This window comes from Methylomonas sp. 2BW1-5-20 (genome assembly GCF_052474515.1).
This window is the reverse complement of record NZ_CP184127.1, coordinates 4,248,986-4,364,328: the sequence shown is the minus strand read 5'-3', so window position 1 is coordinate 4,364,328 and position 115,343 is coordinate 4,248,986. Positions and strand designations below refer to the sequence as shown.

Sequence of the window (115,343 nt, the reverse complement as noted above, 5' to 3'; positions counted from 1 at the left end):
ATTTTGCTGTTGAAGTCACCTTTATTGGCTTGGGCCACGAGGGTTTTGATTTCGCCGACGACGCTGGTCAGGCTGTCCTGCATGGCTTTCATCGCCGCCGTCACGCTGGTAGTGTCGCCAGCTCTAAGGAAGATGGCCGTTGAAATGTCGCCGATAGCGATTTTGTTGGCGATCTCAGCTACAGCATCGGGCTCGCCACCGAGTTGTTTTATTAAGCCTTTGGTAATGAACCAGGCGATAACGATACCCAGCAGCAAAGCAAGCACGATGGTGAAAATAGCCAAGCTTTGAGAAGAAGCGTAAATTGCATCGCCTTTGGCGCTGGCCTCCTCGCCGCCCTTGGTATTGGTTGCCACCAATTTGAGTAACAGATCGGACGCTTCATTGAATAGTTTTTCCGATTCGCCGTTCATGATCACCATGGCGTCTTTGGTCTTCAGCGCTCGCGACAGCGGAATCATCTTGTCGTGTTGAACCAGATAGGCGTCGTACTTACGTTTGAATTCGTCGTAGATGGCCTGTTCTTCCGGCGAAGAAATCAGCTTGACGTAGGCCGCCTCGTTCTTACGGAATATCTCCATCACCGTCTTCATATCCCTTTCCGCCGCGTCCATCTCTTCCGATTTTTCGGAGACGACGTGCTTGAGTTCGGCGATGCGGTAATCGGAGGTATTGGTGTTCATCTCTTCGACATAACGTATCGAAGGCATCCAGTTAGTAGCAATCTCGGTCGCCATGCCGTTGATGTCGCCCATTTGCATCAGCGAGAAGATGCCTAGGAAGCAAAGCAGGGTCAGAAGCGACCCGAAGCCCAACGTCAGTTTTAATGCTATACCCATGTTTTTCATAGATTTATCGCCTTTGTAGTGTTTTACTGGTTCCCCACGCTCTGGCTTTGGGAGTCCAAAGATTTCAAAATTTCAACTCTGCGAGCCGCTTCCACTCTCAAGCGGGGTGTAGCGACCATGACCGACATTATTCAAGGCCGCCATCTCGTCCACCGACAACATCTTGCCAACGTTCAATTAAGATAACGAAACAGGGGTTACGCCTGTTGGGTCATGCCGCAGATGAACTCAGGGAGAATGCAGGTATGCCCGGTCCTAGAAGCGTTCGAACTGGCTTAAATCGAAGCCATGCTCGATGTCAGTACTACCCTGAGCGATAGTCTTTAGCTTGACGGCCTTTTTTGCCGACTTCGTTACAGCAGGCGTTGATAGTTTTCTGCCTCGGCCTTCCAGTCTGAAAAAGCTCATCAAGGTTTGCAGCTGTTCTGCCTGACCGGTCATCTCTTCGGCGGTGGCCGCCAATTGCTCGCTGGCGGCGGCATTTTGCTGGGTGAGCTGATTCATTTGGGTCATCGAAACATTCACCTGCGCCACCCCGGCCGATTGTTCTTGCGAGGCGGCGGTGATTTCCTGTACCAAGTCGGAGGTTTTGGCGATGCTGGGCACGATTTCATCCAGTAGCTTGCCCGCGCTTTCGGCTGTCTCGACGCTGTTTTCCGCCAGTTCACCGATCTCCTGTGCCGCGATTTGGCTGCGTTCCGCCAGTTTGCGAACTTCCGCGGCCACGACCGCAAAGCCTTTGCCGTGATCGCCGGCCCGTGCCGCTTCAATCGCCGCATTCAGCGCCAGCATATTGGTTTGATAGGCGATGTCGTCGATGATGCCGATTTTTTTGGCGATCTCGCGCATGGCATCTACGGTTTGCTTAACCGCTACGCCACCTTGACCGGCTTCCGTGGCGGCCTTGCTGGCCATGCTATCGGTGATTTTGGCATTCTCGGCGTTCTGGTCGATACTGGCCGCCATTTGCTCGATACTGGCGCTGGTTTCTTCGACGCTGGTGGCTTGTTCGCTGGCGGCTTGCGACAATGACTGCGAGGTTGAGTTTATCTGTTCGGAGGCGTTGGAAAGCTGATCCGCCGCCGAAATAACCTTCGAAATGGTCTGCGAAAGTTTAGCGACGGTGCTGTTAACCGTGTCTTTAAATTCGCCTAACTGGCCTTTGTAGTTGCCATTCACAGTGCGGGTCAGATCGCCCTGTTCCAGTAAGGCCAATACTTCGACCGATTCGTTGAGCGGCAGGATCACGCCGTCCAAAGTCGCATTGACGTCTTCAACGATTTTACGGAAATCGCCCTGGTGTTTAGTCGCGTCGGCTCTCGTGGTCAACCGGCCTTCGATGGCCGCGCCGGACAGCATATCGGCATCGGCAACCAAGGCATTCACCGCGTCGATACAGGTATTCAAATTGTTTTTGATGGTGTTGAAATCGCCGTTGTAGCTGTCGGTGATCTTAGCGGGAATCGCGCCTTTGGAGATACTCTCCACATAATCGGCGGCCACATTCAACGGGCCGATTACCGCATCCAGCGTTTGATTGACCCCTTCGACGATTTTGCGGAAGTCGCCCTGATGTTTGGCCGCGTCGGCTCGAGTGGCCAATCGGCCGTCGATGGCTGCGCTGGACAGCATATTAGCATCGGCGACCAAGGCATTCACCGCATCGATACAGGTATTGAGGTTGTTTTTGATGGTGTTGAAATCGCCGTTGTAACTGTCGGTGATCTTAGCGGGAATCGCACCTTTAGAGATACTCTCTACATAATCGGCGGCCACATTCAACGGGCCGATTACCGCATCCAGCGTTTGATTGACCCCTTCGACGATTTTGCGGAAATCGCCTTGGTGTTTGCTGGCATCCGCGCGGGTAGCTAGACGGCCTGCAACAGCGGCAGTCGATAACACATTGGCGTCGGCTACTAGGGCGTTCACCGCGTCGATACAGGTATTCAGGTTGTTTTTGATGGTGTTGAAATCGCCGTTGTAACTGTCAGTGATTTTCGCCGGAATCTCGCCTTTGGCGATGTTGTCCACGTATTCGGCGGCCACGTTAAGCGGCCCCACTAAGGCATCCAGTGTGCTATTAACGCCTCCCAGCATAGTCCGGTACTCGCCTTCATGTTTAGTCAAATCGGCACGTGAACTGAGATTGCCCTGTGCAGCAGCGCTAGAAAGCGTTTTTACGTCAGCAATCAAACCCTGCAATGAGGCCTTAACGGTAATGAGCGATCGAATCATTAAACCAAGTTCATCATTGCTTTGTACATCTGCGTTAAACGAAAAATCGCCTGCGGACATTTTGCTGGCGACATCAGCAGCATTTTGTACACCTCGAATGACCGGACGAATCAAAATTAGCCAAAGCAAGGCAATCTGTAGTACTAGCGCTGCGATCACGGTAATTAATAAATTGGTATCAAGCCTCGCCTTTTCTTGCTCAAACTGCTGATCGCCGTTGATTTTTAAATCGGCTGCGGCTAGTTCAGCTGCCTTGCTCAGTTCTTGATAGATGGTTGCGACAGTTTGGTCGATTTCCGCATCGATGTCGCTGATTTGCGGGGTTAGGACATGACCGCTACGTTTCAACGCCGAAAACAGTTCGTTTTCAGTGGTAACGATCAGTTTCCGCAGAGCTGCGTCGCTATTAAGCACCAAATTGTTAATATTATCCGGGTAAGTATGGCTTTTAATTGAGGCCATCGATCTAATCGCTTCGTCCCGACTCTGGTACCACTCATTCACGGTATCGTCATTAAAACCATTAATAATCGTGTTAGCGACACTACTGTATAGGCCTCTACCAAGATAGCTGCCGTTGCTTAACAGTTCGACATATTTAACCTGGGCGAGATTAGCCTCATGTGCATGTTGCATACTGTCAGAGGCAGAACTCGCCACTGCAAAAATCACTGTGACCATTATCAAAGTGACAACCAAGCCAATAGCGGCTCTGGTCTTTATGCTTAAGCTATTGATAAATCTGTTGACTTTTCCTGCCTTGAAAGGGTTTTTAATTTTTTTTGTCCTGATTGCCGTATAGAGGTCATTTGCCGCCACAACTTCAGAAGGATCCGGTTTAAGCCGAATTGAACGGTAACCTATAATTTGACCATTTTCCTTGATCGGTGAAACATTGGCATCGACCCAATAGAAATCGCCTTGCTTAGAACGGTTTTTTACCAAACCGCGCCAGGTCCACCCTGCCGATACCGTCCGCCACATCCATTCATAGGCCTCTTCCGGCATATCCGGATGACGCACGATGTTATGCGGTTGGCCCAATAATTCCTCTTCGCTAAAGCCACTCAGCTTGACGAACGCCGGACTGGCACTAGTGATAACTCCAAGAACGTCCGTGGTGGACGTAAGAATGTCATCTTCGGAAAAATGCAGTTCGACATTAGTAATTGGCTGATTATTTCTCACGGCGGATATTCCTCGCTAGTGTCGGGTGTGTTTTTTCAATTGAGATTGGACTTGAGCCAATTACATATTGCATTGCAACTGATGCTCGAAAGCACTCACTAATACCGGCACATCCAGAATCAGCGCCACGTCACCACTGCCCAAAACAGTGGAACCGCCGAGTCCTGCTACATGCCCAAATAATTTTCCGCGCGGTTTGATCACGGTATGAAACTCGCCAATTAACCGGTCATCAGCCAAACTGGTCTTGACTCCAACCGAGTGCACCACGACCGCATTAGGCCTGCGCGGCTATTCGCCGCGAATGTTAAATAGCTCACGCAAACGGATGAACAGCAACACTCAAGGCCGCCATCTCGTCCGTTGCGAGAGCTCACGGCCCGCTCCTAGAAGCGCTCGAATTGGTTTAAATCAAAGTCATGATCGATACCTACGCTCGCCAGAGCAACGGGCTTAAACTTGGTGGGCTTTTTTGCGGACTTACTTGCGATAGGCATAGATGCTCTGCCGCCGCCATTTTCGAGTCGGAAAAAGCTCATCAGCGTTTGCAGCTGTTCTGCCTGACCGGTCATTTCTTCGGCGGTAGCCGCCAATTGCTCGCTGGCCGAGGCATTTTGCTGCGTGATCTGATTCATTTGGTTCATCGCCAGATTCACCTGCGCCACGCCGGTCGATTGCTCCTGCGAGGCGGCGGCGATCTCTTGCACCAGATCCGAGGTTTTGGCGATGCTGGGCACGATTTCATCCAGTAGCTTGCCGGCGCTTTCGGCGGTTTCCACGCTGTTTTCCGCCAGTTCGCCGATCTCCTGCGCCGCGATTTGGCTGCGTTCCGCCAGTTTGCGCACTTCCGCGGCCACGACCGCAAAGCCTTTGCCGTGATCGCCGGCCCGCGCCGCTTCGATGGCGGCATTTAGCGCCAGCATATTGGTTTGATAGGCGATGTCGTCAATGATGCCGATTTTTTTGGCGATCTCGCGCATGGCGTCAACCGTCTGTTTCACGGCTTCGCCGCCTTGGCTGGCTTCCGTGGCCGCCTTACTTGCCATGCCGTCGGTCACCTTGGCATTGTCCGCATTCTGGTTGATGCTGGCCGCCATTTGCTCAATGCTGGCGCTGGATTCTTCGACGCTGGCCGCCTGTTCGCTGGCGGCTTGCGACAGCGACTGCGAGGTGGAACTTATCTGTTCGGAGGCGTTGGAAAGCTGGTCGGCAGCCGTGATAACCTCCGAAATCGTCTGCGAAAGTTTAGCGATGGTATTGTTAACCGTATCTTTGAATTCGCCCAACTGGCCTTTGTAGTTACCGTTCACGGTCCGGGTCAGATCGCCTTGCTCGACCAACCTCAACACCTCCACTGCTTCGTTAACCGGCAGAATCACGCCGTCCAGGGTTTTATTGACCCCCGTCACTAACTGGTTCCAGCCGCCCACAAACAAAGACGCGTCGGCCCGGGTATCAAGTTGACCTTCCGCCGCGGCATGAATGATGATGTCGGTTTGCGCCAGCAAATCGTTCATCATCTGCACTGCCGCATTAAGGTTGCCTTTGATTATGTTGTACTGGCCTTTGTATTCGGTCGTGATAGCAGGCGGCACGATGCCTTTGGCTATTTTATCGACATAATCGGCGGTGACATTCAGCGGATTGACTATGTTGGTAATGGTGTCGTTGATGCCTTGTACCAACTTGCCGAAATCGCCTTGATGTTTGGAAGCATCCGCACGAGTGTCTAGCTGACCGTCGGCCGCGGCTCTGATCAGATTGTCAGTATCGGCCATCACTGCTTTCAGGTTACCTCGCACCAGTTCGATAGTGTCGTTGATAAACGCTTTTTTACCCGGCAACCGCTCCATGGGGGCGTCGAAATTACCTGCGCCGAAGGCCTTAATAACTTCCATGGCTTTTTTCTTAACGGCTATGTGCCCGGCTACCATGTCGTTGACACCCTTGGCCATGGTACCGAACTCGCCTTGAAATTTTGCGGCATCCATAAAAACGTCTATGTCTCCCGCATCGTGTTCCCGGCTCATATGCGCCATATCAGCGAGAACGCCTTTCAGATTGCCGCGCATTTGTTCGATGGTATCGTTGATAAAGGCTTTTTTGCCTGGCAGTTGTTCCATCTTCGCGTCGAAATTGCCTTCGCCGAAAGCTTTGAATACCGCCATCGCTTTCTTTTTGACGGCAATATGCCCGCTGACCATTTGGTTAACGCCCGATGCCACCGATTTAAAACTACCTTGGAATTTATGCTGGTCAACCATCACATCGATATCGCCTTTTTCATGCTCGGCTGCCATATGATCCATGTCCGCCAATAAGGCTTTGATGTTATCGCTAAGCTGCTTCATGTTTGCCAGGACGCTGACGCTATCGCCCGCTTTTAGTTGAATAGCACTTGTCAGATCCCCTTGCGAAATTTTATAGGCTAAGTCCGCAACAAAAGCAGGCTCGCCGCCTAGTTGCCGCAACAGATTACGGAGGATAAAAAAGCCCAGCATCCCCATCACCAGTATGGTCAGAAACGCAATGATGGAAGAAAGCAATACCGCGCTGGACTTAGCCGAACCGGCAACGTCCATTGAAGTATTTCCTAGCTTCTGGTTGTACGCGCTATGGTCTGCGAACCCGTCGATTAATTTCTTAATCGCAGCTTGGCCCTCTAACAGCACATCCCTGGCTTCTTCCATTTTGCCTGCTCTAGACAAGTCACGAACTTTCAAGCGCAAGGCATCGTATTCCGCTAGATTCGCTCTATCTGCGCCTAATAACTTCTTATCTTCGTTGTCGGCAAGCAACGGTTCATAGTCTTTTAACAGCTTATCTATCTTGGTGCGGTTGGCATCTATTTTTTGCTCCGCAGTTTCTTTTGCGGCTTTATCAGTGAGCAGAATATGCTGCCAAACCAACGCGCGAATATTGGACACTTCGTCGGCCACATCATTCAGCAGTAGTACGCTAGGCAGCGTATTAAAAGAGTTAAAGCTGGCAGCCGTAAAAACTTTATCGATCTGCATGTAATTAAATCCGGCCAAACCGGCCAAACCCAATACCGCCGAAGCGGTTAATAGTAACAAACGTTGTGTGACAGTCATTGTTGGTCCCCGTGTAATAAATAAGTACTTCTACTTCTTGCGAGTCGGTTCCTGAGTGTTGCCGGACTTCGTCGCACTGTTTTCTGTCGATCTTGTTAATGGCAATGAGTTGAACGCCGCGCCCTATGTTCAAGGAAGATAAACAATCCGGGCACACCTGGAATCGACGCTCTCGCCGCGGCTCCCATATTTGAGCAGCCGCAGCCCAACTTCATGCGAACCAATCGCTTTTCCGAACACATTTTGCTGTCAAGAATTCGAGTTTTTCGTTTTAAAAGCTTAAGCGTCGGCTATTTATGCTTGCGCAACTAGATTTGCGCCGACACTCAAGGCCGCCATCTCGTCCACCGACAGCACCTTGCTAACATTCAATAAGATAACGAAGCGGCCGTTACGCTTGGCCATGCCGCTGATAAAATCCGGACGAATCCCCGTGCCGAAACTCGGGGCCGGCTCGATGTCTTCCTGACTGATTTCAACCACTTCGTTTACCGCGTCGACGATGATGCCGAGGTCTTGCGAGCTGTCTTCGTCGTCGCCGGCAGCCTCAACGATGACGATGCCGGTTCGCTTGGCTACCGGCGTGGCGCCTTTTCCGAAGCGCGCCTGCAGATCGACCACCGGCACTACGCTGCCGCGCAGATTGATCACGCCGCGCACGAACGCCGGCATCATCGGCACTTCGGTCAAATTGCCGTAATCGATGATCTCTTTGCTGCTTAATATCCCCAGCGCATAGAGCTCGCCGCCCAACGTGAAGGTCAGATATTGTCCGGCCAGCGCAGTGGATTTGTTTGGCGCTGTAAGCGCTTTATCCTGAGTGGTTGCGAGTGCTGTCATGGCTCTCTCCTAGTAACGCTCGAACTGATTTAAATCGAACTCGTGACCGTTACCTTGATGGCTGCCAGCATGGGCGCCAGGATGGGCGCCAGCCTGCGCCGAAGTCTTTTGCTTATCGGCTTTTCTTACCGACTTCCCCGCGCCCTGTTTAAACGCGTTTTTGCCGCTGTTTTCCAGTCGGAAGAAGCTCATCAAGGTTTGCAGTTGTTCGGCCTGGCCGGTCATTTCTTCGGCGGTAGCCGCCAACTCCTCGCTGGCGGCGGCGTTTTGCTGCGTGATCTGGTTCATTTGATTCATAGCGGTATTGATCTGGCTGACACCGGTCGATTGTTCCTGCGAGGCGGCGGCGATTTCCTGCACCAAATCGGAGGTTTTGGCGATGCTGGGCACGATTTCATCCAGCAGCTTGCCGGCACTTTCGGCGGTTTCCACGCTGTTTTCCGCCAGTTCGCCGATCTCCTGCGCCGCAATTTGGCTGCGTTCCGCCAGTTTGCGCACTTCCGCGGCCACGACCGCAAAGCCTTTGCCGTGATCGCCGGCCCGCGCCGCTTCAATCGCCGCATTCAGCGCCAGCATATTGGTTTGATAGGCGATGTCGTCGATGATGCCGATTTTTTTGGCGATCTCGCGCATGGCATCCACGGTTTGCTTGACGGCAGCGCCGCCTGAGACCGCTTCCTGCGAGGCCTTGGTGGCCATACCGTCGGTTACTTTGGCATTTTCGGCATTCTGGCCGATGCTGGCCGCCATCTCCTCAACGCTGGCACTGGTTTCCTCTACGCCCGCGGCTTGTTCGCTGGATGCTTGCGACAGGCTTTGCGAGGTAGCCTGGATTTGCTCGGACGCGTAGCCCAATTGTTCCGCCGCGGAGATGACTTCGGAAATGGTTTGCGACAATTTGGCGACGGTGTTGTTGACGGTATCCTTGAACTCGGCGAGTTGGCCTTGATAATTGCCCTTTACCACGCGGGTCAGGTCGCCTTGTTCGACCAGGGTAAGCACTTCGACCGCTTCGTTGACCGGCAGCACAATGCCGTCGATGATGTCGTTGATGCCTTGCACCAGCCGGCGAAAATCGCCTTGATGTTTGCCGGCATCGGCGCGGGTATCCAACCGGCCGTCCGCCGCGGCTTTAATCAAGGTATCTGTATCGGAGATCACCGCTCTTAAATTGGCGCGGATCTTATCGATAGCATCGTTGATGAACACTTGTTTTCCAGGCTGCTTTTCAATATCCGCGTCCAAATTACCTTGGCCGAATTGCTCGAAACAGGCGATTGCCTTCCGGTTGACGGCGATATTGGCGCCGACCATGTCGTTGACGCCCTGTGCCATTGTTCTGAAACTGCCTTGAAATTTGCCGCTATCAACAACGGCGTCGACTTCACCTTTTTCGTGTTCGCGGGCCATGTGGTCCATATCGGCCAGCAGGGCTTTAATGGTGTCGCTCATGTGCTTCATGGCGGCCATCACACTGGCGGTATCGTTGGCTTTCAGAGAAATTTCGGCGCTCAAATCGCCGACTGCGATTTTGTTAGCCAGCTCGGCGACCTGATCCGGTTCGCTGCCCAATTGGCGCATCAAATTGCGAATGATCATCCAACTCATAATCCCGACCATCAGTGTGATCAGTAGCGCGATGGCGACTGAAATATTGGTGGCGCTTTGCTGAATCCGGCTCGCTTCGAGCATCCCTTGGTCGGCCAGTTGTGAGTTGTAATCCAATTCGGTTTGGATTGCGTCCTGCAGTTTTTTGACGGCCGGCATCAATTCCTCTCTGACGACCACTTCAGCATCCTTGGTGCGGTTTTGCTTAGAGAATTCGAAGACTTTTAGGCGCGGAACATCGTATGCCGCCAATAGCGATTTAACGTTGTCGAGCATGGCCTGTTCCTTGGCATCTGAAACGCAACCCGCTCCGTTGCAGGCATCCGTGGCGTAGCGCTTCAGACTGTCGTCCAATTTCGCGCGGGTTTCGGCGATTTTAGGCTCTAGTGCCGCCATCCCAGCCGGATCGGTGATGATGACGTGAAACAACGAGTTTTCCCTCAAATCGGCAAGATGTTTTCGGACCTCAAAAAATGCACGATAGGTAGGGACCGTGTTGACGCCGGCATAACTCGCTGCCTCGTAAACTTTCGCGAGCTGGAAATAGCCCAATAGTGCCAATCCGACCAAACCCATTATGGCGGAAGACGACAGTAGTAAAAGTCTCTGTTTAACAGTCATGGTGTTTCTCCCTGAATGTGGTTAAGTATCGGGAATTTTGGTAGAACATCGTGGAAATCCGAGCCGAAGCGATACGTTCGAGTTAGCATTTACGCCGGTTTTGGTCGAAATAACTTGACGCTTCCATCCTTGCCGGATACTGGCGTAAACCGTTGAACGCGCATTCGGGCAATATGTCCACGATCCGCGAAACGGTTTAGCTCATCTTGATTCATCGGATGTGGAGCTTTTGCTTTCGGTGCATCGAATTTGGCGTTGCCGGTCTTATATTCCAGACCGTCGGCAATCGACGAAGCCCGGGCACTGTCGTTATAGTAGTTTGCCCCCATGCCCAGTGCCCCAACCGGTGAGACCGTGGCATTTTCGGGTAAACCGTAAAGGCCGGTATATTCGCCTTGAACAAAGCCATCGACATACTCGCTGGTCAACAATGCACCCAGGCGGATGCGATGACCGACAAAATCGTAGCTGTTTTCATGCGCCGTCGCGGTGGATGGATCGAAATATCCCCAGTTTTCATACCGGATGCGCATGTCGCCGCTGATGCGCAGATGCTCGTTTATTTGTCCGAAAGCCTTTACTTCCTCGGCTTGACCAACTTGGGCCAACAACATGGCGGGTAGCAAAATAACCTGTCTCAAATTCGGTAATTTTCCTAGCGTTCTCATCGTTTCAGATCCTTAGTTCAAATCGCATTGGGTAGGCTCCGCGTAGCGGTTCAAGCCTCCAATCTGTCGTTAAACCCTTTCCCGCAGCAAATCGAAAAAATGCAAGAGCCCCTATCATCGGTGGCTGCGGTAACAAGCAAATGCGGATAGACGGTAAAACCCCGCCCTCGCTAATTTTTAGTGGTTGCGATGGCTGCCCTGTTCCTGCTGCCGCAGCATGATGGGTACATCGATAATCAGTGCGACTTCGCCGCTGCCGAGAATCGTTGAGCCGCCGACCCCTTGAACATGGCTAAACAGTTTACCCAGCGGTTTGATGACGGTTTGCAGTTCGCCCAGTAGACGATCAACCACCAGCCCGGCTTTGGAACCCAGATGCTCGACTACGATAACGTTTTGACGCTTTGCCTCCGGTCCGCTTTTACGGAACAATTGCCGTAAGCGGATAAAGGGTAGAACCTCTCCGCGCAGTTCCATGTAATCGCGGTGATCATCGGCCGGCAATTCCAGACACTCCACGACCCGGTCCAGCGGGATAACATAAGACGCATCGCCGACGCCCGCCAAAAACCCATCGATAATCGCCAATGTCAGCGGCAATTGAATTTTTAGCGTGGTACCGCGCCCAGGTACGCTATCGATGTCGATAACGCCGCGCAGTTCGGCGATATTGCGCTTCACCACATCCATGCCGACACCGCGCCCGGACAGGTTGGAAATCTGGTCCGCGGTGGAAAAACCGGGTTCGAAAATCAAGGCAAAGATTTCCTGATCGCTGAGCGCCGCGCCGGCTTGAATCAATCCGCGTTCGATGGCTTTGGCGAGAATTTTGTCGCGATTGAGGCCGCCGCCGTCGTCGCCGACTTCGATAACAATATTGCCGGAGCTGTGATAGGCATTTAATGACAGTGTGCCTTGCGCCGGCTTGCCGGCTTGCAGCCGCTGTTCCGCTCGCTCGATGCCGTGATCCATCGCGTTACGCACTAAATGCATTAAGGGGTCGCCAATTTTTTCCACTACCGATTTGTCCACTTCGGTGTCGGCGCCGGCGATTACCAGCTTGATATCTTTGCCCAGTTCCTTGCTGACATCCCGCACCACGCGCTGAAACCGGCTAAACGTGGTACCTATCGGCACCATCCGTAATTGCAAAGCGCTGTCGCGTACCTCTTCAACCAGGCTAATGACATTGGCATTGGCCTCCTGCAAGGCAATATTGGCGGTTTGCATCCCTCGCAGACTGGCTGCGGCACTGGCGATTACCAGCTCGCCGATCAAATCGATCAGTTTGTCCAGCCGTTCGGCATCCACGCGGATGCTTTGATTTTCCCTCGCTTTGTGATCCTTGATCTGTTGTTGTTTTTCCAGGGCGGCATTGACCAGCGGCTGTTGCACGACCTGTTGCTCCACCAATATTTCACCGATGCGCGCACTGGGCTGCACCGCTTGATCTTGTTGCGCGTTGAGTCCTTCTTGCAATTCGCGTTGCGTGATCACGCCGCTTTTCAACAACAACTCGCCGAGCTGCGCATTGTCTTCGCCCAAGGACTCGATCAGTTCGACGTAATAGGGAATTCGGTTTTCCAGCGGCAAAATGTGGATATAACTACCGTCGCGGACAAAATCGAACACGCTTTCGATAGTCGCTTTGTCGGCGTCGCTTTTCAGAACGATTTCAAAGCCCAAATAACTGGTTTCCGGATCCATGTTGTCGGCATCGGGCATCGCATGACTGAAGGTCGTCAAGGTCACGATCTGGCCCAAAGTCGCCAAATAGCGAATGAACGACAAGGGGTCCATGCCGTCGCGCAGACAGTTTTCACCGAATTGAATAAACAAATGCCAATTGCCGCTGTCAATCGCGCCGCCGCCGCTGGCCTCGATCCGGTCTTCGGTATCGGAAACGGCGGTCATGGCCTGCTTCGGCTCCGGTTTCAAAAACGACTCCAATTCCTCCAGCAACTGCCTTTGCGCGGTCGATAACGACGGTTCTGCATCGACCTTACCGTCGGCAACCCCTTGAATTAATTCAATCATGTGGTCGCAACAAGGCAATAATGCGGCAACCAGCTCCGGCGATACGCTCAACTTGCCGTCGCGCAATGTATCGAGTACGCTTTCGACAACATGAGTAAAGGCAACGATATGATCCAAACCGAACAAGCCGGCCGAACCTTTGATGGTATGGGCTGCACGGAATATCGCGTTAATCCGTTCCGCCGGCTCGGGATCGACTTCCAAACCCAGTAGGCTCTCTTCCATGTCCTGCAACAACTCTAAACTTTCGATTACAAAAGTCTTAAGTGCATCTCGCATTTGCTCGTCAAAACTCATTTTGCATACTCCTTTTAATTTTGGGTCAGCACGACCTGATCACCGAAGGCGCCAGTCAAATTCGCCAGTTCCAACGCATCCAGCACCGCTTTGCTATGCATCACGAAGCGCAGATTTTTACCCAGATGCGCGGCCTCGCGTTTAATCAGAATCAACAATTGCAAGCCGGCGGCATCGATTTCCGTGACATTGGCAAAATTTATTTCCAGATCGTCGCCGGCAGTTAGAAAAACCAACAGATTGGTCTTTTGCTCAGCGGCGGTATAAATGGTCAACTCGTCTTTAATGGTTAGGCTTGGCATGGAAGGACTCTTCTAAAAAGACTAATGGGACAAAAGAACGGAAAGCCGGTTTGACCTTCCGCCGTTCATGTAACAATCACGGCAGGATTAGCTTGGAAACGGCCGCCAACATCTGAGCGGGCTGAAACGGCTTTACCACCCAGGCCTTGGCGCCGGCTGAATTGACCTTCCTGCTTTTTCGATTCTTGCGATTCGGTCGTCAACATAATTACCGGCGTGAATTTATAAGCCGACAATTGTTTTAGTTCCTTTACAAAGGTAATACCGTCCATATTCGGCATGTTCACGTCGGAAATGATCAGGTGTATTTTTTGACCGTTGAGCTTACTCAAACCATCCTTGCCATCGGACGCTTCTATCACGTCATAACCTGCACCTTTCAAAGCAATACTGACAACTTGACGCACGGATGCGGAATCGTCGACCACTAAAATTGTTTTTGCCATATTTCCAAATCCTAGAAAAAAGTAATGTCTTGGGTTTGAGGAGTGACGGGTCGGCCGCCCTGGCTATGAGCGCGGTGCTCCGATTCCATCGTATAAGTACTGGTCAGGCCGGATAAAATTTGCTCGGCTTCCAGCGGCCGCAATGCAAATATTCCACCCGCATGACTGCGATTCAATTGCTGCGGAAAATCGGAGATGCTGTCCCTAACGTGCACCAATATCTGTCCGATACGATCCTGAAATTGAAAATGCACCAACGAGTCGTCGATCTCACCCTTAATCGCATGCGCCGAATGGCTAAGACCGCTTGAATAGTTCTGCAAGTTCGCAAACACCTCGTGCAAATTATCCATCACTGTTTGAATATTGCCGTTGCAAGTCGATACGGCCTCCGCCTCGTTTTGCGCGCTTTTTTCCACCGCCGTCAAGGCCGTGCGGATGGCCGAGCTGACCTGTTCTACTTTGGCGCCGATCTGCTTACCGGTGTCTCCCGATAAGTTCGACAGTTTTCTAACCTCATCGGCCACCACTGCAAATCCCCGGCCGGCTTCACCGGCTCTGGCGGCTTCGATAGCCGCGTTCAAGGCAATAAGGTTAGTCTGCTCCGCAATACGCGCCACTTCCTTGGCCATCTGCTTTAGTTCGTCTACAAAAGTGGCCAACGAACGAATCCGCTGTAAAACCGCTAAATTTTCTTGCAACGCCGCATCCATGGAACTGACTACTTTTTGCAAGTGAACGTTGCTGGTTGCAAACACGTCCTCGTCATTACCACTCAACACGGAATGGGAGGATTGCAGGGCACTATCGATATTGCTGGTAATCCCGGCAAAGCGCTGAGTCAGCATGGTGATGGCCTGCTCGATTTGTTGCCGGGACGAATCGATTTGTGTCGCCCATACCGGGGTTACTTGCTCGGCAAAGCGATCAAGGCCGGCAACATATTTTTCCACTTCACTCACCGATAACGCCGGAGCTTGGTTCGCCAATTCATTTTGCGCCGCGGCGACAAATCGATTTTTGGTAATCCACGCGGCAAGGCCGGCTGAAATCAACGCAACACACAAAAAAGCCAGCAATAGGAATATAGGCATGCAGTCTCATTCTCCAGATAGGTTTTTGGTCCGGAACTAGTACTAGCCACCAATCATTCAAGCAGGGTGGCTGTCAAATTCTTCCACGCCAAAAGTATAGGCAGGAATATTTTGTTTAGCCATAAACCATCTGACTTTTTGTAGGATTTATCTCACAACCCGGATTTAATTTGCGAACTCCCTGGCGAAAGCCGCTTGCAATACGTATCTAAGGCTTTTAAAGTGCCTAGCTGTTTTTATCGCGTCTTGCAAGGATATTAGCGTTCATGAATCACTACCCCGAAAAAACTTGTAGTATCGACCGTCTGGTTCGCCACCCGAAACTGGTAGCGGCAACACTGGCCGGCGAAAAAACTCAGCAGCGCCGTGACGGTTTATACGCATACCCCGGCGAAACTTTTGTCTTGGAAGATGTGGTATTTGAAGTAACTGGCGTGGAACGCCAAAGGATAGGCGATATGAGCGACGCAGACGCGCGCGCCGAGGGTTATCCTAGCTTGGCAATGTACAAGGATTTAATACTGAAAATGCACAGCGGTATGGAATGGAATGAAGACGGTCTAGTGTGGGTACACAGTTTCAAGCGTCAACAGCCGGAATAAGGATACCTTTCTCGGCCAGTTCCCGCAAAATTGGCAGGCCGTTAGACATTAAGGCCTCTACATCAAGTTGCGGGAACTCGGCGGCTACCGCTCGCAGGCACGACTCGCCGCTCATTCCTCCTTGATCCTGGAAGATTTGCAGCAAGCGAATGGTCAGCCCGGTGGTTTTAAGAAAATGCACCTGATCATACTCGTCGCGATGAACGATCAGGCAACTTGGCTGCTCCGGCGCTTCCCTCGGTAAAAAGCCGGGGCCTATGGCTTGCACCGGATACCGGTACAGTAAAGGCCAGGCCAAGGGTGACAAAGCTATGCGTCGTAATAGCAGGTTCTCCAGAAAATCGCCGCTCCCCAACACTGGCGTGTCCTTGGCAATCGACAAGGCCATCTCCACCCATTCGTAATGCGCCAATTCCAGCAGGAACGGATAATCGTCCGGATTGTTACGTTCGTTTTGCAGATATGCTAAAAACTCTTCCGCTATTTCCGAGAAATACGGGGTTTCGCAGCGGTGCCGGGCAAAAAAATCCTGCGTCAATTCCAGCCATTGCGCATCGCTGAGAATAGTCCGCAACACCGGAAAATTGCTGGCAATAAAGCTGTCGATGTTATTGAAAAACAACTCGCGGTACATCGCCATGCGCCGGTGATCGACGTCTGCCGGCTTAGGGTTGTTTTCGGGATCGCGGATATAGGCGGCGAATTGGCTTTGCGTCGCCTGCAACTGGGTAGCCATCACGCCACCTGTTTTTGTCTATCAGCCAAATAGTGCTGCTGAATGACTTGGATGGTGCCGACTTCTTTTAATAATTCATCGACAGACGGGATATTGAAATCCCGTTCCAGCAAGGTCGGAAATACGCCGAAAAGGCCATAAGCCTTGCCTAGTAAACTCCAGACCGGATCAATCACCGGCGCGCCGTGGGTATCGACCAGAAAATCCTCGGCTTCTACATAATGGCCGGCAATGTGGGCGTAAGCGATACGTTCCGCGGGCATCGCCCGTAGAAAAGATTCCGCGTCGTAACCGTGATTGACGCTATTGACGTAGATGTTATTGATGTCGAGCAACACGTCGCAGTCGGCTTCCGCGACTACCGCGTTGAAAAAATCGATCTCTTTCATTTCCCGGCCCGGCGCGGCGTAATAGGAAATGTTTTCGATAGCCATGCGCTGCTCCAGAATATCCTGGACTCTACGAATGCGCGCGGCAGTATGTTTGACGGCATCTTCGGTAAACGGCATCGGCATCAAGTCGTACAAATGCCCGTCGTGGCTGCAATAGCTGAGATGTTCGCTGTAAAATTTGATACCGTGTTCGCGCATAAACACTTTCAAATCGCGCACAAACCGTTCGTCCAACGCATCGCTGCTGCCTATGGATAAAGACAACCCGTGGCAGACAAAATCGAAACGCTCGGTCATGGCCCGAAATTGCTTGCCGAACTTGCCGCCAATTGTCATCCAGTTTTCCGGCGCCACTTCGTAAAAGCCGACATTGTCTGGCGGCTGTCCGACAATCTCACCCAAAAACGTCCGCCGCAAACCTAAGCCGGCGCCGTGAACGAGATTGCGAACACTTTCCACGGTTTACTCTTCCGGTGTTTCCGGCGTTTCCACTTTGTGGGTAGAACGCCAAAACAAGGCCACGCCGATGGCAACCAGTACCGCCAGAATATACATCTCGTACTTCTTGACCTGACCCATGATGGATTCGGCGAATTCGCCGAAGGTGTAGCCAAGATAAGCCACGGCTATCGCCCAAATACCGGCGCCAAGAAAGTTCAACAAGAAAAACTTCAACGGATGAATCTTGCTGGCACCGATCACAAACGGCGTCACGTTACGCACGCCGTATAGAAAGCGGAACCCCAATATCACCGGGATTTGATGCTTGTGCAGTAAATCGAAGACCTTGTCGGTCTTACTGTGCCAAAGCGGGCGTTTCTCAAGAAAAGCAATGCCTTTCCAGCGCCCCAAATAGAAAAAGGTCTGGTCGCCGGCAAAGGTACCCAGAAACGCTGTCAGCATCACCCATTCCAATTCCAAATAGCCGCCATGCGCCAGAAATCCGGCAATGACCAGAATGGTTTCACCTTCCAGATAAGTACCGATAAAAAGCGCCAGATAACCGTAATCGATTACCAGTTGCTGTAAATCATGAAAATCCATAGTTTCAGTTTATTGACGATGAATCGGAATTAATGACCGGCGGCTTTGTCGGCGTCGACTTTGCTTCCGCAGCTGCCTTCTTCGCCTTTCATCATGGCGCCGCAACTATGTTCGGCGGCCTTTTTGTCGCCGCCCATCATCGCGCCGCAGCTGCCTTCCTCGGCTTTTTTAGGTTTGCCGGCATCATGATTCATACCACCCATGCTGCCCATACTACTCATGCCGCCACCGGTCATCATGCCCATGCCGCAAGCACCTTCTTTACCCTTCATCATCGCGCCGCAAGCGCTTTCCATGCCTTTTTTCATTTTACCGCCGCTCATCATGCCGCCACACATGCCTTCACCGCAGGAACCTTCGGTTTTCTTAGCGTCGGCTTTCTTGCCTTCGCCTTTTTTTATTCCATTGCCATCCATTGCGTTGGAACCGCAAGCGCCCTGACTGATTTTGCCGTTTGAATGCTCGGCATGCGAGGAGGCAACTTGCATATAACCGCTGGATAGCTCGGACACCGCAAAAGGATTGGTATCGGCCTGCGCGTTGACAGCCATACCCGACAGCAGCGCACTGCCCATCGCGGCAGCCAGCGGAGATTTATTAAATTTTTTCATGGGATTATCCTCTCGTGTGATTTTTTAATTATATTGCTCCAGCATATAGCGGCCGGGGCTTACGACTGACGCGTAATCTTTATGGTTCAACCCTGATTATTGCATATTCAGTCTAAATTCTTTGCCTTAAATTCGCAGACATCGGCGATGCAGCAAGCACCGCAGCGCGGCTTTCTGGCCACGCAGATGTAGCGACCGTGCAGAATCAATAAATGGTGCGCGTCTTTCTTGTATTGTTTCGGCACACTTTTGTCCAGTTTCCGTTCCACTTCCAGCACATTCTTGCCGGGAGCCAGACCGATGCGGTTGGCAACCCGAAAAATATGGGTATCGACAGCGATGGTCGGTTGATCGAATGCGGTATTCAAAATCACATTCGCGGTCTTTCTGCCCACTCCCGCCAAGGCTTCCAACGCCTCCCGCTCGCGCGGCACCTCTCCGTCGTGCTTTTCCAGCAGAGTCTGGCAAAGTTTTATGACATTTGCCGCCTTGCTGTTGAATAAACCAATGGTTTTAATGTGGGCCTTCAATCCTTCCTCACCTAAGGCCAAGATTCCCCGTGGGGTGTTGGCCACCGGAAACAAGCTTGCCGTGGCCTTATTAACACCCTTATCGGTTGCTTGCGCCGACAACACCACCGCCACCAATAGTTCAAAAGGCGTACTGTAATTCAGCTCGGTAGTCGGATTCGGCGTCGCCTCAGCCAGGCGTTCGAATATCAGTAGGCGTTTTTCGTTATTCATAATCAAATAATAGACATAAAGCCAAGCTTTCCAGGATTATGCCGGCTTACAAATTAAACATAGACAGCCTCATGCTGCGCCAACAATTCTCTACAAAACGGCGACTAATTTTTATTGCCGCATTTAATTGGAACCAAATACCTGCGCATCAGGTCATTAGCTAGCACCCAAAACGGGCGCGAAAAATCACAACAATTCAATTCGGGGGAATTATGAAAAAACTTACAGCAATTACCATTAGCGCTTTACTGTTCGCCAGCACCGGCGTGTTTGCCGAGGAACATGCTACCGAGGCATTGAAACATGCCGAGCAGGCTGTCACCCACGGTAAAGCCGGCCACAGCCCGGTCTTGGTGGAGCATGCAGAAGCGGCGTTGACCCATGCCAAAAAAGGTGCGGAAGTCGCCAAGGGCGAATCTAAAACTCATCTCGACGCTGGCGTAAAATCCTTGGAAAGCGCGATTGAACACGGCAAACAAGGCCATGCAGACGTCGCCACTAAAGCCGCCGAGGAAGCGGTCGAACATATCAAGGCCGGCAATAAGTAAACCTTTAGCATCAAATCTATAGATCGGTTAGCGATCGGTGGGTAGAGACGCAAGATTTTGCGTCTCTACATGCTTTCTATACCGAAACGGCACCGGCAATATGCCGGTGAGCCTGATAATCCACTAATTCGAAATCGGCAAACTCGTAGCCGAAAATTGATTCAGGCAGGCGATTGATTTGCAGCTGCGGCGGCGTCAACGGCTTTCTGCCAAGTTGCAATTCGACTTGCTCGAAATGGTTTCGATAAATATGCACGTCGCCGAACGACATAATCAGCTCGCCCACTTCCAGACCGCATTGCTGCGCCAGCATATGCGTCAACAAAGCCACACTAGCCTGATTGTAAGGCACGCCTAAAAAACAATCGGCGCTACGCTGAGTCATCATGCACGACAACTTGCCGTTGGCGACGTAAAATTGGTACAGCACGTGACAAGGCGGCAACGCCATCTTTCCGGCAGCTGCGTTTTCCCGCGGCCCGACAGTTTCGTCAGGCAGAAACGCCACATTCCAACCGCTGACAACATGGCGGCGCGAATCGGGTTTATTCCTCAAACCATCGATTAATATCTGAATCTGATCGTAACTCTTGCCGTCCGGCCCCAACCAATTACGCCACTGAGCGCCATACACCGGCCCCAGTTCACCGTCCGGGGTGGCCCATTCGTCCCAGATCGTCACGCCGTGGTCTTTTAAATATTTGATATTGGTATCGCCGCGCAAAAACCACAGCAATTCGTAAGCAATCGATTTGAAATGCAGCTTTTTGGTCGTCAACAGCGGGAAGCCGTTAGCCAGATCGTAACGAATCTGCCGGCCGAAAACCGAGCGGGTACCGGTGCCGGTGCGATCACTTTTGTCGGCGCCGTTGGCCATGATGTCGGCAAGAAGGTCCAGGTAAGCTTGCATAATGATTTGGGATAAAGAGTCAGTCAACGCTTTGGGCAATGTCAGTCAACAGAGCCCGGTGGGCCAATATACGGGAAAAGTCGCTGTTGCGAAATTACAGGTTCAAAAATGTCTGATTTTTTTACATCGTCAGACCAAAATCGGAACAAATTCTCCGCCCCCTCCACATAAACCATTAAATGCTAATCGGTTGCCGCGAGATGGCGCCTATCTTGCTATTGTTGACAAATCGACACATTAAATTTTTACAAACTCGGAGAGAACTCATGCAGCATAAAATTTTACTATCTTCCGTCTTGTTGGCTCTCGTTGCCGCCCCGGCGGCCAGTTCCGCTCAAGGCGTAAGTCTTACATCAGAGTATACCGATTTCACTACTTGGAATGTGTTTGGCTCTGCGAAAGCGGTTAACACCACACCGGGAAATGGTTTTACTTACAGCGACTTACAACTAACGTTTCCAGGCGTGGACGACAGTGCCGGCGCGGGTTTTGCCCCGAATACCATTACGCTGGATTTCAACCAAGCTTTCAGCTTTGATTTTAATTTCTTCATTCCGACTTTTGGCGGCGTGCGCGGCGACGGCTTAACTTTCACGCTCACGGATGTTGCCGGCGTCGGTACCGGCGGCTCTGGTTTGGGCTATGAAGGTTTATCCAACAGTCTGGCCTTTGCTGTAGATACTTTTAATTTTGATGGCGAGCCGAAATCGCCAAGCATCCAGATTTTACAAAACGGCGACGTCACCCCATTAGCCTATACCGAAACAGGCTTGGGCGATTCGATTAGAGATATAAACTACCAGTGGCGGGCTACTTTTTCCTACACGCCTTCCGGATTGGACGACGAGAAAGGCGATTTGACCGGCACTATTTATCACGCAAATTTGGGTAGTTTTTCCGTTACCGCCAGCGCGGTCGACTTAAGCAATCTTGGTACCGCAGTTGCTGGGGGACACCAACTGTATTACGGCTTCACCGCCGGCAACGGCTTGGCCGACGACGGTCATTTCGTAACCTCGGCGGCTCCGGTGCCGGTTCCAGCCGCATTCTGGTTGTTCGGCAGCGCAATTTTAGGTTTGGTCGGATTTAACCGCCGCAAACAAATTTAGTCTTCAACTTGCCCTGTTGGCAATACAGTTAACGAATAACTTCCCGGCAAGTCTCTATCGTGAAGATTTAATTTAACCAAATTCAAAACAATCCGCTCCGTAACCCTCCCCCCGCTGGGGTAAGAGGGTGACGGAGATTATTGATAAAACACACCCGCTAGTTCTCGAAGATACCCTTCATCCGGCAAATCCGCGAATACCCCGCTCCCCGCAACGCCCCCTCGCATTCCTCTGACGAACAGATACTTTACCCCGCCAAAATGTTCACTGTAGCGGTACCCCGACAAGCGCTGCCGCAGATAGGCGTCCAGCACTACGCAATACAGCCAATATTGCAAGCCGTAATTATGCTCGCGCATCGCAGCCAGCATACTCGAATAGTCATAGCCGGCCAGCGCATTGGTTTTGTAGTCCATCACATAAAACTTACCCCGGTAGCTGCAGACCAGATCGATGAAACCGGTCAGATAGCCGCTCATCTGTTTAGCCGTCAACGGCTGGTAGGCGGGACTAGCAGTCAAGATGCGGTTAATCTGCCTGGTATCGATCTCTCCGGGCATGGACAGATAAAACGGCATTTCTTTGACTATGCCGGCGGTGGGCAGGTTTTTCAGGCAAAAATCCGGATCGGCATCTAGCGGCGTCGAAACCGTATCGAACAATAGCCGATTCAACAATTGCGGCTGCTCCAGGCGTAGGCCGTAACGCAAACAGGCCTGATCGCGTTGCAGGCTGATGTCGGTACCGGCGGCCAGCGTTTGAAAATCGACGGTTTCCAGCAGGCTGTGTATGACATTACCCGTGTGCGCGCCGCGCGGTAAGCCATCGTCGACAAGAACCGTATCGACGGCTTCCTCGGCTTTGTCGGCCGGCAGTTCCGGCGCATCTTCCAAGGTCAACGCCGCCAGCGCGGTGTAGCTGCTCATTTGCCAGACGCTATGCAGGTTGCGGCCTCGCTGGCGGCAAGCCAGCAACTTATCATCGGCAGCGGCCTGATAACTACCGCCGGGCGTTGTTATTGCCCGCAAAAGCCGATATTCGAAACTCTGCGGCGCCTCGGCCGCAAGCGCTTGAAGTTTGCGTTGTTGGGCAGCGAAATCGTCATCGGCGAACTCAAACAAATAAGCAAACGCCGACTCGTTGGCTTTTTCCTTAGTCCGAACATCAGCCCAATTCAGATAGCAACGGTATTTGGCTCGGGTCACTGCTACGTAAAACAATCGTAAATCTTCGGCCAGCTCCTCGTATAAAGCTTGCTCACGGCGCTCAACAAAGCGTTCCGAACCGAGATCGGCGATCATTTCTCCGGCCTCGTGACATTGCACCAGGATTTGCTCGTTTCGCAAACGGTCACTGCGCCGCCACAAGTCCGGGCAAAACACTAACGGATATTCCAGACCCTTGGCGCTGTGCAGCGTGACGATCTTTACCGCATCCTCATCGCTTTCCAGGCGCAATTGTTGTTCGTCGCCACTGACTTGGCCGGATTGCTGAATCGCCCGCCGCAGCCAGTCCAAAGCTTTATTGATGGCCAGATGTTCGTCTATCGCCGCTTGTTGCACGCGTTCGATCAAATGATGGATATTGGTCAGTGCTCTTTCGGCTTGCGGCTGGCCGGACAGATGCACTTCCACCCGCTCCCGGCGCAGCAGCAATTGCATCATCGCCAACACCCCCTGGCGCTGCCAGCACTGCAGATAATCCTGAAACCGGTTCAACCAGCCGTCCAGCGCGGCCTCGTCCTGGCCGAGCCGGTACAACTGTTGGCCGTCCAGATTGAACCAACCGACCGTCAGCGCCTGTTTCAATGGGCCGATCTGGCCTGGCTGCGCCACCGCCTGCAAGACGCAATACAGCTCAAACGCCTGCGGCGAGGCGAATACCGACTGTTTGCTATTCAACACCGCCGGTATGCCGGCTTCGAGCAAGGCTTGTTGATAGCCGGCGGCGGTGCTATTGCTTCTGACCAAGATTGCCATGTCTCGCGGCTGTAAAACCCGTTCGGCTCGAGCTTTTTCGGCAATCCTACCGCTGCTTAACAACTGCAAAATCTCGCCGACCACCGCGTTGCGGATGCAATCGCCAACTTCCTGCGAACTGCCGCGCCGGGCGGTCCAATGTTCCTGATTGCCAGAATTTTTATCCAGTTGCCACAGCACCAGCGGCGCGGTCGTGCCGATGCAGCCGTCGGCGACGCTACGGCCGGCGTCTACCGGCGTGAAATCCAGCCTATCGAATAAAAATGGTTGGGTGCGCCGGAATAAACGATTGACGCCCGCCACCAATTGCGGATGCGAACGCCAGTTATACAGCAAGGTGTAATGCTGTTGAGCTTGGCTCTGCGCGGCGAAGTAGGAAAAAATGTCGGCGCCGCGAAACTTGTAGATTGCCTGCTTCGGATCGCCAATCAGATACAGGTATTGACCGGCATCGGCGAAGATACCGGAAAAAATTCGCCATTGGTTGACATCAGTATCTTGGAATTCGTCGATCAACGCCGCGCGGAAACGCTGCCGCAACTCGCCGATCAAGAGCGGACCGTTTTCGCCGCGCAGGGCAGCCGCCAAGCGGGTGATCAGGTCGTCGAACGATAGCACGTTATTTTGTTGCAAGCGTTGATCCAGCTCTAAGCGCAAACTGCTTAGCAAGGCACTGCGAAAGGTGACCTGCAATTGACTTAACTCGGCCGCCAAAGCTTCGAATGGGCCACAATTTATAGCCAGACTATCCAGATAAATCTGTTTTTGTTCGGCACTGGGCAAGGGCTTGGTTTTGCTGGTCTTGAATTTGACACCGTTTAAAGCAGCCAGCAAACCAGCTTCGCTTAGCCAGCCCATCTCCGGCGCATCGGCATTCTGATCCGCCAACCAGGCCCGTAAGACACCAGCCCGCACCGGAAAATCGCGAACGAAGGACGTGGTGAACAGGCCATCGGCAAAAGCCGTTTCCAATGTAGCCAGCACGGCCGGCAAATCTTGCGCGGCGGCGGCGATTAAGCCCGGCAAACGCGCCAAACCGGCATCGACGTCGTCGTTCGTCGGGTAGGTGCGTTGCTGCAAGGTCACGCCAGCGATACTGTCCAGTAAGGCATCCGGGGTTGGGTAAGACCGGGTCAGCAAGGCGACCTGCCAGGCTGGCCGGCCGTAGATTTGCCTGCGCCAAAAATCGTCGGCGCAATGCAGTTTCAGATCGGCGATGTCGCCACTCAACTCGCAATCGAACAATTGGCCGCTTTCCAGGGCATGCTCGGCCAATACTCGCTGACAAAAGCCGTGTATCGTAAAAATCGGCGCCTGATCGATATCCAGCAATGCCAGATCCAGTCTTTGGCGGATGCTGTCGCTATCCAGCGCCAGTCCCGCCAACCAGTTGCCAATGGCGGGATCGGTTTCCGCCGGGCTTTTCAGTAAGGCCTGACGCGCTTCGGCCAAACGGCCGCGAATTCGGTCTTTCAATTCCTCGCTGGCAGCCTTGGTAAAAGTCACTACCAGCAATTGCTTGATGTCCAGTTGCCGCTCGACGACAAAGCGCAATACCAACATGGCGATCGTGTAAGTCTTGCCGGTGCCGGCGCTGGCTTCGATCAAATTGATGCCGGTTTCCAGTTCGCTGGCTACCGCGTCGAAGGCTTTACTCGCCATGAGCCGCCCTCCACGCCGGTTGCAGCCATTGCCGGCAGAGCTCGGCAAATTCTTCGTTAAAAATCTCGTGCAGATCGCGATAAGCAAACAATTGCGCCATCTCGGGTTCGTAGCCTTTTTCCATGCTGTCCAGCATATGTTTAATGACTGCGGGCAACGCGTTATCGGGACTTTTTTGCTGTAGATAGTAAAAGGCCGCTTCGCTGAAAAAAGCATCCGGCCGACGCCGGCCTTGGAGGAATATCTGCAATAACTGCCGCAACGCGTCCGGTTGCGGACCTGGCGAAAACGCCAAATCAGCGTCCGTGCTGAGCAAATAAGTGGTCTGCGGGCGGATTTGATTGATCAATAAATGCTGCAGCCAGGCGCCGATAAAATCTCGCCCTTTCAAGCTGCTAAACCGATAGATCAAACTACCGTTTTGATACTGGTTGCCGAGTTTACCTACTAGCCTATAACCAGCCAAATTGAGATCCACCGCCTCGGCCGGCTGCGCATCTCCAAGCGCTTTACCGGCTATCAATTCGGCGAATTGCGCAATGGCCGGCTGCCGCTGCCGCCAAGCGATTTCGCCCTGCGCAGCGGCCGGCCAACGGCCTTGAGCTTGCACTTTCTCCAGCGAAAACGGCCGTCCGCGCAGTTCCGCGTCCAGCCATTGCTGGGCTATTTGATAAGCATCCAAAGCGTTCAGTGCGAAAGGTTCGCGCTCCTCTGCATCGATTTCCAGTCTGGGCAGTTGCACACCCAATTGTTGGCGTAGGAAATAGCGTTGCGGATGATTGTAAAAACTCAGCAATTCGCCGATTTCGATCACTTCCTCGGCCTCGGCTTCCAGTTCGCCTTGCCACCAAGGTAAAGGCGCTTGCTTGTCGGCACGAACGCGTTGCGCGGTTTCCAGATCGTGTTTGGCATAACTGAATAAGGCCGGATCGTCGCCGCGAAAATAGCGTGGGCTAAACGGGTGCAGCGGATGGTGCATAGTCGGATTGTCCAGGCCGTAACTGTCGCGTAATACCTCCAGTAATTCGCTGACGATGGGCGAAGGCGGAATTTCGCTGTTATCGCGTAATGACTGGCCGATGTAGGTAACGATCAACTGCCGGCGCGCCGATAGCAGGATTTCCAGAAATTGGTAACGGTCGTCGGCGCGGCGCGAGCGGTCGCCCAAACGCGGGTGCTGAGCCAGTAAATCGAAAGTGGGATGGCGCTCGATTTTCGGAAACTCGCCGTCGTTCATACCCAACAGGGCGATCACCTGACAAGGGATGGATCGCATGGGCAGCATCGAACAAAAGGTTAGCTGACCGCGCAGAAAGCCGTTGCCGGATTGGGTTTCTTCCATGCGGCCTTCCAGCCAGGCGACGATTACCGCTAGACTCAATGGCTGATTATGAATATCGGTAAAATCCGCCAACTCCAAGAGTAATTCGTTGAGCGGCTGGCGTTCGGATAGATCGGCACCAGCCAATAATTTATCCGCATACAACCGCAGACACGGCAGCCAGTCGCTGAACGTTTTTGCGGTTTTCAATTCCTTGCCGGCCTGAAAACACAGCTGCAGAAAAGCATTCAATCCGCCCAGGGCTTGGGCGGAAGAACCTTCGATATCCGGATACGGCAACACCCCATCGATAAACTCTTCATCGCCGGCCACCGCATAACCCATGAATAAGCGCTCCAGACTGGCTTCCCAGGTATTTTGCTGCAAGGGCGGCAAACCCTGAGCCTGCTTGTCGGCGGCGGATTTTCCCCAGCGTACATTCGTGTCTTGCAGCCAGTAGCGAATTAGTTCCAGATCGGTTTCAGCCAGCCCGAAACCGGTGTAAACCAGCGGTTGCTCCAGTAAATCCAGCACGGCCCGCCAACCGAAACGGCTTTGCGATAGCTGTAAAAAACGGACGAAGGCATCCAGCGCCGCATTACTGATCTTAAGGCTGCGGTCGGCAATAGCATGCTGAATATCATCGAACACCGCATTGATAAACGGCGCGTAGAGCTGAATATCCGGCGCCATTACAACAATGTCACGCAGATCCAAATCGGTATGATTTTCTAACGACTCCAACAATTGATTTTTTAACACCTGCACTTCGCGCAACCGGGAATGGCAGGCGTGGATGCTGATGGAACGGTCCGCTTGCAAAGCCAGTTGCGGCATTTGGTTCGCGAGGATGTCGTTTTGCAATTGCTGCAGATTGCTGTCGATCTCGCCAGCTTCAAAGCTGCTGGGTTCAAACGCAAATTCAACCTGTTCCAGCAGCATCTGCTGAAACTCCCTGCCTTGTTGCCCCAGCGTGACCAACAGCGGATGCCCGTCGAATGCTTGCAACTGCGCCAACAACCGTTTGCCGGGCAGATCGGCCCAATAGCCTTGTACCGGGTTTAATAAGTATAAGTGCACATCGCAATGCAATGCCAAGGCTTGCAGATAGCTAAGCATCAGGGGCGGCAGACTATTGACGCCAAACACGGAAACCCGTTCCGGCAAATACGCCTGAAACTGGCCTGGCGGGGCGTTTCGCAGTTTATCTATAACCTGCAGCCAATGCTCGCCGCGATGCCTGCCGCCGTTGGCGAGGGTAATTTGCCGCCATAACGCCGCCTGCCATTTTTCGGCCGCGCTGCGATACAAAAGACGACTTTCCTGCCAGGCGCTTAGCAGATCGGGACGGAGCATTTGATATTGATCGAAAATCCGCGCCAACTGCATGGCCAACTGATAGCGCTTGAGATCGGCATTTTCGCCGGCTAGATATTGCCGTAAAGCCTGATACACTTCGCCATCGAGATCGCGCAGCAAGGCTTCGAAGCGCCAGAGCATCAGTTGACGGTCAAAACTTGGTTCGCTCGGCTCGGCGTGGAGTTTTCCGGCCAGTTCGCCGAAAAACCTAGCCGGAAACAGATAGCGAAAATGCCCCCAAACTTGCAGCCGGCTGGCCAGCTTTTGCGACAACCAGCGCTCCATGCCTTGGCTCTGGATCAGGAAGGTTTCGGCGGCAAATACCGAGGACAGCGGCGATAAGCTGATGACTGCCACTAGATGCTCCAGCAAATTTTCGGTTTTGTTGGAGCTATGCAGTATGAACATAAGGTAATCGAAAAAACTTATTTACAGTGATGGCGAGCTGGGTAATAGTTTTACAGTAGCGTTTAACCAACAGGAACACAATGAAAAATCTATTCTTCGTTTTTGCCCTGTGCCTGTCCGTTGACAGCTGGGCCGGGGTTTTTAAATGCACCGATGCGACGGGGCACACCAACTACCAATCATCGCCCTGTACGGTGGAACACAAGGCCGTGCAAATGAATACCAAAACCGGTAGCAGCGTCGATTTGAATGCGCAGGAACGGCAGCAAGCCGCCGATGCGGACTTGAAAAAGCAGCAGTCTTTGCAGGAGCAAGCCGAGCAACAGGCCAAGCTCGACGCGATAGCCAAGGCTAAGCAAGACGTCAAGTCGCAAACCGAGCTGACGCAAAATCTGATCAAACAGAATCCCATGCAATTCTCCGCCTTCGCGATTCCGCCTTACGATCCGGACAAGCTGCCCGCACAAGTCAAACCCTTCGAAAGCCGTCTGGCGGATGTGGAAAAGTTTCGCCGGCTGGCCGCGCAAAAAGCCTTGGCTAGCGGCGAATGCCAACGCATAGAGGCCGATGAACTAACGGCTAAAAGCAAACTCGATCAGCTGAATTTTTTGATCAATTGCAGCAGCGGCAAGACTTTTTTACTTAGCGAAGCCGAACTCACCCCACCATGATTGTTAGCAAAACCCTATTTATCACCGGCTGCTCGTCCGGTATCGGCTACCACACTGCCGTGTTTTTAAAACACCGCGGCCATAGGGTGATTTGTTCCGCGCGCCGGCAGGAGGATGTGGCACGCCTGCGTGGCGAAGGCTTCGAATGTTTGCAACTCGATCTGGCAAATTCAGATAGCATCCAACAGGCAGTTGCCGAATTGACGGCGCTGACCGACGGTAAAATCGATGCACTATTCAATAACGGCGCCTTCGGCCAACCGGGCGCAGTGGAGGATTTGAGCCGCGAGGTATTACGCCAACAATTCGAAACCAATCTGTTCGGGACTCATGAACTGACCAATCTACTATTGCCGTTGATGCGCAAACAAGGCCATGGCCGGGTGATCTATAACAGTTCGGTACTGGGTTTCGTGGCGATGAAGTTTCGCGGCGCCTATAACGCCAGCAAGTTCGCATTGGAGGGTTTGGCCGATACCTTGCGCCTGGAATTACGCGGCACCGGTATACATATCGTGTTAATCGAGCCGGGACCGATAGAAAGCCGGTTCCGGCAAAATGCTTTTGCTTTATACCGGCAAAACATCAATGCCGAGCATAGCTTTCATAAAGATACTTACAAAGCCATGGAAGCCCGGCTGCAAAAAACCGGGCCGGCCGCGCCGTTTACCTTACCCGCGACAGTTGTAGCGGAAAAGGTGGCTCATGCCCTGGAGTCGAATCGGCCGAAAATCAGATACCGGGTGACGGTACCCACGCATTTGTTCGCCTGGCTAAAACGGCTGTTACCCACTGCTTGGCTGGACAAGCTGCTAGTCAGCGTCGAATAAGGCCGCAGCGGCATTTTCGCGGCGCCGAAAAAACCATAAAATCCGCTATAAACAGACTATCAAACCGTATGAACTGTGCTATCATCCCGGCCCAACATGTAGTGGTTAAAGCGGGTTGAGTTACCAGCTATGTGTTCTTATAAAAATAACTGTGAGGTTCAATACATGAAAATTTTAAAAAGTGCTGTTATCGCGTTCTCTTTAGCTGCTGCCATGGGTTCTTTTTCAACTGCTGCTGTTGCTGAATCCGATCCAGGCAGAACTGCTTACAAACCGACCGATGTAATCAATGAAGTTGTAGCGCGTATTACAGCTGCCGAGACAGCAATCAACAACGGTGCTGAAGATGCTGCCGTTGTCGATTTGATCCAAAAAGCGGCTGGTTTTATCAAGGAACTGAACGCAAACGACAAAGTTGCCAGATATGCCGATAAAGCTAGAGGCCATTTGAAATTAGCGATTACTGCAGCTAAAGCTGCTAACTTGCAAGAAGCCAAACAACATTTAGCTGCCGGCAAAGAAGGCGTCGAAGGCTTGAAAAAACTGCTGTAATGCTGTTCCGGGGTGTCTTTCGGGACACCCCGTATTTTTTCAATCCACCCATATCCGTAGCCAGTTCTGGCAACAGTTACAAATAATACTGCTTTTTCTCCAACTGGTTCTCCAACCAAGCCAACAACTCCCTGGCGTTGCCGGCGTCGATTTCAAATAGACTTAGCGTCTGATCGCGGTTTAATATTTGCCAACGATTCAGCATTGCTTGCAATTTAGCTGCATTGGTCGCAGTAAAATGGAAACGTTCAAGTAATCGGCTATATATCGCCGTATTGGTGAGGGGCAACGCACCTCTAAGCCGGGTTAGTCCAGCCAGAACATTTTCTATGCTATGCAAGCTCGTGTAAATCCAACCCATTACCGCTTCCTCATTGACAGCTTCCAGCGGCGATTCGGCGTTGTCCGATACCACTTTTACGCAATGAATCAATTCGCTGGAACTGAACTTTACCGCAATTTCATAAAACGCCGACGCTTCCATATCGGACAAACTATCGTCCGCATAGCTGGAATCGGCCTTAGATAAGGTTTTTAACGGCAACGACGGGCAAGACACATCGAAAGCCATTTGCGGATAAAAACGCCGTTGCGTTTCGACATCGGTGATTTTATCCACCAAAATACAACTGCCAACAGCCTGTCTACGATGCCCGGCGATTCCGAGGTTAAGCATGATTGGCTGCACAATCTCGGGAAATTGCGCCATCGTATAAGCCACGGCGCCGGCCATGGCGACTTTTCCAATACCACCCACCACCACAACGGTTTCGGCATTTCGATAAATGGCAAATGCTTGTTTTTGCGTCTGTTTTTTTAACCGCCAAGCTTGAATTAACGGCTTGGCTTCACAGCTTAGCGCAACAAAAATAAAAATGGATGGTGCAAAGTCAGTCACAGTTTTTACGAAAAATTCCCTTATATTTTAATCAATTGTTGAATATTCCTAATAATTCACATAAATTTAAGGTTCGTCAATTTTCAAAGGGAGATGTGCCGTGACCAAAATGAACTCCGCAGTTACCGACACCAGCTCAAACAACCTGCATCTGGTTGCAGCGTTGCAGGAAGAACGTTCCGCAGTCTGGTCCTTGTATTGTCGGATCGCTGAAATGAAACCTTTCTCTAGCGAAAACGCGGTTCGGCCGATACTATCGGCATTTTCGCAATTGCTGATCGATTACATTTCTCTCGGCCATTTCAGCATTTATGAACACTTAATCGCCGAAAAACAGCACCAAACCTCGGTACTGACTTACGCCGAACAGATTTATCCTGCGTTCTCGAATATTACCGCATCGGCAGTATCTTTCAGCGACACCTATGACGACGGCAAGCGCAATTTTAAAACCGACAAGCTGGCCCAGGATTTATCCGTCCTAGGCGAACACTTGGCCGAACGCATGGAGCTGGAAGATCGCCTTTGCTCCATGCTACTGCATTGAGCGAATAAATCATCTCGATACCGGGCGGCGCCGAACGGCTATTTGCCTTCGGCAGCCGAAATACCCGAAGCCGGCCTGTTAGCCCCTTTGATAAACATATCTTTCAAACGGGCAAAAGCGGCCTGCAAGGTCTTTTCCATCACCACCTGATTACCTATCGAAACAATCACCCGCGCCAGTTCCGGCATTTTGGTTTTGGTGGCCAAAGTATAAATGGGCTGTACATACAGCACCGAATTCCCCATTGTCAAAATCACCATCCGACCTTTCTTCACTTCCGAACCCTGCTGATTCCACAAGGTAAATTGCGCGGCGATCTCGGGGTTTTGGTCGATCAACGCATTAACCTGCGACGGCCCGTTAACTTGCACGGCTTTAGGGAATTTGAAAATGGTAATACCTGGATTGTAAGTATGGTCGCAGCTCTTTTCGTCAATGGTGCCGGCAATGCCGACCATGCTTAAATTGTCCCTGTGCACCGGCGTCATCGGATTAATCATCACAAACTCTTCCATATCGTTGCAGCGATCGAAATCCATCGTAATGAAATAAGGCAATACCGGCTGACCGTCCACGGTAGCAAATTGCCAGGTTTCCGCTTGTTCATAAAATAGCTCGGGGCTGTTTTGATGATATTTAGCGTAAATTTTCATCTGCATATAGTACAAATCGCGCGGATAACGCAGATGCTGCAACAACTCGTCCGGCATTTCCCGAAGCGTTTTGAACAGACCGGGATATGCCCGGTTATAAGCATTGATGATAGGGTCTTTCGGATCGGAGATGTAGTAATCGACACTGCCGTCATAGGCATCGACCACGACTTTCACCGAATTACGGATGTAATTGAATTTATGCTTGCCGTCGAGATAGTCGTCGGCTGCCGGCTTGGAAACGGGGTAATAATTCGACAGCGTGTAAGCATCCTGAATCCAGTAAAAACGGTCTTTATCGATAACCAGATAAGGATCCTTGTCCAGATGCAGGAACGGAGTCAACGCGGTAATTCTTTCATCGATATTGCGGCGCAACAAAACTTTGCTTTCCGTGGAAATATTCGGCGAAAAAAAGATTTTTTCGTCTTTCAGATAAAACGCGAACAACATCTTTCTGAACAACGAAGGAATCGGTATGCCGGAGTTACCCCGGTAATCCAGCGATTCGCTCGGCGCTGAGCCGGAAATGTCCTTGACGACCAGATTATTAGGCACGATGGCATAACGGTATTTTTCCAGGCCGTAATAGATATCCGGATATTTCACCGAAAAACCGACCTCGGAATACATATTCAGATCGCGCAGATACCAAACGATAGGAATCCCGGCGTCCTGAGCAGCGGGCGAGACGACCGCCCCATAACCGTGGGTATACCGCAAGTGGGTGTTTTCCCAGTTTTGCGCTTCCTTGGGTAATTTGTCGATATTGACTTCGCGCGCGGCCAGATTGACCTGCTGATGATGGCCATTGATGAAATAGCGATCTTCATCCACGGTGGGAAAACCATAATACGGCCGTATGCCCTGTAATTGCATATAGCTATCGATCAGGAACTCGCGATCCCATACCGGAATATTTTCAAAATGCTTCTTGGTGGACCAGGTTTCGATGTCTTTGGTGGCATCCAGGATGACCGGAAAGTCGACGACTTTAATATTGTTCAAATCGAACGCGGCCATCGTCGCATCGATGTTATGTCGGATAGAGTCGCTTTCAGTACGGGTAAAATTGGGCTTGACGACAAACTTTTCGATCAACTCCGGAATCAAATGCGAACTTTGCAGACCCCATACCGCCAGCAAGCCCAAAGCGGCGACCATAATAGGCGCCTTACTCCGATGCCTTTCCGAAAAGGCGTAAAACACAATCGAAACGGCAATCGCCGAGAAGAAAAAGACCGCCAGCCAAATCAACGGCAGTTGATAACGCAATTCGACAAAGCCAGGACCAAAAAACACCGGCTCGTTACCGTCCGAATACAATAGTGAAAAGCGATCCAGCAAAAAGCCCCAGATCACGAAAGACACGACAAAGACAAACAGCACCGTCAAATGAATCTTCGCGCCCAGCGGAAACTCCTTGCTTTGGTTAGGCACAAACACGTGTTCCAACCAATATAAGACGCCGGTCGCCAACAACACGACGACGGCGGTGGTCAGCAACTCCTTCTGTACCAGCATGTAAATCGGATACGAAAACATGTAAAAGCTGACATCGTTACCGTACACCGGATCGACTATGCCCGAAGCGCTGCCGAAGAAAAATAGTAGCGCCTGTTCCCATTGCAAATAAAATGGAATGGCAATCGCAACGGCCAATAGCAGTGAAATAGGCGTATAGATCCTAGCCGAGCCCGTCATGAACACATCGGCAAAGCGTTGAAAACGCCGCCTTTTGCTGTCGTCCATTAAAATTTCGTCGGGAGGATTCAAACCCAGATAGCGGGAGGCAATCCAGAAATGGAACAGAAACACTGCAAAGAAGAATACGGTTACCGCTCCGGAAAAAATAAACCGGTAAAGTAGTTTCAGCCAGAAATAGGCCTCAAACTCCAGCGAGCGAAACCACCATAAATCCACAAAAAAATCGAGAAACACGAAGTAGAACGCCACGTATAAAACGACTGCCACCACCAAGGTCGCTACCGTGAACGCAGGTAACAGTTTCCAGTTACGCATAATTTCCTCTTTACTTAGATGTCTGACCGCCTACTTTGGCGGACATGCCGGCGAATGACAGGCAATGCCCTCACTATCTCAATGGCTGAGCATTCTAACACCCAAATCCGGATTGTGATTGCCCACCATACCGGCGGAATGTTGAGCACATTTCTGAGTTGTTTGCCCCCCGGAAATGGAGTAAGGTCAAAACCATAATAAAAAGCTTATTTATTAAGCCAAAACCGGGGAGGGGAGCGCATGTCTAAAACAATCAACAACAGCAGACGTCAATTTTTGCAACATTCCGTGCTGGGCGCCGCAATGGCGGCATTTCCCGGCTTGTTACCGGCCAACACCGGCAAAATCAAAACCAGCGCCACAGCAGGCTTTCATGCCGACGTGGAAATCGAATTTACCGCACAAGCAGCACAGGTTGCGATATTGAACAGCGGACCGGCTACTCAGGTACAAAAATTCATAGCAAACCTACGCAAGGGACCGCCAACTACGCTGACGCAGCTGCCCGGCAACTACCTGGGGCCGATACTGACTTTCCAGCAGAGCCAGAAAGTCAGGATATTTTTCAATAACCATCTGCACGAACCGTCCATCATCCACTGGCATGGCCTACACGTGCCGCAACGTAGCGACGGCCACCCGATGTATTCAATCGACTCGGGCGAACAATTTGTCTACGAATTCGAAGTTCTGAATCGGGCCGGCACCAGCTTTTACCATTCGCATTCGCACAATTTGACCGCCGAACAGGTTTATCGCGGCTTGGCCGGCTTGATCGTCGTCAACGACAGCGATGAAGCCAAATTGGAGTTACCCGGCGGCGAATACGACTTGCCGCTGGTGATCCAAGACCGGAGTTTCGACAGTCAAAACCAGCTGCAATATCTGCATGCGATGCCGGAACGCATCATGGGTTTCTTAGGCGACACCGTCCTGGTCAACGGCAAACCCAACGCCGAATTCGCGGTCAAATCGCGAGCCTACCGTTTCCGGGCCGCGAACGGCTCCAATTCCCGGATATACAAACTGGGCTGGGAAGACGGCACACCGTTGACAGCAATCGGCACAGACGCCGGCTTGTTGGCCAAACCGGAAACCCGACCCTATATCATGCTGGCGCCCGGCGAGCGCGTCGATTTGTGGCTGGATTTCAGCGATCGTAAGATAGGTTCTCAACTGACGCTTTACAGCCTGCCATATTCCGGCGTGATGCCAGGCATGTACGACAGAATGCACAAGGACGGCGGCGGCATGGGTATGATGCACAACCGTTTGCCGCAAGGCGGTAAATTCCCGATTGCGGTATTTAAAATCAGCGAGAAAGTCAGCGACTCGCCGAAACTGCCAAAACAACTGGTGCCCATTCAACGCCTCACAGAGCGCGACGTGGACAATGCCGCCAATCCGCTACCCATCGCGATTTCAATGCAACACATGAAGCCCTTGTTGAATGGTAAATCGTTTGCGATGGATAGAGTGATGGATTTCGAAAAAGTGGCGCTGGGTTCGATCAAGAAAATCAAAATTTTCCACGATCACGATTCAGCAGACCAACACGACGGCATGGGCATGATGGGAGGAATGCGACACGGCGCTAAGGAGCACAACGGCAAATCCGGCGACCACAAAATGGGCGGTATGGGCGGTATGGGCGGTATGGGCGGAGGCATGATGATGGAAATGGCCCATCCTATCCACCTGCACGGTCAGCAATACCAGATTCTGTCCAGAAATACCGCCAAGGTCAAAACCGCCGATTACGCTACCGTCAAAGAAGGCTTTATCGACTCGGGCTGGAAAGACACGGTATTGGTCATGCCTGGCGAAACCGTCGAGATCGTTAAACCCTTCCAGGATTACAAGGGCTTATTTTTGTACCACTGTCACAACCTTGAGCATGAGGACTTGGGCATGATGCGGCAATTTTATATAGGCTGACAGTAAAACGCCGCTGCCGAGACATGCTCGACAGCGGCGTCGCTATTCAATAAAGCAGGTTCGCTTACTTCTTAAACATCGCCAAGATACGTTGGCGATTGGCAAAACCGACGTAAATCAATCCCCCCAATATCAAACCATTCAACAATTGCCCTATAAAAGACGACTGACTTCCGGCTCCGGCTGCTTCAGCTTTCGCTGCGGCATCGCCCGTATTCAACGGCGGAGGCGGTGGCGGCACAAATGCCACTTGTTTTTTATTGCTGATTTCCGGCAAACCTAAGCTTTTCCAGGCATCGTAATCCTGCCAGGCCGGATATTTGCCTTGCCAGAATTCCTTGGTGAAATAAGGCGCCAGACTCATGCCGTGCACTTTCGGAATGCCTTTTTCGTCGGAGAAACCTTTGTAAACCACCAGACTGATATCACCGCCCTCGCCGATACCATTAGTGGTAAAGGATTTCTCGACATGATCGTGGAACATCCAAACGCCTTGTCCGAAGCTATTCAAGCCATCGTCCACTCCGCTCAGCTCCAAATCCAGACGCTGGGCCGGGACCATGCCATGCACATCGCGCTTAAGATAAGAAGACGGACCGTTATCCACGCCATCGTAATGGGTCGCCATCGGTTTGTGGCCGTGAATATGTAGCGCGAAGGCCTCTTCGTGGCCGTTCAATACCCGCAATTTAACCTTTTTGTTTTCTTCCATCAAAATCAGCGACTCCCTCAGTGTGTAAGGGAAGGAACGGCCGTTCAACATGAAATAATCCGGCTTGGCCTCGGTGATATCGTATTCCTGATTCATACGCCGGGCGATGATGCGCGGGTCATTGGCGGAACGCGCCATTTCATGCAGTTCCTTATCCGCGGATTGGTAGTGCAAGTCATATTCGGCCGCATATTTCTCTTTGACCGCTACCGACGGATGTCGAACCTGGCCGGCACCGACATTGAAGGTCTGCACCCAGTTGTTCGGCCGGTTTTCCTCGACAATAAAAATACCTTGCAGGCCCATCGGAATGTGGGTGTGCGGCTGTACATGACAGTGATAGTACATGGTGCCGGGCTGGCGCGGTTTGATTACGTAAGTTTTGCTCTGCCCAGGCAAGACGTCCATCTGACCGGTTTGGCCGACACCGTCATTGCCTTCACCGCCATGATCCATGTACGGATGGTCTATACCGTGCAAATGTATGGAATGCGGGAAATAATGACTGTTTTCCAACACGATCCAGATAATGTCGCCCTGCTCAACGCGAATTACAGGGGACGGCGCACGCAACAAAGGATTGGCCACCGGCTCGTATAAGCTTAAGGTGGACATATCGCGCGTTTTCGGCGCATATACCCAAAACGTGGGTTGAATGCCAGGTGCGATATCGAAAGTAGTGGTCGGGTCCTTCATGTCCGGTGAATGGCCGTTCAGCTCGGCAATTTCCAGCTTGATAATATAGTGGTCGGGATCGCCGTCGCCATCCATGTCGTTGCTGGCGGTAATTGCGTCCGCGGCCAGTTGCGTCTCCATCAAGGTAGACATGGAAATATTATTGGTGCCTTTTACGAAAGCTGCGATGTCGGCAGGATTATCGGGGTTACACATCCGTGATTCTTGTATTTCGACTCCGTCGATCACTTGCGCGTCACGCCACTTGGCATCGGTAAATTCGGAACAAACTTCCTCTGCCGCACCCATTTTGACGGTAGTGGTGGCAGGTAGTTTGTCTACCGCCGCCAAAGCCCATTGCGACGCCGGAAGCAGAATGGCGCCACACAGAATGGGGATAACCTTTTTATGCATACAAAACCTCATAAAACAGACGAATTGACGGAGGCCGTAACAAGGCTTCCGAATATCAGAAAAGCCAGATACTGTAACCAGAACCCATGGGTAAAGTACAGTAATTATTTATTAAACACCCCGACAATCCCGGCCGGATTTGAACCGCCGTCAAACGATCTAATTCGGCATACCGGCGAATGCCTTATAATTCCATGACCAGCGATTATTACCAGTCAATCCCCGACATTTTTGCAACATACAACACAGCCAAATTATGCCCAGCATCAGAGTACTGCTTTGTTTGATTTTAATTTTTTTAGTTCACGGCAGTTTCGACTGGCTGAGCAACCAGCCGCGGGAAGCAGGCACCGACGTACCGTCCGGCAAATTGATGAGCCTGTCCTTCGCGCCATTTCGAGAGGGCTTTAGCCCATTGCTGGAAAAATTTCCGTTGACGGAACATATAGACGAAGACCTGCGCCTCCTTGCCGACAAAACCGAAAGCATACGCACCTATTCCAGCCTTGGAGGTCAACAGCCCACGCCGGACTTGGCCCGCAAATACGGCCTGAAAATGATACAAGGCGCCTGGCTTGGCTACGGCTATAAAGACAACACGAATGAAGTAAACGCCTTGATCAAATCGGCCAACGAAAACCCGGACGTGGTGAAACGGGTGATCGTCGGCAACGAAGTTCTGTTACGCGGAGACATGGATGTCGACAGACTGATCGGTTATATCCGAGAAGTAAAAAAGGCCGTCAAGCAACCCGTGTCTTATGCGGACGTCTGGTCGATGTATATGAAGTACCCCAAGCTAATTAATGAGGTGGATTTCATCACCATCCATATTTTACCCTACTGGGAAGATGAACCGATTTCAGTGGAAAACGCGTCGCAACACCTGGAAAAAATCGTCAAGCAAGTGGAAGACGAAGCCCGCGGCGTCGCCCCCGGCAAACCCATATTAATTGGTGAGTCCGGCTGGCCCAGTGCTGGCAGACAGCGCGGCATGGCAATTCCCGGCGTAGTCAACGAGGCCAAATTCATTCGCGGCATGATCCAAGTCGCCAATCGTCACGGCTTCGACTACAACATCGTTGAAGCGTTTAACCAGCCCTGGAAGAGCGAACTGGAAGGCGTGGTCGGCGCAAATTGGGGCTTATTCTCGGCCAACCGGGAGCCGGTATTTCCCTTGACCGGCCCGGTCTATGAGTCGCCAAACTGGTCAATGCGTTTCGCGATAGCAACACTAATCTGGATCCTGATCACCGCCGGCTATTATAAAAAGCTGGAACTGTTATCGCTCATTCGTTTGCTGGCATTCCTGGCGCTAGCCCAAGTATTCAGCGTCTGCCTGGTTGGATTGGCCGACTTCCTTTGGTACACCAGTTACAGCACCTGGCAACGGCTGTATACCGCAGTACTGGTTATGGCAAACGCCGGTCTCGGCGCCCTGTTGATTCGGCGAAATTTCAACATCTTGAGTGATAAGCCGGGAAGTGTCCGGCTGGCAACTGCGTTAAGAACAGGCTATCTGCTGTTTATTGTTTTGGCCTTATTCAAGACTTACGGCCTGACCGTAAATGGCAGATATTTAAGCTTTCCGATCGAGCAATTCACCATCCCGGTATTCGGCATATTCGGCCTGATACTCTGCGAAGGGTTACGGACGCACAATCTGCACAGTCAAACTTTCGCGTTTGATCAGTTGACAGGCGGGAATCTACGCAGCAGGCATGACCGGCTGTTCGCCTATTTTCTAAACTTCAGCGCTGTTGCGCTTGTACTTGGCGAAACCAAAGCATTTATGGACGGCCGGGATTTCATTCAAGCACACCCCGGCTTTTCGGAAGGCATACCGTTTGCGCTCAGATACACTTTATATAATCAGCAACTACTGGGCTGGCTGGCCTGCCTAGTGGTCTTATCCTTACCTTTCTGGACCAACAGCGGCCAAAAACAGCATCCTTAACCAATCCGCTAACGGGTGCCATGCCGCCGCACCCGTTTTTTCGGCCGAAATCCCCATGCCAATTGGTATGACAGTTTGCCGCGCGTCAATTTGTCACATTTGCAAACCCAAAGTCAGCGATTAAACTGTATGCAACTCTTATGTATGCGCTCCCTCTCCTAAAGGGTAAAGAGTTTTAATATCCTTCCTCAATGCGGCCTTTGCGCCGCATCTTTTTTCTGGATGAGGTTGCTGTCTATGGAACGAAACTATTATTCAACTACGTCAACTTTCGTACATCCTAACGAATTGGATTGGCGCACAGCTTTTCATGAAGCGGGGCACGCCGCCGCGATTCACCTAGGCAACCGACAAAAGCAATTACCCCCGGTATTTTTTGAAATTCATGTCCAAAGGCCGACCAACGGTTACGAGGATTTTTTTGCTAAAGTCATCGACGGCAATCTGATTCAAAATTTGCCGATCGCGGTTGTCGAAAGTTTTAACGACCTTTCCGATAGTCCGCAACACGCCTGCCAACGCGCTTATGAAGCCGATGTTGTCAATTTATTGGTCGGGCCACTGGCGGAGGCAAAATACGTTTCGATTCGCGACGACGAAGTTTTTAACATAAACTTAATTAACTTCAATGCCTTACATAACTACGGCGGCTATAGCGACCTGGAAAAAGCTCTCAGCTACCTAGATCATTTCATCGCCTCGAAAGCGCAACGGGAAGAAAAAATGCAGGAACTGCTATTTCAGGCGTTTAGATTCATAGACAATCGCCGGCATTGGAAATGCATCCTGAACTTGGCCCATTACATTCTTGACAGTCAACAGGAAGTCATCTCCTGCGACGAAGCCATCGGCATATTCGACCGCTGCCTACTCGCCAACACACCTTTCAGGTCGGCACACTACCCGTATCTTTTCGGCTAACCGGCATTCCTGCAACCATCCGACGGCTAAGGTTTAACACTAGACCGAAACCTTGGGCTTTGCCGGCCTGGGTCTGCGACGCTTCCGACTATTGCCCGAATACCGTGCAGCAATTGCGTCCATTTTGCTTGGATTGGTATAGCGCCTGATCGGCCCGCACGAACGTATCGTCATGCGTATCGCCTTCTTTAAACTCGCTGATGCCGCAACTAATCGTTAGGTTTATATCTTCGCCGTTAGAGTTGAAACCGCAACTCTGGATCATTTTCCGGGTATTTTCCGCCATTTCCAACGCTTGACACTCTTGGGTATTGGGCAACAACATCACAAATTCCTCCCCTCCGTAGCGCGCCACGAAATCGGTATCCCGGCAATTGCTCTGCAATAGATGACCAACCAGGGCCAGAGTTTTATCGCCGGCCTTGTGCCCATAGGTATCGTTGATACGCTTGAAATAATCGACATCCCACACTATCAGCGCCAACGGTGTTTTATAACGCTTCCACCGGCTTAGCTCCATCTCCGCTCGACTGTTGTATGCCATACGATTGGGCAACCCGGTCAACGAGTCGCATAAAGCCTTATCGTGCTCGATTTTCAATTTGACCCGCAAAGTTTCGGTTTCCGTTTCCAGTTCCTGTAACTTTTGCGTCATCAATTCGATTTTATCTTGTGTCTCCTGCTGCCGCTCGTCTTCCAGTTGCTTGTGCTCAAGCAACTGCGCCAATAAGCGATCCAGGTGCTCGCTGGTGTGAATTTTCAGCGTACTCAACTCTTGAGCCGATTGTGTAGTCTCTCTAAGGTCGCCAACTTGCCGATTAATTTCGGTATTCAGCATCTCACGATTGTCGATCGCCAGCCTGTTCGCTTGCCCCGCGATTTCCACGTCTTGCCCGATTTCGTCGAGCCGCGCGGTTAAATCCGCCAAAAATACATCAATGCCTTTTTGCTCGGCAACCCCGTAATCTTTGATATTCATCAGCAAGGTAATCGCCGAATCGATAACTTTCTTGTAAGACTGTTCGCTGTGATTGCCCCTGACTCTATGCTTGAGCATCGAAGTCTGATGTTGGAAACGTAACGGCACTTGCGCATCCGCCAGCAGCTCTTCCAGACGCTCCATCGCATAGTTATTTTGCAACGCGGCACTATCGCTGCCGTCGGTTTCCGCATTCTGCTTGCCTTGTTTGGAAATATGCAACAAGGTTTTCGATACCGCCTGCAGTTCCGACAACAAATCCTGCAAATTAGCCCCGCTACGCAACTTAGAACCTATCGCCAACAGATGCGGCTCCAACAATCTGTGGCTGCCCTGGCAAAAAATCAGCAGCTGAATGACCAGTTTGTATAAAAACTTTTCGTTATCGACCGGAGCCGAATAGGGGGTACTAGTTGCCATGTCTACTACACTTCGTCAGACAACAACGCAACGATTGCGTCCGGTTTGCTTGGCTCTATACAGACCGGTGTCGGCTCTGTTAAAGATAGACTCATTGCTGTCGCCATCGACAAATTGACTGATGCCGCACGACAAGGTAATGAACACCTTTTCGCCATTGGCATTGAAGCTGCTTTTTTCCACGGTTTTCCGGAGTTTTTCCGCGACCAGCAAGGCCGACTTGGCATCGGACCCGGCCAGTATCATCACGAACTCCTCGCCGCCGAACCGCGCCACAAAATCGGTTTCCCGACAATGCTTGGATAACAGCTCGGCAATCACAATCAAAGCCTTATCCCCGGATTTATGCCCGTAGGTGTCGTTAATTTTCTTGAATAAATCCACATCCCAAACCATCAACGACATTGGCGTTTTATGCCGCCGGCAGCGCGCCATTTCGTCGGCCAATCTATCCTCGAATGCCAACCGATTCGGCAGATTGGTCAGCGGATCGCGGGTAGCACGGTGTTGAGCCAGATCCAGTTTCAAACGCAATTCGGAAGACTCGGACTCCATTTCCCTTAGCCTTTCCGACAGTGCCCGCATTTCGCGCTGTGTTTTATCGCGTTCTTGCTGCTCCTGAAGATTATGCGCCTGAATTTGCTGGGTGATGGTGGTTAAGCGAGTACTGACAATTTGTTTTAGTGGTTCCAATTGCGTGGCGTTTTCAGACTTTTCCCGCAATTCCATGATTTGCTCGGAGACAGCCTGATCCAGCAGGTTACGCTTTTTAACGCTAATTTCGTTAGCGGCATTAACCCCGGTGGCTTTCACACCCAGCTCAGTTAATTGGTCGGTCAATTTCGACAAAAATGCCGCCATTTCCTGCTGTTCCGATTCCAAATGCTTTTTTACAGCCAACAGCAGCGCAACGGTGTCGTCGAAAATCGGCCCTAAGGCTTGCTCCGCATGTAATCGGCTTTTGATTTTTTCCGCGTCTTCGACAAAAATCAGCGGGATTTCCGCGTTGTCCAACAACCGGATTAATTGAATGTTGATGGCTTTGGCATCCGTCCCGGTCAGTTCCAGAGCCAGATCGATGCTGGCCGTAGGGTTGTTGTCCTCGATCAGCTCCAGCAAAGCCAGATAAAAAGCTTGATTGGTCGTGAATTGACGGTGCTCGTACTTTGCCTGTATTTCGTCGAGCTGGTCTTGCCACTGCGGATATTGCTTGCCGAGAAACTCGAATAACATGGACGCATCCAGCTGTCCGGCCGTGGACGACTCCTCCAGCATAACCAATGCATTGGAAAATGCCGTTAGCTCTTTTTGCAACAGCTCGCTCTGCAATCCACTCTTCAATAAATTGCGGATACGATTGAGATGGGGATCGAGTTGCCGGTTCAGGCCTTTAACGGCTAATGCAAAACGAACGATAGTCTTACATAACAACTCTTCATTAGCTTTGTACTGCTTTTCAATTTGTTCCTGGTCATCCAACAGCCTTAGGTATTTTTCCTTCCACCTATCCGGACTGCCATCCTTGTTTTTAAAAAAAACCATGAAACATGCCCTAATTCAGAAATTCTTGGTCGCTTGATTATAGACTATCGCCGAATTTGTGAAGGCGATCTAATAATCAACATTGGCCATTCACGTCCATGTGCGGCAATTTAACGCATAACCCGCTTATTTTTTCTGGCTTTCTTGAGCGATCAGCTGATTAGTCACGGTCAGCATATTGGCTTGCGATTTAGCCGACTGCCCGGTGACTTTATATTTGCCGTTTACGATAATCGCCGGCACACCGGTAATCCCGTAACGCGGCCCAATAGACTCGGCTTGACGGAGTTTAGCGTCGACCCCGAACGAGTTATAGGCCGCCCGAAAGTCTTCGTCCTTGACGCCATGATCGGCAAAGAATTTAGCCAACTCGTCTTCGCTAACTAATTTTTGCTTCTTGTTCTGAATCGCGTCGAAAAAATCCGCATGCACCTTTTCTAAAATACCCAAGGCTTCGGCAGTGAAATATGCTTTGGCATGTTTGCCCCACAAGTCGCTGAACACCGCCGGTTGGCGTATGAATTCGACATTTGCCGGCTTGGTTTTCAGCCATTCCACCATTGCAGGCTCCAGACTATAGCAGTGCGGGCAGCCGTACCAAAAAAATTCGATCACCTCGACCTTATCCGGATTTTGTAAAGGTTGCGCCGGCGTTACCGGGTCGTAACCGCCCTCGGCATTTGCCAGTGAAGAAAAGCCCAACAACCCTAACAATGCGATTATTTTTAACATCAAAGTTCTCCGTAAGAATGTAATCCCGACAAAAACATGTTCACGTCCGAGAACGTAAACCCGCTAACAAAAAGTCCAGTACCGCCCACCAGCCATCGACTTGCCAATCCCGGCCCTGGCAATCCAAAGCGCCCCAATATAGCCGCCGGCGCGAAAAAAGCAAAACCCGGCACAACAACTTCCGACATCGAATTATCCAATTAGCTCAATACCGACATCTATTCCGGATAAAAATTCGGAGGACCGGCTCCCTGGATTCAATTTCCGCACAACTACCTCACCTAATTGAAGAGACATCAGACCATGCCGGCTGGCACATTAAGAGATAAACGGAGCAAGGCCGATTTGATGTAGCACCGTGCGGATTGCCGTCAACGGGATAATTATGATGTTTGTAGAATCCGAAAAGCGGAACGGAAACGAATTGGTCGGTTGCGGCATGAATTAAAGAAGAGATTACTCCTGGCGATGCCAGGACCAAGCCGAATTCCGGCGGAGCGGGGAGCTCCGCCGAACGACGCACGATTATTTCATCGTCGAAATATAATAAGAAACCGCTTTAATATCCTCGTCGGTCATTTTGGTAGCGATCATATGCATCATGTTTTCGCGGTTGTTGCTACGTGCGCCGGTTTTGAAGTCGGTCAGGGTTTTGATCAGATATTCGGCGTGTTGCGAATGCAAGGACGGAAACGATGCCGGTTTATTGCCTTCCGCGTACGGACCGTGGCAGGCTACGCAAGCGGAGACTTCCCGGCTCAGATTGCCGTTGCGATACAAATCGCTACCTTGGGTGATTAAATCGGCCAACTCGGCTTTTTTCTGCTCTTCGGTCTTGGCCGGCGCATCGTCGTCATCGTCATTAGCCGGCAACACCGGCGCCGGATTCGCGGAAATTTTATTGCCTGCATAATAAGTGGCAATCTCTTGAATCGCCTGATCGTCCAACCCGGCCGCCAACGGCGCCATCATAGGAGCGATCCGCGCACCGCTTTTGAAAGCCTGCAACTGTTTAACCAGATAAGTCTGATGCTGCCCGGCCAGCTTAGGAAAGCCCGGCATCATGCTGTTTCCGTCTTCGCCGTGGCAACCCGCGCAACTGGCGGCTTTGGTTTTTCCGGCGCTAGCGCTGGCATTGCCCTGCGCGTTTACATGACTGACGGCGGTTGCCAACAACAAAGAGATGGAAACAGTCAGCAATTTTTTTATCATTATGGGCCCCTGTTCAGGAAGGTTGATCGACATAAAGCAAGCTGATGACAGCCGCCAGACGCTATAATGTCCGGATTCTAACCGATTTATAAACACTAAGCGAGACTGTGATGAATCCCATCTACCATCAGGCCAAGTTCATCAACAGCGCCCCCAAACTGAAGGACGCGCCGCCCGACCAAGGCATGGAGATCGCTTTCGCGGGCCGCTCCAACGCAGGCAAATCCAGTGCAATCAATACCCTGGTACAACAAAACGCCTTGGCTCGCGTCAGTAAAACCCCTGGCCGCACCCAATTGCTGAATTTTTTTGAAATCGACGCCAAGCGCAAACTGGTCGATCTACCCGGTTACGGCTACGCCAAAGTCCCGGAAGCCATCAAAAAAGACTGGCGGCAAATGATGGAAAGCTACTTGCACGACCGCCAAGCCCTGTGCGGCATCGTCCAGGTCATGGACATCCGCCACCCACTCACCGACTTCGACTGGCAAATGGTCGAGTGGTGCGAACACCGCAAACTGCCCTTGCACATTCTGCTGACCAAATCCGACAAATTGAAATTCGGCGCAGCTAAATCCACCTTATTGCAGGTGCAGCGGGATTTGAGTCAGGCGGATATTGTGGTGACATTGCAGTTGTTTTCCGCGTTGAACAAAACCGGAATTGATGATGTGCATCAGGTGTTGGATGAGTGGTTTGGGTTTAGGAAGATGGTGGTTTCGGAGGATTGAACGCACCGTTTGGAACGAAGCTCGCCCCCCCTCTCCAGAGGGAGAGGGCCGGGGTGAGGGTAGTCGGATTGCTGTGTCGCTGGCGCGACGGCTGGGTTTGAAGTCGGGCCGAGACCCGACATTAAATCAAGCCGTCGCGTCAGCGACACAAAAAAGCAAGTAGCCGCCGGTGCGAAAAGCCCAATCACCAAGCCTCCAACACCACCACCTTCCACCCCCGATTCTCCGCCGGCCGCAAACTCACCCACGCCGCAATCTGCCGCGAAGGCTGGTCTTGGCAGGCTAGCTGGCTCTGGTAAAACCCCACCCCGGCATCCTGCTCCGCAATTTTCTCGGCCAGCTGGCGCAATTCGGGTATCTGTTTGAAGCGTTCTTCCCGGAACAAATTAAGCCCAATCTCGCGAGGATCGGTATCGTAAAGCAGCAGTCCATCATCCTGCACCACCCAAACGCTGCGTTGTTCGGTCTGCGTATCCACAGCCAGCAAACCGCCCAGAAAATCGACCGGTTTGATGCGCAGCGAAATAAAACCGGGGATGGTTTTACCTTGTTTGACAGGCACCACCAAGGTGACGGCGGCAAAGCCTTCCGGCGCTTGATAAATCCTGCTTAGTATCGGCACCCCTCGCTCCAAAGTCATCCGATTGTGCTCGAGTTGCGAGGTATCGGCACCAAGGGCTTGCCGATATTTGGCGGGCACCACGGCGACGACAGTGCCTGGCGCCCGAGTCGTCGCGAAACCTTCGGCGCGCGGATAACGTTGCAGCAAGCTCTCCAGCAAATCGGAGGATGCCGCTAGTTCGGCGTTGCTGCGCAAGGAATCGGCTGCTTGCTGCATGCCCATGCGGATTTCGTTGATATTACCAAGGATGCTGGCTGCCACCTGATTGGCTGCCGTCAGATTCTGGTTGGAAATACGGGTGACATCGGCTAGCGCACGCTCGACTTGCTGCTTTTCCTGTTTAACGATTTCGCCTTCGGCTACCGCCAAGTCTCGGGCTTTGTGCGCCTCCACGCCGAATTTGAAGGCCAACCCGGCGCCGATCAATATCGCCAGCAATACCGCCAGACTCGCCACCAGCGCAACCTTGTTGCGGGCAATGAAGCGGCGCAGCAGTTCGCCGCGCGAATAGGCATAGGCGCTTACCAACCGGCCGTCGCGATAGGCGCGCAATTCGTCGGCCAGGCTTGCCGCATCGGGAAAGCGTAGCGACTTATCCTTGGCCAAGGCCTTGTCGCAAATGGCGATTAATTCCGATGGCATCGGCAATTTGGGATCGCGAGCCGAGGGCATCGGCGCCGGAGAGCTGAGCTGTTCCAAAATCTCATCGGCACTACCGCGCAGCGGCGGATGGCCGGCCAATAGATAGTAGAGAATACAACCGAGCGCAAATACGTCGGAGCGCGTATCCACGACGCCGAAATCGGGATTGGCTTGTTCCGGCGCCATGTAGGCCGGGGTGCCGAGAATGTCGCCGATTCGAGTCAGATCCGCATCGTCGTCCGCCTGACTGGGTACGGCAGACATCAACGGCGCCAGGTCGGCTTCGTTTTCGACCTTGGCCAAGCCCCAGTCCAGGACGATGGTTTCGCCAAAGGGGCCGAGCACGATATTGCCGGGCTTGATGTCACGGTGAATCACGCTTTTGGAGTGGGCGTAAGCCACGGCTTCGCAGACATCGATCAGCCTGTCCAGCAAGCTCAGGCGCCGCGATAGCGCATGCTCGGCCAGTAATTCGGCATTACAAGCCTTCAGGGCCTTCGCCAGCGTATCGCCGCGCACCAAGCGCATCACGTAATAAGGGGCGCCGCTCTGCTTTTTGCCCAGATCGTACACCGGCACTATGCCCGGATGCTCCAGGCGGCCGGTGATGCGGGCTTCGCGTAGAAAACGCGCGTTGAGTTCGTTGTCCTCGTGCGCGGCTTGATCCAGCAATTCCTTGATCGCCACTTCGCGGCCGATGCGCTCGTCAAAACCAAGCAACACTTGACCGCCACCGCCCACACCCACGGCGCCGCGCAAAGAATAATCGTCGTTGAATTTACCGTCCAACGCCGGATTGTCGGCCAATATCTGCGGATAAGGGCGCGGTTTGATCCGGGTCAGATCGTCGTCTTGCGGTTTGATGATGGTGGCGTCGTCTTCCGGGAACATAATCACCTTGTTTATCGTACAACAAATCGGCTCTGACCTAGGGGTAGGCGCAGCCCTGTTCGAGCGCGAAAAGGCTCCGCAACGTCTGGCACTCCCTATATATTAGTTAAATTACGATCCCTGAGCGGGCCGATGCCCGGACGGCCAACATCTTCAGTTAACGTACCAAAGTTGCACGTTGCTCGTCCGTCAAGAGCCGCGACGCCTGCTCACGGGCCTGCACGGCGCCACTATCTCCCAATGCTTCCAGAACAACGGCGTAATTCAGCCACAGATTGCCGTGACCCGGAAAGCGGCGGGTGCCTTCCGCCAACAGGGTTTTGGCTTCCATCCCGCGTCCGCTACGATGCAGAAAAAAGCCGTAACCGGAAAGGGCATCCGGGTCGTCGGGGGCCTGCTCGACCCAGCCTTTAAAGGCCGTCTCGGCAATGACATTCTCCCCGGCCATCGCGGCTGCCATGGCCAGGGCACCGGTAGCCAGCGGATTGTTCGGAAACTTTTCCATCATCGCCAAAGCTGCCGATAACGCGTTGCTTCTATCACCGGCCTGCAACAATGCCATCGCGTGCTGGAGGACCATTTCTGGTACGTTAGGAGACAGTTCGGCCGCGCGGCGAGCGGGCTCGACTGCACGAGCGGGTCGACCGGTAGCCGAGAAAAAACGCGCCAGCGTCGATTGCAGCACGGCGCTCGGCGTCGGTTGCGCGGCAATCACGCCGGGAATCAGTGCGTCGGCACGATCCCGTTCGCCGATAGACCAAAGCAAACGGGCCAGACCAAACAAGGCATCGGGTTGAGCCGGTTGGCGCGCCAATACCATTTCCCAGGCTTTGCGCGCGGCAACCGGATCGCCCATGCGCTCCGATAGCCGGGCGAGTTCGGAAAACACCAAATCCGCCGCGCCGGGTTGCGCCGCAAGCCGGATCAGCAAATCGCGAGAGGGGCCGAGTTCGCCGCGCGCTTCGTAAAGTGCGGCCTGAAGCTGGTCGGGCAGCGGGTTATCCGTCCGAAGTTTTCTGGCCTCGCGCAACGCTTCGTCGGCTTCCTGAAAATGGCCGGTACGCAAAGCCGCTTCCGCAAAAAGGATCTGCATTTCGAAATTGTTGCGATAGTTGGAACGGACCGCGTTGGCCAGCTCGTAGGCTTGACTGAATTCGCGGCGTTTGACGTGCTCGAAGGCCATGCCGGCTGCGCGCTCAACACCACCAGCTTCGTTAATCACACGGTTGCTTTCCGCATTTCGCAACCAGCCGGCCGCCAATCCGGCGACGATTATGGCAATCGGCAGCGCACGCCGGGCAATCAGTAACGGCTTCAGTGCGGGGGTATGCACCGTCGCCCCGGCCCGATCCAGCGCGGTTCGGCGCTCCCGGCAGAACTCTTGCCACTGTTCGGGGGAAATCTCGGCCGCCGTACTCTCCCAACTATAATCGAATCTAACCTCGCGGCGCTTGGAACTGACTTCGACGCAATACCGGAAGCCCGGCCCCTCATGCCGAAAAACTTCCGGTTTGAGTTTGCGGACAGGTTTGCCGCGAACGATAACTTGATGCCGCACCCGCAACGGGTGGCGTAAAGCAAAGGGCTGGGTTCTCTGTTCGCGATCATTCAGGGTTTCTATCGCCAAAAATAGCCCATGGGCACCGTATCCGAAGAAATCCGGCGGCTTGCGGTCAACCGGCCCCCAAGTCGGCAAGCCGTGACGGCTAAGCAGCGAGATACGGTTTTCAACGCGGTCGTCCTCAAGCTCGGCGCTGTCCGGTTGCGGGAGCAGCGCCGGGAAGTGTTGCTTCAGCACATCGGCTCGGTTTTTTACAATTTGCGGTAAGCCAGACCTGATAAACGAGGCGCGAAATTCGTCGGCAAACCAGCTTGTCGCGAGCAGCTTCTGTTCCACCGCACCGCCGTTCCCGCGCCGATCAAGGGTGAAAGTCTCGGTTAAAATCAGTTCGGCAACAGGCAGCGACGGTAATTCAACCAATGCGTCGTTGTTCGTGTCAATCTCCAGGCCGAAACCGAGGGGAGGGGCAACCCAATCCGCAAGATTGCCGGCTTGACCGATGACTGTTGGATCGACGAAGTACTTTTTCCCCGCAAATTCAAAAGCGACAATGGCGTGATTGAAACAGGCGGTCGACGGCAGGAGCCGGGCAATGGCATGGCGCCAGCTGGTGGCGACCAGCATAGGCCGGGCGCTAAGACCCAAGGCGCGCAGCAAGGCTGTCAACAACACCGATTTGTCCTTACAGTCACCAAACCTTCGCCGCAAAACCGTACCCGCGCCGCTTGGCAACATGCCGGCACCGTGACCGAAATCAATCGCAAGATAGCGGACCTCTTCCTGGACAAAGCGCAGCGCCTCTAGAATGGCCGCCTCGATCGACTTGTTTGCGGCAAGACTGGCGGCTTCCGCGGCAATAGTATCGGTTTCGTCATTCAACGCATCGGCCCAAAGCTCACTGAAGAAGCGCGCGATCTCACCCCAGGATTCCCAGGCCGTCACTTCGAGTACCGGAAAAGGCCAATGTCCGCCAGAGACATTCGCTTCCGGCTGAAATAGCGCCGGTTGATCAATTTGCCAGCATACGCGATCCGATTCGCGCAATTCCACGGGCAACCGCGCGTCGGCCGGCGCGAACAATTGCCAGCGGACAGGATGGTCCGGGTGTAAATTCAAGGCAACGCTGGCCGATCCGACCGGAAGCCCCCAGACCAAAAAATGAAACGAGGTGAACAGCAAACCGGGCATCGGGTCGCGCGGCTCTAGTGTATATGCCAGATCGATCGCGTCGCCGACTCGCACATCTTCAAGTAATGCCACCAAGGACACCCGACCATTCAATATCTGTTGTTCGAACTGCTGCTCGCGCTGACGAAGTAAAAAATCCTGCTGCCGAACCGGCGTACGCCGCCGGCGCACACCATCCGGATCAAGCCGCCAAACCACCAGTTCGTGCACGCGCAAGCATTGCGCGGCAGGATCGAATTCGATCGCCACCTGGCTCTGCGACTGAACGGCTGTCAAGGAGGTCAGCATGCGCACAATGCGGAGAAATACGGCTTGCGTCGCGATATCGTGCTGCTCATCGAACAGCAGCATAACCACGGCTTGGGACTCCGGTGGCGGCCACGACCAGTCCAATGAACGCGGCCGCACCCATTCGTAAACTGGAATTACCGACCATTCAGACTGTTCGATTGGAACGATTCGGCGGATCGACATAGTATTTTTGGTTAGAGTTATAACAAGAATGTTTGGTAAATATCGAAGTTCGCCGCCGCTAAGAGAAATAGAAGCCTAATTTCTGTATCTCTAGTTCCCAAGCTTCGGTGTAGTAATGCGTAGCCGCGTGATACCGCTCTGAATTTCCCATGCAGGAGCGGGGGAACCAGAACGAGATTCGATAATGGGCTCGGTTTAACCGCGGCTCGGGCCTTTTTGGTCGGCGTGCCCCAGGTCGCGTTCCGGAGCGATTTGATCGCGCACCAATTGCTTTAACTCGGTAATCTCCGGAAACCGGCCTTGCTGCTTGCGGGACCAGACTAATTCGCCGTTGGCGCGCACTTCGAAAATGCCCCCGGTGTCCGGCTGTAACACCAGTTCGTCCAGTTCCTGTTCGAAAGTGCTTAATAACTCCTGGGCCATCCAGGCCGCCCGCAACAGCCAGCGACATTGCGTGCAGTAGCGGATTTCGACGCGGTTCATGGCTTACAACTCGTTCCGCAGGCGTTTGTATATGCCACCGAAACTGCCGTTACTCATCAGTAACACGTGACAAACATCGCCGGCTTGGGCTTTGATGGTGGCGATGATAGTTTCCAGGCTGTTACAAATCTCGATGTTGTTAGCGTATTTCAGCAACTGGCTTAAATCCCAACCCAGATTATCCGGCTGATAAACGATGGCCCGGTCGGCATGACCCAAGGATTCGGCCAAGGATTGAGTATGCACGCCCAGGCGCATGGTGTTGGAGCGGGGCTCGACAATAGCCAGGATTTTTTCGTTGCCGACTTGTTGGCGTAAGCCGTCCAGTGTGGTTTTGATTGCGGTTGGGTGGTGAGCGAAGTCGTCGTAGACCGTGACGCCGCCTTTTTTGACGATGACTTCCATCCGCCGTTTTACGCTTTGAAATTGCTGCAACGCGGCTATCGCCCACGCCGGAGCGATGCCGATATGCCGGGCGGCGGCGATGGCCGACAAGGCGTTGTAGACACTGTGGCGGCCGGTTAAGGTCCACTCAACTACGCCTTGCTCTTCACCGGCAAAACTGACGCTAAAACTGCTGCCGTCGGCTTTTAACAGTTGCGCCTGCCAGTCGCCGTCGCCGTCAATTGCCGTCTTCACAATCGGCGTCCAGCAGCCAGTTTCCAGCACATCGGTAACATGTTGTTCGCAAGCCGGCGCGATGATCAAACCTTCGCTAGGGATGGTTCGCACCAGATGGTGGAATTGCTTTTTGATCGCATCCAGGTTTTCAAAGATGTCGGCGTGATCGTATTCCAGGTTGTTCAAGATCGCGGTTCTGGGCCGGTAATGAACGAATTTTGAGCGTTTGTCGAAAAAGGCGCAGTCGTATTCGTCGGCTTCTATCACGAAAAAATCCGACTCGCCCAAGCGGGCGGAGATACCGAAGTTCAACGGAATCCCGCCGATCAAAAAGCCGGGTTTGAAGCCGTTATATTCCAGTACCCAAGCCAGCATGCTGCTGGTGGTGGTCTTACCGTGCGTACCGGCCACAGCCAGTACCCATTTATGCTGCAACACGTGCTCGGCCAACCATTGCGGGCCGGAGATATACGGTAAACCTAGATTTAACACGGCTTCCACTTCCGGATTGCCGCGCGACATGGCATTACCCACCACCACCAAATCGGGTTTGCAGTCCAGGTTTTCGGCTTTGTAGCCATTCATCAACCGAATGCCTTGCTCTTCCAGTTGCGTGCTCATCGGCGGATAAACATTTTGGTCCGAGCCGCTGACGGTGTAGCCCAATTCGCGGGCGATTAAGGCCAGGCCGCCCATAAAGGTGCCGCAAATGCCGAGGATGTGGATGTGTAGTGGTTTTTCTGAGTGTGACATTCTATCTTTGGGCTGTTTAGCGAGGTTTAATTGGTGCAAGGGCAAAACTCGGATTGAACCTTACGTTTTGAGCCCATGGCGTCATTTCTTGGTTTCTTCCGGTTTCGCTTCGGCGGGCTTGGGTTCGCCTTCGATTTTTTCTTCGACTTTGGCTTCCGAAGCCTTGGCGCCGGCCGCCTCTAACAGTTTTACAATGTTTTCCCGGCCGAGCTTTTTGGCCTTATCGAGGATTTTCACACTCTGGCTATCGGCGGCATTGACGTTGGCACCAGCGGCAATCAACACGCCTACGATGTCGGCATTGCCGAACATTACCGCGTCCGTTAGCGCGGTGGAGCCGAGTTTATCGGCCAGATTAACATCCGCGCCATAGGCCAGCAGCGCCTTGACAATCCGCAAATTGCCGTTAAAACTGGCCGCCATGAGCGCAGTGCGATCGGTTTCCAGCTTACCGTTGACATCCAGACCTTGCGCCAATAAGGCTTCGACGCGCTCCAGTTTACCGGTGGCCGCAGCGGCAAATAAATCCTTATTATCTTCGGCAAGCGCCTGCAAGGACAAGGCTATCAGCCCGGCACTTAGAAATCTGCGGATATTCATAGGATTGCTTGCTTGCGTTTGGGTATGAGTTGGGTTGAAATAAGGCAAATACTGATTTACATCATCTATCAATGAGCGAAAAAAACAAAGTTTTAGTTGAAGCCCAACCTTATTATATCGAGGCCCAATCGTCCCCCGAACAGAACCGCTATGTGTTCGCTTATACCATCACCATTACCAACGTCGGTTCCACTCCAGCCAAATTGCTGACCCGGCACTGGTTAATCACCGATGCCAACGGCAAGGTGCAGGAAGTGAACGGCGAAGGCGTGGTAGGAGAAAACCCGCATCTCAGCCCCGGCGACTCGTTCCGCTATACCAGCGCGGCGATGATAGAAACCCCGGTTGGCGTGATGCAGGGCAAGTATCAAATGCAGTCGGACGCAGGCGAAAATTTTAACGCAGCCATTCCTAAATTCACCCTGTCGATACCCAGAACCCTGCACTAATGGCAATTTATGCAATTGGTGACATTCAGGGCTGTTACGACGAGTTCCGGCGCTTACTGGACCAGATAAAATTCGAACCCGGCCCGGACCAACTCTGGCTGGCCGGCGATTTGGTGAATCGCGGTCCAAAATCGCTGGAGACTTTGCGTTTTGTGAAAAGTTTGGGCGAAGCGGCTATTACCGTGCTCGGCAATCACGACCTGCACTTGATCGCCACGGTGGTCTCGCTGGGCAAAGCCGGTAAAAAGGACACCTTGGCGGCGGTAATGCGCGCCGAGGATTGCGACGAGCTAATCCACTGGTTGCGGCATCAGCGCCTGTTCCACCACAACGATGATTTTTGCATGCTGCACGCCGGCCTGCCCCCGCAATGGGATTTTGCCACCACGCTACGGATGGCGCGGGAAACCGAGCAAGCCATGCAAGGCCCGGATCACGAACGTTTTTTCCGTTCCATGTACGGCAACAAACCTGTGGTCTGGCGCGAAGATCTGCCCAAAACCGAAAAACTGCGCTTTGCCATCAATTGCTTCAGCCGGCTGCGTTATTGCACCGTGGACGGGGTGATGGATTTCGGCCCCAAGGGCGCCCCCGGCACCCAACCCGATCACTTGATACCGTGGTTTGAAGTGCCGGGCCGGAAAAGTATCGATATGCGGATCATCTTCGGCCATTGGTCCACCTTGGGCTATTTCGACGGTTACAACTGTTATTCGATAGATACCGGCTGTTTGTGGGGCGGACAACTGACAGCGCTGGAACTGTCGGCCCAGCCCAAACGCCATAGTATCGACTGCGCGGCCGTGCAAAATCCCAAGGCTTTTGCATAAGGATGAACTTTGCCGGCCTGCCGGCATCCACCCAAACTCAGGCCCACACCGGGCACTCCGCTCGGCAAACTAACTTTATCAGAGACCACAAATGCGAAAAATACTGCTTATCGCCGCCATCCTTGCCTTGCCGTTGTCCGCCTTCGCCTATCCCGGCGAAAACGACTACGGCCAACCGGTAGATCACAAACTCGAACATTTGAACAAACTGCTGCAACTCAGCCCCGAGCAAAAAATCAAGCTGGAAGCAATTTTTAAGGAGCAGCACGAAAAATTCCGCGCCATCCACGAAGAGTCGCACAGCCGGATGAAAGAAGTGTTAAGCCCGGAACAAATGCAGAAAATGGACGATTTGCGCAAGCAACATCAGGAACAAATGCGCGAACAAGCCCCTCGTAAGCCAGCCCCATAAACAAAACGGCCTCAGCGGTAGCTGTTACCGCTGAGGCCGTCGATAGCGTTAGCGAAATTTTTAAGAGAAATTCCGGCCGTAGAAAATTTCGGCCATTTCTTCCTGTAGCATTTCCTGAATTTCTTCCTGCTCGTCGTCGCTGAAATTACTTTCCTTCTCGAACAAGTAATTTTCCAGCTCGGTTTCCTTCAGCATCATTTTGGTGTGGAAAATATTTTCCTGATACACATTCACATCGATCATCTGGTACAGCTCTTTGGTGCTTTCCGCGATGTAGTTTTGAATCGAGTTGATTTTATGATCGATGTAATGCTTTTGCCCGGACACGTCGCGGGTAAAGCCGCGCACCCGGTAATCCATGATCACGATGTCGGACTCGAAGCTGTGAATCAGATAATTCAATGCTTTCAGCGGCGAAATCTGGCCGCAGGTCGAAACGTCGATGTCGGCCCGGAACGTACAAATATCGGTATCCGGGTGACTTTCCGGATAGGTATGCACTGTGATGTGGCTTTTGTCCAAATGCGCCAAAATCGTGTCGGGCAAGGGGCCTGGCGACTCGGAGTTCATGCCGGCCGGGATCACCGCGCCCTCGGAAATCAGCATCGTTACGCTGGCACCCTGCGGGTCGTAATCCTGGTGGGCGATATTCAAAATCTGCGCGCCAATGATATTGGCCACGTCTTTTAAAATCTGGGTCAAGCGTTTGGCGTTATAGGCTTCGTCGATATATTCGATGTAGGCTTTTTCCTGCTCTTTCGGCGCGTAGCAAACGTCGTAAATGTTGAAACTCAACGATTTGGTCAGGTTATTAAACCCGTGTAACTGTAATTTGCTCAACCGATCAACCCTCTAAAACTTCGAAATCATGCGTTATTTCCACACCGGCCCTGCCCAACATTATTGAGGCCGAACAATATTTTTCGGCGGACAATTTTACCGCCCGCTCCACCGCTGCCGCCGCCAAATTCTTACCGGTGACCTTGAAATGTATATGAATTTTGCTGAATACGGCCGGCACCGTATCCACCCGCTCCGCAGTAAGTTCGGTCGTGCAATGCACAATCTCATGGCGGCCCTTTTGCAAAATATCCACCACGTCGAACGATGAACAGCCGCCCAAACCCAGCAGCAACATTTCCATCGGCCGTACGCCTAAATTGCGTCCGCCATGATCCGGCGGCCCGTCCATCACCACCGTGTGTCCGCTACCGGACTCGCCGACGAACAACCTGCCGTCGACCCATTTAATTGTTGCGTGCATGCTAAATCCCAACCAAAATCAAAATTGTCGCGAATTTTACAACGAACCCGTCAAATGTCTTGATTTTTTTGTAAAACTACTGCACCTTGATAGGGTAACCAATCTAGTTCACAGAATTATTACAAATTATGAGCTTTGTTAAACAAAACAAGATTTCACCATCCGCCCTGGACGCCTTTTTACGCTTCTGTCATGTCAGAAGTTATCCAGCCAAAATCACCATCGTGCGCCCCGGCGATGTCGGCGACAAACTGTTGTTTGTGGTCGACGGCTCGGTCAGCGTCAGCGTCGAGGACGAGGAAGGCCGCGAACTGATCCTGGCGTATTTGAACAAACACGATTTCGTCGGCGAGATCGGTGTGTTCAAAAACGCCGAGACCCGTAGCGTACTTGTTAAAACCCGTACCAAATGCCAAATGGCGGAAATCGGCTACGAACGCTTCAAAGTACTGCTGAACGCCGAACTGCGCGATCAGGCCGTGGAGATTTTGACCGTGCTCGGCGAACAGCTATCGACCCGTTTGCTGATCACCAGCCGCAAATACCGCGATTTGGCGTTTATGGACGTGGAAGGCCGTATCGCCCGCACCCTGCTGGATCTGGCCAAGGAACCCGACGCGATTACCCATCCGGACGGCATGCAATTGCATATCACCCGGCAGGAAATCGGCCGTATTGTCGGCTGTTCCAGAGAGATGGCTGGCCGGGTATTGAAAGAGCTGGAAGACAAAGGCTTGATCACCGCCCACGGCAAAACCATTGTGGTATTCGGCACCCGCTGAGGTGCCGTTGCAGGGGCGAATATCTTCGCCCCTTAGCCTTGCCCTGTAAAACGCAGAGCCAGACTTTGGCGGGCGCCGTCGACATAGGTAAACACCACCGGCACCACCAGCAGACTTAACAAAGTCGAGCTGAGCAAACCGCCAATCACCGCCACCGCCATCGGCTGGCGAAAGCTGGCGTCGGCGCCCCAACCCAAGGCAATCGGCAACATGCCGGCAATCATCGCCACCGTAGTCATCACAATCGGTCTGGCCCGTTTATGACACGCATCCAGCAAGGCCTCGTGCCGGCTCAAGCCTTGCTCGCGCATCGCCAACAACGCATATTCGACCAGCAAAATCGAGTTTTTGGTAACGATGCCCATCAACATGATCAAACCGATCATCGACGGAATATTCAACTCGCCGCCGGTCAGCAACAACGCAACAAACGCACCGCCCATCGACAAGGGTATTGCCGACAAGATGGTCAAGGGCTGAAAGAAATCCTTGAACAGCAATACCAGCACGCAAAACACGCACAGCAAACCGGTCAGCATCGCCATACCAAAACCGCCGGCCAATTCGTTCATAATTTCGGCATCGCCGGTACGGATCAGTTTCACGCTGGACGGCAGGTTTAATACGGCAGGCAAGGTTTTAGCCTCCGTCAGAGCCTTACCCAAGGACAGCCCGCCCAGCTCCGCATTGACGGTGACGTAACGGCGGCGGTCGTATCGGTCGATTTGCGCGGAGCCGCTGGCTAACGCAATTTCGGCAACGCTGGACAGAGGCACCAACTCGCTGCCGGCCCTAACCCGTAAATTAGCCAGCACCTGCATATCCTGGCGCGCCGCATCGGCCATCCGCACCCGAATCCCGAGTTGGCGGTTATCCAAGTTCAATTTGGCCAACTGCGCGTCGAAATCGCCGCTGGTGGCGATGCGCACCGTTTCGCCGATCAGTTCGGCGGTAACGCCCAATTCTGCAGCGCGCCGCCAGTCCGGCCGAATCGCGATTTCCGGCCGTTCCAGACTGGCGGTGGAATTGATGCCGCTCAAGGCGCTAACGCCTCGCAAATCGCGCTCCAGCGCCTGCGCACCGGCTTTTAACGCCGCCGCGTTGTCGCTGGATAGAATTAAAGACATTTTTTCGCCGGGACCGCCGACCCCTATCGAAAAACGCGCACCGGGCACCTCGCGCAACGCCACCCGCACAGCTTGTTCAATCGCGGATTGGTGAGGCCGTTGTCCGCGCCCGCTCAAAGTCAAGGTCAACGCCCCCTTGCGCTGCTCACCCGGTCTGGTGACACCGCCGCCGACGATTTGGCTGCTGCCGACTGCGGTAAACACATGCTCGACGCCCGCCAGCGGTTGCAACACGGCTCGCGCCGCTTCGGCAATGCGACCGGCATCGTTTATCGAACTGCCGGGCGGCAACTCAAAATGCACCGTCGTGTAGCCGCGATCGGCGGGCGGCACGAATCCGGCCGGAATCAACGGCAATAAGCCGCAGGCGCCGATAAAAAACAAGGTAGATAGCAGCATTGTGGTTTTGCGGTGGCCCAGCGTCCATCGCACGGCTTTTAGATAACCCGGCATCAGCCTGCCGTCTTCCGTCGCGGGATGATGGCCTTCGGTAAGCAAATAAGCCGCCAACATCGGCGTCAGCAGGCGGGCTACTAACAACGACGCCAACACCGCCACGACCGCCGTCCAGCCGAATTGCCGGAAAAACATGCCGGAAATACCGCTCATCAGCGCCGTAGGCATAAACACCACCACCAGTGTCAGAGTGGTGGCAATGACCGCCAGCGCAATTTCATCGACCGCTTCGGCGGCAGCTTGGCGGATAGTCTTGCCCATTCTTACGTGCCGGGCGATGTTTTCGATCTCGACGATCGCGTCGTCCACCAAAATGCCGACTACGATAGCCAAAGCCAGCATGGTCAGCATGTTCAAGGAAAAGCCCAGCCAATGCATGGCCGCGAACGTCGGCAAAATCGACAGGGGCAAGGCGGAAGCCGATACCAGGGTGGCCCGCCAATCGCGCAAAAACCACCACACCACCAACACCGCCAGCAGCGCGCCCTCGTACAGCATATTCATCGAGCCGTCGTATTGCTCCTGCGAATACGCGACCGAACCGGAAATCAGGGTGAAACTTAGCGAATCGTCGGCTTGACGCATACGTTGCAACGCCTGCTCCACATCCGCGGCGATGCGGGTTTCGTCGTAACCCTTGGCCCGATAGATGTTAAAACCGATTAACGGCTTGCCGTCCAGCAAAGCTAGCTGGGTGCGCTCCGCGTTGGTATCGCGAACCGTAGCGATTTGATCCAGCCTTACCTCGCGGCCGTTGGCTATCGCCACCGGCAATACCGCCAGCTCTTCGGCTTGCCGCACCGTTGCCAGGGTTCTTACCGATTGTTCCGCCAAACCCAGATTACCCCGGCCGCCCGATGACTCTTGTTGCACCTGCTTCAACGCACGCGAAACGTCCGTGGCCGTCACCCCGAGCGAAACCAGCCGCACCGGATCGACTTCCACCTGAATTTCGCGCTGTACACCGCCCAAACGCTCGAAACGGCCGACCCCCGCCAACCCAAACAGCGTTTTGCCGACGCTGTCGTCCACGAACCAGGACAAGGCTTCTTCGTTGAGTTTGCTAGAGGCGATGGCATAGGTCAAAATCGGCGCGCCGCCCACCGTCACCGCGCTGACACTGGGTTGTAAAACGCTGGCGGGTAGGTCGGAACGCACCCGGTCGACCGCATCCTTGGTTTCGATCAAGGCATCCGAGAGTTTTTTCTCCAGAATAAATTCGACATTGATTTGCACCAAGCCGTCGGTAATCGAGGTGCGGATATGCTTCAAACCGGATAGGGTGGCAATCGAATCTTCGACTTTGCGCGCGACTTCGGTTTCGAGTTGGGCCGGCGCGGCGCCCGGTTGATTGAGCTTAACGATAACGCTGGGTAAATCCAGATCCGGCAGGCTTTGAATCGCCAGTTGCTGCAAGCCGCGCAAACCGGCGAGAGACAGCAAGATAAACAGTAAAATCGACGGAATGGGATTGCGAATCGACCAAGAGGCAAAACTCATGCATCAACTCTCTTTGCCGGCAGCCGCTTGCGGTGCGATATGCACCAGATCGCCGTCATTCAGAAAGCCGGCACCCTCCACCACTACGCGGTCGGCCTCACGCAAGCCTTGAACGATTTCAATCTCCGCCCCTTGCCGCCGGCCGGCACTCACAGCCGTTAAGCTGACCGGCGCGGTATCGGCATCGCTTTGCAGTTTCAGCACATAACTGCGGCCGTCGCGAATCACCAGGCTGGCGGCCGGCACCGTCAGCGCCGGGCTTTGCGTTAATACGATACGGCCGTTGGCGTACATGCCGGCTCGAGCCCGACTGCCGGGCAGGATGTCGGCATAGACGATGCCGAGCCGCGATTGTTCGTCCAGCGCCGGCGCCAATTGCCGGACGGTGGCGTCCGCGCTGCCGCCGTCCGGCAGGCTGAGTTGAATTTTTTGGCCGGTCTGGCATTGCGCCATCTGCGCGGCGGTCAATTCGCCGCGCCATTCCAAACGATTCTGCCGAATCAAGCGAAACAATTCCTGACCGCTGCCGGCCACCGCACCCAAGGTAGCCTGCCGCGCACTGACCACGCCGTCGTCGGGGGCGCGCACTTCGGCATAAGACAATTGCAACTGCTTGGCAGCCAATTGCGCCTTGATCGCATCCACCTGCGTCCGCGAAGTTTCGGCCTCGGTTTCGTAGCGCAACAGTTCTTGCTGGCTGAGAGTGGCGGCATTTTTTAGTTTCAAAACCCGTTGCCTGTTGGTTTCGGCCTGAGCCGCACCCGCCTGTGCTTGGGCCAAATTGGCACGCAATTGCGCCAGATCGGCACGCAGCATATCCGCATCGAAACGCGCCAAAAGCTGACCGCGCCTAACCTGATCGCCAACGTTGGCACTCACTTCGATCAAGCGCAATCCAGCCTGCTGTGCGCCTATAACCGCTTCCTGCCAGGCCGTAATCGTTCCGGAGGCCTCGATTAGCATCGGCCATTGCCGCCATTGCGGAACAGCCCGCGTAACCGTCAAAGCCGTCGCTGGCGTTTGCGCCGCCGCGCTCGAGTTTACCGACTGGTCCGGCCAGACTAACAGCGTGGCAAATGCCGCCAAAGCCAAAAAAATAAAGGCAAGTAATAAATCGCGAGCAATGCCGCGTTGCGAGTGAAAGCCGGCTCGGTTAACGAAGCTCGTCAGGGGGGTCTTCATGACAACACATCTCGGTGAACGTTTACACGGGAACGAGTTTATATGACAATTCAAAACTAAACCATTCGGTTTAGAATATAGCCGGCAAAATCGGACTGTCAAACAAAACTGTACCGACAAGTTCAAATAAGAGAGGTTCAATGAGAAAAAAAAGCGAGGAACGTTGCCAAGCCATTCTCGATGCGGCGAAAACAGTGTTTGAACGGGTAGGGTTCGAGCACGCGACAATGGCGGAAATCGCCGCCACCGCCGGCCACTCCAAGGCCACGCTTTACAATTACTTCACCTCCAAGGAACAGCTATTTCTGGAATTGGCGCGCCGTTCCGCCAACCACCACAGCGAGAAGTTATTTTCGCTGCTGATGCCGGGCGGTAGCGATACAACATCCGGCATGCTGCCGAATCAAGTCAACCAAGTGTTGAGCTTATTGCAACCGTCCGACGATCTGGCGGCTACGCTGCAACGTTTCGGCGAAGGCGTATTAAGTAATTTTCTGACATTGAAAAGCTTGGCCGCCCGGCGCATGTTGATCGCCGCCGTCGCCAATCAACCGGAAGCCGGACGTTTGTTTTACGAAAACGGTCCGGCCAAAGGCATGCAATTTACCGCGCAATTTTTCCAGCAAGCCATGGATACCGGCCAGTTGCGTCAGGCGGATTCTCGCGTCGTTGCCGCACACTTTCGCGGCCTGCTGGAATCGGAGGTATTCGAGCCGGGTTTATTCAATGCCCGCCGAGAATTGAAACCCAAAGAAGTGAAAGCGGTGGTCGAACGCGCCGTCAGTGTGTTTATGCGGGCCTACGCACCAACCGCCGCCAACTAACTGGTTGGGTTATTTCTTAAAAACCTCGCGAAACAACTGCCTCATCGCTTCCCAGGATTGTTTGTCCGCGCCGGCGTCGTAGGCGATCGGCAAGTTATTGGCCTTACCCAACCGGTCCGCGTCCGGATTGCTAAAACCGTGCCGTACGCCGGGATAGTTCACGAAACGGTAATCGGCACCGGCTTGCGTCATTTCTTGTTCAAACGCGGCTATGCTGTCCGCACTAACGAATTCGTCTGCGGCACCGTTCAGCACCAATATTCGCGCCTTCACTTGCCCGGCCCGAGCCGGGGTTTGCGTGGACAGATTGCCGTGAAAACTCACCACGGCCGCCAGGTCGGCACCCGATCGCGCCATGTTCAACACGGTCGCGCCGCCGAAACAATAGCCAATTGCCGCGATTTTGCCCGAATCGACACCGGGCTGCTTTCGCAAGAATTCTTCGGCCGCCGCGAAGCGTTGCTGCGAAACGCCGGCCCGCTCCACGACACTAGCCATAAATGCCGAAGCCTCGGCAGCATGTTCGCTGGACTTGCCGTCCCCGTACATATCGACCGCCAGCGCGGTATATCCCAATTCCGCCAGCATCTTCGCACGCTGCTTGGCGTAATCGTTCAAGCCCCACCATTCATGAACCACCAGCACGCCGGGTTGCTTATCGCCCTTGGCGTCATCCCAGACCAAATAGCCCTGCATCGTGGTATCGCCGGCTGTATAGCTTACAGCCTGCTCATGCAGGGCCGCTTGCACACCGGAGCTGAAACATAAAGCCAAGCACAATAAATAACGCATTATGAAAACCTCTCGCCAATAAAAATCCGGCTACCGTTACACCGGTAACCCTTGTTGTCAATCTCCGACGCGATAAAAGATATTTTCAGCATAGCGTTTGGTTTTGCAGCAAACTAGACCCCGAGCTTTAATCGCCTTACTTTCCACCTATCAGAAAAGACGAATTTATGAAATCTAACGGTCCGCGGCCGATTTGGCGGCAAATCCCGAAAGGCGTTTGGGCCTTGGGCTTCGTCAGCATGTTGATGGATATTTCCTCGGAAATGATCCACAGCCTGCTACCGGTGTTCATGCTGACTACGCTGCATGCCAGCAGCTTAAGCATTGGTCTGATCGAAGGCGCGGCGGAAGCCACGGCATTGATCGTCAAGGTTTTTTCCGGGGTGATCAGCGATTATCTGGGCAAACGCAAAAGCCTGGCCTTAATAGGCTATAGCCTGGGAGCCTTGACCAAACCCTTATTTGCGATTGCCGGCAGTAGCGGCATGGTCTTGACGGCGCGCTTATTGGATCGGGTCGGCAAAGGTATTCGCGGTGCGCCGCGCGATGCGCTGGTAGCCGACATCACCCCGCCGGAAATTCGCGGCGCGGCTTTCGGTTTACGGCAATCGCTGGATACGGTCGGCTCTTTTCTTGGGCCGTTGCTGGCGGTAGCACTGATGCTATGCTGGACTAACGATTTTCGGGCAGTATTTTGGGTAGCGGTTATCCCTGGCGCATTATCGGTCTTGATGTTGCTGTTCGGTGTGCAAGAGCCCAAGCATTTGCGCCGGTCACAGCACGGCAATCCGATCAAGCGCACCAATCTGCGACGCTTAAGCAGCGCTTATTGGTGGGTGGTTGTATTAGGTGCGGTGTTTACGCTCGCGCGTTTTAGCGAAGCATTTTTGGTATTGCGAGCCCAACAGGGCGGCATGCCCATCGCCTTAGTGCCCTTGGCAATGGTGGCAATGAATGTCGTTTATTCCGCCACGGCATTCCCGTTCGGCAGACTATCCGACAGCATGGGACACCGCAAATTACTGGCTTGGGGCTTGCTGGTGCTGATCGCCGCCGATTTGGTATTGGCAAGCAGCGCGGATACGCCGATAGTGATTGCCGGCGTGGCTTTATGGGGCGTACACATGGGTATGACCCAAGGCTTGCTGGCAAAAATGGTGGCGGATACCGCGCCGGCCGATCTGCGCGGCACTGCTTACGGTTTTTTCAATTTGGTGGGCGGTATCGCCATGCTGTTTGCCAGCATATTGGCCGGTTTACTCTGGGACAACTACGGTGCCGAGTTTACATTTTTTGCCGGCGCGGGATTTTGTGTAATAGCGCTGTTCATCCTCCTCACCCACCACCGATGTGGTGCGGATGACAAAAATTAATATGGATAAGCCCCCAGTCAAAACAGGAAAAATACCCAAAAAGTTTTGAAAAGAGCTGACAACAATGTAAGCTTTCGCCTACAAATTCCCAGCAAATGACTGAACCCTTCAGCCATATAAGTATTTGAAGCCTAGTTTGAATCACATCCTTCTCAGCCGTTTACAACACTTAACTAGATTCCGTCTTTGGCTGATTTCGGTTTTTCTGGCCACGGTACTCACCGAATCCGTCGTCGCCTTGATGGATTTGCTGTTGAAAGGCCAAATCAGCTTCGACTATCTCCTGACCGGCTTGGTCGCTTCGCTGATTGCAGCTTCTTTGATCTGCGCCATGATCATTTTCTTTCTGGACCATTTGGCCGGCTTGAAGGACGATAACACTCAGCTAAACACCATTGTCTCAGCAATACCGGTGCCGCTGGCATTGTTCGACGAAGAACGCAATATCCAGATACTGAATCCGGAATTTACCAAGATCTTCGGTTACGAAATCCAGGATATTCCCAACATATCCGAGTGGCGTCTGCGAGCCTTCCCCGATCCCGCCTACCGTTTGAAGGTTGGCGAGGAATGGCAACGGCACCTGGATAATAACGACCTTGAATTCCAGCCCATGGAAATCGAGGTCCGGTGCAAAAACGGCCTGAATAAACACGTCATAGCCTCCGCAACGCGGATAGGAAGGGCCGACCGTCAATTACAACTGGTACTGCTATACGATATTTCCAAACGCATCGCCGCCATGAACGCACTTGCCGAGTCGCGTAGTCTGTTGCAATTGGTGATTGAAACCATACCGATGCGGGTGTTTTGGAAAGATCCGCAATCGCGCTATCTCGGCTGCAACTCGCAGTTTGCCCGCGATTGCGGCCTGACCGAGGCCGAAGACATCATCGGCAAAGTCGATAGTGAGTTGTCCTGGCGCGACCAGGCTGAAAGTTACCGCGCCGACGATCGTTTGGTAATGCAATTGAATCTGCCCAAGCTGGCGTACGAAGAACCCCAAACCACCCCCGATGGCGGGGAAATTCTGTTGCGAACATCAAAAGCGCCTTTGCGGAACAGTCTTGGCGAAACTGTCGGGGTTTTGGGGGTATACGACGATATTACCGAGCTGAAAAAAATCGAAAACGAGTTATGGCTGACCAAAACCATGGTCGACAAAAGCAGAACCGCTTTTTTCTGCCTCGATCCGCAAGGCATGGTGACCTATGTCAACGATTACGCTTGTCAGACCTTAGGCTATTCGCGGGAGGAATTAATTGGCATGAAGCCGTGGGAATTCGACCCGGACCTCTCCGCCTGTGCCTGGTCGACTATATGGGAGCGCTTGCGCGCCAACAAAGTCGTCAATCACGAAAGCCGCCATCGACGTAAGGATGGCACGATTTTTCCGGTCGATCTCACTTGCCATTACATTGCGCACAATGGCTCGGCGCTGAGTTTTACCTTTGCCCAAGACATTAGCGAACGTAAGCGCCTGGACACCGAATTTCGGATAGCCGCAACCGCTTTCGAGTCACAGGAAGGCATGATGATCGCCGACGCCGCAACCGTGATTTTAAAAGTGAATAAATCGTTCACCGAAATCACCGGCTACGCCAGCGAGGAAGCGATAGGACAAAAAACCAACTTGCTCAATTCCGGCATGCATGATGCGCTGTTTTTTGCGGAAATGTGGAAATCGATCGACAGCAAGGGCGGCTGGCAAGGCGAAATATGGAATCGGCGCAAGAACGGCAATATATTTCCGGAATGGCTGACCATCAGTGCCGTTAAAGGCGCCGACGGCGCGATCACCCATTATGTCGGCGCTATGATGGACATCACGGCACGCAAAGCCATAGAACAACACGTCCATCATCTGGCTCACCATGATGCGCTCACCGATCTGCCCAATCGCATCCTGCTGATGGATCGTCTGCATCAAGCCATCGCCCAGGCCAGGCGCGAACAAAGCATGCTGGCCTTACTGTATCTGGACCTGGATAAGTTCAAACCCGTTAACGACAGCTTCGGCCACGATATCGGGGACTTATTGCTGAAAGAAGTGGCGATTCGGTTGCAAGCCTGCGTAAAGCGCGAATCCGACACCGTTTCGCGCCTGGGGGGCGACGAGTTTGTGGTATTACTCGCCCAGCTGGACGAATCAGCCGCAACGGCTGTTGCCGAAAATATCCTAGAAAGCCTCAAACAGCCATTTCTGATACAGCAACACCGGTTGGATATTTCCTCCAGCGTAGGCATTGCCTTATATCCAACCGACGGTCTCGATGCCAATACCTTGATGAAAAATGCCGACAACGCCATGTATCAAGCCAAATGCGCCGGTCGCGGCTGCTACAGCTTATATACATCCGATAACAAGACTGCTTGCTGATAGATCGGGCATGGCGTCAGCCCGTTTATGGTTAATTTCCGGCGAACGGCGCGGCTCCGGATAGCCATACGCCTAACTGCGGCTCCACGGCCCGGCCCTCCGCATCGGCAAATTGGAAAGGTATCGACACCAACTCCATGCCGCGGTTAATCTGCACCGCAAAATGCAGATGCGGACCGGTCGTTAAACCGGTATTGCCGGAATAACCGATCAGCCGCCCCGCGTCCACGGTTAAGCCCGGACGGACTTGCGCCGTTTCCAAGGCCAAATGCGCATAAACCGCCATGGAACCGTCTTCATGCAAGATACGAATGCTATTGGCCTTGCCGGCATAAGCTTGTTCGGTGCCGTTACCGGTAAAGTCGTTTTCCACTTCCAGCACGATACCGCCGCGGGCTGCGTAAATCGGCGTACCCACCGGCATCATAATGTCTACCGCATAGCGGTTCTGCTGATCGTTATGGCTGTAAGCACCATGAAAGGCTTGAGTGATTTGAAACTGCCCGCCGGCAGGCAGAGGCGGCTTATAAAGCGTTTGGCTAACATAATCCGGTAATGGCCGACCGATCACATAACTGTATTGCAGATTTACCCGATAAGACCCGGCTCTTTGGTTGGGAACGATCGCAAACAGATTCGCGGATTGTCCGGACTCAACGACGAAGCGCTGCGGCAAATCCGGGTATGCGCTGACGTTTTCCCGCTCGCGCCAATCCACTGCCAGTTCGATGGGGCCCGGATACGCGTTTCTGGCAAAGAACCCCGGACGGGCCGGGTCGGCGTTTTTTTCCAGCCAAACCCGCCGCGAACTTGTAGCTTTTAACTGTCTAACTTCCGCGGGCTGTTCTGCGCTTGGCGGCTGATCCGTGTAATGCCAATCGCCTTGGGCATCCTGATATTTGTAAAGTTTTTTCGCTACACCGGCACTAGACACCAGCAATAGCGAAATCGCTAAAACTCGGCGCGCAAACACCGGTCACCGCAGTTATTTACGAGTAGAGCTAAAGGTGTAGGATCGCACTACGCCTTGCGCATCGAAGCGAATCAGTAAATCCTGGGAATCGTTACCGCCGAATAAGGCGTATTTGTAAATGCCGTAAGTCCAGGTAGGCTTACCGTCTTCCATGCCTGTGCGCCAAGGGGTACCGAACATTTCGGTAATATCTTGCTTACGAGTTTGCCCCACTTTGATTTCCGGCACTCTGACCGGCGAAAACTCTTGACCGACGGTAAAGCAGCCGGTTAACTGCGTTGTCGCGAGGCTGGCGACCAACAGCAGTGAACTAAAGCTAACGGCACGTGGTCCGCGTTTTGCAAGAAAATTTTTCATTTGTATTCCCTGATTGAAAAGTTGATTGATATAAACTCGCTGTTAGTGGCCTATCTTAGCCGGTTCCAGCCGCGATTCGAAAATTTTTTAGCCACAGATAGAATGTCCTCATGCCTACCGAAAACGACAATTCCGCCCTCGATAATCTGAACTTCGACAATCGTTTCGTCCGCGAGTTGCCTGGCGATCCCGAACCGGATAATTTTCGGCGCCAGGTTTATTCCGCCTGTTATTCATGGGCATTACCGACGCCGGCCAAACAACCGCGGCTGGTTGCCTATTCACGGGAAGTGGCGGACGATTTGGATCTATCCGCCGCTAGCTGCGAGTCGGAGGATTTTTGCCGGGTATTCGCCGGCAGCCGCTTGGCAAAAGGCATGGAAGCTTATGCGATGTGTTACGGCGGACATCAGTTCGGCCATTGGGCCGGACAGCTCGGCGACGGCCGGGCCATCAACCTCGGAGAAGTCGTCAACAGTCGTCGGCAACGCTACACCTTGCAATTAAAAGGCGCCGGCGTGACGCCCTATTCGCGCAGCGCCGACGGTCTAGCGGTGCTGCGTTCGTCGATACGCGAATTTTTGTGCAGCGAAGCGATGCACCATCTCGGCGTACCGACTACCCGCGCTCTAAGTGTGATTCTGACCGGCCAACAAGTGGCGCGCGACATGTTTTACGACGGCAATCCGCAACTGGAAGCCGGCGCGGTGGTCTGCAGGGTCGCGCAATCGTTTACCCGCTTCGGGAGTTTTCAAATTTTTACGGCGCGCGACGATTTGGACTCCCTGAAAAAACTGGTCGATTACACCATCCGGACCGACTTTCCTGAGTTGGGCGAACCGTCGATTCCGGTTTATCTACGTTGGTTTGAGGAAGTCTGCCGCAAGACCGCCGAGATGATCGTGCACTGGCAGCGGGTCGGTTTCGTGCACGGGGTTATGAACACCGATAACATGTCCATCCTGGGTCTAACCATCGATTACGGCCCCTATGGCTGGTTGGAAAATTACGATCCGGACTGGACACCAAATACGACGGACGCGCAAGGCCGGCGCTACCGCTTCGGCAACCAACCCAAGATTGCTTATTGGAATCTGGTGCAACTTGCCAACGCCTTGTATCCATTGATCATGCGGGCTGAGAGCTTGCAGCAGGCCCTGCTGGCGTATACCGAAACTTATGACGCCGGCTGGCAAGCCATGATGGCCGCCAAGCTGGGTTTACTCGCTTTCACACCCGGCGAGGACGAAGCGCTGACTAGCAATTTATTTCAGTTATTGCAGGCCGCCGAAACCGACATGACCTTGTTTTTCCGGCAACTGGCCGATATTGACTTTACCCTGGGCAGCGACTCGTTACCGGCGTTTTTGCTACTGATGCAACAGACTAGTTACGAGCCGTTAAACGATGACACCGTCGAACTGGCCAAGGCTTGGTTCGTAAGTTATCGATCCCGCAGCCAACGTGATGGCCAGCCTCAACAAGCTCGCCGCGCCGCGATGAATGCGGCCAATCCCAAATATGTGTTACGCAATTATCTGGCGCAGATGGCGATTGACCAAGCCGAGCAGGGCGATTTTGCCATGGTTTGGGAGTTGTTGGATCTGCTGCGGAACCCTTATTCGGAGCAAGCCGATAAAGCGGATTTTGCCGCCAAACGCCCGGACTGGGCCAAGCAACGCGCCGGCTGTTCCACGTTGTCTTGTAGCTCCTAACGACGCATCTCGGCTAATTTCGAACCAAGGTACTATGTCAACTCATTGAAAGTAGCTTATTATTGCCTTTCTAAATCTCGTTGTTTGGCATAATCTCCGGAGCAGAGCATGGCCCAAGAAATCGGTATCGTTAAAATTGTCACCGGCACAGTTACCGCACTCGCCGCCGACGGCAGTAAACGAATTTTGCAGGTTGGCGACAGCGTTTACCCAACCGATCTCTTGACCACGGCCGACGGCAGCACGGTGATGATACAACTGGCCAACGGTTCCCTGGTGGATATGGGCGGCAACGATAGCATGCAGCTTAGCGCCGCGCTGGCGGAACAAAACCAATTGTCGGCTGCGGCCGCGCAAAACACGCCGCCGGCCGGGCCAAGCGCCGAGGAAATTCAGGCCGCCTTATTAGCCGGCGCCGATCCTACCGCAATCGCAGAAGCTACCGCTGCGGGAGCACCCGCGGCTGGCGGCGCGCCGGGAGCAGGTAACGAAGGCCACGTCCCCGTAACGGTCGAATATCTCAATCCCGTAGCCCCTGTTACCAACGGTTTCGATACCACCGGGCCTAGCATCGCATTTACGCCGATTGTCCCCGAAGTTCTGATCTTGAATCCGCGCCAAAGCGCCGTTATCTCGGGAAACTTAGCGCCGATAGCCGAAAACGATAGTTCGCTAGGCAATACGCCCGGCAGCATCGTTACCATCAATGTATTAAATAACGACAGAGATCCGGACGGCAGCCTCAATCCCACCAGCGTTCAGATCTTAGGTCCTGATGGCGCAGCCATCGGTCCGGGCCAACCTTTAGTGGTAACCGGCGAAGGTACTTGGAGCATCAACACCACGACCGGAGCGATTACCTTTACACCGGAAGCCGGCTTCCAGGGCAATCCGACGCCTATCACTTACACTGTGGCCGACAATCTTGGTTTAACATCCAACCCAGCCACGGTCAGTATTGGTTATATTCCGGTAGTTACCGTGAGCAATGTGATTGTGGACGAGAGCCAGACGGCAACCCCACTGCCGACCGAATCCGGCGTGCTACGGATCAACGGCCACGTGCCGACATCGGTTGTATTGTCAGCCGACGGCGCAACTTGGCATACAGATACGCAAACCTTGACAGCCAACGACGGCTCTTATCAGGTCACGGTCAGTAACGATACTTATACCTTTACCTTACAGAAAGCCTTGACTCACACCAACTCGGCTGGCCCGGAGTCCGGCTCGGCGCCTATTGACTTTACATTTTCAGCCACCTTAACCGATCACAATGGTGGCATTGCCAACACGACCTTTACCGCAAATGTTTTTGACGATGGACCGACAGTGACAAATAGTAACGGCCAGATTCAAGACATCGTCGGCGGTCAGCCTTTGTCTGGATTAATTGCTTACGACCTGGGCTTTGACGGATTCGGGGCGGTAAGACTGGAAAACTTGAATGGCCCCTTAATGTCTCGGTCGGATGAAGTGACCATTAAAATATTCCATTCAACAGACAGTAGATTGGATGAGATTTATGCGTTTGTCGATAAAGGCACTGAAACCAATAGCATTGCGGACTTAGCCGGTGATCGCATGGTATTTTCGCTATTGCCGACCGTCGACGGCCCAGCGGGCGATTATAAGCTGACGCTATACGACGTATTGGACATGCCAGCCCCGACAGCTGTTACCCTGAATTTTGACAATGCCAGCAGTGTATCTGCCGGACAAATCGCCGTTGGCGCCTCCCTGCTGGTAGAAGGGACGAATCTGGTCCTAAGCCCGACACACCATATCGGTGTTAGCGATGGCGCGCTGGACAGAGCTGAAGCTATTACTTTTAAATTCGGTTCTGTAGTCAATGCCGTTCAGCTTAACGAATTCAATGTCGATCAATCCGGCCCGGATAGGTTTACGTGGACGGCATATAAGGATGGCGATGTCGTGGGCAGCAGATCCAACGTTGTTGCACCCGCCAGCGGCGGCTTGACTCCCACCATCAACGTCGCCGGCGGTTACGATACGCTGAAAATAGAAGTGAGCGCGGGCAAATTTGAGATCGGCGGACTAAAATATACGCCCCCCGGCGCTCAGAATTTGCAGTTAAATTTTGGCTTTGTCGCTACGGATGGCGACGGGGATAGCGTCAGCAGTCATTTCACCGTCGATACTGGCGCACTGTTAAACACTCACATCACTAACGTATTGCCCGAATTGCAACATCCAGATAGCGTCGTTGTGCACTGAGCGTCCAACGCAAATAAGAAAACCGGCCTAAGCCGGTTTTACTGTTAGTTGGATGCGCGCAGGATTAGTTTGATCGGCGCTGCCTGCCGTAACCTATCATACCAACCAAACCGCTCAAGAATAACCAAGTTGCGGCCGGCAAAGGCACGGCAGAGGTCGTATAAATTAAAGTCGCCTGAACAAAAGGCGGATGCAAGGCTGTTTCGCCGCCGGCAAAAAGGTTGTATTCCACGTCCGAGCTTAATGCCAAGGTAATGACAATTTTTTGATCGTTGGTCCAATTAACCAAATCCGAACCGTTTAACAAAAACTCTTGGCTCCATTCCACGACGTCTGGATGATAACTTTGGGTTACAGTAGCTCCGTCGTAAGGGGATGCCTTGTCTGGAAATGAAACACCGTCGATACTGAACGCAATGTTTTCAATGTCGGAATTTTCGCTATAGTCGCCGCGAGCATGGATAAACAAAGAGCCGTCCACGAGGGCGGCAAGAGGCGCATTCTCAATCGTAAAGATGAAACTCTGACCGTTTGCAGTCTGCTGAAACTCTTGCGAACTAAAAGTCACCACATCAGCGCTTGCTTGTAAGCTTGCTGCAGAAAGAAACAAGGCAACGACAGATTTCACTAAGCGGTTTCGCATCAGACTTCCTTTAAAAAATGAGCACTGACGCAAATTTTACGTTATGTCGGATTGCAAAGCCACCTGTACTTAAGGGCTGAAAAACAATAAATCCAAATCAATCCGGTTTGAGCCTGATGCCTTCCCTCGCGCACAGAAACCATATCCTTTCACTTTTTTGTATTTTGGCAGGATTCCGCCTGCATTCCAGCCCGACGGGCTGGCGCTAAATTGCTAAAAAAATATGCTCAAACCGGCCATTTCGGGTATCCTTTTTAAGCTAATCCAACGTTTTCCAAGGTTCCGTAATGACCAACAATACCGATATTGCCGCAAGACACGATATTGATCCTGCTGAAACCCTAGAATGGATGGAGGCGCTGCAAGCGGTAATAGAAAAAGAAGGCGGCGATCGCGCCAGCTTTCTGATTGAAACTCTGCTCAGTACCGCCAGACAAGCCGGCATGGACATTCCGTTCTCTGCCAATACGCCTTACATCAATACCATCCCAATCGATCGACAACCCAAATTCCCCGGCAATACCGACATCGAGCGCACCATCCGCTCTTACGTACGCTGGAATGCAATGATGATGGTGTTGCGCGCCAACAAATACACCAATGTCGGCGGCCATATCGCCAGTTTCGCGTCCGCCGTCACCTTATACGACGTCGGTCAAAACCATTTCTGGAACGCGCCTTCGGATAAACACGGCGGCGACCTGATTTTCTCGCAAGGCCATTCCGCACCGGGTACTTACGCTCACGCCTTCTTGCTAGGCCGTTTGAGCGAAGAACAAATGGACAGCTTTAGACAAGAAGTCGGCGGCAACGGCTTGTCGTCTTATCCACACCCCTGGTTGATGCCTGACTTCTGGCAATTCCCCACCGTATCGATGGGTCTGGGCCCGATCATGGCGATTTACCAAGCCCGCTTCATGCGTTATATGCAAAATCGCGGTTTTGCCAACACCGAAGGCCGTAAAGTCTGGGCCTTTTTGGGCGACGGCGAAACCGACGAACCGGAAACCTTGGGTGCGATCGGCATGGCCGGCCGCGAAAAACTGGATAACCTGATTTTCGTCGTCAACTGCAACCTGCAACGTCTGGACGGCCCGGTACGCGGTAATGGCAAGATCATCCAAGAGTTGGAGGGTAACTTCCGCGGCGCCAACTGGAACGTCATTAAAGTGATCTGGGGCCGGCGCTGGGACGCCATCCTCTCTCGCGACAAGGATGGCTTGGTCGTCAAACGCATGATGGAATGCGTCGACGGCGACTATCAAACTTTCAAATCCAAGGACGGCGCCTATGTCCGGGAAAAATTCTTTAACACCCCGGAGTTGCAGGAACTGGTGAAAGACTACACCGACCGCGATATTTGGGAACTGAATCGTGGCGGCCACGACCCGATCAAAGTTTTCGCCGCATTCAACGCGGCGGTTAACCATACCGGCCAACCGACCGTGGTTCTGGCTAAAACCATTAAAGGTTACGGAATGGGCGACTCCGGCCAGGCGCAAAACACCAGCCATCAACAGAAAAAGATGAGCATGGAATCGATCAAATACATCCGCGACCGTTATCAATTGCCGGTCAGCGACGAAGAATTGATCAACCTGCCTTACCTGCGTTTCGCGGAGGACTCCGCCGAACTGAATTACCTGCGTCAGCGCCGCGTCGATCTGGGCGGTTATCTGCCGGCTCGCCGCACCAAGTCCTACCCATTGGAAGTCCCGGCCCTGTCCGCGTTCAAAACGCTATTGGAAGGCACCGGCGAAGGCCATGAAATTTCCACTACGATGGCCTTTGTCCGCATCCTGAACATTCTGGTCAAGGACAAACAGATCGGCAAACGCGTCGTGCCTATCGTGCCGGACGAATCACGCACCTTTGGCATGGAAGGTATGTTCCGTCAACTGGGTATCTGGTCGCAGGTTGGCCAGCTCTATACGCCGCAAGACGCTGAACAGTTGATGTTTTATAAGGAAGATAAGCACGGCCAAGTGTTGCAGGAAGGCATTAACGAAGCGGGCGGTCTGTGCGATTGGATCGCGGCCGGTACCGCCTATTCGACGCATGGCGTACCGATGATTCCGTTCTTCATCTATTACTCGATGTTCGGCTTCCAGCGCGTCGGCGACCTGATCTGGGCCGCGGCCGATCAACGCACCCGCGGCTTCCTGCTCGGCGGCACCGCCGGCAGAACCACCTTGAACGGCGAAGGTTTGCAGCACGAAGACGGCCATAGTCACTTGATGTCGGCCACCGTGCCAAATTGCTATTCCTATGATCCTACCTTCGCTTGCGAACTGGCCGTGATCATTCAGGACGGCTTGCGCCGCATGTATGTCGAACAGGAAGACATTTTCTATTACATCACCCTGATGAACGAAAACTACGACCAGCCGGCCATGCCGGAAGGCGCGGAAGCCGACATTCTGAAAGGCATGTATTTGTTCAAAAAAGGTCCGAACGGCAAAAAGCCGCGCGTGCAATTGCTGGGCTCCGGCACCATATTTATCGAAGTGATAGCTGCCGCCAAACTGCTGCACGACGACTGGGGCGTGGACGCCGATATTTGGAGCTGCCCAAGCTTTACCGAACTGGGCCGAGACGGCCAAACTTGCGAACGCTGGAACCGTTTACATCCGACCGAAAAACCGCGCGTGACGCATATCGAGCATTGCCTGGATAGCACCAAGGGTCCGATCGTTGCCGCCACCGACTACATGCGCGTATTCGCCGAACAGATTCGGCCTTGGGTAAAACGGTCTTACACAGTATTAGGTACCGACGGTTTTGGCCGTTCCGACACTCGCGCCAATTTGCGTAGTTTCTTCGAGGTGGACAGGTACCACGTTACTGTCGCCGCATTGCACAGTCTGGCGCAAGCCGGCGAATTTGATGCCGCCAAAGTCGAGGTAGCAATTGCTAAATACAACATCAACCCTGACGCAACCGCTCCTTGGTTGATATAACGGAAGAGACGCAATGAGTGTAATTGAAATCAAAGTCCCCGACGTCGGCAATGTCCCTGAAATCGACATCGTCGAAGTGCTGATCCAGCCCGGCGATGTGGTCGCGGTAGAGCAAACCCTGGCCGTGATGGAAACGGATAAAGCGACGATGGATTTACCGTCCAGTGCGGCCGGCACCATCAAAACCGTACACATCAAACCGGGCGATAAAGTCTCCGAAGGCACCCTGATCGCCACGCTTGAAGTAGGCGAAGCCAGCGCCGCTCCCGCCGAACCGGCACCTGCGGCAGTTACCGCCCCAGTTGAACCTGCCCCGGCTCAGGTTGCGGAAGCGCCAAAAGTCGAACCCGCCAAACCTGCAGTAATTCCCGCCGCACCGGTCGCGGTTAGCAGTGAAGGTTTTAAAGCGCATGCCACACCCAGCGTCAGACTCTTTGCCCGCGAATTGGGTGTCGACCTGAGCAAGATCCAAACCGGCAGCGGCCGTAAGGGCCGCATCCTGCAGGACGATGTAAAAAACTTCGTCAAACAGGTCATGGCATCGGGCGGTTCAACCAGCGGTGGCGCAGGCATACCATCAATTCCAGCCGTCGATTTCACCCAGTTCGGCGAAATCGAAGAAAAGCCGCTGAGCAAAATCAAGCGTCTTACCGGTCAAAACCTGACGCGCGTCTGGCTAAACCTACCGCTGGTGACGTATCACGACGAAGTCGCCATCGATGCGATGGAAGATTTCCGTAAGTCGGTAAACGCCGGTTTGGCAAAAGATGCGGTCAAGGTCACAGGTCTAATCTTCATCATGAAGGCGCTGGTAGCAGCGATGCAAAAATACCCGTCCTTCAACAGCTCTCTGTCTCCGGACGGTGAAAAACTGATTTTCAAACGTTACTACCACATCGGTATTGCCGTCGATACGCCAAACGGCCTAGTGGTACCGGTGATTCGCGATGTGGACAAAAAAGGCATTTTCCAACTGTCAAACGAACTGGCCGAGAAAAGCGAATTGGCCAGAACCGGCAAATTGAAACCGGCCGACATGCAGGGCGGTTGCATGACCATCTCTAGCCTGGGCGGCATCGGCGGCACCGCATTTACGCCCATCGTCAACGCACCGGAAGTGGCGATTTTGGGTGTGACTCGCTCCAAAGTGCAGCCGGTCTGGAACGGCTCGACGTTCGAACCGAAATTGATGTTGCCGCTGGATATTACTTACGACCATCGCGTCATAGACGGTGCCGAAGGCGCACGTTTTATGGAAGCATTGAAATCTTATCTGGGCGACATTCGCCGGCTGTTATTGTAGGAGTAGGGATATGAGCGATTCTGTCACGCATTCTGAAGTATTGGTACTCGGCGGCGGCCCCGGCGGCTATACCGCGGCGTTCCGCGCCGCTGACTTGGGCAAGCAAGTGGTATTGGTTGAGCGTTACCCGGTATTGGGTGGGGTTTGTTTGAATGTGGGTTGTATTCCGTCCAAAGCCTTGCTGCATACTGCGCAAGTGATTCACGAAGCGGAAGCCATGGCGGAACATGGTGTCAGTTTCGGCAAGCCTAACATCGATCTGGACCAAATCCGAGCCTGGAAGCAAAGCGTCAGCCAAAGTCTGAATCAAGGCCTGGGCAAATTAGCCAAGCAACGCAAAGTGACGGTGATCAATGGCGTAGGTAAATTTGCCACGGCCAACAGCTTGACCGTAACCGGCGAATCCGGCACACAAACAGTCACTTTTGATAACGCGATCATCGCCGCCGGCTCGCAGCCGACCAAAATCCCCAGCTTTCCGCACGACGATCCGCGCGTTTGGGACTCGACCGATGCGCTGGAATTGAAATCGGTACCGGAAAAATTATTGATCGTCGGTGGCGGTATCATTGGCCTGGAAATGGCCACGGTGTATCACGCGCTGGGTTCGAAAATCAGCGTCGTGGAATTGATGGATCAGATTATCCCCGGCTGCGACAAAGACTTGGTTACCCCCTTGCAGCGCAAGATCAAAAAGCAGTATGAAAACCTGTGGTTGCAAACCAGCGTGAAGGCGATGGAAGCTACCGATACCGGCATCAAAGTCACGATGGAAGGCAAGGGCGCGCCGGAATCTGAAGTGTTCGACGCTGTATTGGTTGCGGTCGGCCGCCGACCCAACGGCAAATTGATCGATGCCGACAAGGCCGGTGTGAATGTCGATGAACGTGGCTTTATTCCAGTGGATAAGCAAGGCCGCACCAATGTCAGCAATATTTTCGCAATCGGCGACATCGTCGGCAATCCGATGCTGGCCCACAAAGCCACACATGAAGGCAAAATCGCCGCTGAAGTGATTGCCGGCCACAAAGCCGGTTTCGATGCGCTCACCATTCCATCGGTAGCGTATACCGATCCGGAAGTAGCATGGATGGGGCTGACAGAAACCCAAGCTCAGCAACAGGGCGTGGAATTCGACAAAGCCGTATTCCCTTGGGCCGCCAGCGGCCGGTCATTAGCATTGGGCCGTAGCGAAGGTATTACCAAGATTCTCACCGACAAAACCACGGGCCGCATTCTTGGAGCCGGATTTACCGGGCCTGGCGCCGGGGAACTGGTTGCCGAAGCGGTGCTGGCTTTGGAAATGGGGGCGGACGCCACCGACATCAGCCTGAGCATACATCCGCATCCAACCTTATCTGAAACCTTTGCTTTCGCGGCGGAGATGATAGAAGGGACGATTACAGACCTTTATGTGAAGAAATAAAGCCGGCTGAAATTTTTAGCATTGATAACGGGAGGATAATTACTCACTCCCGCCTAAGCAACGGCTCTACCTGTAAGTCCTAACTAGCAGTGTAAAACGCATTAATATCAGGAAAACACATGGAAAAATTTGTATTCGGGACTGGCGAAGACGATAGGAAGCGGTTGCTGCATTTCGTTGACACCCTGCAAGCGTTTTTGGAAAAAGTCCTGGAAAACGGCGAATATTTTCAGCCCAAATTTCGCGACGACTATAAAAAATCCTGGGCGGAGCTAAATCCGCATTTTTCTGCCTTGAAAGATGCTTTGCAGAGGGCCGACACCAACACCTTGTTGGCTCACGGCTTATTGGGGACGCAACTTAATTCAAAGCTGAAAGTGGTCAATCATTTCGCCGAGGAGTTTTTGCTGTACGGCATAGAAATTATCGGCGGTCACAAACTGTTGGAGAAGTTTTTGCAAATCGCAAGTAAGCTTATCGGCAATATGGCCGCTACAGTTGGCGCCGGATTGGCCATACAAAGTTTTACCGACTTTCTTAGCGGTATGATCAAGGACGACAGTTAGCGCCAACAAACCTGCTCGGCCTTAGGCATGACTTTATTTACTGCCATGCCTAAGCGAGTTCTTCTTGAAATATATCAAACTTCAAGCCGCCTTTTTAACCTCCACCCCTCTCGCCAGGAGACCATCTCTGCCTTTTTCGGCCAAAGCTAGCATTTGATAAGCCAAATCATCGGCGATATTTAATTGCTTTAGGGTGTCCGCCAAATGCTCCATCACAATATCGTAATGAAAGTCGTCCGGGCCGAGTTTGATCAAAAACGAATGAGCCGGCGATAACAAGGTGATGGTTCTTATCTCCTGACCGCCGATTATGTCCAACAGAAACGCAAAGTCGCTGCCTGTTACTAAGCTCGGTTTGGCATTGGTGCGTGCAAACGCTGTCGTAAAATACTGGTCCAAAGCCTCTAGAACTTTCTCATCCGCCCCGTTGAAGCTATTAAAGTAAAGATTTAAATAAGCCTTCAGCGCGTTGGCCTGTTCCGCCGCCGGCCGCGTGAAAAAGAAGCGGTTAACACGATAGTCGTCCAGCATCTTGCCGTAAAATACATCGACTATCTTGCCAATTACGGCTTGGTCACCGAGCGTCGCACGCAGGGTTTGTATTTGAGGTGCTACGATGGTTTGCATAATTTTCTCCAGGCTGGATTATTAATATCTACCCGAAGTTTTCCAGCTCAAGCAGTTTTGTCAAATTTTTGCACGGATTTAATGCGAACAAAACCTATACAAAAACGCCCGAGCGGCAAACATCTAAAGCCCATCCCTAAAGCGACTATTCCTTCTTCGGCACATAGCCCTCAGGCAATTCGAACCCGCCCGCAAACAAAAATTTCTCGCGCTCGGTTTCCAATATTTTTTTCGCTGCAGGATCGAAACTGGACAATCTCTGTTCGTTAATAATCATGGTCTGCATCGCCAACCAGTCCTTCCATGCCTGCTTCGATACATGTTCGAAAATGCGTTGGCCGTTGACACCCGGAAACGGCGGTGAGTCCAGTCCTTCCGCTTCGATGCCCAGTTTTACGCACTTAATCATTCTCGTCATTGTGATCCTCTGTGAAATGTTGCTGCAGCAGACGCCCGATCGGTGTCGGCAAACCTAAAGTATTAATCTCGGCGGTTTTATACCAAACCGCCCGCTCGCCTTCCATCACATTGTTTATGGGGTTTTCCAATCTCGCCAGTAACGGAATGTAATCCAGATGATAATGCGAAAAACTGTGCCGTTGACTGGGCAAGGTTTGCGCCGCGTCAATTAGGTAATTGTATTGCATGCACCAGTCTTGCAGAGCCTCCCTATCGGCAAACTCCGGCAAACTCCAGAGTCCTCCCCAAATACCGGTCGGCGGCCGCTTCTCGAGTAATATCCGGTTTTGCTTATCCAATAGCAGCAAAAAATACAGTTGTTTGACCGGCAAAACCTTGCGGGGCTTGGATTCCGGCAGTGTTTTTTCTAAGCCTAGTAGGCTAGCCCGGCAAACAACGGCAATCGGGCATATTTCACACTGCGGTTTACTGCGCGTGCAAAGTGTTGCACCCAAGTCCATCATCGCCTGAGTGTAATCCCCAGTGCGTTGCTGCGGCGTGTACTGCCGGCTGATTTGCCATAGTTCGGCCGCGACTTTATTATCGCCGGGCCAACCATGCACGGCATGAAACCGTGCCAACACCCGTTTAACATTACCATCCAGGATGGGCTGGCTTTGCCCGCAGGCTATGCTGAGTATCGCTCCGGCGGTAGAGCGGCCAATGCCCGGCAATGCGCTCAAGTCTTCGACGGTTTGCGGAAACCGGCCTTGGTTAGCGGCGAGCAGTTGCGCGGTTTTGTGTAGATTTCTGGCCCGTGCGTAATAGCCGAGCCCGGACCAGTATAGCAAGACTTCATCCAGTTCCGCCGCAGCCAGACTTTCTACCGTCGGGAAGCGAGCCATGAAGCGATTGAAATAGCCAATCACGCTGACCACCTGAGTCTGTTGCAACATAATCTCCGACACCCATACCCGATAGGGACTGATATCTTGTTGCCAGGGCAAATCCTTACGGCCGTGTTGGTCGAACCACGCCAGAAGTTGTGTTTGGAATTGTTCGGGAGACATAGAAGTAAACGGCGAGCGAAGCAGTCAATGGTAAACGTTGTTTCAATAGATTCGCAACGCTCAATATCTTCGGCACTTATGCTAAGCGCGCCTGATGGTAACGCGGGATTTTGCCGATTTTTCACGAAAAAAAAATCGCCAATATTAAGCTCTACGGTTGCTTTTCTCCGAAACTGGGACTATGTTTTGGGCATCTAAAGTAAATCGGCTAGATGCCGCTATCCGGTTAACTGGGGAACGATTGATCGAACCGGTTATCTTACGTTCAGGCGAAAATCCGGTATGTTGCTGTTTATGCGTTTCGGACCTGATTTTGCGATGATCGAATTAATTGCGCAGAGACCGCCTTAAGAGCCGGACAATCACAAAGCTCTCGCAGGCGCTACTGCTGCAACGGGGTTGCCATGCAATCCAATATGACTGAAGTGGCTTATGATATTAATTATTAAGAATATCCCATCGATCACAAAAGAAAGCGAGTTGGGGGACTTTGTAGACTCCGCGCTTAAGTTTTGCCTGTTAATTCCTATCAAACTTGGCAATATTCTAAAAACCGATATTTTTTGCCTTAAGAACATAAAGACAAACGTTCTATCTTTTCATGGCCGAGTATTTATTGACGATGAAAAAGCCGGAAAACGCGTTATCAGAAAACTGCATGGTAAACGCTTCAAAAATAAAATCGTCGAGGTCAGAGAATACTTTATTCGCTCAAGTAAAAACGACAGGCGCTTAGCTCAAAAACCGGTTCCTGCTGACATACTTGAAAAACGCAGAGGAGAGCGCCGTTGCAATATAAAGCATGTCGACACTGCCAGCACTTACAAAAATGTATTCGACACCGAAAATATCTACCACCTCAGCCGCAAGGCACGGAATGATATTTATGATCTCTAAAAGGCGTAGAGAGTCAACCCCACTACTAAGAGCAACCCGGTAGATCGGCAGCCACATCTCGGCGAACTAGACCATTCGCGTCAGATGGCGCCAACAATCTACAAGGTAACGCTCCGAATGTCTCGGAGCATGACTAAAGGTAATAAATCTTAGCCACGCGTTTTGATAACCCCCTAAAATGCAGAAAATCGAACAGCTAAACGCGAGTTGATTCAGCTAACAAAATTGACGGCACCAAGGTTGAAACTCCTCAGCCCTGCTTTCTGCCGCGCCAGCCCAAAATAGCCAAACCGCTCAAAAATAACGGCAAACCAGCGGGTACCGGCACTGTCACCACTTCGCCATTTCTTACTTGAAATACATATCTTCCGGCTACTCCGGAGTTCAATGAATTCGCAATCAAACTACTGATACCGCCGTTCAAAAATGCGCCGTCAACTGCCGAACCGCTTAACTCAAAGGTGTTCGCAGCACCGTTCGACCATCCAACCCTAGCTGAATCGCCGCCAAACCCATTAACTCCGTCGCTGGCGCTGCCGGTTTCCCACAATATTTGATCGTAGTTGAATTCAAAATCAAAGTCTCCAGCCAACACATCGGACCGGTCGGTGATGATTAGTTGAAATCTGTTTAATTTGTCGTCTTGATGATCGAAGTAACCGACATCTATCCAATTTACGCCAAAGGTGTTTCGCCCGCCGATGACCGCTTGACCATATTGAACAAGTTGACTGCCTGCAGCCCCGAGTATCAACATCCGCAAAAAACGGCGCCAAAATCTGCCGATTCGTTGTACTCAAATCGTAGGGGGTGTATTCAGTTTGAGACGAATCGAACGTGATATTACCGTTATTGTTGACGTATGTCTGACTAAAGTTCGTCCCATAGAAATTGATAGTGAACCCCAAATCTACCAAATCGCTGGAATCGTCGTCGTTAGCCGGAAGCGTATTGGCTGTGAATAAAGACGAATCTCGGATAGCGCCCGCATAGGCTGTTGGCGAAGCAATTGAAAATATAAACAATGCCGCAGCGATGGATTTGGCGACTGTGTTCGACTTAGTAGTAAGCACTGAAATATTTTTCATTGATAGTCCTCTTTGCAAAAATGAACGATTTGCAAAGCATTTCTAATGCCATATTAAAAAATATTATATTTCAATTGAGGGTGTCCTGAATTTTGTGTAAACGGGATTTAATTATCGATTGGGCATCCTGTCTTCAAACTGAATGCTAAACCGATTCAACGCGGCTTTCCAGTCATGCAAAGGCATGGTCCATTTTTTACTGATATTCATCAGGGCCAAATAGAACAATTTCGACAAGGCTTCATCACTGGGAAATGAACCGCGATTCTTGGTGATTTTCCGCAAACTCATGTTGACCGACTCAATGGCATTGGTGGTGTAAATGATGCGGCGTATCTCCGGCGGATAGTCGAAAAAGGGGATGATCCGATCCCAATGACGTCGCCAAATTTGGGCAATGGGAGGGTAGGCCTCGTTCCACTGCACCTCGAACTCAGCCAGCTTCTGCTCCGCCTTGGCGACGGTGGCTGACTGGTAAATCTGCTTGAGATCGGCGGCGATCTGTTTGCGCATTTTCCAGCCGACATAGTTGAGGCTGTTGCGGACCAAATGCACGATGCACAGTTGAACGGCTGTGTGTGGATAGACGGTTTCAATCGCTTCGGGAAAGCCTTTCAAGCCATCGACACAGGCGATGAAGATGTCTTGGACGCCGCGATTTTTCAGGTCTGTCACCACCTGTAACCAGAACTTGGCACCTTCGGTTTGGGCAATCCATAAGCCCAGCACTTCCTTTTCCCCGCTTAGGTTAATTCCAATCGCCAGATAAACGGCCTTGACCCGCACCGCACCGGTATCGCGCACTTTGACGTGGATGCAATCGAGATAAACGATGGGGTAAACCGGGTCGAGCGGTCGCGTTTGCCAGGCTTTCACTTCCTCAATCACGGCGTCCGTCACTGAGGAAATCAAGCTAGACGACACTTCAGTGCCATACAGCTCTTCCAGATGGCTCTGGATTTCCCTGACCGTCAGCCCTCGGGCATAAAGCGAAATAATCTTGTCGTCAAAGCCCGTCCAACGGGATTGGTGTTTGCCAATGATTTGCGGCTCGAACTGACCATGACGATCACGTGGAATCTCAATCGGCAATGCGCCAAAATCACCTTTCAGCGTTTTACGGCTTTTGCCGTTGCGCGTATTCCCCGTAGCATTACTGACAGACTCATGCTTGCCATGCCCCAGATGTTCGGTCATTTCAGCTTCTAAAGCCCGCTCCACCAGCGCCTTGGTGAGTTGTTTCAGCAGGCCATTTTCGCCCAGCAGGTCTTCCGGTTTTTGATAGCCGGACAATAAGGTATCGATTAGGTCGGTTGGGATCGATTTGGGTAAGGTCATAGTTACTCCTCAAAGTAAGGGCAGTTTCCTGCCTAATGACCGTTTACACAAAAATTCTTACACCCTCTTTCAATTACCTGCAAAGCTCAGCAAACGGCTAGCCGGGTAAAATGTAAATTTTCCCGACAGCTTGATCGCAGCGCTCTATTTGGCGGCAAACCTTAGGGCTATTAAAAGATCTGTGTGGTTAAAGGTTCGCAGTTCAAGCGCTCCCGCCTACGGCGATGAACTAACTCTCCCAACATCCTTTCGCTATGCCTTTGAGCTAAAAGCAAAGCATCATTTTGGAAAAATCAGCTTCGCCAAAAGGCCACTGGCTTCATTCCAGTACTACCGGAATCTTCCCTATCTTACTCTGCCACAACTTCGGTGCTGTATTGTGTATCGACTCCCCGCGACTATCCACCGCCACTGTTACCGGCATATCCTCCACGACAAACTCGTGTATCGCTTCCATACCGAGTTCAGGGAACGCGACGATGCGGGCCTGCTTGATGGCTTTGGACACTAAATACGCCGCGCCGCCAACCGCAATCAGATACACCGCTTTATGCTTGGCGATGGCATCTATCGCTATCGGGCCACGCTCGGATTTGCCGATCATGCCCAACAGACCTGTTTTTTCCAGCACGGTATCGGTAAAGCTGTCCATACGGGTCGCGGTGGTGGGTCCGGCTGGGCCGACAACCTCGTCGCGCACGGCATCGACCGGACCGACGTAATAGATAAATTTGTCTTTTAAGTCCACACCATCCGGCAAGGGTTCGCCCTTGTTCAAAAGATCAACGATACGCTTGTGGGCGGCGTCGCGGCCGGTGAGCAGCGTGCCGCTGAGCAACAAGGTTTCGCCAGGCTTCCAGTCGGCAACGTCTTGCTTGCTTAGGCCGTCGATATTGACGCGGCGGGCACTGCCGGCGGATTGGGTAATTTCCGGCCAGTCGGACAGTTTGGGCGGCGTCAATAAGGCCGGACCTGAACCATCCAATACAAAATGCGCGTGACGGGTGGCGGCGCAGTTGGGGATCATCGCCACCGGCTTATTGGCGGCGTGGGTAGGGTAATCCAGAATTTTTATATCCAGCACCGTGGTCAAGCCGCCCAGACCCTGGGCACCGATGCCTAGCGCGTTGACCTTGTCGTACAACTCCAGCCGCAATTCTTCCAGCGCATTGCTTGGGCCCCGCGCGATCAAATCCTGAATATCGATAGAACCCATACAGGCCTGTTTAGCCAAAATCATGGCTTTTTCGGCGGTGCCGCCGATGCCGATGCCGAGGATGCCGGGCGGGCACCAGCCGGCACCCATGGTCGGCACGGTTTTCATCACCCAATCGACGATGCTGTCGGCCGGATTGAGCATGACAAACTTAGATTTAGCTTCCGAACCTCCGCCCTTCGCCGCCACTTCCACGTCCACTTTGTCGCCCGGCACCAGTTCCATATGGATCACCGCCGGCGTATTGTCCTTGGTGTTGATGCGCTTGCCGGCCGGATCGGACAAAATCGAAGCGCGCAGCACGTTGTCCGGATGCAGATAAGCCCGGCGCACACCTTCGTTGACCATTTCGCCGACGCCGAGCTTGGCGTCCCAGCGCACATCCATGCCAATCTTCAGAAATACGGTGACAATACCGGTATCCTGACAAATCGGCCGCCGGCCTTCCGCGCACATTCTGGAATTAATCAGAATCTGCGCCATCGCGTCCTTGGCGGCCGGGCTTTGCTCTTTTTGGTAAGCCGCATACAAGGCCCGGATGAAATCCTGCGGATGATAGTAGGAAATGTATTGCAAGGCATCGGCGATGCTTTGGATGAAATCGTCTTGGCGGATGGTGGTCATGGCGGAATCTAAGGCTTGAGAAACAAATCAAAATTTACCACGAAGTGCCCGCCGGTTGAGTATTTTCAGACTTGCCCAGCCCTTGCCAGAAGAAGATGACGTTTGCACTTAATCCCGCAAAAGCGGAGAAGCCTTCAAAGAAAGCGCCTCCACCTCAAGCTTAGTCGATGGCAAACTGCGTTAACCGCGCGGCATACGCTGGTGGAATATCCCGCCAGCGTATGCTTCGCTTGCTTACTCTTTTGCGGCTTCGACCGGAATGGTAATAGTGACATCATCGCCTACGTGCGGCGCGTATTTGCCCATATTGAATTCAGTACGTTTTACGACCGTGGTGGCGTTAGCGCCGCAAGCGTCTTTCTTAAGTATCGGGTGCGGCATGCATTGGAACGAAGTTACGGTCAATGTCACCGGCTTGCTAATGCCTTTCAGCGTCAAGGTGCCATCTACCGCCACCAAGGTCTCACCATCGAATTTCAGCTTGTTGGATATGAACGTAACGGTGGGGTACTTGGCGGTATCCAGGAAATCTTCACCTTGAATATGCTCATTGAAAAGCGGGTAGCCGGTGTCGACGGAAGTGGCGTCCACCGTGACGTCCACGGAACCGGTTTTCGCTTGGCGATCCAGCACGATTTTGCCGGTGGTTTTATCAAAGCGGCTTAGTTGGTTGGAATAACCAAAATGACTGTAAGAAAATCGCGGTAAGGTATGGGTGCCGTCGATAATATAAGTTTCCGGAACTGCCAGCGCTACGGTCGAAAAGCTTGCGGCTAAAAATAAAAGCGTAATACGTTTCATGGTAAAGCTCCTAGGGTTAGTGGAGAATCGGATAAAAATACAAGCTTATTATCCGGCGTAGGCCACACAATGTAACGACTCTTGTGCGTTATGGCGTCTAAAACACGTACTGCCTATAAACTACGCTGCCATCAGCCAGCCTGGCAAAATCCATACAAGCCATATCTACCGGCTACGATTTTGCCTGGTGGCCCGAGGCACGTATTTGCCGGGAATTCGGCGCGGGACTGCTAAAGCCATGGCGTGCTGCCCTTAAATGGCTACTGACCGGGGCGGCACTCTCGTTCCAGAAAGTTCGCAAAAAAGTCCGGCGCGCCGCCGGGGACACGAACGGTATAGCCGAAATCCACGTGTTACTCATGCTCGAAATAGCATCAAACAAATTGCTCAAGCTGGTCCAGGCAATAGTCTTGCCGTACCACTTGCCCCAAATTTATCCGCTCAAAATATTTCTTTAAGTCCACTTTGATCGGCATGAAATAAACATTCCAGTCATTTTCAAGCGCCGAGGCTATGACCTTATTGGCGAATTCGACGTTCCAGTCGTAATCGGGTTTGAAATGTTTTGGAAATTTGACGTGATTTTTCACTTCCCAATAATTTTGCGAGGCCAACGTAAGCACCGGACTGATACCGATATAGGTTTCCAGACCATCCATATGTTCGGCAAATAGTTCCACCAAACGGTGATCGTAGAACGGTTGCGAGAAAAAGCCGTCGGCGCCGGCATCGGCCTTGCGCTGAATATAATGGCATTCGTGCTGCAAACCATGCCGGTGCGGGTCGAATCCGGCATAGATGTTCAGCGCCGGGAAACGCCGACGTACCGCCCGGATCAAATCGACCACATCGGTATTGCAATAGCTGCGTTTCAAACCTTCCGGCGGATCGCCGGTCACCAGCAATACGTTATCCAGCTGGTATTGCTCGATGATACGATACAACTCGCCGCCATCGATTTTAAAATCGATGGCGCGAAAATGAGGAACAAAGCGGTATTTACGCCGATCAATGCGTGTCGCAAGTTCCCAGCTGCGAATATCGAAACGCTGAATATCCGGCACGTTGATGATATTGATGCCGCTATCCAGGCTCTGGACAAACGCATATTGCTTTTCAAAGGTGTCCAGCGTTCTGGGGACGATTTCAAACGAAATGTTCATCGGTACTCGAGTATTTAGCTATTAGCCTGTCAGCCCAACGTCGCGCGTAAGGTCTTGGCGGCGGCCACCATTTGGGTCAGCGCCGGTATTACCTCAGGCCACTGGCGGGTTTTTAGACCGCAATCCGGGTTGACCCACAACCGTTCGGCCGGAATACGCTCGGCAGCCTTGTGCATCAGCGCGACGATATGCCGCTCGCTCGGGATATTCGGCGAATGGATGTCGTACACGCCAGGACCTATCCCGTTCGGGTAGTTGAAATGCTCGAAGGCATCCAGCAACTCCATGTCGGAACGCGAGGTCTCGATAGTAATCGCGTCGGCGTCCATATCGGCGATGGCGGCAATGATGTCGTTGAACTCGGAGTAACACATGTGCGTGTGAATCTGCGTCTCGTCCGCCACGCCGCCCGTCGTGATACGGAACGATTCCACGGCCCAATCCAGATAGGCTTGCCATTGCGATCGGCGTAGCGGCAGACCTTCGCGCAAGGCCGCTTCGTCGATTTGTATCACGCCGATGCCGGCACCTTCCAAATCCAGCACTTCCTCGCGGATAGCCAAGGCCAGTTGCTTGCAGGTGACCGAACGCGGCTGGTCGTCGCGGACGAACGACCAATTCAGAATCGTCACCGGCCCGGTCAACATGCCTTTCATCGGCTTGCCGGTCAGCGACTGGGCGTAGCCGATCCATTCGACGGTCATCGGGCGCGGGCGACTGATATCGCCAAACAAGATGGGCGGCTTGACGCAACGCGAGCCGTAAGACTGCACCCAACCGGATTGGCTGAATGCGTAGCCGGCTAGCTGTTCGCCGAAATATTCCACCATGTCGTTACGCTCGGCTTCGCCATGTACCAACACGTCCAAACCGAGCACCTCCTGTTCGCGTACGCAACGGGCGATTTCGGCGCGCATGATCGCTTTATAGCCGGCTTCATCCAGTTTGCCGGACTTGAATTGACTGCGCGCCAGCCGAATTTCCGCCGTTTGCGGGAACGACCCGATAGTGGTGGTGGGAAACTTGGGCAAGTTCAGCAAGGCGGCTTGTTTGACGGCACGTTGCGCATAAGGACTTTTGCGCTGAGCCATTTGCGGGGTAATGCCGGCCAAGGCCGCCTTGACCGCCGAATTATTGACCCGCACCGAAACACGGCGCGTTTCGATGGCGGCACGGTTGGCATCCAATTCAGCTTTGACCGCGGCGCGTCCTTGGTTCAGTGCGATGCCCAACAGGCGCAGCTCGGCGAGTTTTTGCCTGGCAAAAGCCAGCCAGGATTTGATTTCGGCATCGAGTTTCCGCTCGCTGTCCAGATCCACCGGCACATGCAGTAGCGAGCATGACGGTGCCAGCCATAGGCGTTCACCCAATTGTCGCGCTACCGGCTCCAGCCAATCCAGCACGGCGTTGAGGTCGGTTTTCCAGATGTTGCGGCCATTGATTACCCCCAGCGACAGAGTCATGTGTTCCGGCAGCATGCCCAGCAATAACAGGACATCGCTGCGGCCGTTGACGGCATCGACATGCAAACCGGCCACCGGCATATTGGCGGCGAGACTGCGGTTTTCCGCCAGTTGGCCGAAATAGGTCGCCAGCAACAGTTTGACGCGACAGGCGCGCAAGTGATGGTAAGCCGTATTAAAAGCATCTTGCCAGACCGCATCGAGTTCGGTGACGAGAATCGGTTCATCGATCTGCACCCATTCCACGCCCGCCGCCGCCAGCGTTTCCAGCAATTCGACGTAAATCGGCAGCAACTTAGGCAACAGTTCCAGCTTGTGCGAATCGTCCTTGGCCTTGCCCAGCCATAAGTAAGTGACCGGGCCGATGATCACCGGCTTGGCGGCGACGCCTTGCGCCTTGGCTTCCGCCAGTTGTTCCAGCAGGCGGGCCGCGTCCAGTTTGAATTCCGTGGCGGCGGTGAACTCGGGCACAATGTAATGGTAGTTGGTGTCGAACCATTTAGTCATTTCACCGGCAGCTACCCCACTACAACACGGCGCCGTTTCGGGCGCGGATTGCGCCGAACGGCCGCGGGCGACGCGGAAGTAGTTGTCCAGCGCATCGCCATGGAAGCCCTGCACCCGCTCGGGCAAATTACCCAGCGTAAAGCTCATGTCCAGCACCTGATCGTAGAAAGCGAAGTCGCCAACCGGTACCCAATCCAATCCGGATTGCGCCTGCCAATGACGCCGGCGCAACTGCTTGCCGAGCGCCTTGAGTTCGTCACGCGAGGACTCGCCGTTCCAGTACGACTCTAAAGCAAATTTCAGCTCGCGCTTCGCGCCGATACGGGGGAAGCCTAAATTGTGAATTTTTGTCATGAATAACTACCATCTGTTGAATGTTTGACACATGAAACATTGTAAACAGGTCGATGAGTGACGATAATCGATGATTCTTCATCGAATCATGAGAGATATTCATTGATATGGAATTGATCCACTTGCGCATCCTGCTGGCGTTAAAACGCCACGGCACGCTGAGCGCCGCCGCCGAAACCCTGTATCTGACTCAGTCGGCGTTGTCGCATCAAATTAAAAACCTGGAACAACGCCTGGGCGTGACGCTGTGGTATAAGCAAGGCCGTTCGCTGGTGTTGAGTCAAGCCGGGCGCTATTTGTCCGAGGTGGCCGAATCGGTGATCGCCACCGTCGATTCGGCGGAAAATCACCTGGCGCAACTGGCGACAGGCAAAACCGGCAAGTTGACCATAGGCATCGAATGCCATGCTTGCTACGAATGGTTCCGCAACATCCTGCAGCCCTATTTGCGGGCCTGGCCGGATTTGACGGTGGAAGTCACCTCGCGCTACCGCTTCGAATCGTTCGAGGCCATTCGCCAGTACAAGCTGGACGCCGTATTGACCTCTGACCCGGTGGATAACGGCCTGCTCAGCTACCAGCCGCTATTCGACTTCGAGCTGGTGTTGATCGTGCCCGATAGCCATCCGCTGGCAGGCCGCGCGGAAATAACACCAGCCGATCTGCGCGGCGAAACCGTGTTGACCTACCCGGTGGCCCGCGAACGGCTGGACATGTTCCGCAAAATACTGCAACCGGCCGGCATCGAACCCGCCGCCCATATTCAAGTCGAGGAAACCGACATCATGCTGCAACTTGCCGCCGCCGGCCGCGGCGTTTGCCTGCTGCCGGAATGGCTACTGGCCGACAAATCCGCCAAACTCGGCCTGACCGGCCTGCGCTTTACCGGGCTACCCATAGCCAAGACCATGTACCTGGCTTGCCGGCACGAGGATGCAGAGCTGGAGTATTTACGCTGGTTGGTGAAGCATGCGGGTGGGGCGGCTATTTCGCACGACTGATCACAGCCCTATAATCATTGGCGATAATAAAACCACGACATTGCACAGCCGCCACTGCCACACTTGAGGCAAAACAGGCCACGCGCATCGAAACAGCAATTGCCCAAAACCAGTTGAAAGGCTCCTCTTTGCTGACAGGAAATATCAACGACAATCCGTGCGAAAAACGCTCGATTAGCAATAACCCGATTACAGCGAATGCGTTTGCTAGTATTTCTTTCTTTAAACTGGTCAGAGATTGAATTGTCGCCCCAAAGCCTTCAACCCCCTTTACTTTCGCATCCGACGAAACATCTTTTAATACACCATCAACATAGGAATATAGCGCATAAGACAGGGTGCCCGTTACTACGGCCAGAGGGACAATGACCGATAGTAATTCTTGGAAAATCGGCAGGGCTAAGCTGCTAACATAAAACGTTATCAGCAACGCTAAACTGAAAGCTAACAAAAAGACCAATATGAATCTAATCATCGGCTGTGATTACGATCCAAATTCTCGGATTCGGTAATTACTTGAGCAATAAGCCCCGCATCACTTAATTCTCGCCCAGGAGCTGGCAAACCTGTTTCCAATTCCAATTGACCTTCGTTATATATCTCTTCTTCAGTCGGAATTGGTAATTCCACGTAAACAGCGGCCTTTTCGCTTGTATGTTTCTTTTTTCCTCCTCGGTCGCCTTCGGTAACTAATACCCATTTTCCTTCGCCTTCAGCAGCATAATCGACATAGTCGGCTATCGGCTCTTCAGGAATTTCCAAATTACCTGACTCACTTTCAAGAACCATGGAAATTTCATCTTGGCTATATAATTTTTTTAGCTCTTCCAGCGCTTCACGTGCTTTTTCGTTGGTACGAAGAATATTCGGTGAAATTAGCTTAAGTTCTAATCGATATATTCTTCTATGAGATCGAACCACCGACCAGAATTCTGCTGTCTTGGTTTTGGCTTCTATGAATACTCGATAGTTATACTTTCCCAGAACCGGTTCGCGGATACCGGCTTGAAGTGCATTTGTGACTTGAGATTCGGTCCCAAACTTCCAATCCCGTTGTATGAATATGTATTGTTCCTGGAGGTCAAATACAGCCACAAGGGGAATCCAGTCATCTGCTTCACGTTCGATAATGTCGCCGGGGACTTTTTCACCAACATGTGCGGTTCTTAACTTTGCTACTTTGCCGACGAAATATCTACCTATTTGGAAGGTATATAACTCGGTGGGTTTTGCCTCCGCAAAACCGACAAAAGCGTATTTAACATTGTGATGTTCGAATTCGCGATCGCCATACAGCGCAACTAATATTGCAGCACCTTTCGTTGAGGGCAACGGCGAGACATCTAAGCTAGTTTGCGCATCTTCCACTAGGGAATAGCGTAGTACCAGAAAATCGCCGGTATTTTTCATGTTCTCTCCTTGGCAGCTATATCAAGTTATCTTAATTATCTAACATAAGGAGTGTATGCTTTGAAGGCAGTAATAGGCCTTCAAGCATTCGGCGCTGACGCTATCGCTAATGCGCCCTACAAAACCTCGAAAATATTAGACGCTTTCCAATTTCACGGCCTGGTTTTCTCCCGTTTTGCCGCGCCGAGCACCGAAGGATTTGGCAAGATTAGCCCGAGAGGGGGCGGCAGGGATGCCGCTCGTTTTCGGAGGGCTAGGACAGCCCTTCCGAAAACCCTCGCCAAATCCTTCGGAGCGCAGGGAATAAGCGGCATCCGGCATTCAATCAAGCCGTCGCGCCAGCGACATCTTCCCCCTCTCACCCCAACCAATTCTCCATCAACAATCCCGGCACTCGTTCGAACTCCCGCAAGTTGTTGCTGACCATTATCAATCCGTGGCTGCAGGCATGGGCGGCGATGTGCAGGTCGTTGACGCCTATCGGTTGGCCGATTTTCTCCAACGCGGCGCGTATGCCGCCGTAATGCAGCGCGGCGCTATCGTTGTATGGCAATACCTGCAAACGGCTGCAAAAGTCTTCTACCGTGGCAAGATTTCGGGCAGGGAATTGGCTTTTCTCGGCACCGTGGATCAATTCGGCCAAGGTCACGGCGGAAATCGCCATCCGGCCGTGATGCCGGTTGAAGGTCGCCAACACCTCGATCGGTCGCCGCTTAATCACATAGATGACGATGTTGATGTCGAGCAGATATTTCAGCATGCGCTTAAAAGCTCTCGCGCTCACCTTGCTGCTGGCTAGGGCGTCCGTTTAGAAAATCGTCGCTGACGCTCGGGCCATCGAGAAAAAAACTGTCCCAAGCTGCGTCCGCCGGGGCAATGATGCGCTCCTACCCAACGGCACGAATCTCAACCTTTTTGACACTGTCGGGAAATCGCATGTCGGCGGGTAGACGCACGGCCTGACTGCGGTTGTTGGTAAATACGGTACTGGTCGCCATGGGTGCCTCCAGACTGCTATATACAAGCAATATATCCCTGCGTCCGTATAACGTCAATCCAGCCTTCAACGCGGCTTTCGCCAACCATCCGGAAGGTCTGGAGCTGGCGACGGCCTACCTGGATCGTTTGCCTAGCACTACATACGGTGATTTTTATGAAAAAATACACAATATATAGTGACTATCGCCTTGACAGATCACTTTACCCCGCCTAAACTCCCTGCTCGAGACGGTTCCCCCCGAAGGGGATTAAAAGGGAATCCGGTCGGCGATTTTGCGTTTTTCGCATGCTCGCCGGAAAGCCGGAGCTGCCCCCGCAACTGTAATCGGCGAGTTTAGGTTCACCCCGTGCCACTGGACGCGAGTCCGGGAAGGCCGAACCTAAGCGGCGACCCGAAAGCCAGGAGACCTGCCCTCGAAACTTTTATCAACCGGGAGCGGGGTGTCTCCGAGGACGATGGCAAGTATTGCGGCCCGGGCTCTTGGTTTCCCGTTTTGCGTCTGCCGTTGCAGCTTCATGCCCCTGCTCCCTTCGTGGAGAAACACATGGATACCGCCGCTCAACCCGCCAATTTTTATCCCGACCCCGCCGCACCCCTTAAACATGCGCCATCGTATCCGCCGGCTAGCGGCTTGGAAGTCATACGCCGCAACCGTTCCGTGGCCGCCTTTCAGCCGGAAAAAATCGCCATCGCCATTACCAAAGCCTTTCTCGCGGTCGAGGGCCGGCTCAGCGTCAATTCGGCGCGTACCCGCGATCAGGTTGCACAACTTACCGCCAAAGTGGTGGAGGCCTTGACGCGGCGCTTGCCCGGCGGCGGCACGGTGCACATCGAAGATATTCAGGACCAAGTGGAGCTAGCTCTGATGCGTTCCGGGGCCCACGACGTGGCGCGCGCTTATGTACTCTACCGGGAAAAACACGCCGAGCAGCGCGCGGCCCGGCTCGCAATCGACAATACCACGCCTACTTTACAGGTGGATGATCACGGTCAACGCCGGCCGCTGGATAGCGCCGCATTCGTCGCACTGTGCCGCGAGGCCTGTGCCGATTTGGCCGGCGTCGATGCCGAACGGGTTTGGACCGAAACCCTGCCCAATCTCTACGACGGCATGCCGCTGGCGGCGGTGCGCCAAGCCTTGGTATTAGCCGCCCGCACTTTGATCGAAACCGAACCTGGCTACGGCAAGGTCGCCGCGCGCTTGCTGTTAAGCAATCTGCGCCTGGAAGCAACCGGCTTGACCTTGACCCAAACCGACATGGGCGAACGCTACGCCGGCTGCTTTGCCGACTTCATCGCCGCCGGTATCGCCGCCGAGTTGCTCGATCCACGGCTGGCCGAGTTCAATCTGGAACAACTGGGCTTGGCCTTGCAGGCTGAACGCGATCTGCAATTCGATTACCTGGGTCTGCAAACCCTGTACGACCGCTATTTCCTGCACCTCAACGGTCGCCGCATCGAACTGCCGCAGTGCTTTTTCATGCGGGTAGCGATGGGCTTGGCCCTAAACGAGATCGACCGTGAAGCGCGCGCTATCGAGTTTTACCGCCTGCTATCCAGCTTCGACTTTATGTGTTCGACGCCGACCTTATTTAACAGCGGCACTCGCCATTCCCAACTGTCCTCGTGCTATCTGACCACGGTATCCGACGATCTGGACGGCATTTACCAAAGCATCAAGGAAAACGCGCTGTTGCAAAAATACGCCGGCGGCCTGGGCAACGACTGGACCCCGGTACGGGCGCTAGGCAGCCGTATCAAAGGCACCAATGGCCACAGCCAGGGCGTGATTCCGTTTTTAAAGGTGGTCAACGACACCGCCGTCGCGGTCAACCAGGGCGGCAAGCGCAAGGGAGCGGTCTGTGCCTACCTGGAAAACTGGCATCTGGATTTTGAAGAATTTCTGGAACTGCGCAAAAACACCGGCGACGAGCGCCGCCGCACGCATGACATGAACACCGCCGCCTGGGTATCGGACCTTTTTATGCAGCGGGTGCAAGGCAACGGCGACTGGACCTTGTTTTCGCCGGTCGACGTGCCGGACTTGCACGATCTTTACGGCGCTGCCTTCGCCGAGACTTATCAAGCTTACGAAGCCAAGGCCGTGCGCGGGGAGATCAAGTTATGCAAGCGCATCGGCGCGGTGCAGCTTTGGCGCAAGATGCTGACCATGCTGTTCGAAACCGGCCATCCGTGGATTACCTTCAAGGACGCCTGCAATCTGCGTTCGCCGCAGCAGCATGCAGGGGTGATTCACAGCTCCAATCTGTGCACCGAAATCACGCTGAACACCTCTAACGATGAAACCGCGGTCTGCAATTTGGGCTCGGTGAATCTGGCCGCGCATCTGGCCGAACACAACGGGGTTTGGCAGTTGGACGCCGACAAATTGCAACGCACCATCGCAACCGCGATGCGCATGCTGGACAACGTCATCGACATCAATTTCTACGCCACGGTTAAAGCCCGCAACGCCAACCTGCGCCACCGCCCGGTCGGACTGGGCATGATGGGGTTCGCCGATTGCCTGCACCAATTGGGTATCGCTTATGCCAGCCGGGAAGCCGTGGAGTTTGCCGACTATTCGGCCGAATTGCTGTGTTACCACGCTTACCAAGCCTCGGCCGATCTGGCCGAGCAACGCGGCAGCTACACCAGCTTTGCCGGCAGCTTGTGGCAGCAAGGTTTGTTGCCGCCGGACACGCTGGAACGCTTGAACGAAACGCGCGGCGAGTTGGGCGTGGTCACGGCCGGCCGGCTGGACTGGAACGCACTACGCGAGCGCATTTGTAAGGTCGGCATGCGCAATTCCAACTGCGTGGCGATTGCGCCAACCGCGACCATTGCCAACATCATCGGCGTGTCGGCGTCCATCGAACCGGTGTATCAAAACCTGTACGTCAAATCCAATCTGTCCGGCGAATTCACCGTGGTCAACACTGCGCTGGTGCGCGAGTTGAAGGCGTTGGATTTGTGGGACGAAGTGATGGTCGCAGATTTGAAATACTTCGACGGCTCGTTGGCCGCCATCGAGCGGGTGCCCGCCGCGATTAAAGCCCGCTATGCCACGGCCTTCGAAATCGAGCCGGAATGGTTGGTCGAAGCCGCCGCCCGCCGGCAAAAATGGATAGACCAGTCGCAAGCGCTGAATCTGTATGTCGCCGCACCGACCGGCGGCAAACTGGACCAGTTGTACCGGTTGGCCTGGCAACTGGGCTTGAAAACCACCTATTACCTGCGCACCTTGGGCGCCACCTCGATGGAAAAAGCCGGTGCCGACGAGACGGCGCCCAAGGCTTGTTCAATTACCGATCCGGATTGCGAGGCTTGCCAATGAAATCGACATTAAGCTTTGACGATTGGGATGTGGCGCCAGCAGCGCTTGAAATCCAGGCAACGTCGGCAAAAACGGCTACGGCGGGCGATGGTACGCCGCAGCCCATCGATCCCGAACAAAAACGGGTGGTCAACGGCCAGGCCGACATCAATCAACTGGCGCCGTTCAAATACCCGTGGGCCTGGTCGTTTTTCCTGAACGCCAACCGCAATCACTGGACGCCACTGGAAATCTCGATGGCGCAGGATGTACACGACTACCAGCATAAACTGACGCCGGCCGAACGCCATGTATTCGAAAATGTGCTGGCCTATCTGACCACCTCCGACATCCTGGCGATGCGCAATATCGGCTTGGCGGTGATGGAGAAAATGAGCGCGCCGGAATTGCAAATCTATCAGGCCCGGCAAGTCTATGAAGAAGCCCTGCACACCTGGACCTACCAGCATTGCATTGAAACTCTGGGTATCGATCAGCGTGAGATTTACAACCGTTACCGGGTGGTGCCGGAAATTCACGGCAAGATCGCTTTAGCCAACCGCCGCTTGCATGGCGTGCTGCAATCCGGCCGGCCCTTGACCGACCGCGACGCGCTGCACGAATTTGCGATGGCTTATCTGTTCTTCGCCGCCGTGTTCGAGGGTTGCTGGTTTTACAACGGTTTCAGCCCGGTGTTTGCGTTGCAGCGGCGCGGCTTGATGAAAGGCGCCGCCGAGCAGTTGCAATACATCATGCGCGACGAAGTGCTGCATTGCGCGTTCGGCGTGCGCGTGGTGCGGCAATTGTTGGATGAGGAAAATCTGACGCTAAACCCGCAAGCGCTACGGCAAATGTGGGACGAAGCCGAAGCCGCCGAAGCTGCCTATGCCGGCTATATCCTGCGCGAGCCGATACTGGGCTACAACGCCGGCTTGCATTTAGAGCAATTCCGCTACGTCGCCAACCGCCGGGCCCGGCAAATAGGCCTCTCCGAACCCTTCCCCGGCGCGGCCAACGTGCTGCCGTGGCTGGACGAACAGGCCAATCTACGCAAGGAGAAAAACTTCTTCGAAACGCGGGTTATCGAATATCAGACCGGTGGCGCTTTGGTTTGGGAATAGCAGGCGGATCGTCGCTGCCCCGACTTAAACCGATACACCGCATTCGGTGCCTATATCGTTTCGCGGTAGTCGAGTACCCTATTTTTCGGCATTGCCTGTATAATCGCCCACAGAGTTGGCCGAACAGTCGCCGTTTTATGCAAATAAAAGGGAGGAAAGTCCGGGCTCCATAGGGCAGGGTGCCAGGTAATGCCTGGGAGGCGCGAGCCTACGGAAAGTGCCGCAGAAAATATACCGCCTGGCCGGCAACGGTCGGGTAAGGGTGAAATGGTGCGGTAAGAGCGCACCGCGCAACTGGTAACAGGTGTGGCAGGGTAAACCCCACCCGGAGCAAGATCAAATAGAGGAGCATTGGCGTGGCCCGCGTTGCTCCTGGGTAGATTGCTTGAGCGCTTGGGTGACCAAGCGCCTAGATGAATGGCTGTTCACGACAGAACCCGGCTTACAGGCCAACTCTTTCTCTTCTTTTTCTTTTGCAATCCGCAAAACATTCCATGACCTTAAAGACCGACGAATTTTTCCGCAAGGCAGATCAATTGATTGCCGCCGGCCGCTTCATAGACAGCAAGGGTTGGGTGCCGGCTACCAGCGGCAATTTCTCGGCCAAGCTCAGCGACGGCAATATAGCCATCACCGTATCCGGCCGGCATAAAGGCCGCTTACAAGCCGACGACATCATGTTGATTGACAGCAAAGGCAATTCACTGGACGGTAAGAAGCCGTCGGCGGAAACTTTGCTGCATACCTCGATTTACCAGCGCTTCCCGGATGCTCAGGCGGTGCTGCATCCGCATTCGATCAATGCCACGCTGACGGCGCGGCTGTTCAAGCATGAGATCGTATTAAAGGATTACGAACTGCTCAAAGCCTTTGCCGGCATCAACACCCACGAAACCCGCATTTCCATTCCCATTTTCGGCAACGATCAGGATATTCCCCGACTGGCGGCCAAAGTCGAGAACTATCTGGATCGCCACGACCGCGACGTTTACGGTTATATTATCGCCGGCCATGGTTTTTATACCTGGGGCGCGTCGGTTGACGATGCCTTGCGCCATCTGGAAGCATTGGAATTTTTATTTGATGTTGAAATTCGACTACATGGAGTAACACGACTATGAGCGCACTAACCCTCTACCCTGCCAACCAACCTCAAAACGGCAATACCTTTCGCGATATTGAAAGCATCGCCGGGCAGTTGCATAACATCGGCGTGCAATTTGAACGCTGGCAAGCCGATTGTGAATTCTCGGCAAGCGACGATGCCGACGCGGTTTTAAAGGCTTATCAAAGCTCGATAGACAAACTGAAACAACAATTCGGCTTTCAGTCTGTGGATGTGATCAGTTTGAACGCCGACCATCCCAATAAAGAGGCATTGCGGCAAAAGTTTTTAGCCGAGCATACCCACAGCGATTTCGAAGTACGCTTCTTTGTGGAAGGCCGCGGCCTTTTTTACCTGCACGTCGACGATCAAGTCTATGCTGTGCTGTGCGAACAGGGCGATCTGATCAGCGTACCGGCCAATACCACGCATTGGTTCGATATGGGCGAAAATCCGGCGTTTAAATGCATCCGTTTGTTCACCACCGAAGACGGCTGGGTAGCGGAATTTACCGGCAATCCGATTGCCGATAGCTTTCCGACGCTAGACCAATATTTGGCCGCGTTATGATCAAAGCCATCGTCACCGATATCGAGGGCACCACCTCGTCGCTATCGTTCGTGAAGGATGTGTTGTTTCCGTATGCGCGCGCTCATTTACCGGATTTCGTCAGAAGCCGTCAAACCCAAGCCGAGATCCGGCAATTGTTGGCCGAGGCCAAGCAAATTGCCGGCGGCGAACCGAATGACGAAGCCGTAATAGCGCAATTCATCCAGTGGATCGATACCGATCAAAAAATCACGCCGTTGAAATCCTTGCAGGGCTTGATTTGGCTGGAAGGCTATCGTAACGGCGATTTTACCGGTCACGTTTACCCGGATGCCGAACGCAATCTGCGTGCCTGGCATGGTCAGGGCTACAAACTCTATGTGTACTCGTCGGGCTCGGTGCAGGCGCAAAAGCTGTTGTTCGGTCACAGCGATTTCGGCGATTTGACGCCCTTGTTTTCCGGCTATTTCGATACGCATATCGGCGCAAAACGCGAAAGCGAATCGTACCGGCGCATCGCCGCCGAACTTGGCTTGCCGGCCGAGCAAATTCTGTTTCTATCGGACATAAAGGAAGAATTGGACGCCGCCCGCCTGGCCGGCCTAGCTACCTGCTGGCTAATACGCGAGCAAAAACCGGATGCCGGCGCCGCACATGTTCAGGTCAGCGATTTTGACGGCATCCATCTTTAAGCGCGGTTTGAACCGGAGATGAAGATCGCGATACTGTCCCGCGACGCCACGCTGTATTCCAGTGTGCGTCTGCTGGAGGCCGCCACGGCGCGCGGTCACGAAGCCAGGGTGTTGGACCCGACCCATTGTTATATGAACATCACCTCGATGAAGCCGTCAATCCATTACATGGGCGAAAATCTGGTCGGTTACGATGCGGTAATTCCCAGAATCGGCGCGTCGATTACCTTTTACGGCACGGCGGTATTGCGGCAGTTCGAGGTGATGAATACATTTACCTTAAATAATTCGGCGGCTATCAGCCGCTCCCGCGACAAGTTGGCTTCCAGTCAATTGCTGGCCCGCAAAGGTATCGACCTGCCGATTACCGCGTTTGCGCATAATCCGGACAATATCGAAGATCTAATCGCCGAAGTCGGCGGCGCGCCGCTGGTGATCAAGTTGGTGGAAGGCTCGCAAGGCATAGGCGTGGTACTTGCGGAAACCCATAACGCCGCGCATAGCGTAATTCAGGCGTTTATGGGGCTGAACGCCAATATTATGGTGCAGGAATTCATTCAGGAGGCCGCCGGCAGCGACATTCGTTGTTTTGTCATCGGCGACAAGGTGGTGGCGGCGATGAAACGCCAAGGCCGCGAAGGCGAGTTTCGTTCCAATCTGCATCGCGGCGGCACGGCCACTTTAATTAGACTAACGCCGGCGGAGCGTTCGACCGCGGTGCGAGCCGCCAAAATCATGGGTTTGAATATCTGCGGCGTCGACTTGCTGCGTTCGAAACGCGGCCCGCTGGTGATGGAAGTCAATTCCTCGCCGGGCCTGGAAGGTATAGAAAAGACCAGCGGCAAGGATATTGCCGGCTTGATGATCGAATATATCGAGAAGAACGTAGGGAAAAATAAATCCGGGTAAATCGGAGACCCCGGATTTAGTTATCTGAGTTAACAAGCAGCGGTGTAATTATCCCCGGCCTATCGGCCAAAATGCGCTGCCAATCTTATCTATTTTTCCAGCGTGACAAACGCCAACTTGGATATGCCGGCGTGTTGCACGGTGGCCATCACTTCCGCGACCTTACCGTAATTCACGCCCTGATCGGCATAGATGTGAATGATGAGTTCGGGGTTGCCGGCCAATTCGTTTCGTAGCGTGGTATCCAGCGCCGTTAAGTCGGCAATTGCATTTTTATTCAAGGTGACGCCGCCTTGGGCGTCGATACCCAGTTGCATCGGCTGTTTTTCCATATCCGGCGTCGTCGAGGCCGTTTTCGGCAAGGCTACGTTTACCGACTGCGTCAGCAACGGCGCGGTGACCAACAAGATAATCACCAACACCAACATCACATCGACTAGCGGCGTTACGTTAATTTCGCTAACAGCATCGTCGTCGTCCGAGTTTGTCTTAAATCCCATTTATCTACTCCTTGTTTTTGCTGGTATTACCGACTGAATCGCCGAAGGCAATATGTAGAAAACCGTCGACGAAATTTTCTAGCGAAGCCCGATGATGCTTGGCGCGGCGCTGGAAAAAATTATAGGCCAACACCGCCGGCACCGCTACGGCAATACCGATGGCCGTGGCAATTAATGCATCGCCAATGGGCCCGGCAACCACATCCAAACTCGCGGAACCGCTAGCACTGATGTCGTGCATTGCATGCATGATTCCTAACACGGTACCGAACAAACCGACAAACGGCGCGGTACTGCCGATACTGGCCAGCATTGTCAAACCGCTTTCCATGCGCTTTTGTTCTTCCTGGGTTTGTTTACGCAGGGTTTGCTCCAACAAATCCTGCGGCGAACCACGAAACTTTAAGCCGGTGCAAGTTTCCGGATGCGTCATCTCCGCCAGCCAGGCAAAGCCGCAACCGGCAATACGCGCTTGCGGGCCGCGAGCCGTTTCGGCCGGCAATTGTTCGGCGGCTTTTAAATCGGTAGAGTCCCAAAACGCCGTGTTGTATTGCTTGTTGTAATAATTATTCTTGGCGAACTGCCATATTTTGAAAAAGATCAAAGTCCACGTTATCAACGAAAACGCTAGCAGTGTGTAAAGGGTAGCGTCGATAACCGCGTCCGGGGCTATATGGTAGGGCATTAATCTCTCCGATTTTATTCACGCAAAGTAAAAATAATAGGCACAATCACCGAACTGGCCACCGGCGTTTCGCCGCGCTTGGCCGGAATGAATTTCCATTTTTTGACGGCGTCCACCGCCGACTCGTCAAGCATTTCATGGCCGCTACTAGTCTCGACAGCCACGGCATCGCTTAATCCTTCCGCCGATACCTGCACACGCAACATCACCTTGCCTTGCCAACCTCGGCTTTTGGCGATCATCGGATATTCCGGCTTCGGATTGTGCGCGTAATTGGCCCGAAAATTGGCTTCGGTAAACTGTTCGGCGTTAGTCGCGGTAGTACTGGTCGTCGTAGTCGTCACCGGCGTGCTGCTAGCCGTGTCGGTTACCGGCGTCGGTTGCGGCTCGGAAACGGGTTCGACCGGCGCATATTCAGGCGCTTTCTGCACAATCGGAGGGGCTTTTTTAGGAACCGGTTTCGGCTGAGGCTTTTTCGGCGGCGGTTTTTTCTCGGGCGGAGGCGGTGCTGGCGGCGGCGGAGCCACGGCGGGTTTTGGCGCCGACATCGCTATCATCGACACTTCCATCATCAATGGCTGGGCCGGCGTGACTTTTTCCTCGGGTTTCAATATCTGCTGCAAACCCCAAATATGTAACAGAAACACGAATATCGTTAACAATCTCAGCATGCTGGCGGGCTGCTCTTCCCCAAACAGCATTTGCCATAATGCACTTCGCCCGCTTTTCGTTAACTGCTCCGAACCGCCGAATGACGCCAACTTATTATTTTGCAAAGCATCCTCGTGGTTGTTAAATAAATACATATTAAGTTGTTGAACACAAAATTAAGCGCGATCCGAATTTAGCCGGACATTGTAAATTAATACGCCTTATCGCAACAGCAAACACTTCTGTCTAACCTGTCTTTACTAAGACGTTTTAGCCACGAAAATCCCCACCCCGGCACGACGATTTCGGGCGGAATTACAATCTATGGCATAATTTCCGTTCCCGTCTTGCTTCTTTCCGATTTTTCCATATGTCCGTAAAACAATCTTCTCAGACCCAGGGACAAGTCAATACATTGGCTTTAAGCGCGATAGGCGTGGTGTTCGGCGACATCGGCACCAGCCCATTGTATGCGGTCAAAGAAGTTTTTCACGGCGGCTTACCCACGGACGCCACGCATGTACTCGGTGTATTGTCCTTGATTTTCTGGGCGATAACCTTGGTAGTCACCACCAAATACGCCATTTTCATCATGCGTGCCGACAATAAGGGCGAGGGCGGCATCATGGCGCTGATGGCTCTGGCGCTACAGGGCTCTAAAGACAACCCGCAACATAAAAAGTTTATTGTCACCATCGGTTTGCTGGGCGCGGCATTGTTTTACGGCGACAGCATGATTACCCCCGCGATTTCCGTTCTCAGCGCGGTGGAAGGTTTACATATCGTCGCGCCGCGTCTGGATCACTACGTATTGCTGATTACTATCGTGGTACTTAGCGTCTTGTTTGTCATCCAGACCAGAGGCACCGGCAAGGTCGGCAGAATGTTCGCACCCATCATGTGTTTCTGGTTTGCGACGCTCGGCGTCCTGGGTGCCGCCAATATCGTCCAACACCCGGACGTATTAATGGCCGTGAACCCCTACTATGCGCTCAGTTTATTATTTGAATTGGGTTGGAAGGGCTTTTTGATCATGGGCGCCGTGGTGCTGGCCATAACCGGCGCGGAAGCGCTATATGCCGACATGGGGCATTTCGGCTTGAAGCCGATTCGGCGAGCCTGGTTTAGTTTCGTCTTTCCGGCCTTGCTGCTGAATTATTTCGGGCAAGGCGCGTTACTGTTGAGCAATCCCAAGGCCATCGAAAACCCGTTTTATCTGATGGCCCCGCATTGGGCGACCTATCCGCTGCTGATCCTGGCCACACTGTCCACCGTTATCGCCTCGCAAGCGGTCATTTCCGGAGCTTTTTCCGTAACCCGGCAAGCCATTCAACTTGGCTACTGCCCACGGATGAATGTTCGGCATACCTCCGGCGACGAAATGGGCCAAGTATACGTACCGGCCGTCAACTGGCTGTTGATGGTATCGGTATTCATTCTGGTGTTGAGTTTCAGATCCTCGTCGGCGTTAGCGTCGGCCTACGGTATCGCCGTGACCGGCACCATGATCGTCGATACCGTTCTGGCGTTCATCGTAATTCAGGCACTATGGCAATGGAATAAACCCACCAGCATCACATTCCTGTCGACATTTTTGATTATCGACCTGATGTTCCTGGCATCCAACAGCCTGAAAATTCCTCACGGCGGCTGGCTGCCGCTGGTGGTCGGCGCCGTGTTGTTTTTGATCATGACCACCTGGATCAGGGGCAAGGAGTTATTGGCCAGATATTTAGACGAAAGGCGGGTGCTGTTCGAGGACTTGGAACAGCGCTTGAAAGAGCATCCGCTGGTAACCGTACCCGGCACCGCAATTTACATGGCCCGCAGCGTACACGGCGTACCGCAAGTTTTACTGCATAACCTGGAACATAACCACGTGATGCACGAAAAACTCATCGTATTGACCATCGTGACGCGGGAAGAACCTTATGTCGAGGAAGCCCATCGCGTGAAAATCCGCATGTTCGGCGATAGCGGCAACTTTTACCGGGTAAAACTGTATTTCGGCTTCCAAGAAGAACAGGACGTACGTCGCGCGCTGCAACTCTGCTGCCACGAGGGTTTGAATATCGATCAAAAAACCGTGTCGTTCTTTATCGGCAGCGAAAAACTCTCGTTTCGCCGCAAAAGCCCGATGCCGAAATGGCGCCGTTCTTTGTTCAGCTTTTTAACGCATAACTCCAGCAGTGCTATAGAGTACTTCAAAATCCCCGTCGATCGCGTGATCGAACTGGGGATTCGTATCGAATTGTAAGCATCCGGCCGGTTTTCGCGGCGTTTCTACTCCCCGCGCCTATCGTGACGGCCGCCCCAGCCGCCATGCCTTTGATGATCATCACCGTTGCCGTGCCCACCGAAACCATGTCCTTGGTGCTGCTCCGGCATGGCATGTTCCTGGCGTGGTGATTGCCCGGCATGCTGCTCATGCCTAAACTCCCGCGGAGCCATCTCCCGGTTTTGCCAACCGCCGTGTCCACCATCATGGCGATCAAATTGCTGCGCGGGCACACGCCAGTCGTGATGCTCTTCATGGCGGGGCTCGGGACGATAACTCGGCTGCACATAGTACCGACCATAGGTAATACTGGTGCTCGGGCTGGCATAACTACTTCCATAGCTTTGATAGTAGCTGGGCGACGAATAGCCGCTGCCGTAACCTACATAGTCACGCTGATAATAGCCGGTCGCGCAACCCGACAGGGTTAAAGCGGCGATGGAGATAATGGCGACTTGTATGGTTTTCATGACTGCCTCTTGGCTGGTTGGCCCTCTAATGTGAAGTTGGGCTTAGCATATCCGAGGCAGACTTAATCGATGCTTAAAGTCAGCCGTCAACCAAAAAATGTTCCGGTTCCACAATCACCGGATTACTTAATGTGCCGATGCCTTGGATCTCGATGCGCACGGTCTGCCCCGGTTTTAGATAGCCGCGCGGCTTCATCTTCACCCCCACCCCGGCCGGCGTACCGGTACTGATCACATCGCCCGGCTCCAAGGTCATCACTTGCGTCAGATACGCAATCAATTCGTAACAATTAAAAATCATCTCGCTGGTGTTGCCGTTTTGCCGCAACTCATCGTCCACCCAGGTTTTTAGGCTTAGATTGTGTGGATCGGCGATTTCGTCGGCGGTGACCAGCCACGGGCCCAGCGGACCATGGGTATCAAAAGACTTGCCCAGGGTCCAGGTCTGCGTACGCTGCTGCCAGTCGCGCACGGTGACATCGTTACAAATCGTATAAGCAGCTATGACTTCATGCGCCTGTTCGACCGGCACATGTTTACAGCGCTTGCCAATCACGAAAGCCAATTCGCCTTCGTAGTCGACTTTGTCGGATACGGGCGGCACGTGAATCGCTTCGCCATTGGCGATAACGCAAGTGCTTTGCTTGGTGAAAAAAGTCGGATATTCCGGCTTTTCCATACCCGTTTCACCGATGTGATCGGCGTAATTTAAACCCACGCCCAGCAACTTGCCGGGACGCGGAATCGGCGCCAGCAGTTGTACATCACTCAAGGGCATACGCTTGCCGTCGGCATCGATCAGCTTTTGCAGCGCTTGTCTTGCCGGTGCTCCGGCCGCCAGAAAATCGAGCATATTGCCAGGCAACTCCGCGCCAGCCAGGACGATTTGCTCGCCAAGCAGCGCGCCGATTTGATTTTGACCGTTGTGTTTAAAGCTCAGCAGTTTCATTGCGAATTTTCTCGTAAACCAAACAAAACCGGCATTGTATCCCAGCGTCGGTATCGACCGGCAACACCGGCGAACTAGACGTCTTATTTCTAAGCAGTGTCCAGTTATTGGACGCTCATTCTTAAAAAGCCATGGCCTGAAGCCACAGGCAATTTTCCCTAACCATCTGTTAACAAATGGCTTATTCAGAAATCGCAATACTGGCACACGTGTTGCTGTTTGACCTCCGAGGCTGGCGTCAGTCCAGGCAAATCAGCACTTCAAGGCAACGGAACATCACCGATTAGCTGAATGACGACAGCCTCGCCATTCTTATAACACCACAACGAGGATTCAACATGGCTATAAGTACTGCTACAAAAGCCGCAACCGACGCGTTGGCCGCCAACCCGGCGCCCGTCAGCGTGGGGGCGCAGGAGGTTCACAGATGGATGCAGAGCTTTACTTGGGATTTTGATAAGAATCGAACCAAATATTCGACCAAATACAAAATGACCAACGATACCAAGGAGCAATTCAAGCTGATCGCTAAGGAATATGCGCGCATGGAATCGGTCAAGGACGAGCGTCAATTCGGTAGCTTGCAAGACGTTTTGACTCGGGTGGATGCCGCCAATCGCGTGCATCCGAAATGGAATGAATCGATGAAAGTCATTTCCAACTTCCTGGAAGTGGGCGAATACAACGCAATTGCCGCAACCGGTATGCTGTGGGATTCCGCGACCGCACCCGAACAAAAAAATGGTTACTTGGGCCAAGTGCTTGACGAGATTCGCCACACCAACCAATGCGCCTACATCAACTATTACTTTGCCAAACAAGGTCAAGACGCCGCCGGTCATAACGATGCCCGCCGCACGCGTGCCATTGGACCGCTATGGAAAGGTATGAAACGGGTGTTCTCCGACGGCTTTATTTCAGGCGATGCGGTGGAATGCTCAATCAACCTGCAATTGGTTGGTGAAGCCTGCTTTACCAATCCATTGATCGTAGCCGTGACCGAATGGGCGTCCGCCAACGGCGACGAGATGACTCCGACCGTATTCCTGTCGATTGAGACCGACGAGTTGCGTCACATGGCCAACGGTTATCAAACCGTGGTATCCATCGCCAACGACGAAGCGGCTTCGAAATATCTGAATACCGATTTGAACAACGCTTTCTGGACCCAACAAAAATACTTCACACCCGTGTTGGGCATGATGTTCGAGTACGGCAGCCATTTCAAAGTCGAGCCTTGGGTGAAAACCTGGAACCGCTGGGTTTATGAAGATTGGGGCGGCATCTGGATCGGACGCCTGGGCAAATACGGCGTGGAATCGCCACGCAGCTTGCGCGATGCCAAAAAAGACGCTTACTGGGCGCATCACGATTTATTCCTGATTGCTTATGCCTTGTGGCCTACCGGTTTCTTCCGTTTGAGCCTGCCTACCCAGGAAGAGGCTGAGTGGTACGAAGCCAACTACCCTGGCTGGTACGACATGTACGGCAAAGTCTATGACGAATGGCGTGCGCGCGGTTGCGAAGATCCCAGCAGCGGCTTCCTGCCCATCCAATGGTTCATCGAAAACAACCATCCGATCTATATCGACCGAGTTTCGCAAGTACCGTTCTGTCCAAGTTATTGCAAAGGCGAAAGCACTTTGCGCGTTCTGGAATTCAACGGCAAAAAACATTCCTTCAGCGACCAGTGGGGCGAAAGAATGTGGCTGTCGGAACCCGAGCGTTATGAGTGCCAAAACATCTTCGAACAATACGAAGGCCGCGAACTATCGGAAGTGATTGCCGAAGGCTTTGGCGTGCGCAGCGACGGCAAGACCTTGATCAGCCAGCCGCACACCAACAAAGACAGCAATTTGTGGACATTGGACGACATCAAACGGATTAATTGCGTGTTTTCCGATCCATTGAAAGCCCTCTAATCGTTTCAACTCTTTAAGGAACTTTGCTTATGACTATAGAAGTGAATGGTGGCAGACGTGGCCTGACCGACCCGGAAATTGCCGCAGTAATCATGGCCGCCGTGCCCGACAAGCCATTGGAAACACAACGTAAGATGAACTATTTCATGAAGCCGCGCGGTAAGCGGATTAATGAATACGAAGTGTTGTGTTGCTATAGCCAGCCGACACCGGACTGGATTCCCGGCGGTTTGGATTGGGGCGATTGGACCCAAAAATTCCATGGCGGCCGCCCGTCCTGGAGTAACGAATCCACCGAAATGCGCAGCTCGGATTGGCTGGCGCACCGCGACCCGGCCTTCCGTTGGCATGCGCTGTATGTCAAGGACAAAGCCGAAGAGTGGCGCTATACCGACCGCTTCCTGAAAGCCTATTCCGCCGACGGCCATGTGCGTTCGATTGATCCGGTCTGGCGCGACGAAGTGTTGGGCGATTATCTGGGTGCATTCGGCTTTTACGAGTATGGCCTGTTCAATTCGCATTCCTCCGTGGTGCGGGATTGTCTGGGCGACACGCTGCGGATGAGCAGTGCGATGATTGGTCTGGACAAGGTCGACAACGCGCAAATGATTCAAGCGGAAAGAACCTTTTTGTCCAAATTGGTTCCGGGTTTCCCCGAGTCCACCGATATTCCTAAACAGGAATGGACTAAAGGCGCTATTTTCAAAGGCGCCAGAGAACTGGTCCAGGATATTTGGCAAGCCACTTACGACTGGAACGAAATTCTGTTTTCCGGCCATATGATTTGCGATCCGATCTTCGGGCAATTTGTGCGCAGAGAATTCTTCATGCGCTTGTCGTCTTATTACGGTGATAACTTGACCCCGTTCTTTATCAATCAAATGCAGCTGTATTTCTCGCAAACCAAGAGCATTACCACCGACATGTTCCATACCTGCCTGGGTGCCGATGTGGAATTCGGCGATTACAACAATCGTTTGATGCGGGCCTGGGCCAATAAATGGCTACCCAGAACCGTCAATGCCTTGAAAGACTTCATGGCGATTTACGCCACGATTCCGGAAATCAACGGTGTCAGCGACAAGGCTGCGATTGAAGCGGCACTGGTCAGGGTATTTGCCGATTGGAAACGCGATTTTGCCGATCCGATCAATTACAAAGTAGATACCGCCGCCCTCATTAAAACCGTGTTAAGCGGACTTAAATAAGGAAAACTCATGTCTAAAAGTTCAAATGCTTACAACGCAGGCATTATGCAAAAAACCGGCAAAGCCTTTGCCGACGAGTACTTTGCCGAAGATAACCAGGTCGTGCATGAAAGCCACGAAGTGGTGTTGGTGTTGAAGAAATCCGACGAACTCAACACCGTGGTCGAAGAAATTTTGCTCGGTTCGCACAAAGCGGACAACCCTACTCTGGTGGTGGAAGATCGCGCCGGCTTTTGGTGGCTGAAAGCGACCGGCAAAATCGAGATCGACTGCATCGAGGTCTCCGAATTGCTCGGCAAACATTACAGCGTTTACGATTTGCTGGTGGATGTTTCCTCCACTATCGGCCGCGCCTACACGCTGGGCGAAACCTTCACCATCACATCCGAATTGATGGGCCTTGACGTTAAACTGAAAGACTTGGCAGCGGCATAGGAGATAACCATGGCAAATATTCATGACAATCCGACCCGTAATGCCTGGATCGCAAAGATCGCCACATTGGATACCCTGGCAAAAGCGCACGCTTTCATTACCGATTTCCGTGCCAAGCACATGAGTCCGTTCAAAACCGACTGGTCGTTGGAATTGGATGGCCTTTGGATCGAGCTGAAAATTGAAGAGAAGCTGGCGCTATTGAAACACAAGGAATTCAATGACACTCAACTGCTCAACAATTGCACCTGCGGCGCCAATGCGCAGCAAGTTGCCAATGAAGTCATCGCCAAAATGGAGACCTGCGAAGACATGTACGAAGCGGAGCGTATTCATATCAACTTCAGACTGGCCTGCAAGCCACCCATCATGCCGGTCAACGTGTTTCTGGACACCGATCGGCAACTGGGTACCAAACTCATGGAGCTACGCAACACCGACTACTACGCCTTACCGTTAGAGGAACTGCGTAAAAAACGGGGCGTGAAAGTGGTTACCTTACAGTAATCGTCCGGCGGGATTGTCACCGCCCAACTCTGTTTTAGTATGCGGGAGAGACGGCGGTGACATGTTGCGAATTGCCATGCAGGACGCGTGGCGATTCCTTTACATCCTAATAAACCGATAGTTTGCGAAAACCGGAAGGCAGTTTCCGTCGCCGCATGGCGACATTACTTGCTCTGTTTGCAAACGTCGATAACAACGAATCACTTTATAGAAGTTAGCATCATGGATTTTTTCTCAAATTTTAAGTCGGCGGTTACGCCCGCTTTTCCGAGTGAAGCCGACAAGCTCACCAAGCTATACGACATCGAACCCTACGCTGCATTCTGCGAAGATCTTGAGTTTATGTGGCGTTGGACCATCTATCGCGACCAAAAACTGGTGCAGGAAGGGTGCTCGCTAACCCTAGACGCATCGAGGCGCGCGGTTGAGCATGTCCTGGCATTCTTCAGTGTGTCGGCCAAAAGCCAATGGCGGGGAGAATGAGATGAGCGCGCATCAGATTAAAATTATTACCCAAGAGGGTGAATCCGTAAGCTTCGAATGTTACGAAGACGAAGACGTCATCACTGCGGCGGTCCGGCAGGACATCTATTTGATGTCATCTTGCCGGGAAGGCGGTTGCGCGACCTGCAAAGGATTTTGCGCGGAAGGCGATTATGTTCTGGGCAAATGCAGTTCTCAGGCCTTGCCCTTTGAAGAGGAAGAAGCAGGCGAAGTGCTGTTATGCCGCTGCTATCCCACCAGCGACATAGAAATCGAAGTGCCTTATACCTACGACAGGATTTCATTTTCACCTGAAGGCCTGGAGTTTGAAGCCGAAGTGGTCGAGTTGTCGCAAATCTCCGTCAACGTGATGAAGTTTCTACTTAGGCGCACGGGCGACGATAAGACCATTAAATTCGACTCAGGGCAGTTTTTTGACCTGGAAATCCCCGGCACCACCATCACTCGATCCTACTCGCCGGCCAATACCGCCAATAAAACCGGTGATCTGGAGTTTTTGATTCGGATCGTGGATGGCGGCAAATTTTCAGAGTATCTGAAAAACCACGCCAAACCGGGTCAGCGCTTACATGTCAAAGGCCCATCGGGGATTTTCGGCTTGAAAGAGAACGGCTTTACGCCGCGTTATTTTGTAGCCGGCGGTACCGGGCTGGCACCGATCTTATCGATGGTGCGCCGAATGCACGAATGGGACGAACCGCAAAAGTGCGTCATTTATTTTGGCGTGAATACCGAAGCGGAAATTTTCCATCTGGACGAACTGAACCAGTTAGCCGCGCAAATGCCGACGCTGGAATTGAGGAATTGCGTGTGGAAATGTTCGGATGATTGGCATTGCGAAAAAGGCAGCGTGGTGGACATCCTGCGCCGCGACCTAAAGGACACCGGCGCCAAACCCGATTTATACCTCTGCGGGCCGCCGGGCATGGTCGACGCCACCTTTGCGGTGTGCGCCGAAATGGGTATCCCCAAGGAACGCATCTATCTGGAAAAATTCCTACCCAGCGGCTCGCCGTAATGCTACCGGCCAATAGCGTGTTGCGGTGTTTGGTCGTCGCGCGGCACGCCTGTTTGCCAATTTAAAACCGCTTTTTTCCGCGTCGAAAAGAGCGCAACGATGCAGAGGCTACCATGAAAGCCGATGACGTAGAGTTTCTTGCAGACATGGCTATTCAACTGGATGAAACGATCAGAAAGCTGACGCTGGAAGAACAGCAAATTCAGGAAAAACTGGGCCAGGCCAGGGTCCTGGAATTAAGAGAGTTCTGGAATCAGAAGTTCACTGCCGAAGAAGAAACGGACTTTAAACGCAGCATGGATTATTGGGACAAAGTTCTTATCCGGACCTGGGCCAATGCGAAACGCGCTCATCAAACCCGTGCCCAAGTCGGGCAAACCTTGATGAAATTAAATTCACATCTATAAGCGATTGGGACAACCCAGACATGAGTAAAAAAGTTATTTATAACCCGGAAGCTCGGCAGCGTCTGCTGCAGGGTATCAATGCGGTAGCGCGGGCGGCTGGCGTTACGCTGGGCAGCGCGGGGCCGGCGGTGATGATTCAACATCGGACCGACGGCATCATGCCCGTCTTTACCCGGGATGGCGTCACCGTGGCCAACGCCATAGTGATGGAAGACCGTATTGCCGATTTGGGCGCGCGCATGTTGCGGGATGTCGCCGGTTCGGTGTATCGAGAAGTCGGTGACGGCACTACCACGGCGATTGTTCTAGCGCAAAGTCTGGCGCTGGAAGCGCTGAAAAGCGTCTCGGCCGGCTTTCATCCCATGCAATTGCAAAAAGGCATGGAGTTGGCTTTGATTTTGGTGGAGCAGCATTTGCAAAAAAACGCCGTCACTGACAGCGCGGATGACTGGGTCGAAAAAATCGCTTTGGTCGCCAGCAAAGGCCAAGCCGGTGTCGGCAAATTATTGAAACAGGCCTTGGCCGAGCTTGGCGAAGCCGGCACTTTGACCTTTCAACTGGGCAATGGCCGCGAAGACCAGTTAGAGATCGTGGAAGGGATCCATTACGCGCAAGGCTATTTGTCGCCGTATTTCATCACCGATAAAACTCGCGCCGAAG

Annotated in this window: 97 protein-coding genes, 1 other RNA gene, 2 pseudogenes and 1 riboswitch (2 of these 101 running past the window's edge); of the genes and pseudogenes, 43 read left to right on the top strand and 57 right to left on the bottom strand. The window is 53.0% G+C overall.

The window, feature by feature from the left end; translation table 11 throughout:
• From ACH50O_RS20145 to ACH50O_RS20095, 11 genes and pseudogenes are all read right to left on the bottom strand, one after another.
• Window positions 1-848: the 5' end (the start) of a HAMP domain-containing methyl-accepting chemotaxis protein gene (locus ACH50O_RS20145; RefSeq protein ID WP_446809533.1), read on the bottom strand. The gene continues 1,078 nt to the left of window position 1, outside the view; only the first 848 of its 1,926 coding nucleotides appear in the window; it begins with the start codon at window positions 846-848; its stop codon lies beyond the left edge, outside the window.
• A gap of 255 nt (window positions 849-1,103) precedes the next feature.
• The gene (locus tag ACH50O_RS20140; protein WP_446809532.1) at window positions 1,104-4,274 is read right to left on the bottom strand and encodes a methyl-accepting chemotaxis protein; all 3,171 of its coding nucleotides are present in this window, start codon (window positions 4,272-4,274) and stop codon (window positions 1,104-1,106) included.
• Between the two features lie 60 nt (window positions 4,275-4,334).
• The gene (locus tag ACH50O_RS20135) at window positions 4,335-4,514 is read right to left on the bottom strand and encodes a hypothetical protein (RefSeq protein WP_446809531.1); all 180 of its coding nucleotides are present in this window, start codon (window positions 4,512-4,514) and stop codon (window positions 4,335-4,337) included.
• A gap of 146 nt (window positions 4,515-4,660) precedes the next feature.
• Window positions 4,661-7,369 carry a methyl-accepting chemotaxis protein gene (locus tag ACH50O_RS20130; RefSeq protein WP_446809530.1) on the bottom strand — a complete coding sequence of 903 codons (2,709 nt, stop codon included), beginning with the start codon at window positions 7,367-7,369 and terminating at the stop codon, window positions 4,661-4,663.
• A 294-nt stretch (window positions 7,370-7,663) separates the two neighbouring features.
• The gene (locus ACH50O_RS20125) at window positions 7,664-8,209 is read right to left on the bottom strand and encodes a chemotaxis protein CheW (protein ID WP_446809529.1); all 546 of its coding nucleotides are present in this window, start codon (window positions 8,207-8,209) and stop codon (window positions 7,664-7,666) included.
• Window positions 8,210-8,218: 9 nt separating this feature from the next.
• On the bottom strand, window positions 8,219-10,438 hold the full coding sequence (locus ACH50O_RS20120) for a HAMP domain-containing methyl-accepting chemotaxis protein (protein ID WP_446809528.1): 2,220 nt from the start codon (window positions 10,436-10,438) through the stop codon (window positions 8,219-8,221).
• An 89-nt stretch (window positions 10,439-10,527) separates the two neighbouring features.
• Window positions 10,528-11,106 (bottom strand): hypothetical protein, encoded by a 579-nt coding sequence (locus ACH50O_RS20115; RefSeq protein WP_446809527.1) that lies wholly within the window; start codon window positions 11,104-11,106, stop codon window positions 10,528-10,530.
• Between the two features lie 177 nt (window positions 11,107-11,283).
• Entirely contained in the window at window positions 11,284-13,440 is a 2,157-nt protein-coding gene (locus ACH50O_RS20110) for a chemotaxis protein CheW (RefSeq protein WP_446809526.1), read from the bottom strand.
• Between the two features lie 14 nt (window positions 13,441-13,454).
• The gene (locus tag ACH50O_RS20105) at window positions 13,455-13,742 is read right to left on the bottom strand and encodes an STAS domain-containing protein (RefSeq protein ID WP_446809525.1); all 288 of its coding nucleotides are present in this window, start codon (window positions 13,740-13,742) and stop codon (window positions 13,455-13,457) included.
• Window positions 13,743-13,818: 76 nt separating this feature from the next.
• A pseudogene (locus tag ACH50O_RS20100) lies at window positions 13,819-14,188 on the bottom strand (response regulator).
• Window positions 14,189-14,199: 11 nt separating this feature from the next.
• On the bottom strand, window positions 14,200-15,282 hold the full coding sequence (locus ACH50O_RS20095; RefSeq protein ID WP_446809524.1) for a methyl-accepting chemotaxis protein: 1,083 nt from the start codon (window positions 15,280-15,282) through the stop codon (window positions 14,200-14,202).
• A 266-nt stretch (window positions 15,283-15,548) separates the two neighbouring features.
• Between ACH50O_RS20095 and ACH50O_RS20090 the strand changes: the two genes are divergently transcribed.
• Window positions 15,549-15,884 (top strand): ASCH domain-containing protein, encoded by a 336-nt coding sequence (locus tag ACH50O_RS20090; protein ID WP_446809523.1) that lies wholly within the window; start codon window positions 15,549-15,551, stop codon window positions 15,882-15,884.
• Here the strand turns inward: ACH50O_RS20090 and ACH50O_RS20085 are convergent.
• From ACH50O_RS20085 to nth, 5 genes are all read right to left on the bottom strand, one after another.
• The gene (locus ACH50O_RS20085; RefSeq protein ID WP_446809522.1) at window positions 15,862-16,620 is read right to left on the bottom strand and encodes an HvfC family RiPP maturation protein; all 759 of its coding nucleotides are present in this window, start codon (window positions 16,618-16,620) and stop codon (window positions 15,862-15,864) included. The two genes, ACH50O_RS20090 and ACH50O_RS20085, sit on opposite strands and share 23 nt — an antisense overlap.
• A complete protein-coding gene (locus tag ACH50O_RS20080; protein WP_446809521.1) occupies window positions 16,620-17,471 on the bottom strand; it encodes an HvfB family MNIO-type RiPP peptide maturase in 852 nt (283 codons plus the stop codon). Before ACH50O_RS20080 ends, ACH50O_RS20085 begins: the two co-directional genes overlap by 1 nt.
• Before the next feature lie 3 nt (window positions 17,472-17,474).
• Entirely contained in the window at window positions 17,475-18,056 is a 582-nt protein-coding gene (locus tag ACH50O_RS20075) for a DedA family protein (protein WP_446809520.1), read from the bottom strand.
• A gap of 29 nt (window positions 18,057-18,085) precedes the next feature.
• The gene (locus ACH50O_RS20070) at window positions 18,086-18,667 is read right to left on the bottom strand and encodes a hypothetical protein (protein WP_446809519.1); all 582 of its coding nucleotides are present in this window, start codon (window positions 18,665-18,667) and stop codon (window positions 18,086-18,088) included.
• Window positions 18,668-18,774: 107 nt separating this feature from the next.
• On the bottom strand, window positions 18,775-19,410 hold the full coding sequence (nth, locus tag ACH50O_RS20065) for an endonuclease III (RefSeq protein ID WP_446809518.1): 636 nt from the start codon (window positions 19,408-19,410) through the stop codon (window positions 18,775-18,777).
• Between the two features lie 212 nt (window positions 19,411-19,622).
• Here nth and smbP point away from each other — a divergent pair, with 212 nt between their 5' ends.
• The gene (gene smbP / locus ACH50O_RS20060; protein ID WP_446809517.1) at window positions 19,623-19,958 is read left to right on the top strand and encodes a small metal-binding protein SmbP; all 336 of its coding nucleotides are present in this window, start codon (window positions 19,623-19,625) and stop codon (window positions 19,956-19,958) included.
• Window positions 19,959-20,034: 76 nt separating this feature from the next.
• On the opposite strand, the gene ACH50O_RS20055 is transcribed toward smbP, so the two are convergent.
• Entirely contained in the window at window positions 20,035-20,868 is an 834-nt protein-coding gene (locus tag ACH50O_RS20055) for a thymidylate synthase (RefSeq protein ID WP_446809516.1), read from the bottom strand.
• A gap of 266 nt (window positions 20,869-21,134) precedes the next feature.
• Here ACH50O_RS20055 and ACH50O_RS20050 point away from each other — a divergent pair, with 266 nt between their 5' ends.
• The gene (locus tag ACH50O_RS20050) at window positions 21,135-21,977 is read left to right on the top strand and encodes a lectin-like domain-containing protein (RefSeq protein ID WP_446809515.1); all 843 of its coding nucleotides are present in this window, start codon (window positions 21,135-21,137) and stop codon (window positions 21,975-21,977) included.
• Between the two features lie 137 nt (window positions 21,978-22,114).
• On the opposite strand, the gene recB is transcribed toward ACH50O_RS20050, so the two are convergent.
• Window positions 22,115-25,618 (bottom strand): exodeoxyribonuclease V subunit beta, encoded by a 3,504-nt coding sequence (gene recB, locus ACH50O_RS20045; RefSeq protein WP_446809514.1) that lies wholly within the window; start codon window positions 25,616-25,618, stop codon window positions 22,115-22,117.
• Complete coding sequence (gene recC / locus ACH50O_RS20040; RefSeq protein WP_446809513.1) at window positions 25,608-28,706, bottom strand: exodeoxyribonuclease V subunit gamma; 3,099 nt, start codon at window positions 28,704-28,706, stop codon at window positions 25,608-25,610. Before recC ends, recB begins: the two co-directional genes overlap by 11 nt.
• 80 nt (window positions 28,707-28,786) lie before the next feature.
• On the opposite strand from recC, the gene ACH50O_RS20035 reads away from it, so the two are divergent.
• The 3 genes from ACH50O_RS20035 to ACH50O_RS20025 all read left to right on the top strand — a co-directional run bounded on the left by ACH50O_RS20035 (window position 28,787) and on the right by ACH50O_RS20025 (window position 30,759).
• Window positions 28,787-29,377: a DUF4124 domain-containing protein gene (locus tag ACH50O_RS20035; RefSeq protein ID WP_446809512.1), complete on the top strand. Its 591-nt coding sequence runs from the start codon at window positions 28,787-28,789 to the stop codon at window positions 29,375-29,377.
• Window positions 29,374-30,207, top strand: coding sequence for an SDR family oxidoreductase (locus tag ACH50O_RS20030; protein ID WP_446809511.1), 834 nt, complete (start codon window positions 29,374-29,376; stop codon window positions 30,205-30,207). The genes ACH50O_RS20035 and ACH50O_RS20030 overlap by 4 nt, the downstream gene beginning before the upstream one ends.
• Before the next feature lie 165 nt (window positions 30,208-30,372).
• The gene (locus ACH50O_RS20025; RefSeq protein ID WP_446809510.1) at window positions 30,373-30,759 is read left to right on the top strand and encodes a hypothetical protein; all 387 of its coding nucleotides are present in this window, start codon (window positions 30,373-30,375) and stop codon (window positions 30,757-30,759) included.
• 76 nt (window positions 30,760-30,835) lie between these two features.
• Here ACH50O_RS20025 and ACH50O_RS20020 read toward each other — a convergent pair whose 3' ends face one another.
• A complete protein-coding gene (locus ACH50O_RS20020) occupies window positions 30,836-31,657 on the bottom strand; it encodes a hypothetical protein (protein WP_446809509.1) in 822 nt (273 codons plus the stop codon).
• Between the two features lie 109 nt (window positions 31,658-31,766).
• Here ACH50O_RS20020 and ACH50O_RS20015 point away from each other — a divergent pair, with 109 nt between their 5' ends.
• Window positions 31,767-32,204 carry an Rsd/AlgQ family anti-sigma factor gene (locus ACH50O_RS20015; protein WP_446812175.1) on the top strand — a complete coding sequence of 146 codons (438 nt, stop codon included), beginning with the start codon at window positions 31,767-31,769 and terminating at the stop codon, window positions 32,202-32,204.
• A gap of 38 nt (window positions 32,205-32,242) precedes the next feature.
• Here ACH50O_RS20015 and ACH50O_RS20010 read toward each other — a convergent pair whose 3' ends face one another.
• Window positions 32,243-34,879 (bottom strand): UPF0182 family protein, encoded by a 2,637-nt coding sequence (locus tag ACH50O_RS20010; RefSeq protein ID WP_446809508.1) that lies wholly within the window; start codon window positions 34,877-34,879, stop codon window positions 32,243-32,245.
• A gap of 240 nt (window positions 34,880-35,119) precedes the next feature.
• Between ACH50O_RS20010 and ACH50O_RS20005 the strand changes: the two genes are divergently transcribed.
• A complete protein-coding gene (locus tag ACH50O_RS20005; protein ID WP_446809507.1) occupies window positions 35,120-36,817 on the top strand; it encodes a multicopper oxidase domain-containing protein in 1,698 nt (565 codons plus the stop codon).
• Window positions 36,818-36,881: 64 nt separating this feature from the next.
• Here the strand turns inward: ACH50O_RS20005 and ACH50O_RS20000 are convergent, their stop codons facing one another.
• Window positions 36,882-38,618 carry a multicopper oxidase domain-containing protein gene (locus ACH50O_RS20000; protein WP_446809506.1) on the bottom strand — a complete coding sequence of 579 codons (1,737 nt, stop codon included), beginning with the start codon at window positions 38,616-38,618 and terminating at the stop codon, window positions 36,882-36,884.
• 256 nt (window positions 38,619-38,874) lie between these two features.
• On the opposite strand from ACH50O_RS20000, the gene ACH50O_RS19995 reads away from it, so the two are divergent.
• Window positions 38,875-40,575, top strand: coding sequence for a glycoside hydrolase family 17 protein (locus ACH50O_RS19995; protein ID WP_446809505.1), 1,701 nt, complete (start codon window positions 38,875-38,877; stop codon window positions 40,573-40,575).
• A gap of 237 nt (window positions 40,576-40,812) precedes the next feature.
• Complete coding sequence (locus ACH50O_RS19990; protein WP_446809504.1) at window positions 40,813-41,496, top strand: hypothetical protein; 684 nt, start codon at window positions 40,813-40,815, stop codon at window positions 41,494-41,496.
• An 88-nt stretch (window positions 41,497-41,584) separates the two neighbouring features.
• On the opposite strand, the gene ACH50O_RS19985 is transcribed toward ACH50O_RS19990, so the two are convergent.
• The 4 genes from ACH50O_RS19985 to ACH50O_RS19970 all read right to left on the bottom strand — a co-directional run bounded on the left by ACH50O_RS19985 (window position 41,585) and on the right by ACH50O_RS19970 (window position 46,381).
• Entirely contained in the window at window positions 41,585-42,895 is a 1,311-nt protein-coding gene (locus tag ACH50O_RS19985; protein ID WP_446809503.1) for a GGDEF domain-containing protein, read from the bottom strand.
• A gap of 15 nt (window positions 42,896-42,910) precedes the next feature.
• Window positions 42,911-44,437, bottom strand: coding sequence for a GGDEF domain-containing protein (locus ACH50O_RS19980; RefSeq protein ID WP_446809502.1), 1,527 nt, complete (start codon window positions 44,435-44,437; stop codon window positions 42,911-42,913).
• Between the two features lie 126 nt (window positions 44,438-44,563).
• On the bottom strand, window positions 44,564-45,169 hold the full coding sequence (locus tag ACH50O_RS19975) for a thiol:disulfide interchange protein DsbA/DsbL (protein WP_446809501.1): 606 nt from the start codon (window positions 45,167-45,169) through the stop codon (window positions 44,564-44,566).
• A gap of 525 nt (window positions 45,170-45,694) precedes the next feature.
• Window positions 45,695-46,381, bottom strand: a complete 687-nt coding sequence (locus tag ACH50O_RS19970) for a c-type cytochrome (RefSeq protein ID WP_446809500.1) — start codon at window positions 46,379-46,381, stop codon at window positions 45,695-45,697.
• A 110-nt stretch (window positions 46,382-46,491) separates the two neighbouring features.
• Between ACH50O_RS19970 and yihA the strand changes: the two genes are divergently transcribed.
• Window positions 46,492-47,112: a ribosome biogenesis GTP-binding protein YihA/YsxC gene (yihA, locus tag ACH50O_RS19965; RefSeq protein ID WP_446809499.1), complete on the top strand. Its 621-nt coding sequence runs from the start codon at window positions 46,492-46,494 to the stop codon at window positions 47,110-47,112.
• 184 nt (window positions 47,113-47,296) lie between these two features.
• On the opposite strand, the gene ACH50O_RS19960 is transcribed toward yihA, so the two are convergent.
• The 5 genes from ACH50O_RS19960 to ACH50O_RS19940 all read right to left on the bottom strand — a co-directional run bounded on the left by ACH50O_RS19960 (window position 47,297) and on the right by ACH50O_RS19940 (window position 54,947).
• Complete coding sequence (locus tag ACH50O_RS19960; RefSeq protein ID WP_446812174.1) at window positions 47,297-49,267, bottom strand: serine/threonine protein kinase; 1,971 nt, start codon at window positions 49,265-49,267, stop codon at window positions 47,297-47,299.
• A 157-nt stretch (window positions 49,268-49,424) separates the two neighbouring features.
• The gene (locus ACH50O_RS19955) at window positions 49,425-52,490 is read right to left on the bottom strand and encodes a DUF3857 domain-containing protein (protein WP_446809498.1); all 3,066 of its coding nucleotides are present in this window, start codon (window positions 52,488-52,490) and stop codon (window positions 49,425-49,427) included.
• Between the two features lie 195 nt (window positions 52,491-52,685).
• The gene (locus ACH50O_RS19950; protein ID WP_446809497.1) at window positions 52,686-52,973 is read right to left on the bottom strand and encodes a SelT/SelW/SelH family protein; all 288 of its coding nucleotides are present in this window, start codon (window positions 52,971-52,973) and stop codon (window positions 52,686-52,688) included.
• A 3-nt stretch (window positions 52,974-52,976) separates the two neighbouring features.
• Window positions 52,977-54,347 (bottom strand): UDP-N-acetylmuramate:L-alanyl-gamma-D-glutamyl-meso-diaminopimelate ligase, encoded by a 1,371-nt coding sequence (gene mpl, locus ACH50O_RS19945; protein ID WP_446809496.1) that lies wholly within the window; start codon window positions 54,345-54,347, stop codon window positions 52,977-52,979.
• An 81-nt stretch (window positions 54,348-54,428) separates the two neighbouring features.
• Window positions 54,429-54,947, bottom strand: coding sequence for an ankyrin repeat domain-containing protein (locus ACH50O_RS19940; RefSeq protein ID WP_446809495.1), 519 nt, complete (start codon window positions 54,945-54,947; stop codon window positions 54,429-54,431).
• Window positions 54,948-55,018: 71 nt separating this feature from the next.
• Between ACH50O_RS19940 and apaG the strand changes: the two genes are divergently transcribed.
• The 3 genes from apaG to ACH50O_RS19925 all read left to right on the top strand — a co-directional run bounded on the left by apaG (window position 55,019) and on the right by ACH50O_RS19925 (window position 56,638).
• The gene (gene apaG, locus ACH50O_RS19935; RefSeq protein ID WP_192392664.1) at window positions 55,019-55,396 is read left to right on the top strand and encodes a Co2+/Mg2+ efflux protein ApaG; all 378 of its coding nucleotides are present in this window, start codon (window positions 55,019-55,021) and stop codon (window positions 55,394-55,396) included.
• The gene (locus tag ACH50O_RS19930) at window positions 55,396-56,226 is read left to right on the top strand and encodes a symmetrical bis(5'-nucleosyl)-tetraphosphatase (protein WP_446809494.1); all 831 of its coding nucleotides are present in this window, start codon (window positions 55,396-55,398) and stop codon (window positions 56,224-56,226) included. Before apaG ends, ACH50O_RS19930 begins: the two co-directional genes overlap by 1 nt.
• A 91-nt stretch (window positions 56,227-56,317) precedes the next feature.
• Window positions 56,318-56,638, top strand: coding sequence for a periplasmic heavy metal sensor (locus ACH50O_RS19925; protein WP_446809493.1), 321 nt, complete (start codon window positions 56,318-56,320; stop codon window positions 56,636-56,638).
• 60 nt (window positions 56,639-56,698) lie between these two features.
• Here ACH50O_RS19925 and speD read toward each other — a convergent pair whose 3' ends face one another.
• On the bottom strand, window positions 56,699-57,478 hold the full coding sequence (gene speD, locus ACH50O_RS19920; RefSeq protein ID WP_036277248.1) for an adenosylmethionine decarboxylase: 780 nt from the start codon (window positions 57,476-57,478) through the stop codon (window positions 56,699-56,701).
• A gap of 4 nt (window positions 57,479-57,482) precedes the next feature.
• Entirely contained in the window at window positions 57,483-57,902 is a 420-nt protein-coding gene (locus ACH50O_RS19915; protein ID WP_446809492.1) for an OsmC family protein, read from the bottom strand.
• Window positions 57,903-58,030: 128 nt separating this feature from the next.
• Here ACH50O_RS19915 and crp point away from each other — a divergent pair, with 128 nt between their 5' ends.
• The gene (gene crp, locus ACH50O_RS19910) at window positions 58,031-58,684 is read left to right on the top strand and encodes a cAMP-activated global transcriptional regulator CRP (RefSeq protein WP_446809491.1); all 654 of its coding nucleotides are present in this window, start codon (window positions 58,031-58,033) and stop codon (window positions 58,682-58,684) included.
• Window positions 58,685-58,716: 32 nt separating this feature from the next.
• Here the strand turns inward: crp and ACH50O_RS19905 are convergent, their stop codons facing one another.
• Together ACH50O_RS19905 and ACH50O_RS19900 are read right to left on the bottom strand one after the other, a co-directional pair.
• The gene (locus tag ACH50O_RS19905; RefSeq protein ID WP_446809490.1) at window positions 58,717-61,767 is read right to left on the bottom strand and encodes an efflux RND transporter permease subunit; all 3,051 of its coding nucleotides are present in this window, start codon (window positions 61,765-61,767) and stop codon (window positions 58,717-58,719) included.
• 3 nt (window positions 61,768-61,770) lie between these two features.
• Window positions 61,771-62,949, bottom strand: coding sequence for an efflux RND transporter periplasmic adaptor subunit (locus ACH50O_RS19900; RefSeq protein ID WP_446809489.1), 1,179 nt, complete (start codon window positions 62,947-62,949; stop codon window positions 61,771-61,773).
• A 140-nt stretch (window positions 62,950-63,089) separates the two neighbouring features.
• On the opposite strand from ACH50O_RS19900, the gene ACH50O_RS19895 reads away from it, so the two are divergent.
• On the top strand, window positions 63,090-63,773 hold the full coding sequence (locus ACH50O_RS19895) for a TetR/AcrR family transcriptional regulator (protein WP_446809488.1): 684 nt from the start codon (window positions 63,090-63,092) through the stop codon (window positions 63,771-63,773).
• Window positions 63,774-63,782: 9 nt separating this feature from the next.
• On the opposite strand, the gene ACH50O_RS19890 is transcribed toward ACH50O_RS19895, so the two are convergent.
• Window positions 63,783-64,565 (bottom strand): dienelactone hydrolase family protein, encoded by a 783-nt coding sequence (locus ACH50O_RS19890; protein ID WP_446809487.1) that lies wholly within the window; start codon window positions 64,563-64,565, stop codon window positions 63,783-63,785.
• 167 nt (window positions 64,566-64,732) lie between these two features.
• Between ACH50O_RS19890 and ACH50O_RS19885 the strand changes: the two genes are divergently transcribed.
• Entirely contained in the window at window positions 64,733-65,938 is a 1,206-nt protein-coding gene (locus ACH50O_RS19885; RefSeq protein WP_446809486.1) for an MFS transporter, read from the top strand.
• A gap of 136 nt (window positions 65,939-66,074) precedes the next feature.
• Window positions 66,075-68,318, top strand: a complete 2,244-nt coding sequence (locus tag ACH50O_RS19880) for a PAS domain S-box protein (protein ID WP_446809485.1) — start codon at window positions 66,075-66,077, stop codon at window positions 68,316-68,318.
• Between the two features lie 31 nt (window positions 68,319-68,349).
• Here the strand turns inward: ACH50O_RS19880 and ACH50O_RS19875 are convergent, their stop codons facing one another.
• Window positions 68,350-69,291, bottom strand: coding sequence for a peptidoglycan DD-metalloendopeptidase family protein (locus ACH50O_RS19875; protein WP_446809484.1), 942 nt, complete (start codon window positions 69,289-69,291; stop codon window positions 68,350-68,352).
• 12 nt (window positions 69,292-69,303) lie between these two features.
• The gene (bamE, locus tag ACH50O_RS19870; protein ID WP_446809483.1) at window positions 69,304-69,648 is read right to left on the bottom strand and encodes an outer membrane protein assembly factor BamE domain-containing protein; all 345 of its coding nucleotides are present in this window, start codon (window positions 69,646-69,648) and stop codon (window positions 69,304-69,306) included.
• Between the two features lie 110 nt (window positions 69,649-69,758).
• Between bamE and ACH50O_RS19865 the strand changes: the two genes are divergently transcribed.
• Both ACH50O_RS19865 and ACH50O_RS19860 read left to right on the top strand, forming a co-directional pair.
• Window positions 69,759-71,363 carry a protein adenylyltransferase SelO gene (locus ACH50O_RS19865; protein WP_446809482.1) on the top strand — a complete coding sequence of 535 codons (1,605 nt, stop codon included), beginning with the start codon at window positions 69,759-69,761 and terminating at the stop codon, window positions 71,361-71,363.
• A gap of 108 nt (window positions 71,364-71,471) precedes the next feature.
• Window positions 71,472-73,601, top strand: coding sequence for a retention module-containing protein (locus ACH50O_RS19860; protein WP_446809481.1), 2,130 nt, complete (start codon window positions 71,472-71,474; stop codon window positions 73,599-73,601).
• 64 nt (window positions 73,602-73,665) lie between these two features.
• On the opposite strand, the gene ACH50O_RS19855 is transcribed toward ACH50O_RS19860, so the two are convergent.
• Entirely contained in the window at window positions 73,666-74,244 is a 579-nt protein-coding gene (locus tag ACH50O_RS19855; protein ID WP_446809480.1) for a VPLPA-CTERM sorting domain-containing protein, read from the bottom strand.
• 287 nt (window positions 74,245-74,531) lie between these two features.
• Between ACH50O_RS19855 and aceE the strand changes: the two genes are divergently transcribed.
• From aceE to ACH50O_RS19835, 4 genes are all read left to right on the top strand, one after another.
• Complete coding sequence (gene aceE / locus ACH50O_RS19850) at window positions 74,532-77,204, top strand: pyruvate dehydrogenase (acetyl-transferring), homodimeric type (protein ID WP_446809479.1); 2,673 nt, start codon at window positions 74,532-74,534, stop codon at window positions 77,202-77,204.
• Between the two features lie 13 nt (window positions 77,205-77,217).
• Window positions 77,218-78,507, top strand: a complete 1,290-nt coding sequence (locus tag ACH50O_RS19845; protein WP_446809478.1) for a 2-oxo acid dehydrogenase subunit E2 — start codon at window positions 77,218-77,220, stop codon at window positions 78,505-78,507.
• 10 nt (window positions 78,508-78,517) lie between these two features.
• Window positions 78,518-79,933 carry a dihydrolipoyl dehydrogenase gene (gene lpdA / locus ACH50O_RS19840; RefSeq protein WP_446809477.1) on the top strand — a complete coding sequence of 472 codons (1,416 nt, stop codon included), beginning with the start codon at window positions 78,518-78,520 and terminating at the stop codon, window positions 79,931-79,933.
• Window positions 79,934-80,052: 119 nt separating this feature from the next.
• Window positions 80,053-80,499: a hypothetical protein gene (locus ACH50O_RS19835; protein ID WP_446809476.1), complete on the top strand. Its 447-nt coding sequence runs from the start codon at window positions 80,053-80,055 to the stop codon at window positions 80,497-80,499.
• Window positions 80,500-80,580: 81 nt separating this feature from the next.
• On the opposite strand, the gene ACH50O_RS19830 is transcribed toward ACH50O_RS19835, so the two are convergent.
• The 3 genes from ACH50O_RS19830 to mutY form a co-directional block, all read right to left on the bottom strand.
• Complete coding sequence (locus ACH50O_RS19830) at window positions 80,581-81,126, bottom strand: hypothetical protein (protein WP_446809475.1); 546 nt, start codon at window positions 81,124-81,126, stop codon at window positions 80,581-80,583.
• A gap of 145 nt (window positions 81,127-81,271) precedes the next feature.
• Window positions 81,272-81,544 (bottom strand): oxidative damage protection protein, encoded by a 273-nt coding sequence (locus tag ACH50O_RS19825; protein ID WP_446809474.1) that lies wholly within the window; start codon window positions 81,542-81,544, stop codon window positions 81,272-81,274.
• Window positions 81,528-82,595, bottom strand: coding sequence for an A/G-specific adenine glycosylase (mutY, locus tag ACH50O_RS19820; RefSeq protein ID WP_446809473.1), 1,068 nt, complete (start codon window positions 82,593-82,595; stop codon window positions 81,528-81,530). The genes ACH50O_RS19825 and mutY overlap by 17 nt, the downstream gene beginning before the upstream one ends.
• 432 nt (window positions 82,596-83,027) lie before the next feature.
• On the opposite strand from mutY, the gene ACH50O_RS19815 reads away from it, so the two are divergent.
• Window positions 83,028-83,492, top strand: a complete 465-nt coding sequence (locus ACH50O_RS19815) for a hypothetical protein (RefSeq protein WP_446809472.1) — start codon at window positions 83,028-83,030, stop codon at window positions 83,490-83,492.
• A gap of 250 nt (window positions 83,493-83,742) precedes the next feature.
• Here the strand turns inward: ACH50O_RS19815 and ACH50O_RS19810 are convergent, their stop codons facing one another.
• The 7 genes and pseudogenes from ACH50O_RS19810 to metE all read right to left on the bottom strand — a co-directional run bounded on the left by ACH50O_RS19810 (window position 83,743) and on the right by metE (window position 92,046).
• Complete coding sequence (locus ACH50O_RS19810) at window positions 83,743-84,249, bottom strand: nidogen-like domain-containing protein (RefSeq protein ID WP_446809471.1); 507 nt, start codon at window positions 84,247-84,249, stop codon at window positions 83,743-83,745.
• A 37-nt stretch (window positions 84,250-84,286) separates the two neighbouring features.
• A pseudogene (locus tag ACH50O_RS19805) lies at window positions 84,287-84,580 on the bottom strand (hypothetical protein); the annotation flags it as partial.
• Window positions 84,581-84,691: 111 nt separating this feature from the next.
• The gene (locus ACH50O_RS19800; RefSeq protein WP_446809007.1) at window positions 84,692-85,918 is read right to left on the bottom strand and encodes an IS256 family transposase; all 1,227 of its coding nucleotides are present in this window, start codon (window positions 85,916-85,918) and stop codon (window positions 84,692-84,694) included.
• A gap of 319 nt (window positions 85,919-86,237) precedes the next feature.
• A complete protein-coding gene (locus ACH50O_RS19795) occupies window positions 86,238-87,758 on the bottom strand; it encodes a fumarate hydratase (protein ID WP_446809470.1) in 1,521 nt (506 codons plus the stop codon).
• Window positions 87,759-87,992: 234 nt separating this feature from the next.
• Window positions 87,993-88,559: a YceI family protein gene (locus ACH50O_RS19790; protein ID WP_446809469.1), complete on the bottom strand. Its 567-nt coding sequence runs from the start codon at window positions 88,557-88,559 to the stop codon at window positions 87,993-87,995.
• Window positions 88,560-88,933: 374 nt separating this feature from the next.
• Window positions 88,934-89,722 (bottom strand): methylenetetrahydrofolate reductase, encoded by a 789-nt coding sequence (locus ACH50O_RS19785; protein ID WP_446809468.1) that lies wholly within the window; start codon window positions 89,720-89,722, stop codon window positions 88,934-88,936.
• Window positions 89,723-89,751: 29 nt separating this feature from the next.
• Window positions 89,752-92,046: a 5-methyltetrahydropteroyltriglutamate--homocysteine S-methyltransferase gene (gene metE, locus ACH50O_RS19780; RefSeq protein WP_446809467.1), complete on the bottom strand. Its 2,295-nt coding sequence runs from the start codon at window positions 92,044-92,046 to the stop codon at window positions 89,752-89,754.
• A gap of 107 nt (window positions 92,047-92,153) precedes the next feature.
• Between metE and ACH50O_RS19775 the strand changes: the two genes are divergently transcribed.
• Window positions 92,154-93,047 carry a LysR family transcriptional regulator gene (locus tag ACH50O_RS19775; protein ID WP_446809466.1) on the top strand — a complete coding sequence of 298 codons (894 nt, stop codon included), beginning with the start codon at window positions 92,154-92,156 and terminating at the stop codon, window positions 93,045-93,047.
• Here ACH50O_RS19775 and ACH50O_RS19770 read toward each other — a convergent pair.
• From ACH50O_RS19770 to vapC, 3 genes are all read right to left on the bottom strand, one after another.
• Complete coding sequence (locus ACH50O_RS19770) at window positions 93,031-93,522, bottom strand: hypothetical protein (RefSeq protein WP_446809465.1); 492 nt, start codon at window positions 93,520-93,522, stop codon at window positions 93,031-93,033. The two genes, ACH50O_RS19775 and ACH50O_RS19770, sit on opposite strands and share 17 nt — an antisense overlap.
• Complete coding sequence (locus ACH50O_RS19765; RefSeq protein ID WP_446809464.1) at window positions 93,519-94,457, bottom strand: hypothetical protein; 939 nt, start codon at window positions 94,455-94,457, stop codon at window positions 93,519-93,521. The genes ACH50O_RS19770 and ACH50O_RS19765 overlap by 4 nt, the downstream gene beginning before the upstream one ends.
• 358 nt (window positions 94,458-94,815) lie before the next feature.
• On the bottom strand, window positions 94,816-95,217 hold the full coding sequence (gene vapC, locus ACH50O_RS19760; protein WP_446809463.1) for a type II toxin-antitoxin system tRNA(fMet)-specific endonuclease VapC: 402 nt from the start codon (window positions 95,215-95,217) through the stop codon (window positions 94,816-94,818).
• 236 nt (window positions 95,218-95,453) lie between these two features.
• Here vapC and ACH50O_RS19755 point away from each other — a divergent pair, with 236 nt between their 5' ends.
• From ACH50O_RS19755 to rimK, 8 genes are all read left to right on the top strand, one after another.
• Window positions 95,454-95,633 (top strand): hypothetical protein, encoded by a 180-nt coding sequence (locus ACH50O_RS19755; RefSeq protein ID WP_446809462.1) that lies wholly within the window; start codon window positions 95,454-95,456, stop codon window positions 95,631-95,633.
• 35 nt (window positions 95,634-95,668) lie between these two features.
• A riboswitch (cobalamin riboswitch) is annotated at window positions 95,669-95,886 on the top strand.
• Between the two features lie 115 nt (window positions 95,887-96,001).
• Window positions 96,002-98,794: a ribonucleoside-diphosphate reductase subunit alpha gene (locus ACH50O_RS19750; protein ID WP_446809461.1), complete on the top strand. Its 2,793-nt coding sequence runs from the start codon at window positions 96,002-96,004 to the stop codon at window positions 98,792-98,794.
• The gene (locus ACH50O_RS19745) at window positions 98,791-99,894 is read left to right on the top strand and encodes a ribonucleotide-diphosphate reductase subunit beta (protein ID WP_446809460.1); all 1,104 of its coding nucleotides are present in this window, start codon (window positions 98,791-98,793) and stop codon (window positions 99,892-99,894) included. Before ACH50O_RS19750 ends, ACH50O_RS19745 begins: the two co-directional genes overlap by 4 nt.
• Before the next feature lie 111 nt (window positions 99,895-100,005).
• Window positions 100,006-100,355: RNase P RNA component class A (gene rnpB / locus ACH50O_RS19740), an RNA gene on the top strand.
• A gap of 33 nt (window positions 100,356-100,388) precedes the next feature.
• Window positions 100,389-101,015, top strand: coding sequence for a methylthioribulose 1-phosphate dehydratase (locus ACH50O_RS19735; RefSeq protein WP_446809459.1), 627 nt, complete (start codon window positions 100,389-100,391; stop codon window positions 101,013-101,015).
• The gene (locus tag ACH50O_RS19730) at window positions 101,012-101,569 is read left to right on the top strand and encodes a 1,2-dihydroxy-3-keto-5-methylthiopentene dioxygenase (protein ID WP_446809458.1); all 558 of its coding nucleotides are present in this window, start codon (window positions 101,012-101,014) and stop codon (window positions 101,567-101,569) included. Before ACH50O_RS19735 ends, ACH50O_RS19730 begins: the two co-directional genes overlap by 4 nt.
• Entirely contained in the window at window positions 101,566-102,240 is a 675-nt protein-coding gene (mtnC, locus tag ACH50O_RS19725; protein WP_446809457.1) for an acireductone synthase, read from the top strand. Before ACH50O_RS19730 ends, mtnC begins: the two co-directional genes overlap by 4 nt.
• 18 nt (window positions 102,241-102,258) lie before the next feature.
• Window positions 102,259-103,149 carry a 30S ribosomal protein S6--L-glutamate ligase gene (gene rimK, locus ACH50O_RS19720; RefSeq protein ID WP_446809456.1) on the top strand — a complete coding sequence of 297 codons (891 nt, stop codon included), beginning with the start codon at window positions 102,259-102,261 and terminating at the stop codon, window positions 103,147-103,149.
• A gap of 89 nt (window positions 103,150-103,238) precedes the next feature.
• Here rimK and ACH50O_RS19715 read toward each other — a convergent pair whose 3' ends face one another.
• From ACH50O_RS19715 to ACH50O_RS19705, 3 genes are read right to left on the bottom strand one after another with little or no spacing between them, the layout of a single operon-like run.
• Entirely contained in the window at window positions 103,239-103,649 is a 411-nt protein-coding gene (locus tag ACH50O_RS19715; RefSeq protein ID WP_446809455.1) for an ExbD/TolR family protein, read from the bottom strand.
• Between the two features lie 4 nt (window positions 103,650-103,653).
• A complete protein-coding gene (locus ACH50O_RS19710; RefSeq protein ID WP_446809454.1) occupies window positions 103,654-104,334 on the bottom strand; it encodes a MotA/TolQ/ExbB proton channel family protein in 681 nt (226 codons plus the stop codon).
• A 14-nt stretch (window positions 104,335-104,348) separates the two neighbouring features.
• Complete coding sequence (locus tag ACH50O_RS19705; protein WP_446809453.1) at window positions 104,349-105,110, bottom strand: energy transducer TonB; 762 nt, start codon at window positions 105,108-105,110, stop codon at window positions 104,349-104,351.
• A 245-nt stretch (window positions 105,111-105,355) separates the two neighbouring features.
• Between ACH50O_RS19705 and ACH50O_RS19700 the strand changes: the two genes are divergently transcribed.
• Window positions 105,356-107,242, top strand: coding sequence for a potassium transporter Kup (locus ACH50O_RS19700; RefSeq protein ID WP_446809452.1), 1,887 nt, complete (start codon window positions 105,356-105,358; stop codon window positions 107,240-107,242).
• A 26-nt stretch (window positions 107,243-107,268) separates the two neighbouring features.
• Here ACH50O_RS19700 and ACH50O_RS19695 read toward each other — a convergent pair whose 3' ends face one another.
• Both ACH50O_RS19695 and ACH50O_RS19690 read right to left on the bottom strand, forming a co-directional pair.
• Complete coding sequence (locus ACH50O_RS19695) at window positions 107,269-107,733, bottom strand: hypothetical protein (protein ID WP_446809451.1); 465 nt, start codon at window positions 107,731-107,733, stop codon at window positions 107,269-107,271.
• Window positions 107,734-107,812: 79 nt separating this feature from the next.
• Entirely contained in the window at window positions 107,813-108,682 is an 870-nt protein-coding gene (locus tag ACH50O_RS19690) for a fumarylacetoacetate hydrolase family protein (protein ID WP_446809450.1), read from the bottom strand.
• Between the two features lie 338 nt (window positions 108,683-109,020).
• On the opposite strand from ACH50O_RS19690, the gene mmoX reads away from it, so the two are divergent.
• The 8 genes from mmoX to groEL form a co-directional block, all read left to right on the top strand.
• On the top strand, window positions 109,021-110,604 hold the full coding sequence (gene mmoX / locus ACH50O_RS19685) for an aromatic/alkene monooxygenase hydroxylase subunit alpha (protein WP_446809449.1): 1,584 nt from the start codon (window positions 109,021-109,023) through the stop codon (window positions 110,602-110,604).
• 29 nt (window positions 110,605-110,633) lie between these two features.
• Complete coding sequence (gene mmoY, locus ACH50O_RS19680) at window positions 110,634-111,812, top strand: aromatic/alkene monooxygenase hydroxylase subunit beta (protein WP_446809448.1); 1,179 nt, start codon at window positions 110,634-110,636, stop codon at window positions 111,810-111,812.
• A gap of 9 nt (window positions 111,813-111,821) precedes the next feature.
• On the top strand, window positions 111,822-112,247 hold the full coding sequence (mmoB, locus tag ACH50O_RS19675; RefSeq protein ID WP_446809447.1) for a methane monooxygenase regulator MmoB: 426 nt from the start codon (window positions 111,822-111,824) through the stop codon (window positions 112,245-112,247).
• Between the two features lie 9 nt (window positions 112,248-112,256).
• The gene (gene mmoZ, locus ACH50O_RS19670; RefSeq protein WP_446809446.1) at window positions 112,257-112,754 is read left to right on the top strand and encodes an aromatic/alkene monooxygenase hydroxylase subunit gamma; all 498 of its coding nucleotides are present in this window, start codon (window positions 112,257-112,259) and stop codon (window positions 112,752-112,754) included.
• A 222-nt stretch (window positions 112,755-112,976) separates the two neighbouring features.
• Entirely contained in the window at window positions 112,977-113,237 is a 261-nt protein-coding gene (mmoD, locus tag ACH50O_RS19665; RefSeq protein ID WP_446809445.1) for a soluble methane monooxygenase-binding protein MmoD, read from the top strand.
• A gap of 1 nt (window position 113,238) precedes the next feature.
• Window positions 113,239-114,276 carry an aromatic/alkene monooxygenase hydroxylase FAD-binding subunit MmoC gene (gene mmoC / locus ACH50O_RS19660; RefSeq protein ID WP_446809444.1) on the top strand — a complete coding sequence of 346 codons (1,038 nt, stop codon included), beginning with the start codon at window positions 113,239-113,241 and terminating at the stop codon, window positions 114,274-114,276.
• A gap of 113 nt (window positions 114,277-114,389) precedes the next feature.
• Window positions 114,390-114,683 carry a hypothetical protein gene (locus ACH50O_RS19655; protein WP_446809443.1) on the top strand — a complete coding sequence of 98 codons (294 nt, stop codon included), beginning with the start codon at window positions 114,390-114,392 and terminating at the stop codon, window positions 114,681-114,683.
• Between the two features lie 20 nt (window positions 114,684-114,703).
• A protein-coding gene (gene groEL, locus ACH50O_RS19650) for a chaperonin GroEL (protein ID WP_446809442.1) crosses the window boundary here: on the top strand, window positions 114,704-115,343 show its start. It continues 1,043 nt past the right edge of the window; 640 of the gene's 1,683 nt are visible here — the first part of the coding sequence; its start codon is at window positions 114,704-114,706; the stop codon falls past the right edge of the window.

Coding starts and splice junctions, on each gene's coding strand:
- ACH50O_RS20050 (WP_446809515.1), top strand. CDS start 21,135: ATGCAGCATAAAATTTTACTATCTTCCGTCTTGTTGGCTCTCGTTGCC.
- ACH50O_RS20085 (WP_446809522.1), bottom strand. CDS start 16,620: ATGGCTACCCAGTTGCAGGCGACGCAAAGCCAATTCGCCGCCTATATC.
- ACH50O_RS19825 (WP_446809474.1), bottom strand. CDS start 81,544: ATGACGAGAATGATTAAGTGCGTAAAACTGGGCATCGAAGCGGAAGGA.
- ACH50O_RS19975 (WP_446809501.1), bottom strand. CDS start 45,169: ATGTTAAAAATAATCGCATTGTTAGGGTTGTTGGGCTTTTCTTCACTG.
- ACH50O_RS19895 (WP_446809488.1), top strand. CDS start 63,090: ATGAGAAAAAAAAGCGAGGAACGTTGCCAAGCCATTCTCGATGCGGCG.
- bamE (WP_446809483.1), bottom strand. CDS start 69,648: ATGAAAAATTTTCTTGCAAAACGCGGACCACGTGCCGTTAGCTTTAGT.
- mmoD (WP_446809445.1), top strand. CDS start 112,977: ATGGATTTTTTCTCAAATTTTAAGTCGGCGGTTACGCCCGCTTTTCCG.
- ACH50O_RS19695 (WP_446809451.1), bottom strand. CDS start 107,733: ATGAAAACCATACAAGTCGCCATTATCTCCATCGCCGCTTTAACCCTG.
- ACH50O_RS20030 (WP_446809511.1), top strand. CDS start 29,374: ATGATTGTTAGCAAAACCCTATTTATCACCGGCTGCTCGTCCGGTATC.
- aceE (WP_446809479.1), top strand. CDS start 74,532: ATGACCAACAATACCGATATTGCCGCAAGACACGATATTGATCCTGCT.
- ACH50O_RS19995 (WP_446809505.1), top strand. CDS start 38,875: ATGCCCAGCATCAGAGTACTGCTTTGTTTGATTTTAATTTTTTTAGTT.
- ACH50O_RS20120 (WP_446809528.1), bottom strand. CDS start 10,438: ATGACTGTTAAACAGAGACTTTTACTACTGTCGTCTTCCGCCATAATG.
- ACH50O_RS19735 (WP_446809459.1), top strand. CDS start 100,389: ATGACCTTAAAGACCGACGAATTTTTCCGCAAGGCAGATCAATTGATT.
- ACH50O_RS19955 (WP_446809498.1), bottom strand. CDS start 52,490: ATGTCGATCCGCCGAATCGTTCCAATCGAACAGTCTGAATGGTCGGTA.
- apaG (WP_192392664.1), top strand. CDS start 55,019: ATGAGCGAAAAAAACAAAGTTTTAGTTGAAGCCCAACCTTATTATATC.
- ACH50O_RS19810 (WP_446809471.1), bottom strand. CDS start 84,249: ATGTTGATACTCGGGGCTGCAGGCAGTCAACTTGTTCAATATGGTCAA.
- ACH50O_RS19700 (WP_446809452.1), top strand. CDS start 105,356: ATGTCCGTAAAACAATCTTCTCAGACCCAGGGACAAGTCAATACATTG.
- ACH50O_RS19800 (WP_446809007.1), bottom strand. CDS start 85,918: ATGACCTTACCCAAATCGATCCCAACCGACCTAATCGATACCTTATTG.
- ACH50O_RS20010 (WP_446809508.1), bottom strand. CDS start 34,879: ATGCGTAACTGGAAACTGTTACCTGCGTTCACGGTAGCGACCTTGGTG.
- ACH50O_RS19770 (WP_446809465.1), bottom strand. CDS start 93,522: ATGATTAGATTCATATTGGTCTTTTTGTTAGCTTTCAGTTTAGCGTTG.
- recC (WP_446809513.1), bottom strand. CDS start 28,706: ATGTTCATACTGCATAGCTCCAACAAAACCGAAAATTTGCTGGAGCAT.
- ACH50O_RS20125 (WP_446809529.1), bottom strand. CDS start 8,209: ATGACAGCACTCGCAACCACTCAGGATAAAGCGCTTACAGCGCCAAAC.
- ACH50O_RS19845 (WP_446809478.1), top strand. CDS start 77,218: ATGAGTGTAATTGAAATCAAAGTCCCCGACGTCGGCAATGTCCCTGAA.
- recB (WP_446809514.1), bottom strand. CDS start 25,618: ATGGCGAGTAAAGCCTTCGACGCGGTAGCCAGCGAACTGGAAACCGGC.
- ACH50O_RS20105 (WP_446809525.1), bottom strand. CDS start 13,742: ATGCCAAGCCTAACCATTAAAGACGAGTTGACCATTTATACCGCCGCT.
- ACH50O_RS20015 (WP_446812175.1), top strand. CDS start 31,767: ATGAACTCCGCAGTTACCGACACCAGCTCAAACAACCTGCATCTGGTT.
- metE (WP_446809467.1), bottom strand. CDS start 92,046: ATGACAAAAATTCACAATTTAGGCTTCCCCCGTATCGGCGCGAAGCGC.
- mmoB (WP_446809447.1), top strand. CDS start 111,822: ATGTCTAAAAGTTCAAATGCTTACAACGCAGGCATTATGCAAAAAACC.
- ACH50O_RS20130 (WP_446809530.1), bottom strand. CDS start 7,369: ATGACTGTCACACAACGTTTGTTACTATTAACCGCTTCGGCGGTATTG.
- ACH50O_RS19785 (WP_446809468.1), bottom strand. CDS start 89,722: ATGAACATTTCGTTTGAAATCGTCCCCAGAACGCTGGACACCTTTGAA.
- smbP (WP_446809517.1), top strand. CDS start 19,623: ATGAAAAAACTTACAGCAATTACCATTAGCGCTTTACTGTTCGCCAGC.
- ACH50O_RS19915 (WP_446809492.1), bottom strand. CDS start 57,902: ATGCACGCAACAATTAAATGGGTCGACGGCAGGTTGTTCGTCGGCGAG.
- mpl (WP_446809496.1), bottom strand. CDS start 54,347: ATGTCACACTCAGAAAAACCACTACACATCCACATCCTCGGCATTTGC.
- ACH50O_RS19835 (WP_446809476.1), top strand. CDS start 80,053: ATGGAAAAATTTGTATTCGGGACTGGCGAAGACGATAGGAAGCGGTTG.
- ACH50O_RS19900 (WP_446809489.1), bottom strand. CDS start 62,949: ATGAAGACCCCCCTGACGAGCTTCGTTAACCGAGCCGGCTTTCACTCG.
- ACH50O_RS20095 (WP_446809524.1), bottom strand. CDS start 15,282: ATGCCTATATTCCTATTGCTGGCTTTTTTGTGTGTTGCGTTGATTTCA.
- nth (WP_446809518.1), bottom strand. CDS start 19,410: ATGAATAACGAAAAACGCCTACTGATATTCGAACGCCTGGCTGAGGCG.
- ACH50O_RS19985 (WP_446809503.1), bottom strand. CDS start 42,895: ATGGCAACTAGTACCCCCTATTCGGCTCCGGTCGATAACGAAAAGTTT.
- ACH50O_RS20115 (WP_446809527.1), bottom strand. CDS start 11,106: ATGAGAACGCTAGGAAAATTACCGAATTTGAGACAGGTTATTTTGCTA.
- ACH50O_RS19905 (WP_446809490.1), bottom strand. CDS start 61,767: ATGAGTTTTGCCTCTTGGTCGATTCGCAATCCCATTCCGTCGATTTTA.
- ACH50O_RS20070 (WP_446809519.1), bottom strand. CDS start 18,667: ATGAAAAAATTTAATAAATCTCCGCTGGCTGCCGCGATGGGCAGTGCG.
- ACH50O_RS20005 (WP_446809507.1), top strand. CDS start 35,120: ATGTCTAAAACAATCAACAACAGCAGACGTCAATTTTTGCAACATTCC.
- ACH50O_RS19925 (WP_446809493.1), top strand. CDS start 56,318: ATGCGAAAAATACTGCTTATCGCCGCCATCCTTGCCTTGCCGTTGTCC.
- ACH50O_RS19710 (WP_446809454.1), bottom strand. CDS start 104,334: ATGCCCTACCATATAGCCCCGGACGCGGTTATCGACGCTACCCTTTAC.
- lpdA (WP_446809477.1), top strand. CDS start 78,518: ATGAGCGATTCTGTCACGCATTCTGAAGTATTGGTACTCGGCGGCGGC.
- ACH50O_RS20075 (WP_446809520.1), bottom strand. CDS start 18,056: ATGGATTTTCATGATTTACAGCAACTGGTAATCGATTACGGTTATCTG.
- ACH50O_RS19960 (WP_446812174.1), bottom strand. CDS start 49,267: ATGTTCCCGGAAGACGACGCCACCATCATCAAACCGCAAGACGACGAT.
- ACH50O_RS19860 (WP_446809481.1), top strand. CDS start 71,472: ATGGCCCAAGAAATCGGTATCGTTAAAATTGTCACCGGCACAGTTACC.
- mmoX (WP_446809449.1), top strand. CDS start 109,021: ATGGCTATAAGTACTGCTACAAAAGCCGCAACCGACGCGTTGGCCGCC.
- crp (WP_446809491.1), top strand. CDS start 58,031: ATGAGCTTTGTTAAACAAAACAAGATTTCACCATCCGCCCTGGACGCC.
- ACH50O_RS19655 (WP_446809443.1), top strand. CDS start 114,390: ATGAAAGCCGATGACGTAGAGTTTCTTGCAGACATGGCTATTCAACTG.
- ACH50O_RS19980 (WP_446809502.1), bottom strand. CDS start 44,437: ATGGTTTTTTTTAAAAACAAGGATGGCAGTCCGGATAGGTGGAAGGAA.
- ACH50O_RS19830 (WP_446809475.1), bottom strand. CDS start 81,126: ATGCAAACCATCGTAGCACCTCAAATACAAACCCTGCGTGCGACGCTC.
- vapC (WP_446809463.1), bottom strand. CDS start 95,217: ATGCTGAAATATCTGCTCGACATCAACATCGTCATCTATGTGATTAAG.
- ACH50O_RS19855 (WP_446809480.1), bottom strand. CDS start 74,244: ATGCGAAACCGCTTAGTGAAATCTGTCGTTGCCTTGTTTCTTTCTGCA.
- ACH50O_RS19940 (WP_446809495.1), bottom strand. CDS start 54,947: ATGAATATCCGCAGATTTCTAAGTGCCGGGCTGATAGCCTTGTCCTTG.
- ACH50O_RS20035 (WP_446809512.1), top strand. CDS start 28,787: ATGAAAAATCTATTCTTCGTTTTTGCCCTGTGCCTGTCCGTTGACAGC.
- ACH50O_RS19930 (WP_446809494.1), top strand. CDS start 55,396: ATGGCAATTTATGCAATTGGTGACATTCAGGGCTGTTACGACGAGTTC.
- ACH50O_RS19755 (WP_446809462.1), top strand. CDS start 95,454: ATGGGTGCCTCCAGACTGCTATATACAAGCAATATATCCCTGCGTCCG.
- ACH50O_RS19775 (WP_446809466.1), top strand. CDS start 92,154: ATGGAATTGATCCACTTGCGCATCCTGCTGGCGTTAAAACGCCACGGC.
- ACH50O_RS19890 (WP_446809487.1), bottom strand. CDS start 64,565: ATGCGTTATTTATTGTGCTTGGCTTTATGTTTCAGCTCCGGTGTGCAA.
- ACH50O_RS20000 (WP_446809506.1), bottom strand. CDS start 38,618: ATGCATAAAAAGGTTATCCCCATTCTGTGTGGCGCCATTCTGCTTCCG.
- yihA (WP_446809499.1), top strand. CDS start 46,492: ATGAATCCCATCTACCATCAGGCCAAGTTCATCAACAGCGCCCCCAAA.
- ACH50O_RS20055 (WP_446809516.1), bottom strand. CDS start 20,868: ATGCAAGCTTACCTGGACCTTCTTGCCGACATCATGGCCAACGGCGCC.
- ACH50O_RS19795 (WP_446809470.1), bottom strand. CDS start 87,758: ATGACCACCATCCGCCAAGACGATTTCATCCAAAGCATCGCCGATGCC.
- ACH50O_RS19950 (WP_446809497.1), bottom strand. CDS start 52,973: ATGAACCGCGTCGAAATCCGCTACTGCACGCAATGTCGCTGGCTGTTG.
- ACH50O_RS19730 (WP_446809458.1), top strand. CDS start 101,012: ATGAGCGCACTAACCCTCTACCCTGCCAACCAACCTCAAAACGGCAAT.
- ACH50O_RS19885 (WP_446809486.1), top strand. CDS start 64,733: ATGAAATCTAACGGTCCGCGGCCGATTTGGCGGCAAATCCCGAAAGGC.
- ACH50O_RS19865 (WP_446809482.1), top strand. CDS start 69,759: ATGCCTACCGAAAACGACAATTCCGCCCTCGATAATCTGAACTTCGAC.
- ACH50O_RS19765 (WP_446809464.1), bottom strand. CDS start 94,457: ATGAAAAATACCGGCGATTTTCTGGTACTACGCTATTCCCTAGTGGAA.
- ACH50O_RS19970 (WP_446809500.1), bottom strand. CDS start 46,381: ATGATAAAAAAATTGCTGACTGTTTCCATCTCTTTGTTGTTGGCAACC.
- ACH50O_RS19750 (WP_446809461.1), top strand. CDS start 96,002: ATGGATACCGCCGCTCAACCCGCCAATTTTTATCCCGACCCCGCCGCA.
- ACH50O_RS19815 (WP_446809472.1), top strand. CDS start 83,028: ATGATATTAATTATTAAGAATATCCCATCGATCACAAAAGAAAGCGAG.
- rimK (WP_446809456.1), top strand. CDS start 102,259: ATGAAGATCGCGATACTGTCCCGCGACGCCACGCTGTATTCCAGTGTG.
- mmoY (WP_446809448.1), top strand. CDS start 110,634: ATGACTATAGAAGTGAATGGTGGCAGACGTGGCCTGACCGACCCGGAA.
- mmoC (WP_446809444.1), top strand. CDS start 113,239: ATGAGCGCGCATCAGATTAAAATTATTACCCAAGAGGGTGAATCCGTA.
- ACH50O_RS19745 (WP_446809460.1), top strand. CDS start 98,791: ATGAAATCGACATTAAGCTTTGACGATTGGGATGTGGCGCCAGCAGCG.
- ACH50O_RS19715 (WP_446809455.1), bottom strand. CDS start 103,649: ATGGGATTTAAGACAAACTCGGACGACGACGATGCTGTTAGCGAAATT.
- ACH50O_RS20090 (WP_446809523.1), top strand. CDS start 15,549: ATGAATCACTACCCCGAAAAAACTTGTAGTATCGACCGTCTGGTTCGC.
- mutY (WP_446809473.1), bottom strand. CDS start 82,595: ATGTCTCCCGAACAATTCCAAACACAACTTCTGGCGTGGTTCGACCAA.
- ACH50O_RS20110 (WP_446809526.1), bottom strand. CDS start 13,440: ATGAGTTTTGACGAGCAAATGCGAGATGCACTTAAGACTTTTGTAATC.
- mtnC (WP_446809457.1), top strand. CDS start 101,566: ATGATCAAAGCCATCGTCACCGATATCGAGGGCACCACCTCGTCGCTA.
- ACH50O_RS20025 (WP_446809510.1), top strand. CDS start 30,373: ATGAAAATTTTAAAAAGTGCTGTTATCGCGTTCTCTTTAGCTGCTGCC.
- ACH50O_RS19990 (WP_446809504.1), top strand. CDS start 40,813: ATGGAACGAAACTATTATTCAACTACGTCAACTTTCGTACATCCTAAC.
- mmoZ (WP_446809446.1), top strand. CDS start 112,257: ATGGCAAATATTCATGACAATCCGACCCGTAATGCCTGGATCGCAAAG.
- ACH50O_RS19790 (WP_446809469.1), bottom strand. CDS start 88,559: ATGAAACGTATTACGCTTTTATTTTTAGCCGCAAGCTTTTCGACCGTA.
- ACH50O_RS19690 (WP_446809450.1), bottom strand. CDS start 108,682: ATGAAACTGCTGAGCTTTAAACACAACGGTCAAAATCAAATCGGCGCG.